The 108,953-nt window shown below is 60.1% G+C and carries 118 protein-coding genes and 1 tRNA gene; 71 read left to right on the top strand and 48 right to left on the bottom strand.

Annotated elements, in window-relative coordinates; translation table 11 throughout:
- Window positions 1-100 precede the first annotated feature (100 nt).
- From ACP7AP_RS11570 to ACP7AP_RS11560, 3 genes are all read right to left on the bottom strand, one after another.
- On the bottom strand, window positions 101-385 hold the full coding sequence (locus ACP7AP_RS11570) for a transposase (protein WP_426034361.1): 285 nt from the start codon (window positions 383-385) through the stop codon (window positions 101-103).
- 47 nt (window positions 386-432) lie between these two features.
- The gene (locus ACP7AP_RS11565; protein WP_426034362.1) at window positions 433-630 is read right to left on the bottom strand and encodes a hypothetical protein; all 198 of its coding nucleotides are present in this window, start codon (window positions 628-630) and stop codon (window positions 433-435) included.
- 87 nt (window positions 631-717) lie between these two features.
- Window positions 718-1,011, bottom strand: coding sequence for a hypothetical protein (locus ACP7AP_RS11560; RefSeq protein ID WP_426034356.1), 294 nt, complete (start codon window positions 1,009-1,011; stop codon window positions 718-720).
- Window positions 1,012-1,187: 176 nt separating this feature from the next.
- Here ACP7AP_RS11560 and ACP7AP_RS11555 point away from each other — a divergent pair, with 176 nt between their 5' ends.
- From ACP7AP_RS11555 to ACP7AP_RS11545, 3 genes are read left to right on the top strand one after another with little or no spacing between them, the layout of a single operon-like run.
- Window positions 1,188-2,198 carry a hypothetical protein gene (locus ACP7AP_RS11555; RefSeq protein WP_426034355.1) on the top strand — a complete coding sequence of 337 codons (1,011 nt, stop codon included), beginning with the start codon at window positions 1,188-1,190 and terminating at the stop codon, window positions 2,196-2,198.
- 60 nt (window positions 2,199-2,258) lie between these two features.
- Window positions 2,259-3,173, top strand: coding sequence for an acetyl-CoA carboxylase, carboxyltransferase subunit beta (gene accD, locus ACP7AP_RS11550; protein WP_426034354.1), 915 nt, complete (start codon window positions 2,259-2,261; stop codon window positions 3,171-3,173).
- A gap of 23 nt (window positions 3,174-3,196) precedes the next feature.
- Window positions 3,197-4,435 carry a bifunctional folylpolyglutamate synthase/dihydrofolate synthase gene (locus tag ACP7AP_RS11545; RefSeq protein WP_426034360.1) on the top strand — a complete coding sequence of 413 codons (1,239 nt, stop codon included), beginning with the start codon at window positions 3,197-3,199 and terminating at the stop codon, window positions 4,433-4,435.
- A gap of 12 nt (window positions 4,436-4,447) precedes the next feature.
- Here ACP7AP_RS11545 and ACP7AP_RS11540 read toward each other — a convergent pair whose 3' ends face one another.
- Both ACP7AP_RS11540 and ACP7AP_RS11535 read right to left on the bottom strand, forming a co-directional pair.
- The gene (locus tag ACP7AP_RS11540; protein WP_426034353.1) at window positions 4,448-5,071 is read right to left on the bottom strand and encodes a TetR/AcrR family transcriptional regulator; all 624 of its coding nucleotides are present in this window, start codon (window positions 5,069-5,071) and stop codon (window positions 4,448-4,450) included.
- A 56-nt stretch (window positions 5,072-5,127) separates the two neighbouring features.
- Window positions 5,128-5,277 carry a hypothetical protein gene (locus tag ACP7AP_RS11535; RefSeq protein WP_426034352.1) on the bottom strand — a complete coding sequence of 50 codons (150 nt, stop codon included), beginning with the start codon at window positions 5,275-5,277 and terminating at the stop codon, window positions 5,128-5,130.
- A 170-nt stretch (window positions 5,278-5,447) separates the two neighbouring features.
- On the opposite strand from ACP7AP_RS11535, the gene mbfA reads away from it, so the two are divergent.
- From mbfA to ACP7AP_RS11495, 8 genes are all read left to right on the top strand, one after another.
- Window positions 5,448-6,425, top strand: coding sequence for an iron exporter MbfA (gene mbfA / locus ACP7AP_RS11530; RefSeq protein WP_426034351.1), 978 nt, complete (start codon window positions 5,448-5,450; stop codon window positions 6,423-6,425).
- A gap of 128 nt (window positions 6,426-6,553) precedes the next feature.
- The gene (locus tag ACP7AP_RS11525) at window positions 6,554-7,480 is read left to right on the top strand and encodes an AEC family transporter (protein WP_426034350.1); all 927 of its coding nucleotides are present in this window, start codon (window positions 6,554-6,556) and stop codon (window positions 7,478-7,480) included.
- 37 nt (window positions 7,481-7,517) lie between these two features.
- On the top strand, window positions 7,518-8,348 hold the full coding sequence (gene fghA / locus ACP7AP_RS11520) for an S-formylglutathione hydrolase (RefSeq protein ID WP_426034349.1): 831 nt from the start codon (window positions 7,518-7,520) through the stop codon (window positions 8,346-8,348).
- The gene (locus ACP7AP_RS11515) at window positions 8,341-8,805 is read left to right on the top strand and encodes a CAP domain-containing protein (protein ID WP_426034348.1); all 465 of its coding nucleotides are present in this window, start codon (window positions 8,341-8,343) and stop codon (window positions 8,803-8,805) included. The genes fghA and ACP7AP_RS11515 overlap by 8 nt, the downstream gene beginning before the upstream one ends.
- Window positions 8,802-9,269: a YaiI/YqxD family protein gene (locus ACP7AP_RS11510; protein WP_426034347.1), complete on the top strand. Its 468-nt coding sequence runs from the start codon at window positions 8,802-8,804 to the stop codon at window positions 9,267-9,269. Before ACP7AP_RS11515 ends, ACP7AP_RS11510 begins: the two co-directional genes overlap by 4 nt.
- Before the next feature lie 48 nt (window positions 9,270-9,317).
- Complete coding sequence (locus ACP7AP_RS11505; RefSeq protein ID WP_426034346.1) at window positions 9,318-10,283, top strand: DMT family transporter; 966 nt, start codon at window positions 9,318-9,320, stop codon at window positions 10,281-10,283.
- Window positions 10,255-10,881: an HAD family hydrolase gene (locus ACP7AP_RS11500; protein ID WP_426034345.1), complete on the top strand. Its 627-nt coding sequence runs from the start codon at window positions 10,255-10,257 to the stop codon at window positions 10,879-10,881. The genes ACP7AP_RS11505 and ACP7AP_RS11500 overlap by 29 nt, the downstream gene beginning before the upstream one ends.
- Entirely contained in the window at window positions 10,882-11,793 is a 912-nt protein-coding gene (locus tag ACP7AP_RS11495; RefSeq protein ID WP_426034344.1) for an ornithine cyclodeaminase family protein, read from the top strand.
- A gap of 111 nt (window positions 11,794-11,904) precedes the next feature.
- Here the strand turns inward: ACP7AP_RS11495 and ACP7AP_RS11490 are convergent.
- The 4 genes from ACP7AP_RS11490 to ACP7AP_RS11475 all read right to left on the bottom strand — a co-directional run bounded on the left by ACP7AP_RS11490 (window position 11,905) and on the right by ACP7AP_RS11475 (window position 15,262).
- Window positions 11,905-11,981, bottom strand: a tRNA-Pro gene (locus ACP7AP_RS11490).
- A 73-nt stretch (window positions 11,982-12,054) separates the two neighbouring features.
- Window positions 12,055-13,062: a DMT family transporter gene (locus ACP7AP_RS11485; protein ID WP_426034343.1), complete on the bottom strand. Its 1,008-nt coding sequence runs from the start codon at window positions 13,060-13,062 to the stop codon at window positions 12,055-12,057.
- 154 nt (window positions 13,063-13,216) lie between these two features.
- On the bottom strand, window positions 13,217-14,323 hold the full coding sequence (leuB, locus tag ACP7AP_RS11480; protein ID WP_426034342.1) for a 3-isopropylmalate dehydrogenase: 1,107 nt from the start codon (window positions 14,321-14,323) through the stop codon (window positions 13,217-13,219).
- A 33-nt stretch (window positions 14,324-14,356) separates the two neighbouring features.
- The gene (locus ACP7AP_RS11475) at window positions 14,357-15,262 is read right to left on the bottom strand and encodes a LysR family transcriptional regulator (RefSeq protein ID WP_426034341.1); all 906 of its coding nucleotides are present in this window, start codon (window positions 15,260-15,262) and stop codon (window positions 14,357-14,359) included.
- A 90-nt stretch (window positions 15,263-15,352) separates the two neighbouring features.
- On the opposite strand from ACP7AP_RS11475, the gene ACP7AP_RS11470 reads away from it, so the two are divergent.
- Window positions 15,353-16,243, top strand: coding sequence for an epimerase (locus ACP7AP_RS11470; protein ID WP_426034340.1), 891 nt, complete (start codon window positions 15,353-15,355; stop codon window positions 16,241-16,243).
- Here the strand turns inward: ACP7AP_RS11470 and ACP7AP_RS11465 are convergent.
- The 6 genes from ACP7AP_RS11465 to ACP7AP_RS11440 all read right to left on the bottom strand — a co-directional run bounded on the left by ACP7AP_RS11465 (window position 16,205) and on the right by ACP7AP_RS11440 (window position 21,650).
- Window positions 16,205-17,209 carry an endonuclease/exonuclease/phosphatase family protein gene (locus ACP7AP_RS11465; protein WP_426034339.1) on the bottom strand — a complete coding sequence of 335 codons (1,005 nt, stop codon included), beginning with the start codon at window positions 17,207-17,209 and terminating at the stop codon, window positions 16,205-16,207. The genes ACP7AP_RS11470 and ACP7AP_RS11465 overlap by 39 nt on opposite strands.
- Window positions 17,210-17,232: 23 nt before the next feature.
- A complete protein-coding gene (locus ACP7AP_RS11460; RefSeq protein WP_426034338.1) occupies window positions 17,233-18,039 on the bottom strand; it encodes a hypothetical protein in 807 nt (268 codons plus the stop codon).
- A gap of 289 nt (window positions 18,040-18,328) precedes the next feature.
- On the bottom strand, window positions 18,329-18,934 hold the full coding sequence (leuD, locus tag ACP7AP_RS11455) for a 3-isopropylmalate dehydratase small subunit (protein ID WP_426034337.1): 606 nt from the start codon (window positions 18,932-18,934) through the stop codon (window positions 18,329-18,331).
- Window positions 18,935-19,048: 114 nt separating this feature from the next.
- Window positions 19,049-19,783 carry a DUF3800 domain-containing protein gene (locus ACP7AP_RS11450; protein WP_426034336.1) on the bottom strand — a complete coding sequence of 245 codons (735 nt, stop codon included), beginning with the start codon at window positions 19,781-19,783 and terminating at the stop codon, window positions 19,049-19,051.
- A 5-nt stretch (window positions 19,784-19,788) separates the two neighbouring features.
- Entirely contained in the window at window positions 19,789-21,198 is a 1,410-nt protein-coding gene (gene leuC / locus ACP7AP_RS11445; protein ID WP_426034335.1) for a 3-isopropylmalate dehydratase large subunit, read from the bottom strand.
- Window positions 21,199-21,509: 311 nt separating this feature from the next.
- Window positions 21,510-21,650, bottom strand: coding sequence for a hypothetical protein (locus ACP7AP_RS11440; protein ID WP_426034334.1), 141 nt, complete (start codon window positions 21,648-21,650; stop codon window positions 21,510-21,512).
- Window positions 21,651-21,927: 277 nt separating this feature from the next.
- Here ACP7AP_RS11440 and rsfS point away from each other — a divergent pair, with 277 nt between their 5' ends.
- The 7 genes from rsfS (at window position 21,928) to ACP7AP_RS11405 (ending at window position 28,375) form a co-directional block, all read left to right on the top strand.
- Complete coding sequence (gene rsfS, locus ACP7AP_RS11435; protein WP_426034333.1) at window positions 21,928-22,350, top strand: ribosome silencing factor; 423 nt, start codon at window positions 21,928-21,930, stop codon at window positions 22,348-22,350.
- A 3-nt stretch (window positions 22,351-22,353) separates the two neighbouring features.
- Window positions 22,354-22,824: a 23S rRNA (pseudouridine(1915)-N(3))-methyltransferase RlmH gene (gene rlmH / locus ACP7AP_RS11430; RefSeq protein ID WP_426034332.1), complete on the top strand. Its 471-nt coding sequence runs from the start codon at window positions 22,354-22,356 to the stop codon at window positions 22,822-22,824.
- An 11-nt stretch (window positions 22,825-22,835) separates the two neighbouring features.
- Window positions 22,836-23,741, top strand: a complete 906-nt coding sequence (locus tag ACP7AP_RS11425) for a hypothetical protein (protein WP_426034331.1) — start codon at window positions 22,836-22,838, stop codon at window positions 23,739-23,741.
- A 67-nt stretch (window positions 23,742-23,808) separates the two neighbouring features.
- Window positions 23,809-25,335: a 2,3-bisphosphoglycerate-independent phosphoglycerate mutase gene (gpmI, locus tag ACP7AP_RS11420; RefSeq protein WP_426034330.1), complete on the top strand. Its 1,527-nt coding sequence runs from the start codon at window positions 23,809-23,811 to the stop codon at window positions 25,333-25,335.
- A 7-nt stretch (window positions 25,336-25,342) separates the two neighbouring features.
- On the top strand, window positions 25,343-26,473 hold the full coding sequence (locus ACP7AP_RS11415) for a murein hydrolase activator EnvC family protein (RefSeq protein ID WP_426034329.1): 1,131 nt from the start codon (window positions 25,343-25,345) through the stop codon (window positions 26,471-26,473).
- A 9-nt stretch (window positions 26,474-26,482) separates the two neighbouring features.
- Entirely contained in the window at window positions 26,483-27,829 is a 1,347-nt protein-coding gene (locus tag ACP7AP_RS11410; protein WP_426034328.1) for a S41 family peptidase, read from the top strand.
- Between the two features lie 63 nt (window positions 27,830-27,892).
- Entirely contained in the window at window positions 27,893-28,375 is a 483-nt protein-coding gene (locus ACP7AP_RS11405; RefSeq protein ID WP_426034327.1) for an RNA pyrophosphohydrolase, read from the top strand.
- A gap of 160 nt (window positions 28,376-28,535) precedes the next feature.
- Here the strand turns inward: ACP7AP_RS11405 and ACP7AP_RS11400 are convergent, their stop codons facing one another.
- Window positions 28,536-28,922 carry a GFA family protein gene (locus ACP7AP_RS11400; RefSeq protein WP_426034326.1) on the bottom strand — a complete coding sequence of 129 codons (387 nt, stop codon included), beginning with the start codon at window positions 28,920-28,922 and terminating at the stop codon, window positions 28,536-28,538.
- 224 nt (window positions 28,923-29,146) lie between these two features.
- Here ACP7AP_RS11400 and smc point away from each other — a divergent pair, with 224 nt between their 5' ends.
- Together smc and ACP7AP_RS11390 are read left to right on the top strand one after the other, a co-directional pair.
- Window positions 29,147-32,602 (top strand): chromosome segregation protein SMC, encoded by a 3,456-nt coding sequence (gene smc / locus ACP7AP_RS11395; RefSeq protein ID WP_426034325.1) that lies wholly within the window; start codon window positions 29,147-29,149, stop codon window positions 32,600-32,602.
- Complete coding sequence (locus ACP7AP_RS11390) at window positions 32,602-32,943, top strand: hypothetical protein (RefSeq protein ID WP_426034324.1); 342 nt, start codon at window positions 32,602-32,604, stop codon at window positions 32,941-32,943. Before smc ends, ACP7AP_RS11390 begins: the two co-directional genes overlap by 1 nt.
- Before the next feature lie 9 nt (window positions 32,944-32,952).
- Here ACP7AP_RS11390 and ACP7AP_RS11385 read toward each other — a convergent pair whose 3' ends face one another.
- The gene (locus ACP7AP_RS11385; RefSeq protein ID WP_426034323.1) at window positions 32,953-33,489 is read right to left on the bottom strand and encodes a hypothetical protein; all 537 of its coding nucleotides are present in this window, start codon (window positions 33,487-33,489) and stop codon (window positions 32,953-32,955) included.
- Between the two features lie 176 nt (window positions 33,490-33,665).
- Here ACP7AP_RS11385 and ACP7AP_RS11380 point away from each other — a divergent pair, with 176 nt between their 5' ends.
- Window positions 33,666-34,016, top strand: coding sequence for a hypothetical protein (locus tag ACP7AP_RS11380; protein ID WP_426034322.1), 351 nt, complete (start codon window positions 33,666-33,668; stop codon window positions 34,014-34,016).
- A gap of 46 nt (window positions 34,017-34,062) precedes the next feature.
- Here ACP7AP_RS11380 and ACP7AP_RS11375 read toward each other — a convergent pair whose 3' ends face one another.
- Window positions 34,063-35,232 carry a MalY/PatB family protein gene (locus ACP7AP_RS11375; RefSeq protein ID WP_426034321.1) on the bottom strand — a complete coding sequence of 390 codons (1,170 nt, stop codon included), beginning with the start codon at window positions 35,230-35,232 and terminating at the stop codon, window positions 34,063-34,065.
- 206 nt (window positions 35,233-35,438) lie between these two features.
- Between ACP7AP_RS11375 and def (ACP7AP_RS11370) the strand changes: the two genes are divergently transcribed.
- The 6 genes from def (ACP7AP_RS11370) to ACP7AP_RS11345 are packed head-to-tail and all read left to right on the top strand — an operon-like array spanning window position 35,439 to window position 38,621.
- Window positions 35,439-35,963 carry a peptide deformylase gene (gene def, locus ACP7AP_RS11370; RefSeq protein WP_426034320.1) on the top strand — a complete coding sequence of 175 codons (525 nt, stop codon included), beginning with the start codon at window positions 35,439-35,441 and terminating at the stop codon, window positions 35,961-35,963.
- Window positions 35,963-36,445 carry a peptide deformylase gene (def, locus tag ACP7AP_RS11365; protein ID WP_426034319.1) on the top strand — a complete coding sequence of 161 codons (483 nt, stop codon included), beginning with the start codon at window positions 35,963-35,965 and terminating at the stop codon, window positions 36,443-36,445. Before def (ACP7AP_RS11370) ends, def (ACP7AP_RS11365) begins: the two co-directional genes overlap by 1 nt.
- Window positions 36,442-36,945, top strand: a complete 504-nt coding sequence (gene def, locus ACP7AP_RS11360; protein WP_426034318.1) for a peptide deformylase — start codon at window positions 36,442-36,444, stop codon at window positions 36,943-36,945. The genes def (ACP7AP_RS11365) and def (ACP7AP_RS11360) overlap by 4 nt, the downstream gene beginning before the upstream one ends.
- Entirely contained in the window at window positions 36,942-37,835 is an 894-nt protein-coding gene (gene fmt / locus ACP7AP_RS11355) for a methionyl-tRNA formyltransferase (RefSeq protein WP_426034317.1), read from the top strand. The genes def (ACP7AP_RS11360) and fmt overlap by 4 nt, the downstream gene beginning before the upstream one ends.
- Before the next feature lie 57 nt (window positions 37,836-37,892).
- Window positions 37,893-38,360, top strand: coding sequence for an EVE domain-containing protein (locus ACP7AP_RS11350; RefSeq protein ID WP_426034316.1), 468 nt, complete (start codon window positions 37,893-37,895; stop codon window positions 38,358-38,360).
- Window positions 38,361-38,384: 24 nt separating this feature from the next.
- Entirely contained in the window at window positions 38,385-38,621 is a 237-nt protein-coding gene (locus tag ACP7AP_RS11345; RefSeq protein WP_426034315.1) for a GlsB/YeaQ/YmgE family stress response membrane protein, read from the top strand.
- Here the strand turns inward: ACP7AP_RS11345 and ACP7AP_RS11340 are convergent, their stop codons facing one another.
- Window positions 38,622-39,134, bottom strand: coding sequence for a transcriptional regulator (locus ACP7AP_RS11340; protein WP_426034314.1), 513 nt, complete (start codon window positions 39,132-39,134; stop codon window positions 38,622-38,624).
- Window positions 39,135-39,183: 49 nt separating this feature from the next.
- On the bottom strand, window positions 39,184-40,071 hold the full coding sequence (locus ACP7AP_RS11335; RefSeq protein WP_426034313.1) for a hypothetical protein: 888 nt from the start codon (window positions 40,069-40,071) through the stop codon (window positions 39,184-39,186).
- 257 nt (window positions 40,072-40,328) lie between these two features.
- Here ACP7AP_RS11335 and ACP7AP_RS11330 point away from each other — a divergent pair, with 257 nt between their 5' ends.
- The 4 genes from ACP7AP_RS11330 to ACP7AP_RS11315 all read left to right on the top strand — a co-directional run bounded on the left by ACP7AP_RS11330 (window position 40,329) and on the right by ACP7AP_RS11315 (window position 44,756).
- Window positions 40,329-42,245: a glycosyltransferase family 2 protein gene (locus tag ACP7AP_RS11330; protein ID WP_426034312.1), complete on the top strand. Its 1,917-nt coding sequence runs from the start codon at window positions 40,329-40,331 to the stop codon at window positions 42,243-42,245.
- Between the two features lie 73 nt (window positions 42,246-42,318).
- Window positions 42,319-43,134, top strand: a complete 816-nt coding sequence (locus tag ACP7AP_RS11325) for a hypothetical protein (protein ID WP_426034311.1) — start codon at window positions 42,319-42,321, stop codon at window positions 43,132-43,134.
- On the top strand, window positions 43,131-43,865 hold the full coding sequence (locus ACP7AP_RS11320) for an FkbM family methyltransferase (protein ID WP_426034310.1): 735 nt from the start codon (window positions 43,131-43,133) through the stop codon (window positions 43,863-43,865). Before ACP7AP_RS11325 ends, ACP7AP_RS11320 begins: the two co-directional genes overlap by 4 nt.
- A 63-nt stretch (window positions 43,866-43,928) precedes the next feature.
- Window positions 43,929-44,756: a glycosyltransferase gene (locus ACP7AP_RS11315; protein ID WP_426034309.1), complete on the top strand. Its 828-nt coding sequence runs from the start codon at window positions 43,929-43,931 to the stop codon at window positions 44,754-44,756.
- On the opposite strand, the gene rnhA is transcribed toward ACP7AP_RS11315, so the two are convergent.
- From rnhA to ACP7AP_RS11290, 5 genes are read right to left on the bottom strand one after another with little or no spacing between them, the layout of a single operon-like run.
- Window positions 44,751-45,212: a ribonuclease HI gene (gene rnhA / locus ACP7AP_RS11310; protein WP_426034308.1), complete on the bottom strand. Its 462-nt coding sequence runs from the start codon at window positions 45,210-45,212 to the stop codon at window positions 44,751-44,753. The genes ACP7AP_RS11315 and rnhA overlap by 6 nt on opposite strands.
- Before the next feature lie 42 nt (window positions 45,213-45,254).
- Complete coding sequence (locus ACP7AP_RS11305; RefSeq protein WP_426034307.1) at window positions 45,255-45,704, bottom strand: DUF3429 domain-containing protein; 450 nt, start codon at window positions 45,702-45,704, stop codon at window positions 45,255-45,257.
- Window positions 45,701-46,651, bottom strand: coding sequence for a 4-hydroxy-3-methylbut-2-enyl diphosphate reductase (gene ispH, locus ACP7AP_RS11300; protein ID WP_426034306.1), 951 nt, complete (start codon window positions 46,649-46,651; stop codon window positions 45,701-45,703). Before ispH ends, ACP7AP_RS11305 begins: the two co-directional genes overlap by 4 nt.
- Before the next feature lie 48 nt (window positions 46,652-46,699).
- A complete protein-coding gene (locus tag ACP7AP_RS11295; protein ID WP_426034305.1) occupies window positions 46,700-47,359 on the bottom strand; it encodes a hypothetical protein in 660 nt (219 codons plus the stop codon).
- On the bottom strand, window positions 47,356-47,928 hold the full coding sequence (locus tag ACP7AP_RS11290) for an NYN domain-containing protein (protein ID WP_426034304.1): 573 nt from the start codon (window positions 47,926-47,928) through the stop codon (window positions 47,356-47,358). Before ACP7AP_RS11290 ends, ACP7AP_RS11295 begins: the two co-directional genes overlap by 4 nt.
- Before the next feature lie 75 nt (window positions 47,929-48,003).
- On the opposite strand from ACP7AP_RS11290, the gene folK reads away from it, so the two are divergent.
- The 10 genes from folK (at window position 48,004) to ACP7AP_RS11240 (ending at window position 56,148) form a co-directional block, all read left to right on the top strand.
- Window positions 48,004-48,651 (top strand): 2-amino-4-hydroxy-6-hydroxymethyldihydropteridine diphosphokinase, encoded by a 648-nt coding sequence (folK, locus tag ACP7AP_RS11285; RefSeq protein WP_426034303.1) that lies wholly within the window; start codon window positions 48,004-48,006, stop codon window positions 48,649-48,651.
- Window positions 48,652-48,741: 90 nt separating this feature from the next.
- Window positions 48,742-49,095, top strand: coding sequence for a DNA-directed RNA polymerase subunit omega (gene rpoZ, locus ACP7AP_RS11280; RefSeq protein ID WP_426034302.1), 354 nt, complete (start codon window positions 48,742-48,744; stop codon window positions 49,093-49,095).
- A 30-nt stretch (window positions 49,096-49,125) separates the two neighbouring features.
- On the top strand, window positions 49,126-51,243 hold the full coding sequence (locus ACP7AP_RS11275) for a RelA/SpoT family protein (protein ID WP_426034301.1): 2,118 nt from the start codon (window positions 49,126-49,128) through the stop codon (window positions 51,241-51,243).
- Window positions 51,244-51,289: 46 nt separating this feature from the next.
- Window positions 51,290-52,006, top strand: coding sequence for a DUF2062 domain-containing protein (locus tag ACP7AP_RS11270; RefSeq protein WP_426034300.1), 717 nt, complete (start codon window positions 51,290-51,292; stop codon window positions 52,004-52,006).
- A gap of 30 nt (window positions 52,007-52,036) precedes the next feature.
- Window positions 52,037-52,780 carry a pyridoxine 5'-phosphate synthase gene (locus tag ACP7AP_RS11265; RefSeq protein WP_426034359.1) on the top strand — a complete coding sequence of 248 codons (744 nt, stop codon included), beginning with the start codon at window positions 52,037-52,039 and terminating at the stop codon, window positions 52,778-52,780.
- Window positions 52,781-53,194: a holo-ACP synthase gene (gene acpS, locus ACP7AP_RS11260; RefSeq protein ID WP_426034299.1), complete on the top strand. Its 414-nt coding sequence runs from the start codon at window positions 52,781-52,783 to the stop codon at window positions 53,192-53,194. It begins immediately after the preceding gene.
- A gap of 82 nt (window positions 53,195-53,276) precedes the next feature.
- Window positions 53,277-54,056 (top strand): signal peptidase I, encoded by a 780-nt coding sequence (gene lepB, locus ACP7AP_RS11255; protein ID WP_426034298.1) that lies wholly within the window; start codon window positions 53,277-53,279, stop codon window positions 54,054-54,056.
- Window positions 54,053-54,742, top strand: a complete 690-nt coding sequence (gene rnc / locus ACP7AP_RS11250) for a ribonuclease III (RefSeq protein ID WP_426034297.1) — start codon at window positions 54,053-54,055, stop codon at window positions 54,740-54,742. The genes lepB and rnc overlap by 4 nt, the downstream gene beginning before the upstream one ends.
- Window positions 54,743-54,764: 22 nt before the next feature.
- Window positions 54,765-55,688: a GTPase Era gene (era, locus tag ACP7AP_RS11245; RefSeq protein ID WP_426034358.1), complete on the top strand. Its 924-nt coding sequence runs from the start codon at window positions 54,765-54,767 to the stop codon at window positions 55,686-55,688.
- Window positions 55,689-55,812: 124 nt separating this feature from the next.
- A complete protein-coding gene (locus tag ACP7AP_RS11240; protein ID WP_426034296.1) occupies window positions 55,813-56,148 on the top strand; it encodes a DUF1491 family protein in 336 nt (111 codons plus the stop codon).
- Here the strand turns inward: ACP7AP_RS11240 and ACP7AP_RS11235 are convergent.
- On the bottom strand, window positions 56,127-56,723 hold the full coding sequence (locus tag ACP7AP_RS11235; RefSeq protein ID WP_426034295.1) for a Pr6Pr family membrane protein: 597 nt from the start codon (window positions 56,721-56,723) through the stop codon (window positions 56,127-56,129). The genes ACP7AP_RS11240 and ACP7AP_RS11235 overlap by 22 nt on opposite strands.
- Window positions 56,724-56,795: 72 nt before the next feature.
- Here ACP7AP_RS11235 and recO point away from each other — a divergent pair, with 72 nt between their 5' ends.
- Window positions 56,796-57,512, top strand: coding sequence for a DNA repair protein RecO (gene recO / locus ACP7AP_RS11230; RefSeq protein WP_426034294.1), 717 nt, complete (start codon window positions 56,796-56,798; stop codon window positions 57,510-57,512).
- A gap of 68 nt (window positions 57,513-57,580) precedes the next feature.
- Window positions 57,581-58,798 (top strand): MFS transporter, encoded by a 1,218-nt coding sequence (locus ACP7AP_RS11225; RefSeq protein WP_426034293.1) that lies wholly within the window; start codon window positions 57,581-57,583, stop codon window positions 58,796-58,798.
- Window positions 58,799-58,927: 129 nt separating this feature from the next.
- On the opposite strand, the gene ACP7AP_RS11220 is transcribed toward ACP7AP_RS11225, so the two are convergent.
- Window positions 58,928-60,580: an acyl-CoA dehydrogenase family protein gene (locus ACP7AP_RS11220; RefSeq protein ID WP_426034292.1), complete on the bottom strand. Its 1,653-nt coding sequence runs from the start codon at window positions 60,578-60,580 to the stop codon at window positions 58,928-58,930.
- A 167-nt stretch (window positions 60,581-60,747) separates the two neighbouring features.
- Here ACP7AP_RS11220 and ACP7AP_RS11215 point away from each other — a divergent pair, with 167 nt between their 5' ends.
- The gene (locus ACP7AP_RS11215) at window positions 60,748-61,518 is read left to right on the top strand and encodes a sulfite exporter TauE/SafE family protein (protein WP_426034291.1); all 771 of its coding nucleotides are present in this window, start codon (window positions 60,748-60,750) and stop codon (window positions 61,516-61,518) included.
- Between the two features lie 178 nt (window positions 61,519-61,696).
- Here ACP7AP_RS11215 and ACP7AP_RS11210 read toward each other — a convergent pair whose 3' ends face one another.
- Window positions 61,697-63,295 carry a phosphoenolpyruvate carboxykinase gene (locus tag ACP7AP_RS11210; RefSeq protein ID WP_426034290.1) on the bottom strand — a complete coding sequence of 533 codons (1,599 nt, stop codon included), beginning with the start codon at window positions 63,293-63,295 and terminating at the stop codon, window positions 61,697-61,699.
- A gap of 367 nt (window positions 63,296-63,662) precedes the next feature.
- Here ACP7AP_RS11210 and ACP7AP_RS11205 point away from each other — a divergent pair, with 367 nt between their 5' ends.
- The 7 genes from ACP7AP_RS11205 to ACP7AP_RS11175 are packed head-to-tail and all read left to right on the top strand — an operon-like array spanning window position 63,663 to window position 68,980.
- Window positions 63,663-64,364, top strand: coding sequence for a response regulator (locus ACP7AP_RS11205; protein ID WP_426034289.1), 702 nt, complete (start codon window positions 63,663-63,665; stop codon window positions 64,362-64,364).
- Window positions 64,365-64,374: 10 nt separating this feature from the next.
- Window positions 64,375-66,066 (top strand): sensor N-terminal transmembrane domain-containing protein, encoded by a 1,692-nt coding sequence (locus ACP7AP_RS11200; protein WP_426034288.1) that lies wholly within the window; start codon window positions 64,375-64,377, stop codon window positions 66,064-66,066.
- Entirely contained in the window at window positions 66,063-66,482 is a 420-nt protein-coding gene (locus ACP7AP_RS11195) for an HPr kinase/phosphorylase (protein ID WP_426034287.1), read from the top strand. Before ACP7AP_RS11200 ends, ACP7AP_RS11195 begins: the two co-directional genes overlap by 4 nt.
- 8 nt (window positions 66,483-66,490) lie before the next feature.
- A complete protein-coding gene (rapZ, locus tag ACP7AP_RS11190; RefSeq protein WP_426034286.1) occupies window positions 66,491-67,399 on the top strand; it encodes an RNase adapter RapZ in 909 nt (302 codons plus the stop codon).
- Between the two features lie 7 nt (window positions 67,400-67,406).
- Window positions 67,407-67,802: a PTS sugar transporter subunit IIA gene (locus ACP7AP_RS11185; protein ID WP_054008122.1), complete on the top strand. Its 396-nt coding sequence runs from the start codon at window positions 67,407-67,409 to the stop codon at window positions 67,800-67,802.
- 3 nt (window positions 67,803-67,805) lie between these two features.
- Window positions 67,806-68,075 carry an HPr family phosphocarrier protein gene (locus tag ACP7AP_RS11180; RefSeq protein WP_426034285.1) on the top strand — a complete coding sequence of 90 codons (270 nt, stop codon included), beginning with the start codon at window positions 67,806-67,808 and terminating at the stop codon, window positions 68,073-68,075.
- Between the two features lie 26 nt (window positions 68,076-68,101).
- Window positions 68,102-68,980, top strand: coding sequence for a lysophospholipid acyltransferase family protein (locus ACP7AP_RS11175; RefSeq protein ID WP_426034284.1), 879 nt, complete (start codon window positions 68,102-68,104; stop codon window positions 68,978-68,980).
- A 113-nt stretch (window positions 68,981-69,093) separates the two neighbouring features.
- On the opposite strand, the gene ACP7AP_RS11170 is transcribed toward ACP7AP_RS11175, so the two are convergent.
- Window positions 69,094-69,969: a 3-hydroxybutyryl-CoA dehydrogenase gene (locus ACP7AP_RS11170; protein WP_426034283.1), complete on the bottom strand. Its 876-nt coding sequence runs from the start codon at window positions 69,967-69,969 to the stop codon at window positions 69,094-69,096.
- Window positions 69,970-70,131: 162 nt separating this feature from the next.
- Here ACP7AP_RS11170 and ACP7AP_RS11165 point away from each other — a divergent pair, with 162 nt between their 5' ends.
- Window positions 70,132-70,959 (top strand): DUF6473 family protein, encoded by an 828-nt coding sequence (locus ACP7AP_RS11165; RefSeq protein WP_426034282.1) that lies wholly within the window; start codon window positions 70,132-70,134, stop codon window positions 70,957-70,959.
- A 45-nt stretch (window positions 70,960-71,004) separates the two neighbouring features.
- Here the strand turns inward: ACP7AP_RS11165 and ACP7AP_RS11160 are convergent, their stop codons facing one another.
- The 6 genes from ACP7AP_RS11160 to ACP7AP_RS11135 form a co-directional block, all read right to left on the bottom strand.
- Window positions 71,005-71,931: an electron transfer flavoprotein subunit alpha/FixB family protein gene (locus ACP7AP_RS11160; RefSeq protein ID WP_426034281.1), complete on the bottom strand. Its 927-nt coding sequence runs from the start codon at window positions 71,929-71,931 to the stop codon at window positions 71,005-71,007.
- The gene (locus tag ACP7AP_RS11155) at window positions 71,931-72,692 is read right to left on the bottom strand and encodes an electron transfer flavoprotein subunit beta/FixA family protein (protein ID WP_426034280.1); all 762 of its coding nucleotides are present in this window, start codon (window positions 72,690-72,692) and stop codon (window positions 71,931-71,933) included. The genes ACP7AP_RS11160 and ACP7AP_RS11155 overlap by 1 nt, the downstream gene beginning before the upstream one ends.
- Window positions 72,693-72,809: 117 nt before the next feature.
- Window positions 72,810-73,382, bottom strand: a complete 573-nt coding sequence (locus ACP7AP_RS11150) for a cob(I)yrinic acid a,c-diamide adenosyltransferase (RefSeq protein ID WP_426034279.1) — start codon at window positions 73,380-73,382, stop codon at window positions 72,810-72,812.
- Window positions 73,382-73,591, bottom strand: coding sequence for a twin transmembrane helix small protein (locus tag ACP7AP_RS11145; RefSeq protein WP_426034278.1), 210 nt, complete (start codon window positions 73,589-73,591; stop codon window positions 73,382-73,384). Before ACP7AP_RS11145 ends, ACP7AP_RS11150 begins: the two co-directional genes overlap by 1 nt.
- Window positions 73,592-73,657: 66 nt before the next feature.
- A complete protein-coding gene (locus tag ACP7AP_RS11140; RefSeq protein WP_426034277.1) occupies window positions 73,658-74,482 on the bottom strand; it encodes an SDR family NAD(P)-dependent oxidoreductase in 825 nt (274 codons plus the stop codon).
- Window positions 74,483-74,572: 90 nt separating this feature from the next.
- On the bottom strand, window positions 74,573-75,064 hold the full coding sequence (locus ACP7AP_RS11135; protein WP_426034276.1) for an SH3 domain-containing protein: 492 nt from the start codon (window positions 75,062-75,064) through the stop codon (window positions 74,573-74,575).
- A gap of 157 nt (window positions 75,065-75,221) precedes the next feature.
- On the opposite strand from ACP7AP_RS11135, the gene ACP7AP_RS11130 reads away from it, so the two are divergent.
- A complete protein-coding gene (locus ACP7AP_RS11130) occupies window positions 75,222-77,525 on the top strand; it encodes a DNA topoisomerase IV subunit A (RefSeq protein WP_426034275.1) in 2,304 nt (767 codons plus the stop codon).
- A 78-nt stretch (window positions 77,526-77,603) separates the two neighbouring features.
- Here ACP7AP_RS11130 and ACP7AP_RS11125 read toward each other — a convergent pair whose 3' ends face one another.
- Window positions 77,604-78,512 carry a sugar kinase gene (locus ACP7AP_RS11125; RefSeq protein ID WP_426034274.1) on the bottom strand — a complete coding sequence of 303 codons (909 nt, stop codon included), beginning with the start codon at window positions 78,510-78,512 and terminating at the stop codon, window positions 77,604-77,606.
- A gap of 122 nt (window positions 78,513-78,634) precedes the next feature.
- Between ACP7AP_RS11125 and ACP7AP_RS11120 the strand changes: the two genes are divergently transcribed.
- The 4 genes from ACP7AP_RS11120 (at window position 78,635) to ACP7AP_RS11105 (ending at window position 81,780) form a co-directional block, all read left to right on the top strand.
- Complete coding sequence (locus ACP7AP_RS11120; RefSeq protein WP_426034273.1) at window positions 78,635-78,880, top strand: DUF4170 domain-containing protein; 246 nt, start codon at window positions 78,635-78,637, stop codon at window positions 78,878-78,880.
- Window positions 78,881-78,893: 13 nt separating this feature from the next.
- Entirely contained in the window at window positions 78,894-80,084 is a 1,191-nt protein-coding gene (locus tag ACP7AP_RS11115) for a 3-deoxy-D-manno-octulosonic acid transferase (RefSeq protein ID WP_426034272.1), read from the top strand.
- On the top strand, window positions 80,084-81,046 hold the full coding sequence (gene lpxK / locus ACP7AP_RS11110) for a tetraacyldisaccharide 4'-kinase (RefSeq protein WP_426034271.1): 963 nt from the start codon (window positions 80,084-80,086) through the stop codon (window positions 81,044-81,046). The genes ACP7AP_RS11115 and lpxK overlap by 1 nt, the downstream gene beginning before the upstream one ends.
- A gap of 113 nt (window positions 81,047-81,159) precedes the next feature.
- Entirely contained in the window at window positions 81,160-81,780 is a 621-nt protein-coding gene (locus ACP7AP_RS11105; RefSeq protein ID WP_426034270.1) for a TIGR02466 family protein, read from the top strand.
- A gap of 68 nt (window positions 81,781-81,848) precedes the next feature.
- Here the strand turns inward: ACP7AP_RS11105 and ACP7AP_RS11100 are convergent, their stop codons facing one another.
- The 5 genes from ACP7AP_RS11100 to ACP7AP_RS11080 form a co-directional block, all read right to left on the bottom strand.
- Window positions 81,849-82,115, bottom strand: coding sequence for a Txe/YoeB family addiction module toxin (locus tag ACP7AP_RS11100; RefSeq protein ID WP_426034269.1), 267 nt, complete (start codon window positions 82,113-82,115; stop codon window positions 81,849-81,851).
- Complete coding sequence (locus tag ACP7AP_RS11095) at window positions 82,105-82,362, bottom strand: type II toxin-antitoxin system Phd/YefM family antitoxin (protein WP_426034268.1); 258 nt, start codon at window positions 82,360-82,362, stop codon at window positions 82,105-82,107. The genes ACP7AP_RS11100 and ACP7AP_RS11095 overlap by 11 nt, the downstream gene beginning before the upstream one ends.
- Window positions 82,363-82,769: 407 nt before the next feature.
- Window positions 82,770-83,891, bottom strand: coding sequence for a CaiB/BaiF CoA transferase family protein (locus ACP7AP_RS11090; protein WP_426034267.1), 1,122 nt, complete (start codon window positions 83,889-83,891; stop codon window positions 82,770-82,772).
- The gene (locus tag ACP7AP_RS11085) at window positions 83,892-84,566 is read right to left on the bottom strand and encodes a DsbA family protein (RefSeq protein ID WP_426034266.1); all 675 of its coding nucleotides are present in this window, start codon (window positions 84,564-84,566) and stop codon (window positions 83,892-83,894) included.
- Window positions 84,567-84,569: 3 nt separating this feature from the next.
- Complete coding sequence (locus tag ACP7AP_RS11080) at window positions 84,570-85,103, bottom strand: DUF721 domain-containing protein (RefSeq protein WP_426034265.1); 534 nt, start codon at window positions 85,101-85,103, stop codon at window positions 84,570-84,572.
- 81 nt (window positions 85,104-85,184) lie between these two features.
- On the opposite strand from ACP7AP_RS11080, the gene mutY reads away from it, so the two are divergent.
- Together mutY and ACP7AP_RS11070 are read left to right on the top strand one after the other, a co-directional pair.
- The gene (gene mutY / locus ACP7AP_RS11075; RefSeq protein ID WP_426034264.1) at window positions 85,185-86,219 is read left to right on the top strand and encodes an A/G-specific adenine glycosylase; all 1,035 of its coding nucleotides are present in this window, start codon (window positions 85,185-85,187) and stop codon (window positions 86,217-86,219) included.
- A 44-nt stretch (window positions 86,220-86,263) separates the two neighbouring features.
- Window positions 86,264-87,415: an alkane 1-monooxygenase gene (locus ACP7AP_RS11070; protein ID WP_426034263.1), complete on the top strand. Its 1,152-nt coding sequence runs from the start codon at window positions 86,264-86,266 to the stop codon at window positions 87,413-87,415.
- A gap of 166 nt (window positions 87,416-87,581) precedes the next feature.
- On the opposite strand, the gene ACP7AP_RS11065 is transcribed toward ACP7AP_RS11070, so the two are convergent.
- From ACP7AP_RS11065 to ACP7AP_RS11050, 4 genes are all read right to left on the bottom strand, one after another.
- Window positions 87,582-88,637 carry a class I SAM-dependent methyltransferase gene (locus ACP7AP_RS11065; protein WP_426034262.1) on the bottom strand — a complete coding sequence of 352 codons (1,056 nt, stop codon included), beginning with the start codon at window positions 88,635-88,637 and terminating at the stop codon, window positions 87,582-87,584.
- A gap of 170 nt (window positions 88,638-88,807) precedes the next feature.
- Window positions 88,808-89,932 (bottom strand): site-specific DNA-methyltransferase, encoded by a 1,125-nt coding sequence (locus ACP7AP_RS11060; RefSeq protein ID WP_426034261.1) that lies wholly within the window; start codon window positions 89,930-89,932, stop codon window positions 88,808-88,810.
- Window positions 89,933-90,018: 86 nt separating this feature from the next.
- Window positions 90,019-90,678 carry a ribonuclease HII gene (locus ACP7AP_RS11055; RefSeq protein ID WP_426034357.1) on the bottom strand — a complete coding sequence of 220 codons (660 nt, stop codon included), beginning with the start codon at window positions 90,676-90,678 and terminating at the stop codon, window positions 90,019-90,021.
- A 122-nt stretch (window positions 90,679-90,800) separates the two neighbouring features.
- Window positions 90,801-91,316, bottom strand: a complete 516-nt coding sequence (locus tag ACP7AP_RS11050; protein ID WP_426034260.1) for a hypothetical protein — start codon at window positions 91,314-91,316, stop codon at window positions 90,801-90,803.
- A gap of 193 nt (window positions 91,317-91,509) precedes the next feature.
- Between ACP7AP_RS11050 and ACP7AP_RS11045 the strand changes: the two genes are divergently transcribed.
- From ACP7AP_RS11045 to ACP7AP_RS11035, 3 genes are all read left to right on the top strand, one after another.
- Window positions 91,510-91,794: a hypothetical protein gene (locus ACP7AP_RS11045; RefSeq protein WP_426034259.1), complete on the top strand. Its 285-nt coding sequence runs from the start codon at window positions 91,510-91,512 to the stop codon at window positions 91,792-91,794.
- The gene (locus ACP7AP_RS11040; RefSeq protein ID WP_426034258.1) at window positions 91,766-92,470 is read left to right on the top strand and encodes a winged helix-turn-helix domain-containing protein; all 705 of its coding nucleotides are present in this window, start codon (window positions 91,766-91,768) and stop codon (window positions 92,468-92,470) included. Before ACP7AP_RS11045 ends, ACP7AP_RS11040 begins: the two co-directional genes overlap by 29 nt.
- A gap of 244 nt (window positions 92,471-92,714) precedes the next feature.
- A complete protein-coding gene (locus tag ACP7AP_RS11035) occupies window positions 92,715-95,123 on the top strand; it encodes a DEAD/DEAH box helicase (protein WP_426034257.1) in 2,409 nt (802 codons plus the stop codon).
- 61 nt (window positions 95,124-95,184) lie between these two features.
- On the opposite strand, the gene ACP7AP_RS11030 is transcribed toward ACP7AP_RS11035, so the two are convergent.
- A complete protein-coding gene (locus tag ACP7AP_RS11030) occupies window positions 95,185-95,958 on the bottom strand; it encodes a 3'(2'),5'-bisphosphate nucleotidase CysQ (protein ID WP_426034256.1) in 774 nt (257 codons plus the stop codon).
- A 2-nt stretch (window positions 95,959-95,960) separates the two neighbouring features.
- On the bottom strand, window positions 95,961-97,301 hold the full coding sequence (locus ACP7AP_RS11025; RefSeq protein ID WP_426034255.1) for a TldD/PmbA family protein: 1,341 nt from the start codon (window positions 97,299-97,301) through the stop codon (window positions 95,961-95,963).
- 115 nt (window positions 97,302-97,416) lie between these two features.
- Here ACP7AP_RS11025 and ACP7AP_RS11020 point away from each other — a divergent pair, with 115 nt between their 5' ends.
- The gene (locus ACP7AP_RS11020) at window positions 97,417-98,043 is read left to right on the top strand and encodes a hypothetical protein (protein WP_426034254.1); all 627 of its coding nucleotides are present in this window, start codon (window positions 97,417-97,419) and stop codon (window positions 98,041-98,043) included.
- A 713-nt stretch (window positions 98,044-98,756) separates the two neighbouring features.
- Here ACP7AP_RS11020 and ACP7AP_RS11015 read toward each other — a convergent pair.
- Complete coding sequence (locus tag ACP7AP_RS11015) at window positions 98,757-100,274, bottom strand: DUF2125 domain-containing protein (RefSeq protein ID WP_426034253.1); 1,518 nt, start codon at window positions 100,272-100,274, stop codon at window positions 98,757-98,759.
- Window positions 100,275-100,399: 125 nt separating this feature from the next.
- Here ACP7AP_RS11015 and ACP7AP_RS11010 point away from each other — a divergent pair, with 125 nt between their 5' ends.
- The 7 genes from ACP7AP_RS11010 to ACP7AP_RS10980 all read left to right on the top strand — a co-directional run bounded on the left by ACP7AP_RS11010 (window position 100,400) and on the right by ACP7AP_RS10980 (window position 108,571).
- Window positions 100,400-101,146, top strand: a complete 747-nt coding sequence (locus tag ACP7AP_RS11010) for an SDR family oxidoreductase (RefSeq protein ID WP_426034252.1) — start codon at window positions 100,400-100,402, stop codon at window positions 101,144-101,146.
- Complete coding sequence (locus ACP7AP_RS11005; protein WP_426034251.1) at window positions 101,143-101,769, top strand: enoyl-CoA hydratase/isomerase family protein; 627 nt, start codon at window positions 101,143-101,145, stop codon at window positions 101,767-101,769. The genes ACP7AP_RS11010 and ACP7AP_RS11005 overlap by 4 nt, the downstream gene beginning before the upstream one ends.
- A 146-nt stretch (window positions 101,770-101,915) precedes the next feature.
- A complete protein-coding gene (locus ACP7AP_RS11000) occupies window positions 101,916-103,250 on the top strand; it encodes a mechanosensitive ion channel family protein (RefSeq protein ID WP_426034250.1) in 1,335 nt (444 codons plus the stop codon).
- Entirely contained in the window at window positions 103,250-104,401 is a 1,152-nt protein-coding gene (locus ACP7AP_RS10995) for a TIGR03862 family flavoprotein (protein WP_426034249.1), read from the top strand. Before ACP7AP_RS11000 ends, ACP7AP_RS10995 begins: the two co-directional genes overlap by 1 nt.
- Window positions 104,402-104,444: 43 nt before the next feature.
- Entirely contained in the window at window positions 104,445-106,691 is a 2,247-nt protein-coding gene (gene rnr / locus ACP7AP_RS10990; protein WP_426034248.1) for a ribonuclease R, read from the top strand.
- A 226-nt stretch (window positions 106,692-106,917) separates the two neighbouring features.
- Window positions 106,918-107,256: a low affinity iron permease family protein gene (locus ACP7AP_RS10985; RefSeq protein ID WP_426034247.1), complete on the top strand. Its 339-nt coding sequence runs from the start codon at window positions 106,918-106,920 to the stop codon at window positions 107,254-107,256.
- Window positions 107,257-107,317: 61 nt separating this feature from the next.
- Window positions 107,318-108,571: a lytic murein transglycosylase gene (locus tag ACP7AP_RS10980; RefSeq protein WP_426034246.1), complete on the top strand. Its 1,254-nt coding sequence runs from the start codon at window positions 107,318-107,320 to the stop codon at window positions 108,569-108,571.
- Window positions 108,572-108,953 lie beyond the last annotated feature (382 nt).

Below are 108,953 nucleotides of genomic sequence, written 5' to 3'. Positions count from 1 at the left end.
ACATAGGTTTGTCATTTTTCCATCTGGCTGGCATGAGTAGAACAATACCAGAACATTTTAAGTTGGCAAGCCGCGTCGCACTACATCATGTGCCGCCGGATCAAAGGGGATAAGCCTTTCCTGCGATTTTGAAGAAAGTGTAGCATGCTTCGTTCTTGAAAAGGCCGCAGACCTGTCCGACGGCTTGCCAGAGTTGGTCGTAGGTTCTGGCGGCTTGTCGGATCAGAGTTTTGAGCTTGGCGCATGCGATCTCGATCGGGTTGAGGTCGGGGCGGCAGGGCGGCAGGAACAGCAACCACGCGCCGGTGTGTTTCAGGATCGTTGCCGCCTTCGGGCTGCGGTGGCTGGCGAGAGTGTCCACGATCACGACATCGTCGTTGTGCAGGGTCGCGACCCATTGGGTTTCGAGATAAAGGTCGAAGAACTGGCGGTTTATCGGCCCGCCGATACCCCAAGGTGGTCCAGCCTGTCGTGGCGCAAGGCGGCGATGAAGGTCTGCGTATGCCAGTGGCCAAAGCGGACGTGACCGACCAGACGCGCTCCGCAGGGGAACCATCCGGTGGTTTTGGCCATGTTGGTCTTGAGCGGTGTCTCATTGATGAATGCCAGCCTTGTCAACAGGTTAGGCATGAAGGGCTGACGGCGGCTGATCCAGGCTTGGCGCGCACGTCCGACATCGGGCCGCTTCTGCGCGATGGCGCGCAGGTCTTTTGTGTGTCAGCCCGCGGCCGCCAGGTGCCACCGGATCAAGACGCGATAGGCCCCGACGCCATGCCCCCCGACGCCATGCCCGTCGCGCGGCTCGACCCCCAAATCAAGCGTCAGGTCGCGCTTTTGCTTGATCCGATGTTCGATCCAATCCGCCACGCCTGCCAGCTCGGCGTGGCCGCCGGCGTTGCCCTGAGGCTTGGCCGCAAGCGATCCGGTCGCCCGTTTCAGCAGCACCATGCCGCTTACAAACTTGACCGAAACCCGCAACTGCGCCGCCGCAGCCCGGTGCGTGGAACCCATGGAAATCCTGACTCAGGATGCCCGCAACACGCTCTAAGTCGTGCAGCCTGCGGCCACCGGAACGAAAGCATTCTATCTGAGGATCGTGGCCGGGAGGAAGGAGACGGGGCGGTGGAATATTGCGGCGCGGGCTTTTCAGGTCGCTATTCCAAGATGCGCTTCGAAGGAGTGGTTCTGTGGGTAAATCGAGCAACGCCAAGGCAGGATTCGGCGCGGTGTTCGCCAAGGATGCCGAGCTTTTATACTACAACGGGCAGCGAAGCGTTCGCAAAGCGCGGCTGATTACCCGATTCGGACGTGCGCCGCGTGTGGTCGAGGATTGGGCGGTGCCGATCACGCATTCCAGCACGCTGACGCTGAGTGCGGATGAAAATGTGTTGATTGTGACCGATACCGCAGGTGGGCACTATGGTTTGCTGGCGGAAACCGGGGAAATCCTGTGGCGCAGTGTTGCCATCGGGGAAGGCGACGCAGGGATCGTCCTGCCGGACGAAAGCTTGTTATTTGCAAGCTGGGATGGGGCTTTGCAGCGGATCGACCCGAAAGATGGCAAAGCCGTCGTCAAACCGCCCCGACCCGACCATCAAATCCGCGAACTGCAGTTTGCGCCTGCCCTGGCATGTGCTTTCTACAGGCGGGTCCTTCCCGCTGACAGCGAGCGGAGCAGACCTGGTCAGTCTTTGTGGAGGCTTGATGTTGATACGTTGGAAAGCACAGAGATCTTGCCACTTTCGGTATGCAACGACATTGCAGTTGATCCATCGGGGAAATTTGCCGTGATGCTGGATGATTTGGTATTTGGTGCGCGGCCACCTTCAATGAGCCTGCTGGAGTATCATCTAAGTGAGAAAAATATGCGATTTGATGTTTGTATTCATGATCTTGCCACTCAGAAAGTTGTGCAGAGCCGCCGATTCCATTTTTCTGATCCTTCCTTCAAGAGACTGCGCTGGTCGCCAGACGGTCGCATCATCTGCTTTGTAAATGGCAAGGGATTCGGATTCTTGCGCCGCGGCGACCTTGAACCATTTGCTTTTGTTCCAGCTCCGTTTTCCAGCGATGTTACCTTTTCCGCAGACGGCATGTTGATGTTTCTGACGGGTTGGCAGACCTCAACTTTGCTGCGTGTGATGGATTTGGTTGACTACCCATTTTTGGCAGCCCAGCATCTAGCTCAGGCGCAGTGATTGCATTTCCGGCCCCCCCGGACTATCTGACGATAGACCGATGTTACCGCAGGACAGGCGATGAACTGGATTTCAAACTACGTCCGCCCGAAGATCAACTCGCTGTTTTCGCGCCGCGAGGTGCCAGAGAATCTTTGGACGAAATGCCCGGAATGCGGCACGATGCTGTTTCACCGCGAACTGGCGGCGAATTTGAACGTTTGCACCTCGTGCGATCACCATATGGCGATTTCGCCGCGCGATCGGTTCATCGGGCTGTTTGATGTCGGCGTGTTCGTCGAGGTTAAGGTGCCGGAACCGGTGGTCGATCCGCTGCATTTCCGCGATCAGAAGAAATATCCGGATCGGTTGAAAGCCGCGCAAAAGGTGACTGGCGAGCGTGAGGCGATGCTGGTGGCCGAGGGCGAGGTCGGCCGCACGCCGATCATCGCGGTGGCGCAGGATTTCAGCTTCATGGCAGGCTCGATGGGGATGTATGTCGGCAACGCGATTATCGCAGCGGCGCAGCGGGCGGTGGCGACCAAGCGGCCACTGGTGCTGTTCTCAGCTGCGGGCGGCGCGCGGATGCAGGAGGGGATTTTGTCTCTGATGCAGATGCCGCGCACGACGGTGGCGGTGCAGATGCTGAAGGAAGCCGGGCTGCCTTATATCGTGGTTTTGACGCATCCGACCACGGGTGGCGTGACAGCGTCTTATGCCATGCTGGGCGATGTGCAGATTGCTGAACCCAATGCGCTGATCTGCTTCGCGGGCCCGCGCGTGATTGAACAAACCATTCGTGAAAAGCTGCCTGAGGGATTCCAGCGCGCCGAATATCTGTTGGATCACGGTATGTTAGACCGGGTGACCCACAGGAAGGCTATGCGCGAGGAATTGGTAACGATTCTGCGGATGCTGATGAACCAATCCCCTGCGGTGAAGGGTGATTTGCCACCACCGGGCGATATTCTTGAGGCGGCCGAGGGCAAAGCGTGAATTCTGACGCAGTTCTGGAACGGATGATGACGCTGCATCCCAAGGTGATCGACCTTGTGATGGACCGGGTGGAGCGGTTGTTGACGGCTTTGGGCAACCCAGAGCGGTCGGTGCCTCCGGTGATTCACATCGCTGGGACCAATGGCAAGGGCAGCACCCAAGCGATGATTCGGGCGGGGCTGGAGGCGGGTGGATCGCTGGTGCATGCCTACACCTCGCCGCATCTGGCGCGGTTTCATGAACGGATCAGGTTGGCGGGCGCGTTGATTTCTGAAGACGCGCTGACGGCGTTGCTGGACGAATGTGTGCAAGCCAACGGGCCGGATGAGATCACGTTTTTTGAGATCACCACCTGTGCGGCGTTTCTTGCATTCAGCCGGGTTAAGGCCGATTACACGCTGCTAGAAGTCGGTTTGGGCGGGCGTCTGGATGCAACGAACGTGGTGGCCAAGCCGGTTTTGACGGTGATCACCCCGGTGTCGATCGACCATCAGCAATATCTGGGTGATACTTTGGCCGAGATCGCTGGCGAAAAGGCCGGGATATTGAAGCGCGGCGTGCCCTGCGTGATTGGCCCGCAAGAGGATGCTGGCATGGCGGTGATCGAGGCGCGTGCGGCGCGGTTGGGTTGCCCGGTGCTGGCGTTTGGCCAACAGTGGAGTGCGTGGGAAGAACGCGGGCGGCTGGTTTATCAGGATGAAAACGGGCTGCTGGACTTGCCGTTGCCGAACCTGCCGGGGCCGTTTCAGATCCAGAACGCCGGGGCTGCGATTGCGGCGTTGCGGGCGTTGGGGAAAGATGCGGCGGCGTGCGAGGCGGCGGTGACGAAAGCCTATTGGCCCGCACGGATGCAGCGGCTGCGGGTGGGGCCTTTGGTGGACTCTGCGCCGGGCGTCGAATTGTGGCTGGATGGTGGGCATAATCCGGCGGGCGGGGCTGCGGTGGCGGCGACTTTGGCGCGGATGCCTGTGCGTGAGACGCATCTGATCTGCGGGATGCTGAACACCAAGGATGTGCGCGGCTATATGCAGCCTTTTGCGGGCCAAGTGACGCGACTGCATGCGGTGTCGATCCCCGGTGAGAAGAACACGCTGCCCGCCGACGTGACGCGGGATGCGGCGGCGTCGGTGGGGATGCAGGCTGTGGTGGCGGATTCGGTGGCGCAGGCTCTGGCCGCGATTGCGGCTGTTGCGCCGGGCGCGCGGGTGCTGATTTGCGGGTCTTTGTATCTCGCGGGCGGGGTTTTGCGCGAGAACGGCTAGGGTTTTGCTCAGTTAAGACTTAACCCCGTAGCGCGCCATGAACATCGACACCGCGCCCTCGATCACGCGGGTGGTGTCAGCGGCGGTGCAGCAAGGCATTGGCGTGAAGATCATCCGATCTTGGATATCGACTTTGCAAAGTTGCGCGAATTGCGCGGCGGCGAAGGGGATGTCATCAATGATCAACTCGCCGCGTTCGGTGGCGCAGCGCAAGATTTCGGCGATGCGATCTTGCACCAGTTTCGGGCCGGAGTGGTAGAACTGATGTGCTACGGCAGGGAAATTCTCTGATTCCGCGACGGCGATGCGGTAGATGCGTTGGCCGAAATCCGACAGCATGAAGGCAGTGATTTTTTGCGCGGCCATGCGCAGAATGTCGGCAATCGGGGTATTGGGGTCGATATGAGATTCGGCCTCATCGGCTTGCCTGCGACATTCGGTGCTGGCGATCTCCAGGAAAAGCAGGCGTTTGTCGGGGAAATAGGCGTAAAGCGTGGCTTTCGACACCCCGGCCTCGCGCGCGATGTCATCGACCGAGGCGCGCTCAAAGCCGTCACGCATGAACACAATGCGCGCGCCTTCCAGCACCTGATCGAACTTGCGACCCTTAACGATCAGTTGCGGCTTGGCACCCATGCTGTCCCCCCTCGCCGCAGTCTATAGCGGCAGCGGGGGGACGGGCAAGCGGTTGCTCACTTGCCGGGCAGGGCGGCATTTTGCGCCGAGACGGTAGTGGTGGTTGGTGGGAAGGTCAGGTCGGGAAGATTGACGCTCATCGAGAAGGCCGAGGCTTGGGTGGCAGCGGCGAGGGTGAGCAAGAGGGCTGTGGCGAAGTATTTCATAATGGCGTCCTTTATCTGAACTCATCGGTTCAAAAGTTAAAATGAACTGATTCGTTCAATTTGACAAGGGCAATCTGAACTTGACGGTTCAGATTGCGATTTGGGCTTGGCCTTTGCGGTACGATATGTCTATTTAGAATCATTCCAAACTAAGCTGAGATGAGTCTGACATGGGTTTCAATATTTCCAACCGCAGGCGCTTTGCGGATCTGACCGAACAAGAGGTGTTGGCGCTGGCGATTTCGTCCGAAGAGGACGACGCGCAGATTTACCGGACTTATGCCCACGGCTTGCGGACAGAATATCCGGCCTCGGCAGCGGTGTTTGATAAGATGGCGGTCGAGGAGGACGGGCACCGCCAGCGGCTGATTGATCTGCATGTCAGCCGGTTTGGCACGGTTATTCCGCTGCTGCGGCGCGAGCATGTGGCGGGGTTTTATGCGCGCCGGCCGGTATGGCTGACCGAAAATCTTGGGCTGGACCGCATCCGCGACGAGGCCCGCGTGATGGAACATGATGCTGCAGAGTTTTACCTGCGGGCGGCGGCGCGGACCAAAGATGCGGCGACGCGGAAACTGCTGGGCGATCTGGCGGCGGCGGAGGCCGGGCATTTGCAACGCGCCAAGGTGTTAGAGGCTGATCTGCTGGGGCCGGAAGTGCGCGACGGCGAGGATAAGGTGGCGCGGCGGCAGTTTATACTTACTTGGGTGCAGCCTGGCTTGGCCGGGCTGATGGATGGCTCGGTGTCCACCCTCGCGCCGATCTTTGCGACGGCGTTTGCCACCCAGAATACCTGGACGACGTTTCTGGTCGGCTTGGCCGCGAGTGTGGGGGCGGGGATCTCGATGGGGTTCACCGAGGCTGCGCATGATGATGGGGTGCTGTCGGGCCGGGGCTCGCCCTACAAGCGGGGCTTGGCGTCGGGGGTGATGACGGCGTTGGGGGGCTTGGGCCACGCGCTGCCGTATTTGATCCCGGATTTCTGGACTGCGACCTCGATTGCGATGGTGGTGGTGTTTGTCGAATTGTGGGCGATTGCCTGGATTCAGAACAAATTTATGGAGACGCCGTTTTTACGGGCGGCCTTACAGGTGGTGCTGGGCGGGGCTTTGGTGTTCGCGGCGGGGGTGTTGATCGGCGGTGGTTGAGGGGTGGTCCGCGCGTGGACAGAATTATAAGACCGCTGAATCAACGGCTTGAGTTTTCGCGTTAAGAGTTTGTTCATAGACGGCTGCGAAGGCTTGTGTCTGACAAGGTGGCGTGAAAGTCTGACTTTATGCTGGCGATCTTGCTGAAAACTCTGCCGTTCTTTGCGGTGATTGGCCTTGGCTATGGCGCGGGGCGGCTGCGGTTTTTCAGCCCGGAGGCCACGGCGTATCTGACGAAATTCGTGTTTTACTTCGCGCTGTCGGCAATGCTGTTTGGCTTTGCCGCCAATCTGGACCTGAGTGATGTGTTCTCTTGGGCGTTCGTCTGGGCGTATTTTCTGGCCTCGGGCCTCGTGTGGATCATCGTCGCCGGGGTGGCGCTGTTGCGCGGGGCAAAGCCCGAAGTTGCGGTGTTTGAGGCGCATACGGGTATCATCGGCAATGTCGGGTTTCTTGGCATCCCGATGCTGACGCTGCTGCTGGGCCCTGCGGCGGTGGGGCCGGTTTTGCTGGTGCTGGCGGTCGATCTGCTGATGTTCACCTCAGTTTTGACGCTGGTGGTGACGGGGTTGCGCGAAGGCCGAATGTCGTGGGGCATCTTCCGGGTGCTGGGCTTGGGCGTGCTGAAAAACCCGATGATCGTCTCGGTGGTGCTCGGGATGGCTTGGGGGGCGACCGGCTGGGCGCTGCCGCTGCCGGTGAATGAATTCATGACCATGCTGGGGGCTGCGGCGACACCTTGCGCGTTGTTTGCGATTGGCTCCAGCCTTGCCGGGCGCAGGGCGGAACGGCTGGAGGTGGCGGCTTGGCTGAGTTTTACCAAATTGGTGCTACATCCGGCGGCGGTGGCGCTGGCGGCACTGGTGATTTTCCCGGTGGAGCGCTATGCGGCGGGGGTGATGGTGGCGGCGGCGTCTTTGCCGGTGGCGGGGAATGTCTTTATTCTGGCGCAGCATTTCGGGGTGGCGCCGCAACGGGTGTCGACGGCTATTCTGATCTCGACCGCCGCCTCGGTGCTGACCGTAACGGCGGTGATTGCGTTTGTGACGAACTGAAATCTGACGGCAAAACCAAAAGGCTTAAGGGGGCATTATGAAAACCATTTCTGAAAACCGGGCGTTTGGCGGCGTGCAGGGGGTTTACAGCCATGCCTCGGCGGTGACGGGCACCGAGATGACCTTCGGGTTGTTCCTGCCGGTCGAGGCCGAAGAAGGCTTGGTGCCGGTGCTGTGGTATCTGTCGGGGCTAAGCTGCACGCATGAAAACGCGATGGTGAAGGCGGGGGCGCAGCGTTGGGCGGCGGAAGTGGGCATTGCTTTGGTGTTCCCGGATACCAGCCCGCGCGGCGAAGATGTGCCGAATGATGCGGCTTACGATCTGGGGCAGGGCGCGGGGTTCTATGTGAACGCAACGCAAAGCCCGTGGGAGAAGAATTTCCGCATGTGGGATTATGTGACGGAAGAACTGCCGCGCGAATTGTTCAAGGCGTTTCCGATTGCCGAAGCCGCGCAGTCGATCACCGGCCATTCGATGGGCGGCCATGGCGCTTTGACGATTGCGATGAGCTTTCCGGGGCGGTTCCGCAGCGTTTCTGCCTTTGCGCCGATCTGCAATCCGACGCAAAGCGACTGGGGCCGCAAGCAGTTTGGCGCGTATCTGGGGCCGGATGAGGCGACTTGGGCCGCGCACGACGCCACATTGTTGATGAAAAAGCGCGGCTTTGATGGGCCGATTTTGATTGACCAAGGCACCTCGGATCAGTTTCTTGATCTTCTGAAGCCAGAAGCTTTGGCCGAGGCGATGGTTGAGCGGCGGCAGGGCGGCAGTTTTCGGATGCAGAAGGGCTATGACCACAGCTATTTCTTTGTGAGCACCTTCATGGAGGAACATGTGGCGTTTCATGCGGGGGCACTCAATGCTTAAAGCTTCGGTTTTGTTGGCACTATTGGCGTCACCCGTTTGGGCGGGGGATGCGGAAGATCAGGTGTTGGCGGCGGTGAATAAGGCGCGCGCCGGGGCTGGCTGTTCTGCCTTGACCGTCAACGCCAAGCTGGTGGCTGCGGCGAAGGGCCACGCTAAAGCTATGGCGACGCAGAATTTTTTTGGCCATGCCAGCAAGAATGGGGCGAAGTTTTCCAGCCGGATCAAGGCGCAGGGGTATCGGTTTAGCAAGGTCGCCGAGAATATCGGCGCGGGGCAATCTTCGGCTGCGGGGATCATGCAGGACTGGTTGGGCAGTGCGGGGCATCGCAAGAATATCCTCGATTGTGCTTTGACTGAAACCGGGATCGCGGTGGTGCATCAGCCGGATGATCAGCCGCTAAAGGGGCAGAAATACGCGATGAAATACTACTGGGTTGAGGTTTTCGCGCGCCCATGACTGGCTTGAATGGGGATGGTCGGATTTTTATCGACGCCGATGCCTGTCCGGTGAAGGCCGAGGCGGAGCGGGTGGCTGTGCGGCATCAGATGCGGATGATTCTGGTGTCTAATGGCGGGATCAGGCCAAGCCCGAACCCTTTGGTGGAAAGCGTGTTTGTCGCCGCTGGCCCGGATGAGGCCGATAAGTGGATCGCCGAGGCTTGCGGTGTGGGCGATGTGGTGGTGACCGGGGATATTCCGCTGGCCGCGAAATGTGTGGCGGCTGGGGCCCGCGTGGTCAAGCATAATGGCGAGGAATTGACGCCTGCAAATATCGGCAATGTGCTGGCGACGCGGGATCTGATGCAGGATCTGCGCGCGGCGGACCCGTTTCGGCAGGGTGGCGGGCGACCGTTTTCGAAGGCGGATCGCTCGCGGTTTCTGGAAGTTTTAGAGCGGGTTGTGCGGCAAGCGAAGCTTTGATGTCGCCTCTGGGCTAGATTTGCAGCGCTGGACGCGGTGAGTTGCACTATGTCAGACATTTCCAAAAAACCCGCCACTGGTATCCTGTTTGCACTGGGCGGCGGGGTGGTGCTTTCGGTCAATGACCTTGCGATCAAGGCCTTGTCGGGGACTTATGCGCTACATCAGGTGATCTTGCTGCGGGCGTTTGTCGGCATGGCGATTGTGCTGGCGGTGATCTGGTTTTCCGGCGGCGGGTTCCGGCAGTTGCTGACCAAGCGGCCGTTGGATCACCTGTTCCGGGTCTGCATCGTGATGTGCTCGAATGTGACCTATTTCGTCGGGCTGTCGCTGATGCCTTTGGCGGATGCGGTGGCGACGGCGTTTGTGGCACCGTTGTTCGTGACGCTGATGTCGGCTGTGATCTTGCGCGAACAGGTGGGTCCCAGGCGCTGGGCGGCGGTTGGGGTGGGCATGCTGGGCGTGGTGGTGATGACGCGGCCGGGGGCGGGCGTTATTCAACCGGCCGCGATTTTGGTGCTGATCTCGGCGTTCTGCTATGCCTCCAGCCATATGATGACGCGGCGGATGCGGCGGACGGAAAGCGCCATGACGTTGAATTTCTTCGTGCAATGCGGGTTCATCGTGGTCAGCCTGTGCTTTGGCTTTGTCGCGGGCGATGGTGGTTTGGCGCAGGCTCCGGGCAGCACTTGGGAGTTCTTGTTCCGGCCTTGGCATACGCCGCCGATTGGCGACTGGTGGGCGTTTATGGCGACGGGGGTGGCAGTGGGCGTCGGCGGTTTGATGATGTCGCAGGCGTATCGTACCTCTGAGGCCGCCTTGATCGCGCCGTTTGAATATATCGGCATGCCGATGGCGATTTTCTGGGGCGCGGTGGTGTTTGGCACTTTCCCGGATCAAACCGCTTGTGCGGGGATTGCGTTGATCTGCGGTGCTGGGCTTTATACCCTGTGGCGCGAGACGGTGCGGAAAAAGAAGGATCTGGATGTTGCAGCCCCTAGCGGTGATCTTTGACATTGGCAATGTGCTGACGCGCTGGCAGCCAGAGGCGTTTTACGATCGGGTGATCGGCGAGGCACGGCGTCGCGCGTTGTTTGACGCGGTTGATCTGCATGGCATGAATGACCGGGTCGATGAGGGCGCGCTGTTTCGCGAGACGATCTATGACTGGGCAGAGCGTCACCCGGAGTGGTCCGCCGAAATCCGGATGTGGTATGATCGCTGGATCGAACTGGCCTCGCCCCGGATTGAGGGCAGTATCGCCTTGCAGCGGGCGTTGCGGGCCAAGGGCGTGCCGGTGTTTGCGCTGACCAATTTCGGGCGGTCTTCGTTTGAGGAAGCCCTGCCGAAGATGGATTTCCTGACCGATTTCGACCGCCGCTATGTCTCGGGCGTGATGGGGGTGATCAAGCCTGATCCGCTGATTTATCAGATGGTTGAGCAGGATTGTGGTATCGCGCCGGATCGGCTGTTGTTCACCGACGATAAGGCCGAGAATATCACGGCGGCGGCCCGCAGGGGCTGGCGCACGCATCAGTTTGAAAGCTGGCAAGGCTGGGCGCAACGCTTGGTTGCCGAAGGCTTGCTCAGCAAAGAAGAGGCAGGGTTGTAAATGGATATCGTTGGAAAAGACGCCGAAGCGTTCATAAGCTGGCACGGGCTGATCGCGGCCTTGGAGGCCGGGCATCGCCTGCCGCGCGCCGAAATTGCGGACCTGCTGCTGTATCGCAAGCAGGATACTCTGCTGGATCGTGCGGCTTGGATTGACGGTTTGGGATCACTGGTCAAGGTCGGCACGATCTGTCCGGGCAATGCCAGTCTGGGCAAGCCTGCGGTCAATGGCATCGTCAACCTGTTCGATGATGTGACGGGTGAGTTGACGGCCTTGCTCGATTTCCATCTGGTGACAAAGTGGAAAACCGCAGGCGACAGCTTGCTTGCGGCCAGCAAACTGGCGCGCAAAGACAGCCGCAGTATCCTGCTGGTGGGCGCGGGTGTCGTGGCCAAGTCGATGGTCGATGCCTATTCGGCGCTGTTCCCCGAGGCCAAGTTCAGCATCTGGAACCGCTCGCCTGCCGGGGCCGAGGCGATGGCTGCGGCGGATGCGCGGGTGACGGCGGTGACAGATTTGGCAGCGGCGGTGCGCGGTGCGGATGTGATCTGTTGTGCGACGATGAGCCGCGAGCCGCTGTTGAAGGGCGCATGGCTGCAACCCGGCCAGCATATCGACCTGATCGGGGCCTATACCCCGGCGATGCGCGAGGCCGATGATGAGGTGATGCGACGGGCCTCGGTGTTCGTTGATGCCCGTGCCACCACGGTGCATCATATCGGCGAGATTATGGAGCCAATCGCGCATGGCGTAATTACGGAAGCCGATATCAAGGCCGATTTCTATGACATGGCGCAGGGGATGTATCGGCGGAGTTCTGATGATGAAATCACCGTTGCCAAGAATGGCGGCGGCGCGCATCTGGATCTGATGACCTCGGCCTATATTCTGGAAATGTGGCGGACGCGGTAGGGCTCGTCGCTCCCTGCCGGGCGCATCTCGCTGGTGCGTGGGTGGCCCGACTTCCAAGCGAAAAGCGCCCGTTAGGGAGCGTTGAGCGGCGCTGGGGAAATTCGGGATAACTGGTCGGAGCGAGAGGATTCGAACCTCCGACCCCCTGCTCCCGAAGCAGGTGCGCTACCAGACTGCGCTACGCTCCGACCGTGGCGCGGGGTTAAACCGTTGTGTGCGGCTTTGCAAGAGGGCGGCGTAAGGATTCATGCCCGGTTCTGGCTAAGCGTCGCCGTCGGTGCCGGACAGGCCCTCGGTCTTGCTGCGCAAGCGGCGGCGGTCGAACAGGCGCAGCCAGAGGCCGATGCGGGGGATTGCACCGAAATCAAAGCGCGAGCGGGTTTCCAGCACCGGGCGGTTTTTCGACACCGAGGGTTTGTCTTCGCGCAGCACGATATAGACTCCGGCGGCGATGATCACGGCGGTGCCGACGGCGGTCCAGAAATCGACTTTTTCGTTGAAGATGAAAAATCCGTAGAGGATCGCCCAGATGATCTGGCTGTATTGCATCGGGGCCACGATGATCGCGGGCGCGCGGCGATAGGCGGCGATGGTGAGCATGCCCGCGAACAGACTGAGCAGGGCCATAGCGCCCATCATGCCCATATGTTCAATCGGAACAGGCACATAGACGAATGGCAGCGCCAGCGCCATCACCCCGAAATTCGCCACCATCGGATACAGCATCAGCACCACCGAGCGTTCGTCATGGCCGATCTTGCGCACGATCACCGAAGTCATCGCCCCCAACAAAGCGGCGGCGAGGGCCGAGAGATGGCCAAGGCTCAGCGGTTCTTGCCCCGGCCGCAGCACGATCATCACGCCTGCGAGCCCGACGACGATGGCCATGCCGCGATGCAGGCCGACCTTTTCGCCCAAGATCGGGATCGCCAAAAGTGTGATCAGAATCGGCATGGCGAAGAAAATCGCGTAGCATTGCGCGAGCGGCAGCACGGAAAATGCGTAGAACCCGGTGATGCCGTTCACCACGGCGGACGCGGTGCGCAGGGCGGTCCAATACGGGTGTTTCGGGATCAGGTTGCCGTCGGTGCGGTCGCTCATCAGCAGGATGGTGATCAGCGGGAAGGTCAGCAGCCCTGAGAAAAAGATCAGCTGAAACGGGCTGTAGCTGGCCCCGAGGAATTTCACCAAAACGTCATGGCTGGCGTAAATCCCGAACGCGGCCAGCGCCAAAAGCGCCCCACGCAGGTTCGATTGAGCAACGGGCATGGCGGGTATCCGGGGAGGGGTGCGGTGATGCCTAGCTGTCGGGCCTTGGGGGGTAAAGTTCAAGGGGCAAGCGGCAAGCCACGGGGTTTCTTGCTGATTTTTCGTCAGAAGTCGTTGCCCTTGAGCGCCTCGGCTCAAGGGCAACGGCAAAGTGTTACAAGCTGGCTTCCATCGCGGCGATGATGGCATCGCCCATTTGCGTGGTGCTGACCGGAGAGCCGCCTTCCGGGCCCATCAGATCGGCGGTGCGCACGCCGTCGGCGAGAACTTTCTCAACGGCTTTTTCCACCCGCGTCGCTTCCTCGCCCAAGCTGAACGAATAGCGCAATGCCATCGCGAACGACAGGATACAGGCGATCGGATTGGCTTTGCCTTGCCCGGTGATGTCGGGGGCGGAACCGTGCACGGGCTCGTAAAGCGCCTTCGGGCGGCCATTGGCCTGCGGCAGACCCAGCGACGCCGAGGGCAACATACCCAAAGATCCGGTCAGCATTGCCGCCATATCCGACAGCACATCGCCAAACAGGTTGTCGGTGACGATGACGTCGAACTGCTTCGGCCAGCGGCACAGCTGCATCGCGCCATTGTCGGCATACATATGGGTCAGCGCCACATCGGGATATTCTTTGTCGTGGATTTCCTGCACCACTTCGCGCCACAGGATGCCGGACTCCATCACATTGGCCTTCTCCATCGAGCACAGCTTGTTGCTGCGCTTGCGGGCTAACTCGAACGCCGAACGCGCGACGCGGGCGATTTCGGATTCGGTGTAGCGCTGGGTGTTGATACCGACGCGCTCATTGCCTTCCATGAAGATGCCACGCGGCTCGCCGAAATAGACACCCGAGGTCAATTCGCGGACGATGACGATATCAAGGCCCGCGACGACTTCGCGCTTCAGGCTGGAGAAATCGGCGAGGGCGTCAAAGCACTGGGCGGGGCGCAGGTTGGAGAACAGGTCCATCTCTTTGCGCAGGCGCAGCAAGCCCCGCTCGGGCTTCACCGAGAAATCGAGTTTGTCGTATTTCGGGCCGCCAACGGCACCCAGCAAAACCGCATCGGCTTCCTGCGCGCGGGCCATGGTCTCGTCGGTCAGGGGCGTGCCGTGGGCGTCGTAGGAACAGCCGCCGACCAAGCCTTCGGAGACATCAAACGTCACGATGCCTTTGGCATCGAACCAGCCGATCAGTTTTTTCACCTCGTCCATCACTTCAGGACCGATGCCGTCGCCGGCGAGAATAAGCAGGGAGGGATTTGCCATCATAGGCTCCAGGTTTGAAGGGTTGGCGCTGGCCTAGCCAATGGGGGGGGCAGGGTCAAGCTTCAGCGCCCGGAAATGGGCGGCAAGGGCATCAAACACCCGTCGAATTTTGGGTGTATGGCGGAGAGCATCGGGGGCGGTCAGCCAGATCGGTAGGGGCGACAGCTGAAGGAACGCGGCCACGCGGGTGACCGATGCGTCGGCATCGCCGATCACGGTCTGCATCCCGCCCAAACCAAGGCCCGCACGGACCAGCGCCCAATACACGATCTGGTCATCGCAGCGGGTGGGGAAATCTTCACGCCGGGCTGCAATGCCTTGCGCGGCAATCATCCGCAACATCAGGTCGGATCGGTCAAAGCCGACGAAATCATGGTGCAGGATGGTGTCCGGCGTGATCGGATCGGGGTGGCGGGCGAGGTAGCTGTGGGCGGCGTAGATCGCCATCGGGATATCGCAGAGATGGGCGGTGATCAGATCGGGTTGCGTCGGGCGATACATCCGCAGCGCGATATCGGCCTCACGGAACAGCAGGTTATCCGAGGCGTCGTTGGGGGAAAGTTCAATCTCGATACCGGGTTCTTCGTGGCGCAACTGGGCCAGCATTTGCGGAAGTAGGTAATGTGAGACGATGCGGCTGGCGGTTATGCGGACTGGGCCGCGCAGGCTGGTGTCGCGGCCCGCCACCGCCAGCGCCAGCTTGACCGCCGCATCACGCATGGCACGGGCGTGCGGGATCAGGGTTGCGGCCTCAGCCGTTGGGGCCAGACCGCGCGGTTGGCGGGTGAACAGCGGCAGGCCGAAAGCCGCCTCCAGATCGGCGATATGGCGGCCAAGCGTGGGTTGGCTCAGGCCCAACTGTCGCGCAGCTGCGGAAAGCGACCCGGTTTCGGCCACGGCGAGGAAGGAACGGGTGAGGGTCCAGTCAAGATTATCCATGCAGATATGAATAGCACATCTGCGATTGATGCCAATGTTATGAATGGGTGGGGGCTGCTAATTTCATCTTGCAACATAAGGAGACTGAACATGGCAGTAGTTTTGGTGGCAGGGGCGTCGGGGCTGTTTGGCTCGCATGCGGCGCAGGCGTTTGCGCAGGCGGGGTGGAAGGTGCGGCTTTATCAGCGCGGCACCGATATGACGGCGGCGGCTGAGGGCGCGGATGTGATCGTCAATGCGATGAACCCGCCAATGTATCACGATTGGCCGCGGCTGGTGCCTGCGATCACCGCGCAGGCGATTGCGGCGGCGCGGGCGAGTGGGGCGACGCTGATCGTGCCCGCCAGTGTGTATAATTACGGCAACCAGCCACGGCCTTGGGGCCCCTCGACGCCGCAAAAGCCCAATACGCGCAAGGGGGCTGTGCGGGTGCAAATGGAAGCTGCCTATCGTGCCTCTGGCGTGCCGGTGATCTTGCTGCGCGGCGGTGATTTTATGGATGCTCAGGGCAAGACGCAGGGCATGGGGATGGCGTTGCGGGGGTTGGCCAAGGGCAAGATCATGGCGTTTGGCGGCGCGGATATGCCGCGCGCTTATGCCTATCTGCCGGATATGGCGCGGGCGGCGGTGGCTTTGGCTGAGGTGCGCAGCTCTTTGCCGCGCTATGCCGATATCCCGTTTGCGGGGCTGACTTTTTCTATGCAGGAGTTGGCCGACAGCTTTCAGAGGCAAAGCGGGCGGAGTTTTCGAATCACGAAATTTCCGTGGTGGCTGCTGGGCTTAGCCGCCCCGTTCTGGGAGTTGGCGCGCGAGATGCGTGAGATGCGCTATCTTTACGATCTGCCGCATCGCTTGGATGGGGCGACGATGCAAGCTGTGTTGCCGCAGTTTCAGACCACCGGGCTTGCCGAGGTGGCGGCGGCGCAACTGCGCTGGGCGGGCTTAGGGCGCAACATCGACCCAGAGCGGGTGATGGCGTGAGGCGGTTGTCAGCGTGGCAGCCATAGGGTCGCTGTCGGGCGGCCACTCCACCCCGGCCGCTTGAACGTGCAGGTCTTTTGAGGGCAGAATGATTTCCACCCGCAAGCCGCCGATGACAGGGTAAAGCGCTGTGTCTAAGGCAGGATCGCCGGTTTGGCCGGGATCGTGCCGGGTGGATTGGCCGCGCGGGCTTGGGTCTTGCAGTGCTGCATGATGCAGCAGTGCCGTGATCGCTTGCTTGCGGCCCGCGCCATCGGCGGGGTCAAGGTTGCTTTGGCCCAAGATCACAAACGGCGGCTCGGGCGGTTTGAACGGCAGATCGCCCGCCAGCAAGTGCAGCCAAAACGCGGACTCGTCATGGTTGCGGCGACCATTGCGATCCTCAGCGCCATCGAAGATCGGCGGGCTGGCGTAATAGGCCAATAGCCGCAGGGTTTTACCATCGGGCAGGGTGATCGGCACCTCATAGGCGCCGGTGGTGGAGAGAAATTGGCTGGGGGGCGTATCGGGCGGCATCAAGGTTCCGGGCAGATCGGCCCAGAGGAAGCTGCTGAAGTCACGGATGTTTTCGGCATCAATCGGCAGCCGAGACAGTATCGCCATGCCGCCTTCGCCCGCCCAACGGCCATAGGCCATCGCGTCGCGCGGCTCTCCCAATATGCCGTTGCCATCCAGATCAAGGCCCGTTGCCACTCCGGTATTCGGGCGCAGCGGCAGGCGGTAAGGATAAGGTGCGCCTGCGTCGGCCAGCCGCTTTTCCAAGGCGGCAAGCGTGTCGCCGTGCAGGTCATAGTCGATGCCGGTCAGCAGCAGCACATCGGCGTCAAGCCTTGCGATCACCTGAATGGCGGCGAGTTGTGCCGGATTGTCGCCGCGCTGTAACGATTGTAGCGCGAGGCCAGGGCCTTTTGCCCAGAAGTCGATGTTATAGGTGGCGATCCGCAGATTGGGGCGCAGGTCGGCCAAAGCAGGCCAAGCCCACAGCCAGATCAGGCAGGCACATAGCGCTTGCCATCGCCGCCGAGGCTGTTCGCCGCGCGGGTTTCGGTGATCATGTCTGCGATGCGACCCATCGCAATGCCGCGCATGAACAGGCTGGCGGGTAGAAAGGCCCATGCCGTCATTGTCCAGATCAAGGTTTGTGGCGAGGTCAGCGTCAAGGGCTCGAATCCCGTCGACGCAATCTTCACCACGGCTGGGGTCAAGAATGGCAGCAAAAACCCTAACGCAATGTTAATGCGCGCGTCCCGAGTCAGGCGCGTGACCACATCGGCCCCGGCGGTGGGGTCAAAGGTGGGAAGATTGACCCAGACGTTGAAGGCGCGGCTGCGCGACGGCCAGCGACCCGCCTTCAGGATCACCACGAAAATAGATAAAGATATCAATGAGATCAGGTAAGCCATCCCGGCGGCAGTGCGCACGGCGGCGATCTGTTCAGCGGTTGCATCATTGGCGACCATCAAGGTAGCCAGCCGCACCGGGCTGTAGGGAAAGTCCATCGACATCCCGATCAGCGTGCCGACGGCATCGGTGAAATCGGTCAGGGTCGAGGGCATGATCCGCCCGCGCGCGATCATCGACAGCGAAACCACGGTGGCCAGCAGCATCAGGTAGCGCACCCGGTTGAACGGGGCAGCATCGCGAAATTCGACAAGGCTGGGATAGGTGGCGTTGTATTCGACAAAGGTCAAAAGCCCGATGAACAGCGCCACAAGGGCGACCATCTGTTTGGCATCTGCTGTCACGTCGACCAAAAGCACGGAAGGCGTGGCGACCAGCACCATCACCAAAATCATGCGAACGATCGCGCCTGTTAGCCGCGAAACCACTGCCCTGCCACCCTTCAATCGGTCCTGTCTGGTGTTTTGCCAGGCAAGGGTCCCGAAGATTTCCCGCACTTTAAGGCGGGTTGCCCCAATATTGCCCAATTCTTGCCTTCTTTCCCCGTGATCGGCAACAGCTGGGTTAATGATCGGTAAGCACTGTGGCAATTCCGTGTTCAAGGTGTTGCAGGATTGAATCAAACTGGCGGTAACAAAAAGGCCATCCCATAGGGTGGCCCTAGATGTAGTGGTTTGTCGCGCTTCAGGCCCAAGGATGCAGGGCGGCGTTCTTTTTCTCAAAAGAATCAATGGCCGACGCTTTTTCCAAAGTCAGGCCGATATCGTCCAATCCATTGATCAGGCAGTGCTTGCGGTGGCTGTCGACGTCGAACGCGAACACCTGACCATCCGAGGTGGTGACGGTTTGCGTCAGCAGATCGACGGTCTGGCGGGCGTTGGCACCTTTTTTCGCGTCGGCCATCAGAACGTCGACAACCTCTTGCGGCATCACGATTGGCAGGATGCCGTTCTTGAAGCAGTTGTTGTAGAAAATGTCGGCGAAAGAGGTGCTGATCACGCAGCGGATGCCGAAATCCAGCAAGGCCCAAGGCGCGTGTTCGCGCGACGAGCCGCAGCCAAAGTTGTCGCCCGCCACGATGATCTCAGCCTTGCGATAAGCCGGTTGGTTCAGCACGAAATCGGCGATCTCACTGCCATCGAGATTATAGCGCATCTCGTCAAACAGATTAACGCCAAGGCCGGAGCGCTTGATGGTTTTCAGGAATTGCTTGGGGATGATCATATCGGTGTCGATATTGACCAAGGGCATCGGTGCGGCAATGCCGGTGAGGGTGGTGAATTTATCCATGATGGACCTCGTTAGGTTGACTTTTTCAGTTCCTGTACGCATATTGCGAACAAATGGGCTGGAGTTTTTCGGTCGGCGATGGGCTGCTGGGGTTTCTCGGCGGCCCATAGCTTTTTAAGGGAAGACTTTGGGTCCCGGAAAAGTGCATTTGCTTCTTAGAACATCGGCCGCGCGATTTTTCTGATCTGGCCGAAGATGCTTAAGACCCAAGGGGCGTGCGGCTAGGTCTGCAATTTGAAGTCCAGTGGAATTTGCCCTTTTGTCTATGAACAAAGGTGACCATTCGTATTTGGAAACTCCAAGTGTTGGCTTGCCTATCTTCGGATTTCCGTCGGCTATCCTGCGAAACTCCAGTTCTAGATGACGATCTTCTGTTGCTCCACGCGCTTCAAATACGACGTTTACCTTAGAGCCCGCCTGCCCTTTCTTCATCAAAATGGCGCCTGCCTTTTCCATACAGAAAGTTAAGGCTAAATCATAAAGACTCCACGGATTCGCGTATTTCTGCCCTAGCTTTGCCTTATCAATCACCGCGCTGATGATCTCGATATCTGATGATTCCACGATGGCAGTTAGATCATCCATGAACGCTTGCCGGACGACCGGATTGACTTGCAGGAATGCAAACTGCCCCGACTGTCTGCGAATATCACGCTCATGAAGGATGAGCTGATCATGGCCGACGTACCGAAATTTAAGGCTTTGCACCGCCGGAACAAGATGTTGAATATAATGATCTTTTTTGACTACCATGAACACGAGGACAAAGACCGGGAAATCCTCCCGGTCTGCCGCCAAAACTGGCGATCCACTTTCATCCGCATAGATTATGTAATCGCAGAAGCTCACGCAGCTTAGTCCATCATCTCGCGCACATCGGTCAAGTGACCGGTGATTGCGGCGGCGGCGGCCATGCCGGGGGAGAGCAGGTGGGTGCGGCCGCCGCGACCCTGACGGCCCTCAAAATTGCGGTTCGAAGTCGCAGCACAACGCTCGCCCGGGGCCAGTTGATCGGGGTTCATCGCCAAGCACATCGAGCAACCCGCCAGACGCCATTCAAAGCCTGCGTCGATGAAGATCTGCGCGAGGCCCTCGGCTTCCGCCTGTGCGCGCACCAGACCCGAGCCGGGAACGACCATCGCGCGGATGCCGTCTTTCTTCCGTCTGCCCTTCAGGATCGCCGCCGCCGCCCGCAGATCTTCAATGCGGCCATTGGTGCATGAACCGATGAACACGGTGTCGATCTTGATATCCGACAGTTTTTGGCCCGGAACCAAGCCCATATAGTCCAGCGCACGCTGCACGGCTTCAACTTTTCCGCCGGTGAAATCCGAAGGCGATGGCACCACAGCGGTGATCGGCAGCACGTCTTCAGGCGAGGTGCCCCAAGTCACCAAGGGCGCGATATCTTCGGCCTTGATCGTCACAACCTTGTCGAAATGCGCGCCTTCATCGGTGTAGAGCGTCTTCCAATAGGCGACGGCAGCTTCCCAAGCGGCACCTTTCGGGGCCTGCGGGCGGCCCAGGCAATAGGCGTAGGTTTTCTCATCGGGCGCGATCAGACCGGCGCGCGCGCCGCCTTCGATTGCCATGTTGCAGACCGTCATGCGGCCTTCCATGGACAATTCGCGAATGGCTTGGCCGCAATATTCGATGACATAGCCGGTGCCGCCTGCGGTGCCAGTTTCCCCAATCACCGCCATGGTGATGTCTTTGGCGGTGACGCCGGGGCGCAAGGAACCGGTGATTTCGACCTTGAAGTTCTTGGCCTTGCGCTGGATCAGCGTTTGCGTCGCCAGCACATGCTCAACCTCCGAGGTGCCGATGCCATGCGCCAAAGAGCCGAACGCGCCATGGGTGGCGGTGTGCGAATCGCCACAGACCACGGTCATGCCGGGCAGGGTCCAACCCTGTTCCGGGCCGACAATATGCACGATGCCTTGGCGCACGTCCGACACCGGATAGTAATGGATGCCGAAATCGCGGGCGTTTTGGTCCAAAGCCTGCACCTGAATCCGGCTGTCTTCGGTCATCGTCGCGGCATTGGCGCGGTCCAACGTGGTCGGCACGTTATGGTCGGGCACGGCGATGGTTTTTTCCGGCGCGCGGACCTTACGGCCCGTCATCCGCAGGCCCTCAAAGGCTTGCGGCGAGGTGACTTCATGCACCAGATGGCGGTCGATATACAGCAAACAGGTGCCGTCATCGGCCTGATGGACGACATGATCGTCCCAGATTTTGTCATAAAGCGTGCGAGCGGTCATGGCTGGCTCATCCTCGGGGCTTGCAAAGGGGATTGGCGTGAGGCGGGGCGTTTTCCCATAACTGGGCGCCCTGAAAACCGATCAGACGTGCGCTAGAATGGCGCGGGTGGCCCCGTAAAACCGCCACGGCAGGCGGTCATGGTCAGCGATGTCGAAAAATCGGATCATACGGCAGACATACGCCTTTCCCGCCTTGCAAGCAAGGGTCGAGGTCGCGGCAAATATAGCGGTGTAGCCGAGGTCGAGCGGCCATCTCGGGCATCCGGGGGCGGGTTCGCCCCCGATGCAGATTTTGGATTTAGTCAGACAAATCAGAACTGCGCGAAACGTCCGCGTTCGATCTCGCGCTCACGGCATTCCAGATCGTAGATGCTGACAGCGCCGTTCAGATATTCAAGTTCTGCCTCATGGCGGGTTTTGCGACGCGGCAGCAGTTTAAGGTACTTATTCATGGTGTTTACTCCGTTGCTTCCTCCCTGCGAACAATATGCTGCATCGCAGCATGAATGTGTAGCTATGCATTAGTATTGCCGACATGCGTGAAATGCATAGCTTGCCGTCTATTTTTTGGTCAACCCTACTGTCCTAAGGCCAAGCCAAGCCCTTGTGAAACGCCGCTTGGCAGGATAGACGCGCGCCTTCGCCTGCCGTTGAGATTGTTGCCCTGCAATGATAGGCTAGCCACATCCCAGTTTCGGGGCCTGCGCCGGGGCCGCATCGGCGCGCTAATTGGAGGACGTTGTCCTGTCGCATTCTGATCCCGCCACCGGCCTTCCGGTTGGCCCGCGCGCCATCCGCGCCTCTGACGATTACACCGCCGAAGATCTGCTGGCTTCCGTGCTGGCCTCGGTCGATGACGATAAAGCCGAAGACATCGTGCAGATTGACCTGCGCGGCCGCTCGGATGTGGCTGACTACATGGTGATCTGCGCGGGTCGCTCGTCGCGGCAAGTGGCGTCGATTTCCGAAAAGCTGGCGGATCGCTTGAAAGAGCAGTTCCATCTGTCGGCGAAGATGGAAGGCAAGGAAACCGGCGATTGGGTGCTGATTGATGCGGGCGATGTGATCGTCCACGTCTTCCGCCCGGAAGTGCGCGAGTTCTATGATCTTGAAAAGATGTGGCTTCCGGGCAGTGCGCATCGCGGGGCGTAAACCTTGCGGCTGCATGTCTGCGCGGTCGGGCGGCTGCGGGCTGGACCCGAGCGCGATCTGGTCGATGACTACTATATGCGGCTGGATCGCACCGGGCGGGCTTTGAGCCTCGGCCCGGTGGCGGAGCTTGAGGTTGAGGATAAGAAAAACCTCGGCATGGCGGCGGAAGCGGTTCTGCTGGAGCGCGCTATTCCGGCAGGGGCGCTGATTGCGACGCTGGATGAACGCGGGCGGGTTTTGTCGTCGCCGGAATTTGCCGAGTTGCTGGCAGGCTGGCGCGATGGCGGGCGGCAGGATGTGGCGTTTGTAATCGGCGGCGCGGATGGGATTGATCCTGCGTTGCGCGCAAAGGCAGGGTTTAGCCTCAGCTTCGGGCGGATGGTCTGGCCGCATATGCTGGTTCGGGTGATGCTGGCCGAACAGCTGTATCGGGCGGCAACGATTCTCGGCGGCGGGCCGTATCATCGGGCTTGAGGGAGACGGGGATGAGCGACAGTTTTCGCACCATGCAGGCGGTCAGCGACCTTATCCATCATGTGAAACCTTTGCTGGCACAGCATTTGGCGGCGGTGGCCGAGGCGTCCGGACTGACGCTGCGCGAAACGGGTGAGGCATTTGCACGGCTGCGCGACGATGGCTTCCGGTTTCAGCGCGATGAGACTTTGCCTTTGCTGGACGGCCTTGAGACGATTGCAATCACTCAAGCCGAGGGCTTTGATTTGGCCGTTGTGATCCTGTTGGCAGATGTTTTGCAACGGCAGCAGGTGTCGGGCTTGTTGACCGAGGCTTGGGCTGAATCAGTCGTGCGTTTGCGAAACTGGCCTGCGACGTTGCGGGCGGCGGTGGCGAATGGGTTGCGGCGGGCGGTCGAACTGGGTTTGATCACGTTGGAAACTTCGCCAACGGATGAGGATTGTCAGACGCGCGAATCTGCAGAAATTGCAGAGCATTTGCTACAGATCGTACGCTCGATGCGGCGGGATGAATTGGCCGCCGTAGCGCAGGCAGAACATGGGCGGGATGCGCCACAGCATCTGGCGGCGTTGAGACAGGTGATTGCGGATCATGACGGTATCATGGGGCCAGACCACTACTGGTTTCCATCCGAAGTGGTTGAACTGACCGCACATGTCGCAAGTGCACCGGGGTTTGCGGGTTGCACCGCGATTTTGCTGTTGAACGCGATGCGGCATGGCGATGGTCGAGGTTGGATCAATTTTCGCTGGGAACCGCTTGGCGCAGCTTACTGTGCCTTGCAGCCGTCACGGCGTGACCCGATCCTTGCGGGCATTCGCTATATCTACGAAACTGATTCCGAGTTTTGCGAGTTATCGCCAAGAAAGGCCCGACTTGGCGAAGGTGCGACAATCCCCGTCGTTGACGATCTCTAGCCACCCAACCGTTGCTCTGCGTCCATCCCAGCGCTAGAAGCATCTGACGCATTGGAAAGGTCGCCTTATGTCCCGCAAACCCGTTGTTCTGTGCATTCTGGATGGCTGGGGGATCAACGCCGATCCGACCTCCAGCGCGCCTGCGCAGGCCAATGTGCCGAACTTCAACCGGATTTGGGAAACCTGCCCGCATTCCACCCTGATCACTTATGGCCCGGATGTCGGCTTGCCGACCGGGCAGATGGGCAATTCGGAAGTCGGCCACACCAACATTGGCGCTGGGCGGGTGGTGGCGATGGATCTCGGCGCGATTGATCTGGCGGTGGAGGATGGCACGTTTGCCACCAACCCCTCGCTGTTGGAATTTGTCGCCAAGCTGAAGGCGAGCGGCGGCACCGCGCATCTGATTGGCATGGTGTCGGATGGCGGCGTGCATGGCCATATCACGCATGTGATTGCCGCCTGCCGGACGATCACGGCTTTGGGCGTTCCGGTGGCCCTACACGCGATCACCGATGGCCGCGATGTGTCGCCGTCTTCTGCCGCTGAATTCATCGACATGCTGATGGTGCAACTGCCGAGCGGCGCGAAGGTTGCCACGGTGATCGGGCGTTATTGGGCGATGGACCGCGACAATCGCTGGGAGCGGGTGCAGCGCGCCTATGATGCGATGGTGATGGCGCATGGCGAACACGCCGAGACGCCGAGCCAAGCGGTGGCGCAGTCTTATGCCAAGGGCGAGATGGATGAATTCATCGCGCCGACGGTGATCGGCGATTACCAAGGCGCGATTGATGGCGACGGGGTGTTTTGTCTGAACTTCCGCTCGGATCGCTCACGCGAAATCCTCGGCGCGCTGGCGGCTCCGGGGTTTGCGGGCTTTGCCACCGGGGACCGCCCCGCTTGGGCGGCGATGTTGGGGATGGTGGAATACTCCACCGATCACAGTGAATACATGTCCACGGCTTACCCCAAGCGCAGCATTTCCAATACTTTGGGTGAATGGGTGGCAAAGCAGGGCCGCACGCAGTTTCGCCTCGCGGAAACCGAGAAATACCCGCATGTCACCTTCTTTCTGAACGGCGGGCGTGAGGTGCCGTTTGAAGGTGAAGACCGCGCGATGCCGAAATCGCCGAAGGTCGCGACCTATGATTTGCAGCCGGAAATGTCATCGGTTGAGGTATCGGATAACCTCGTGATGGCGATTGAGAAGGGCTATGATCTGATCGTGGTCAACTTCGCTAACCCGGATATGGTCGGCCATACCGGCAGCCTGACAGCGGCGATCAAGGCCTGTGAGGCGGTGGATATTGGCCTTGGCCGCGCTCTGGTTGCGCTGGAGGCAAAGGGTGGCGCGATGATTGTCACCGCTGATCATGGCAACTGCGAGATGATGGTTGATCCGGTGACAGGTGGGCCGCACACCTCGCACACCGTCAATCCGGTGCCGGTGGTGCTGGTCGGCGGCCCGGACGGGGCGGTGTTGCGCGATGGCGGGCGGCTCGGCGATCTCGCGCCGACGATTCTGGCGCTGATGGGCCTGCCGCAGCCCCCCGAGATGACCGGGCGCAATCTGATGCTAAGCGGGATCTGACGCTGGCATGATCCGCAAAGCTGCCTTGCTTCTGATGTTGACCGCCTCGGCGGCTCCGGCGGGGGTGGCCGAAGATGCAGCGCAGGCGAGTGCGGAATTGCAGCAGGCGGTGGCGGCTTTGCAAGCGGCAGAGGGCGCGAAAGATCGCGTTGCGGCGCTGACGCAAACCATCAAAGCCTATGAGGAGGGGCTTGCAGCCCTACGCGAAGCCCTGCGTCAAGCAGAGCTGCGCGAAACCGCCCTGACGCTGCAATTTCAAACCAAACGCGACCGTATCGCGCAGCTTTTGGGCGTTCTCAGCCGGATTGATGCCGAGCCGGGGCCGCTGTTGTTGCTGCACCCGACCGGGCCTTTGGGCACGGTGCGCTCTGGCATGATGCTCGCCGATGTGACCCCGGCGTTGCAGGCGGAAGTCAATGATCTGAAAAGCCAACTCCAGGAACTCTCCGACCTGCGCAGCTTGCAAAAGGCCGCAGGCGAAACCTTGGGGCAGGGCCTCGCCGCCGCTCAAACGGCGCGATCAGACCTCAGCCAAGCCATGTCGGACCGCACCAAATTGCCGAAACGTTTCACCGAAGACCCCGCTGTGCTGCGGGGCCTTTTGGAATCGGCGGATACGTTGGAGGCCTTCGCAGCGGGCCTTGCCTTGGACGATACCGGCAATGCCAGCTTTGCCGACCAGCAGGGCAAACTCGATCTGCCCGCCCTTGGCACTTTGCTGCTCAAACCCAATGAAACCGATGTGCGCGGTGTCACCCGCCCCGGCATGACCCTCGCTACCCGGCCCGCAGCCCTCGTCAGCAGTCCATGGGCCGCAACCATCCGCTATCGCGGGCCGCTGCTTGACTACGGAAACGTGATGATCATTGAACCCGGCGGCGGCTATCTTATGGTATTGGGCGGGCTGGATCAGGTGTATGGCGAAGTGGGCGAAGTGATTGCCAAGGGTGCTGCGCTGGGCCTGATGGGCGGCGCGGCGGCGGGATCTGGCGATCTTCTCGCGCCCGATCTTTTGACTGGGGCGCAAGAAGGCAGTGGCGGACGTGAGACGGAAACGCTTTACATAGAGTTGAGGCACGGCGCAAAGCCAGTGGACCCAATGCAGTGGTTCGCGGCAACCGCCAAAGCAGAGGAATAGGACGAGCCGATGAAGAAGATGATTATCGCGGCACTGTGCGGCTCAATCGCTGGCGGCATTATAACAACGCAGGTGGCGGGCCCGCTGATCGCGCAGGATGCGACGAAAAACGCGAGCGTCTATGAACAGCTTGACCTGTTCGGCGATGTGTTTGAACGCATCCGCGCGCAATATGTCGAGGATGTTGACAGCAAAAAGCTGGTCGAGGCTGCAATCAACGGCATGCTCACCTCGCTTGACCCACATTCCAGCTATATGGATGCGAAAGCCTTTGACGATATGAACACCCAGACACGGGGCGAGTTCGGCGGCTTGGGCATCGAAGTGACGATGGAAGAAGGCTATATCAAGGTCGTCTCGCCGATGGATGGCACGCCTGCTGATAAAGCGGGCATCAAGCCGGGTGACTTTATCACCACGGTTGACGGCGAAGCGGTGCAGGGTTTGACGCTGGATGACGCGGTGGACAAGATGCGCGGCCCGATTGGCTCGGAAATAGTGATCACCGTGGTGCGCGAAGGCGTGAAAGAGCCGTTCGATGTCTCTATCATCCGTGACACCATCAAAGTGGCAGCAGTGAAAGCCCGGCTGGTCGGCAATATCGGCGTGCTGCGGGTGTCGTCGTTCAACGATCAGACCTATCCCGGCATCCAAGACGGCATCAAGAAGCTGACCGAAGAAGCGGGCGGCGCTGACAAGCTGAAAGGCTTCGTGATTGATCTGCGCAACAACCCCGGCGGTTTGCTGAAACAAGCGATCCTGACCTCGGATGCGTTCCTGAATGAGGGCGAGATCGTCTCCACCCGTGGCCGCAATGCGCAAGACAGCTCGCGTGAGAACGCAACGCCGGGCGATCTGGCCGATGGCAAACCGATTGTGGTGCTGATCAACGGCGGCTCGGCCTCGGCCTCGGAAATCGTCGCGGGGGCGTTGCAAGACCACCGCCGCGCGATTGTGGTGGGCACCAAAAGCTTCGGTAAAGGCTCGGTGCAAACGCTGATCCCGCTGAAGGGTGAAGGCGCGATGCGGCTGACCACGGCACGGTATTACACGCCATCGGGCCGCTCGATCCAGTCGTTGGGGGTGATGCCGGATATCGTGGTGAACCAACCTGTCGTCGATCCGGCGGCAGAAGGCACCGAGGCGAAGGCGGCAGAGGATCAAACCAAACAGCGCACGGAAGCGTCACTGCGCGGGGCGATCACCAATGATTCGATGACCGACGATGAGAAAAAGCAGCTCGAAGACGAACGCGCCCGCACCGAAGAAGCCGCCAAACTGCGCGATGAGGATTATCAACTTGCCTATGCGGTGGATATTCTGCGCGGGCTGAACGCAGTGGCGACCAAGCCGTAAGTGCAAAACTAACCCACTGCCGCGCCCCGATTTTGGGCGCGGCAGTCCTTATTTGAGGCACCTATGACCGTCGATCCAGAAAGCCTGCCGTATCGTCCCTGCGTTGGCGTTGTGTTGATCAACGCCGAGGGCCTGATCTTTGCAGGCCAGCGTTTGGACAACCCGGTTCCGGCTTGGCAGATGCCGCAGGGCGGGATTGATGATGGCGAAAAGCCCCGCGCTGCGGCTTTGCGCGAGTTGTGGGAAGAAACCGGCGTGACTGCCGATCTGGTGGAATTTATCGCCAAGACCGACGATTGGGTGACCTACGATCTGCCGCCCGATCTGTTGGGCCGCGTCTGGGGCGGCAAGTATCGCGGCCAGCGGCAGAAATGGTTCCTGTTCCGGTTTTTGGGCTCGGACGCCCAGGTCAATATCGCCTCTGATCACCCCGAGTTTTCAAAATGGCGCTGGATCGGCGCAGATAAGATGGTCGCCTCCATCGTGCCGTTCAAACGCAAGGTCTACCAAGAAGTGGTGCAGGCGTTTCAGGCACATCTGACTTGAAGCAGGTTGCATTTATGCGCTGCAAAGTCACTACACGAGCCATCACACACAATATGTTGTGGAATTTGCCTCAGAACCTGACGTAAACCACAAGTCATTCCCCGCTGGGAGGGATTGATCTGTCACGAACATCGCCTTGTCAGATCACGCGCAATCCGCATCAGCGCTGCGGCAAGCCATCGGCCAGATGCACCAAAGCCAGCATCTGATCGCTGTGCACATGGTTTTCGGGCACGTAAATGCCCGGATCATCCAGCAAAGCTGCATAGAAATGCATTTCACCCGGATACCGATCCGACCGATAGGCCATCTGCGCACCGCAGGTCGCACAGAAATCACGCCAAACACCGGGCGATGACGCATAACTCGCAGGTGCCGCGCCGGTCCAAGCCCAAGTTCCATTGGCCACCCCAAAGAACGAGGTGAACGCCGAAGAACACGCCCGCCTACAGCTTTCACAATGGCAATGGCTTTGCCACAACGCTTCGCCAGTGCAGCGAAACCGCGTGGCACCACACAGGCAATGGCCGGAAAAGTTTGGGGTCATGGCAAGGCTCCTTCCGTCCAACTATCGGTACGCCTGCCAGATCGGTCAATGTCCACAACCATTGCTCTTTTAGAAATACTCCCGCCGGAGGCTTCCACATCCCAGCCCGCGCCGCAATATCTTGGCGATAAGCGCGCGTCCGTCGCCATATCCTGCTGCCATAAGTTGACTCATACCCTCGCTACCGCAATCATGCACCTCCAACGGAATCAGGACACATCCATTTGCGCTTTACCAAGCTGCGCCTGAACGGCTTCAAAAGCTTTGTGGACCCGACCGATCTGGTCATCCACGACGGGCTGACCGGGGTGGTCGGCCCGAACGGTTGCGGCAAATCCAATCTGCTTGAGGCGATGCGCTGGGTGATGGGCGAAAACCGCCCCTCGGCGATGCGCGGCGGCGGGATGGAGGATGTGATCTTCAACGGTGCCGCCACCCGTGGCGCGCGTCATTTCGCCGAAGTGGCGCTGGTGCTGGACAATTCGGATCGCCTCGCGCCCTCGGGCTTTAACGATTCTGACAGCATTGAGATCACCCGCCGCATCACCCGCGATGCCGGTTCCGCCTATAAGCTGAACACCAAAGACCTGCGCGCCCGCGACGTGCAGATGCTGTTCGCCGATGCCTCAACCGGATCACATTCGCCCGCTTTGGTCCGCCAAGGCCAGATTTCCGAACTGATCAACGCCAAGCCGAAAGCCCGTCGCCGCATCCTGGAGGAAGCCGCTGGAATCTCCGGCCTTTATGCCCGCAGACATGAGGCGGAACTGAAACTTTCCGGGGCCGAAACCAACCTTTTGCGTGTCGATGATGTGCTGGAATCGATGGCGCAGCAACTGTCACAGCTGACCCGTCAGGCCAAGCAGGCGGCGCGCTACCGCGAAATCGGTGACGAACTCCGCCGCGCCGAAGGCCAGCTGTTGTATCGCCGCTGGCGTGAGGCTGAACTCGCCCGCGCCGAGGCCGATGGCTTGTTGCGCCAACGCCTGACCGAAGCCGCAGCAGCCGAAGCCGCCGCGCGTCTGGCCGCGAAACAACGCGAAGCCGCCGAGGATGCGCTGCCACCTTTGCGCGAAGAACAAGCCATCGCCGCCGCCATCCTGCAACGCCTGATGGTGCAGCGCGACCAGTTGGGCGACCAAGAAGCCCGCGCCCGCGCCATGATCGAAACCCTGCGAGGCCGCATCGCCGAGCTTGACCGCGATGCCGAGCGCGAAGCCAGCCTGAACCGCGACGCCGGAGAGACGATCGGACGGCTGGAATGGGAAATCGAGCAGCTTCTGCGCGCCAGTGACGGCCATGAAGCCCACTTGGCCGAGGCGTCTGATCTGGCCCGCGAGGCATCGGCAATGCTGACCGACCGCGAGGGTGTTCTGTCGCAAGCCACCGAAGATGCCGCCCGTCTCGCTGCCCGTCACCAATCAGTGCAGCGGATGCTGGCTGACACCAAAACCGCCGTGCAAAAGGCTGAACATGAGGCCGCGCGGGCGGCAGAGGCGGTTCTATCTGCCCAATCCGCACTGGAAACAGCCTCTGAAGCCTTCGAAGCCGCAGAGGAATCGCAAACCGTTGCTGCCGAAGCCGCCGAAGCTGCCGAAGAAGCCTTGCTGGCCGCCGAAGACGCCCGTGGCGAAGTGCAGGGCCGCGAAGCCGAAGCCCGCGCGGCAAGGTCCGAGGCCGAAGGCGAGGCCAGCGCTTTGCGCGCTGAAGTTGCGGCGCTGACCCGTTTGGTGCAGCGCGAAGCCCAGGCGGGCCACCAACTGCTCGATCTGCTGGTGGTCGAAGCGGGTCTGGAAAAAGCCATCGGTGCGGCTTTGGCCGACGATCTGCGCGCGCCCGAAGTCGCCAGCGACAAACGCTCCGGCTGGGTAGCCTTGCCCGATTACACCACACCGCAAAGCCTGCCCGCAGGCAGCATGCCTCTGTCAAACCATGTGCAAGCCCCCGGCGTTCTGGCCCGCCGTATGGGGCAAATCGGCCTTGTGAACCGCGCTGACGGCCCGCGCTTGCAAGCCGATCTGCAACCGGGGCAGCGCCTCGTTTCCCGTGAGGGCGACCTCTGGCGCTGGGATGGCTTCCGTGCCGGAGCCGAAGATGCGCCCTCTGCCGCCGCCCTGCGCCTGCAACAGTTGAACCGGCTGACCGCCTTGAAACGCGATCTGGAGGAGGTTTCTGCGCGGGCCGAAGGCGCGTCGCAAGCCCATGCCCTGCTGCAAACCCGCCTCGCCGACCTCGCCCGTGCCGACCAGACCGCCCGTGATGCCCGCCGCGCCGCTGATACCCGCGTGGCCGAAGCGGGCCGCATGGCTGCCCGCGCTGAGGCCGATAAATCCATTGCTGGCGGCAAGTTAGACGCCGCCCGCCTCTCAGTGGATCGCTATGAAAGTGAGGCCGCCGAGGCGCGCGAACGGTTAGAATCTGCGGCGGCTGCTGAGGAAGATCTGCCCGATCTCGACTCGGCTCGCGAAAGCGTCGAGTCCGCGAAACTTGCGGTTGAGGCCGCCCGCATCACCATGATGTCGCGCCGCTCTGCCCATGATGAGTTGCGCCGCGAAGGCGAAGCCCGTGTGTGCCGCCGTCAGGAGGCCGTTAAGGAGTTGTCAGGCTGGAAACACCGCCTTGATACGGCGGCCAAGCGCATCGCCGAACTTGCCGAGCGTCGCGCCGAGACGCAGGAGGAATTGTCCGATGCCTCTGCCGCCCCCGAAGAAATCGCCATCAAGCGTGAAGAACTTGGCGATGCGATCACCAAGGCCGAGGCGCGCCGTGCGGTGGCCGCCGATGCTTTGTCTGCCGCCGAAGCCGCCTTGCGCAGCGCCCGCGACACCGAACGCGAAGGCGAACGGCTGTCAGGCGACGCCCGCGAAGCCCGCGCCCGCGCCGAAGCTCGCACCGAAGCCGCCCGCGAAACGGTTAATTTCGCCGCCGAACGCATCGCCGAAGAGCAGGGTGCCACCCCCGATCAACTTCTCGACACGCTGAAAGTCGATCCCGACAAGATGCCCGACGCCGAGGTTCTCGACACCGACGTGCAGCGCCTGAAACGTCAACGCGAGGCTTTGGGCGCGGTCAACCTGCGCGCCGAGGAAGATGCAAAGTCGGTTTCCGACGAATATGACGCGCTGGCGCAGGAAAAAGTTGACCTTGAAGAAGCGATCAAAAAGCTGCGCTCTGGCATCGCTGGCCTGAACCGCGAGGGCCGTGAACGCCTGCTGACCGCGTTCGAACAGGTTAATGCCAATTTCGCGACTTTGTTCACCCATCTGTTCAACGGCGGCGAGGCGCGGCTGGTTCTGGTCGAATCCGATGATCCGCTGGAAGCCGGGCTAGAGATCATGTGCCAACCACCCGGCAAGAAACTAGCGACCCTGTCGTTGCTATCGGGTGGCGAGCAAACCCTGACCGCACTCGCGCTGATTTTCGGCGTGTTCCTCGCCAATCCCGCGCCGATCTGCGTGCTCGACGAGGTTGACGCGCCGTTGGACGATGCCAACGTCACCCGGTTCTGTGATCTTCTGGATGAGATGACGCGGCGCACCGAAACCCGCTTCCTGATCATCACCCACCACGCGGTGACGATGGCGCGCATGGATCGGTTGTACGGGGTTACCATGGCGGAACAAGGCGTTAGCCAGCTCGTCTCGGTCGATCTGAAACGTGCCGAGGCACTGGTCGCCTGATGGAACACCTGCTGCGCGAGGCTGGTTTTACCGGCGTAGAAGTGGTGGACGGCGTGATTTACGCCCGCAGCGACCCGACTTTTCCCGAATTTACCGCCACCCAAATTGGCACCAACTGGCTCTTGGCGCAAACGTGGCCGCTGCGGGCGACTCCTATGCAAATCGCGCAATGGAGCGCCCAGCACCCCGAAGCGCCGATGGATATTTACCAAGGCGAGACCCGGATCACCCTGCGCGTAACGCCGGAAACCCTCGCACTTTGGGCCGATCTGACCCGCGCGATGGTCGCGCTATGCGTCGCATGGCGGCGCGAAACCCGCCAGCGCGATGAGGGGATGTAGCGCTAAAGGTTAACGCAGCAGCTGCAGCCGATCGCTCAAAGCCACCTCGCCATCAACCTCAACCGAGCACAGAATCCCCCGCAACCGCAGGCTTGGGCTGGCCCGCACCCAATCATAGGCATCGGTGCCGTAGCGCACCTTCCATTTCGCGCAGGAATCGTTCCACACATCTGACACCCGCAGCACCGCCGTTCCGGCCTGAATTCGCGTGCCAACCGGCAGATTGGCCTCTGACATCTCCAGATCCGCCACAATCGGATCGCCGGGATGCGGCTGGTTGCGGTCCTGCCAGACCAGATCCATCACACGGGCCTGCAGGATCGAGACCTGAATCCGCGGATCGGGGCTGCCATCGGCGAGCCGCATCCAAGGCGTCGTCATCCAGCGTTCGCCCAGAATTCCTTGCGCTTTCGTCATCGTGATCCGGTCCGGAAACGCCCGCTGGCCAATGACTGGACGCAGGCAAAGTCCACGAATCGGGGCATCGGTCTTCGGCGCTGCCTGCACATGCGGCAGGGCGTCGTGCAATTCGGCTAAAGTGATCATACGATGCTCCATATCTCTGCGCCCCAAAGTCAGGCTTTTAGGGTCATTTCTGTTCAACCAATCCACCATTTGCGATATTTTCGCAACATGCGCGCGGCATTTCTACATTGCGTTCTCAGCGTGTCATAAAATTAAGCAGTTCGCAGGCAATCTTAACAGCAGTACTGGAGGCGATGATGCTGGAGTTCTTGCCGCAGGATATTCGGGACGGGTTGGATGCTGCCCGCAAACGCGAGTTTACCCGGAAATCCCGCCTACGCGTGCAGGTGGGTGAGGCGGTTTTTCCGGTGATCCGCTGCTGGCACGACGGTTTCGCTTTGGATGCAGCTCTCACCCCACATCTGCGCGGTCTGGTCGATGTCTACGATGGCTCGCGGCATATTTTCCAATGTCTGATCGTGGCCTCGCTGGTCGATAATGGTGATTTAATATGCGATTTCAAGCGGATGACGTTGGTGTCTGATCGCGCCCCGCTGGATTACTATCGCGATGAAAACGCCCCCGTGGCGCTGTTGCCCAGAGCCTGAGTTTAGGTGTGGCGCGACCGCCACACCAGTTAGCGTAACAATTCGGTTATTGCAGATCGGCAAAGGCGGCTTGCAACCGCTGCACCGCCTCAACCACCACAGCCCGTGGGGTGGCGAGGTTAAAGCGCAGGAACGACTCGCCGCCGGCACCGAAGGGCGTGCCATGATTGCTGGCGATTTTCGCTTGTTTCTGCACCCGCGCAATGAACTCAGACTGCGCCATGCCGGTGCCGGAAAAATCCACCCAAGCCAGATAGGTCGCCTCCAGCGGCATCGAATTCAGACCGGGAATCTGGTTAATGCCAGCGTTGAAAATCTTGGCATTGCCATCAAGGTAAGCACAAAGCTGGTCCACCCAAGCCGCACCCTCGGCCGAGTAAGCAGCCGTCGCCATGAACATGCCAAACGAGTTCGGCGAGATCCCCATCGCGTTCATCCGCTCGGCAAAGCGTGCGCGCAGTTTGGGATCGGCGATGATGACATTGCCAGAATGTGCGCCTGCGATGTTGAATGTCTTGGTGGTTGCGGTCATCATGACCAAACGTTCACTTATCCCTTTCATCGCTGTCATCACCGTATGCTTCTGTCCCGGCATCACCAGATCATGGTGAATTTCATCCGACACCAACAACAAGTTGTGGCGCGCGCAGAAATCCGCCACGCCCTGCAACTCGGCATGCGTCCAAACCCGCCCGCCCGGATTATGCGGCGAGCACAGGATCAGCATGGTTTCAGTGCCGGTCATTTGGGCATCCCAGGCCGCGAAATCCATTTCATAACGCCCGTTCACATTGGCCAGCTTGCATTCCACCACCTGGCGACCGGCACCTTTGATCACCCGCGCGAAGGCGTGATAAATTGGGGTGAACAGCACCACGCCGTCGCCCGGCTTGGTAAACGCATCGACGCACATCGCGGTGCCATTGACCAATCCATGCGTGGTGAAAATCTGATCCCGCTCCACCGACCAGCCGTGCCGGGTCTGCATCCACCAGCGAATCGCATCCAGATAGGCGGCATCATCGCCGTAATATCCGTAGACCCCGTGGGCCAGCATGCCTTCGAGTGCGGTTTGCACGCAGGTCGGCGGGCGGAAATCCATATCCGCCACCCACATGGCGATGCCGTCCTTGGCCGGCACACCATAGAAGGCCTCCATCGAATCCCATTTGACGGAATGTGTTCCAAAGCGATTGATTGGCGTGTCGAACATCATGGCTATCCTATTGTGTTCCGGTATTTCGTTCTAGTTAAATCAAACTAATCGGAAAATCATCCCTACTTATGGTATAAAATCAGAAATATATACTGATTAGTCTTAATATTTCGGGAAAAACAACTGTCTCTTAGACTTGAGGGCCATTTTCAATGAATCCCCACCGCCCTCTTGCACGATTAGCCCCCGCGCCGTAAATCCCAAAGATGATCCGCGATATCCTGATCCATCCCGATCCGCGTCTGAAGAAGCCCTGCGAGCCAATCGCAGCGGTGAGTGCCGAGATTTCTGTGCTGGCGTCGGACATGTTTGAAACCATGTATGAGGCGCCCGGAATTGGTTTGGCGGCACCGCAAATTGGCGTGATGAAGCGCCTGATCGTGATGGATTGCATCAAAGACGGCCCGCCCGAGCCAATGGCGCTGCTCAATCCGCAGGTTTTGTGGTCGTCGGAAGATCTTGGCAGTTATGAGGAGGGGTGCCTTTCGATCCCCGATCAATATGCGGAAGTGAAGCGGCCAAGTTCGGTGAAAGTTGGCTGGATGGACCTTGACGGCGTCCCGCAGGAACGCTTGTTTACCGGCCTTTGGGCGACCTGTGTGCAGCACGAAATTGATCACCTCAATGGCAAGCTGTTTATTGATTATCTTGGCCCGCTGAAGCGGCAGATGATCACGCGCAAGATGGAAAAGCTGAAACGGGAACGTGCGCGGACAGGTTCGGACTACTGATGGCGATATTGCCAATCATTTGCTGGCCAGATTCACGGTTAACGACTGTTAGTTCAGAAATTAACGGCGATGTTTCGGCTTTGGCTGCCGATATGCTGGACACAATGTATACAGCCCCCGGTCGTGGGCTGGCGGCACCGCAAGTCGGGGTGCTGTTGCGGCTTTTCGTGATGGATTGTACTTGGAAAGAGGGCATCTACGCCCCGCGCGTTCTGATCAACCCGGAAGTGCTATGGGTGTCTCCCGAAACCGAGATGGGGCCCGAGGGTTGCCTGTCTTTGCCGGGCATCACCAGCCAAATTTTGCGACCAGCTTCAGTGCGTATGCGTTGGCTTGATCTGAACGGAATTATTTGTGAAGAAACGTTCATAGGCTTTGCCGCGATCTGCGTTCAGCATGAATTGGACCACCTGAACGGTGTTTTAACGCTGGATCACCTCGATCCAGCCGACCGCGCCTTAGCCGAAAGTGCCCTGCGATGACGGTCAGAACCTGCCTGCCAGACCCGCATCCCAGCCTGCGCATACCAGGCAACCCGGTTGCCGAGATCACCGCCGAGATCCAGGCAATCTGGGCCGACATGGTGGATACTATGGATGCGATGCCCGGTAATGGCTTGGCTGCAGTGCAGATTGGCGTCCTCAAAAACTTGGCCGTGGTTGATTGTTCCGAGCAGCGCGGTCAGGCCATTCTGATGGCAAACCCGCAGATTTTGCATACCTCAGGGCAATTCCGCGAGCATGAAGAGGCGTCGCCAAATCTGCCCGGCGTATCGGCTGTTGTGCACCGTCCGCGTGCTGTGACGGTACGGTTTCTCAATGCAGACAATCAGCTGGAAGATCGTGATTTCGTCAATCTGTGGGCAACGTCGGTGCAGCATCAGATCGACCATTTGGCTGGCAAAATGTTCTTCGACCACCTCTCTGTAGTGAAGCGCAAAATGCTGATCGCGCGGGCCGAAAAGCTGCGGAAACGTTCATGAAAATTATCTTCATGGGCACGCCAGAGTTCTCAGTGCCGATCCTAAAGGCACTCTATCAACACCATGAAATCATTGCAGTCTATTGCCAACCACCCAGACCTGCTGGACGTGGAAAAGCCGAGCGCGCAAGCCCCGTGCAGCAATGTGCCGAAGCCTTGGGTCTGCCGGTTTTACACCCCGTATCCTTACGCTCTGCCGAGGCACAACAGGCCTTTGCCGCTTTGGAAGCCGATCTCGCCGTCGTCGTCGCCTATGGTCTGATCCTGCCCCAAACTGTGCTCGATCAGCCGCGCCTTGGGTGTCTGAATATCCACGCCTCACTGCTGCCACGATGGCGCGGGGCCGCCCCGATTCACCGCGCAATTATGGCGGGTGACACCGAGACCGGGGTTTGCATCATGCAGATGGAAGCTGGTCTTGATACCGGCCCCGTTCTCGCGCGCGAAGCCACCGCAATCGGCGCAGAGGAGACGACCGCAGATCTGCATGATCGCCTGTCAATGATCGGAGCCAAGCTGATTAAAACTGCGATTGATCAGCTGCCATTGCAGGCCATCCCGCAATCCGAACAAGGAGTCACATACGCGACCAAGATCGACAAGGCCGAAGCGCGGGTCGATTGGTCTAAGCCAGCCGCAGTGGTTGATCGCCAAATCCGCGGCCTTTCGCCGTTCCCCGGCGCTTGGTGTGAGATCAATGGTGAGCGGATCAAATTGCTGCGCTCACGCCTCGTCGCAGGTTCTGGCGCGGTTGGTCAAGTGCTGGACGGGCTGCGGATCGCTTGCGGTGATGCTGCCGTTGAGATCACTCTTGCGCAGCGCGAAGGCAAACGGCCGATGTCGGCTGGCGATATCCTGAATGGGTTGAAAATGCCCGAAACGCTCACCTGATCCTGACAGAAACTGGCAGGAGCCTTGACATATGCAGGGTATACTGGGGAGTTTGATATGGATAGTGAACAAAAATTCTGGATCGTCACAGTCTCGGCTGATCATGCTGAAAATGGCATTAATTGGGGCATCGTTCAGGCCTGTCATGGTAAATCGACCCCGCTGCGACGCATGGCCACCGCTGATGGTGTGGTGATCTATTCCCCCAGAACCAAATTTCGGGATGGCGAAAGTTTGATGGCATTCACAGCGATCGGTCGGGTGACGGGTGATATGCCCTATCCGTATGAGATGCCGGGCGGTTTTGTGGCGTGGCGACGCGGTGTGCAGTGGCAACCTGCCGCAAAAGTACAGCCCATTCGCCCCCTGCTCGATCATCTGGAACTGACGCGCAACCAGCCGAGTTGGGGCATGGTGTTTCGCTATGGTCTGGTCGGGTGCAGCCGCGCGGATTTTGCGCAGATCGCCCGCGCGATGGTTCCGGCGGACCAGGCCATTCCATTTTCAGCAATCGTCCCCATATAGACGGCATGGACGAAGGAGGCGGATATGGGCTTGGTGTTCTTGCTTATCATCGGAACGGCGGCTGGTTTTTTGGCAACACGCGTGATGCGTATTGATGCGGATGTGCCAACGACGGTGGTGATTGGCATCGCAGGCGCGTTGATAGGCGGGTTTTTGTTGCGCAGTCTGGTGGTAATCACCAGCTGGTTGGCAGGGTTCGTTGGGGCGATACCTGGCGCTATCGTGCTGATCTGGCTTTATAAAACCTATGTCGTGAAATAGTTAACCAATTCGCTTGATCGCATCGCCCAGCCGAAAGCCCTTACCACCGCCTGCATCCCAAAGCATTCGGCCCTGCCAGGCCGCAAAGATCAGCGCCGCGTTTTCTTTCGCCTTCGCACTGACGTCGAGACGCGCCGCAATCGCCTGTTCAACCATATACCGCCAAGCTTTTGCACGCCCGATCAGCACCGGATCGCGCAAGCTCAGTGTCAGCAATGTGCCCGGATCAATCGGACCGACAAGTGATTTCAGCAGGCCCGGCAACCCTTTGTTCAAGGCTGCGGTATCCAGAGTTGCGGCCTCAACCAAGCCATCCAACTCCTGCCAAGCCTGAGCAATCGCGCCTAAGATCATCTCATTGCAACTGCCAAAACGTTGCACCAAAGTGGTTGGTGCAAGCCCGGTCGCCGCAGAAACTGTCGAAAACGTCACCGCCTTTTCGCCATTCTGCAACAGCAGGGCCAGAACCTGCTGGAAAACATCACGGTCTGATATCAACTTTGTGCGTGCCATAATCTAAATATGACTCAGACATCATGAATTGCAAGTAAAACGTGAATGTCTATTCATCATCATCGGGGTCTTCCCCCGCTTTGTCGATCCGCTTTACCCCCGCTTGCCGCTTCAACATCTTCCGGCTTGTCGCGGTCAATCCGGTTTCCTTCAGAACTTTCAACTGGCGATAATGCACCGTGAAAATCTCACGATCCTCAGGAAGGGCGTCACCGCGCAGTTTGCCACCAAGGATAAAGTGTTGTTCTTCTGGCAGAATATTCCATTTCAACCCAGATTTCTGGATCGCGAGTGGCATCGAGATTTGGTCGAGATAGGGCCGCTTTCCCGGCACATCGGGATGCGCGTCGATGGTCTGCGCGATATCCATCCAGACTCGTGGAAAGCTGCGGCCATCTGGGCTGCGATGCTGTTCGGGGAAGCTGAATAAACCTGAACTAAAATACGGAATGCGTTGACGCTGCCCGGATTGGCGCATCAATTTGATACGCTCCTCTGGAATTTCCATGCCACAAACCGAATAGATCAGGTTCCAATCGTCGGCTTTACCCCAATTCATCGAAGCGGCGGGCGTCAGCGAGACTGCATCCGCTAGGATAATATTCTCAACCCGGTTCGGGCGCAGGCAGAGAATGTCGCTGTCGAAGAACGCCGAAAACTCGGTATCGCGCGGCTCCATCGTGGCGAGGATTTTGTTACCATGCGGATAGGCGGGGGAAAACCGACCCTGGACCACGAAGGGACGCACCTCGCAACCCATCCGACGCAGCACTTCTTTGACATTCGGCGAGACTTGATCAAGCTTAATATCGGGGCAATAGCCGACCAGCGCGACCTGATCGCCAAACTGTTCGCGCAAGGACGCCGCAAGATAACAGGCCATCACCTCATAATCGGGTGGCTCAACGATGAAAAATACGGTCAGTTTCGGGGTCATATACCTGCTCTGCGGGTAAGAATGCGACGGTTTTAGCAGATTAAGCCGCATCACACCGCAAAGTCACGCGTTTGAGCTAAGTCTTGCTGCAATTTGCCCCATTTTCGCTGCTAAAATGGAAACAGTTGTCTGCTAAGACACAGTTGGACGCAGTTTTCTGCATTGGCCTTGCTGGCAGATTCCGGCTTGGCCTATGGTATATCCAAACAGGGTGGGGCGATGGCCAGAGGCTTCGATGCACAGGAGCAGGGCAGGGCGTGACGTCGAAACGAGCTAAACAACCAGAAGGTATTGTGCCGCTCGCGGGGCGTCCGAAGGGGGCTGGCGCGCGCTGGGGCAGTGTCGAATTTCAGCTGAAACGCCATGACAGCCCGCATGGTCAGGTGACTGCCTTGTCGATGATGAAAGACGAAGGCGCCTATGTGATCGAATGGGTTGCGCATCATCTGGCGGTCGGTTTTTCTGATCTGGTGGTCTATACGAACGATTGTTCAGATTGCACTGACGACATGCTGATCCGGCTGGAGGAATTGGGGCTTTGCCACCACCGCCGCAACGTGATTCCCGAAGGTATTCGCCCACAACCTTCTGCACTGAACTACGCGCAGGAAGAACCCGTTGTGCAGCAATCCGACTGGGTGATGGTGTTTGATGCCGATGAATTTTTGTCGATCAGATACGGCGACGGCACGTTAGATAGCCTGATTGCGGCGACCAAGGCGCGGGGTGCGAATGGCATCGTGGTGACGTGGCGGATTTTCGGCTCGGGTGGGGTGGTGGATTGGTCGCACGCTCCGGTGACGGAACAATATCTATGGGCTGCGCCGCAGGAATGGAACAAGGGCTGGGGGGTGAAGACGCTTTTCACCTTCAGTGCTGATAAGTGGAAATTGGGCATTCATCGCCCGAAAATGAAGACAAAGTGGCATGAAACCGCGTTCCCGGATGAGGTCAAATGGTTGAACGGCTCGGGTCGAGAAATGGAGGATTACTTCAAATTTCGTGGTTGGCGTTCGATCACCCGGACTGTTGGATATGACTGGGTGCAGCTCAATCACTATGCGGTGAAATCGGTGGACAGCTATGCCATTCGCAAGATGCGCGGGAATGTGAACAATAAGGCGGATAAGTACAATTCCGACTATTGGTCGTTGCAAGATCGCAATGAAGTGCGCGATGACACGATGCTGCGCTACACCAAACAGCGCAATGAGATCATCGTGCAACTGCTGCAAGATCCGGTGCTGAACCGCCTGCATCACGCGGCGATTGCGCGGGTTGAAGGGCATTTGGCCGAGCTGCGCCAGACCGAGGCCTATCACCAACTGGTTGCCGATCTGGCCAAAGCCTCTGATGTACCAATCAGCCAGATCGTCGCCAAACCGCCGCAGGCGCGCGATAAGGAAAAGATCGCAGCACTGATGTCGGACGTGGAAAAGCGACGCGGTGCCAAGGCGAAAATGGAACGGCACGCCGTCCCGAAAGAGCCGATTGAGGCGGTGCCGATGGGATCATATCGCTCGGGCAGGATTGATCTTTCGCAAGACGTGACTGCGGAAATTTACCCTAATCACAGTATGAAGCTGCCCTCGGATCGGCGGGTCTTCACGGATTCGGCGCTGGCTCTGATCCAGTCCGGCAAGTTTGAGCGCGGGCTTGCACGCCGGATGCCACAGGTCTTGGCTGAGCAGGCCAAGGTGTTGGAAATTGGCTCTGCGGTGGGCTTTCTGGCCGGGCATTGCGCCAACATAAGGCCCGATCTGAGCCTCTATCTGCAAGAAGATAACCCCGTTTTGCGACAGATGCTGGCTGTGGTTTGCGCGCTGAGCAACCGTACTTTCAATGACAGCTTTGTCGTGATGGAACAAGGTCTTGGCTCTGATCCGGTGGTGGGCGCACTGGCGCTGATTGCAGCGCTGCACCCCGATGCTTTGTTGCTGTCAGATTCGCAACTCGGCACAGAGGTGCTTCAAAAATTGCTGCCGATGTTACCCGCGCCGGTCCCGAAGCAGATCTTTCTTTATGGGCGGTTATTGGAGCAACATCACGCGCGTTTGCCGGAAATAGACGACGTGCTGGCGACGCTTGGCTATGTGCCGGACTACGGATTTGACGCCAATATCGCGCGCGGTTTCAGGCGATGCGCTCCACCCGATCCAGAGGACCCGAGTTAACCAAGTCCGCCGCTGGACAGAGGCGCGACCCTGCGGCATTGTTCAACAAAACGAAACAAACGAGGCCGTCATCATGTCCACCCCCGTTCGCAGACCCGTCGCCTCGCTTTGGATTGGCGAAAAGCTGCACTATCTGAACCAGCTTTGTCTGCTCAGCCATGTCGCACACGGCCATCCGACAACGCTGTATTGTACCGACAAGGTCTCGAACGTGCCCGATGGTATCACCGTCAAACCCGCCACCGACATCATGGCGATTGATATGGATATCGTGCGGCAAACCTCGGAAAGCTTTTTGTCGAACGTGTTTCGCTACAAAATGATCGAGAAGACCGATGCTGTCTGGATTGATTGTGACGCGTTTTGCCACAAACCTTTCCCGGATGAGATAAAGAATATCTATGCAGGTCATGGCTTTAGGGGCGCGCTGAACTGTGGCGTTGTCTATATTCCGCCGCGGGGTGCGTTGATCAAGCAGTTGCTGGATTACTACGAAAACCTGCCCGATGCCCCGGCTTGGTTCAACAAGCAGCAACGCAAGCGGATTGAAAAACAGGACAGCAGCCTGCCGCAAGCCGTGCGGATTTATAACGCCGAGCGCACCGCCTTTGGCCCGCAGGCTTTCACCTATTTCGCGCAACAGACCGGTGATTTTGAAAAAGCGCTGACGTCGGATTACCTTTATCCGGTTCCGTTCCAACTGAACGACGTGTTCTACGACCCTTACGGTCGGGTTGAGGGGCATTTCACCGACAATACCCTGTCGGTGCATCTTTATACCAATGGCACCAAGCCGTATTGGCGCAAGAATCCACCAATGCCGAACTCCTATGCGGCACGGATGTGCGCGCAGATTGGCGTCGATGCGTCGAAGGCTTTGGAGGAATGAGCGAGGCTGACGAGGCGCTGGAACCGCAGGTCAAAAAGGGCAAAAAAGACAAAGCGGTCAAGCCCTTGCCATCAACGCCTGATGAGATTGAGGCATTGATCCGCCGCCAAAAGCGCAACCAGCGTAAGGCTTGGGCGGAAGGCTATATGACCGCGATCACCGCGATGTTGCGGCCCGGCGATCTGGTGATGGATTGCGGCGCGAATATGGGGGTGGTGACCGAGCTGCTGGCGGCAACCGGGGCGGATGTGCTGGCCTATGAGCCTGATCCCTATGCGTTTTCTATTCTTGAACAAAAGTTCGTAAACACACCCAACGTCACTTTGATCAATGCCGCTGTGGGGGTGGGGACAGGCACCATTCGCCTGATGCGGGCGGATAATTTCGGCGATAATCCCGATGGCGCCTCCGTCAAAAGTACCATTCTGGATGGCGGTCGGCGGATTGACGCGGAAAACGCGGTGGAGGTGACGTTGCTCGACTTCCCGACGCTGGTGCGCGAGCATGTGGCGGCGCGGGGCGAGATCGCTTTCATCAAGATGGATATTGAGGGTGCAGAGCTCGACATCCTCGAAGCGCTGGATTGTGAAGATTTGTTCACAAACATCCGCGCGCTGGTGGCGGAAACCCACGAGCGCAAGTTCAAGGACCTGCGCGACCGTTACAAAGCCTTGCGCGAAGTGGTGGCTGCGAAATATCCGGCGGGGAAGGTCAACCTCGATTGGATTTAGCGGCAGGCTAAGCAGTTTCAGAGTTTGGTAGATGTTAAAATGATTCCAAGGTATTAGGCTGCGATGCAGACGGCTTGGCAAGATTTCGTGGCGCGTCAAGAAGTGCTGGTGGCTCTGCGGTTTTCCTATTTCGGCAGTTCTGGCTGGAAAAGCGATTTCTCGAAAGACAAGGCGCTGTTGTTTGATCAAGACAGGTTGATCATGCGGCTGGGCCTGCTGCAAAGCCTGCCCTTGCCCGCGCTTGCGGCGCAGACCGATCAGAATTTTCACCTGATGGTGCTGTCGAGTTACGCGATGCCACGTTGGGCGCAGCGCAGTCTGGCCGAGATTTGCGCCGAAACTTTGCCTGCGGGCCAATACACCATCACCCCGCGCCGATTTGGCGTCGCCCATAGGCATCTCGCTCAGTTCATCGCGGCGCGCTATCCGGCAGGTTCGGATCAGCCGACGCCGGTGCTGCAAACCGTTCTGGATGATGATGATGGATTTTCCACCGATCTGATCGCCACCGCGCGGCGCGGGCTGGCCGAATTGCCGCCACTTATTGATCCCGACGATCTGCGTTTCGTCTCGTTCAGCCGTGGCTATGGCCTTGATCTGTCATCGAAAAACGCGGAAAGCTACGGGCTTTATCATCATCGCTATCCGTTCATCAATCTGGGCCTGACGATGGCGGGAGATCGCAAGGGCCGCAATATCTTTGCAATCCGCCACCGCAAGACGCCGCTGGATTATCCGCATCGCCTGATCGGTGGCCCGCCGATGTTTGTGCGCTCGGTGCATGAGGCGAATGATTCCCGCGTTGAGGTCAGCGCCAAATGGCGCGCTGTCCCCGATTGGCGGCAGGATGCCGACGTGCGCGCCCGCTTTCCCTATCTGCCGGAGCTATAATTTCACCGGCTTGAACGGGGCCATCCCGGCCCGCGCCAACTCATCCGCGCGTTCATTTTCGGCATGTCCGGCATGGCCTTTGATCCAGCGCCAGACCACCTTGTGCTTGGCTTGGGCCAGATCAAGCCGTTGCCAAAGATCAACATTCTTCACCGGATCTTTGCCGGATGTCTTCCAGCCGTTGCGCTTCCAGCCGTGAATCCATTCGGTGACGCCATTTTTCACATAGGCAGAATCGGTCACAATCGTCAGCTCTGACACCCGCGTCAAAGCCTCAAGCGCGGAGATCGCGGCCAGCAATTCCATCCGGTTGTTGGTGGTATGCGCCTCGCCGCCGTTCAGCGTGCGTTCTTTCACCACCGCGCCATCTTCGCGCGCCAGCATCAAAACACCCCAGCCGCCGGGGCCGGGGTTGCCCGAACAGGCACCATCCGTATAGGCAAAAAGTTCGGTCATCTTGGCTCCTTTGCGCCGATTTAGGCGGGCTTGCCGTCAAGGTCAACCAAAGGTGACCACGGCCAGGCTTGTCACCACCGCCACCGTCAGCATCACGCGAAACGGCAGCCACCAGATTGGCGCAAGCTTGTGGTGGCAGAACAGCCAGTCTAGCCCCAGCAGGCCGATGAACCCCAGACCGAGGTAAATTGCAGATGACGTTGGCCCGTCGCCTACCAGAAAAAATACCCACAGCGCCGGGATCACCGAAACCGCATAAAAAACCCAGGCACTGTGCTGCGCGCGGCTGGCAAACCCCCATAGCACACCCGCCATGAAGGCGAGAATGATGGATCCATAGGACAGCAGCACAAACGGGGCTACAAAACGCGGGCCTAGAGTGGACATCGTCACATCAAACGCGGCAGGGCTGACATGGGTCGCAACGCCCCAGAAAAACGGCAGCAAGCCTGACAGCCCCAACAGCATCACTGCATGCGGAACGGCCCTCACAGCGTCTCGCGCAAGATACGTGGCACTTTGAATTCGATGTTTTCTTGTGCAGTTTCAACAAGTTCCACGCGCGTGTCAAAACGCGCGCGGAAGGCGTCGATCACCTCATTGACCAGCACTTCCGGCGCCGAAGCCCCCGCAGTGACGCCTACAGAACCGATCCCCTCCAGCGCGCGCCAGTCAATGTCAGACGCCCGCTGCACCAGTTGCGCATAAGCGCAGCCCGCCGAGCGCCCAACCTCCACCAGCCTGCGCGAGTTCGACGAATTCGGCGCACCAATCACCAAAAGCGCGTCGATCTTGCCCGCAATCGCCTTCACAGCCGCCTGCCGATTGGTGGTGGCATAGCAAATGTCTTCCTTGTGCGGCCCGACAATCGCCGGAAATCGCATCTGCAAAGCGGCGACGATCCCCGCCGTATCGTCAACCGACAAGGTGGTCTGCGTGATATAGGCCAACCGCGCCGGATCGTGCACCACCAGCCCGGCGACATCCTCGGCAGTTTCCACCAGCAGCACCTCACCCTCGGGCAGTTGTCCCATCGTGCCAATGGTTTCCGGGTGGCCCTGATGGCCGATCATCACCATTTGCAGGCCAGCTTCAGAATGACGCTGCGCCTCGTTATGCACCTTGGTTACCAGCGGGCAGGTGGCATCCACCGCGATCATCCGCCGCGCTTCGGCCGCCAAAGGCACCGATTTTGGCACACCATGCGCCGAGAAGATCACCGGGCGATCCACCGGGCAGTCGTCCAATTCCTCGACAAACACCGCGCCTTGCGCCCGCAACGCATCGACGACGAATTTGTTATGCACGATTTCATGGCGCACATAGACCGGCGCGCCCCATTTTTGCAGCGCCAGTTCGACAATCTTGATCGCGCGGTCAACACCGGCGCAAAAGCCGCGCGGGGCGGCGAGGTAAAGGGTCAGCGGCGGCAGGGTCATCGGGGTTCTCTCGTTTGGACTAGAGGTAAGGCCAAGCGCGGGTCTCGTCTAGTCTTGCGGCTGAAAGTAATACGGCCCCGCCGCAAGATCGCGCAGATGTTGCGCCATCCGCGAGGCCTCCGCCCCATCGCTGAACGCCCGGACCGGCACCACAATCGCGGTGTCAAAATTCAGCACAAACAGATGCGTCGGGGTTTCCAACACCTGCCCGATCAACTCCGGCGACAAATAGACACAGTCCAGCGTGAACAAATCGGTCCCCGCGACGCAATCTATCCATTCTTCAAACTCGGACTGCACCGGCGCGGGCAGCATCCGCCGCGCCCGCCAATGTTGCCACAGGGTGATCCCCAACAGCACCAGCGCCCATTGCACCGCCATCACGCCCAGAAACACTGCCCAATTTTGCCAAGCCCCCTGCGTGCCAGCCATCCAGTCTGGCATAAGCCCAAACACCGCGCCACCCGCGATAAACCACGCCCCCAACGCCCATTTCGCCCGGCCAGACCATGCCCGCTTCAGCCGAAGATAGGCCAAAGCGTCCGCCGCAGTCAGCGTGTAGGTCCACCGCTGCAGCAAGCCGCCATCGAAATCCCGGCTGGGCCCTCGGTCCGAAGTCCCCAATACCGAATCCAATGCGAAAGCCGAGGCGGTTGCGCGCCCCGGCTTTTCATCAAACCCACCAGTAGTCTGGGAAGCTTCAGTCACTTAACCTCGACAGCCACTTCGTCACGCTCAAGCCGGGGCTCGCGCGGTGGGCGGCCGATCACGTCGCGCAATTCATCCAACTCGATGAAATTGTCAGCCTGACGGCGCAATTCATCGGCGATCATCGGTGGTTGGCTGCGGATGGTCGAGACCACCGAAACCCGCACGCCTTGCCGCTGCAGGCTTTCCACCAAGGGTCGGAAATCACCGTCGCCCGAGAAAATCACCACATGATCGACACGCGGGGCCAGTTCCATCGCATCGACAGCAAGCTCGATGTCCATGTTGCCTTTGACTTTGCGGCGGCCTTGGCTGTCGGTGTATTCCTTGGCCGGTTTGGTGACCATGGTGAAGCCGTTGTAGTTCAACCAATCCACCAGCGGGCGGATCGGCGAATAATCGTCATTCTCCAGCAGCGCAGTGTAATAGAACGCCCGCAGCAGCTTGCCACGCCGCATGAACTCTTGACGCAGCAGCTTGTAGTCGATGTCAAACCCAAGTGCCTTTGCGGCCGCATATAGGTTTGAGCCATCAATGAACAGCGCAAGCCGTTCGTCCTTGTAAAACATCGTCTTCCCCTCGAAAAATCTGTCCGCCAACCGCGCTTTTGTGAATTGACTACCAATGTAGATAAGGCGACGGCGATGAATGTGAATAGCAGTGTCGCGGATGCGCGAGCAAGCCAATCTATTGATAGGATACCAGCAAAAATGGCCGGCTTAAAGCACGCTCTGGTTGCGATTGGTGCAAATCTGAATTTCGGCGACATGTCGCCAAAATCAACAATTCTTGCCGCTATAGCGGAACTTGACCGTGTGGGTCTGCGCGTGACACGGCTAAGTACCCTGTATCAAACGCCATGTTTCCCCGCCGGGGCGGGGCCGGACTATGTGAACGCCGCCGCAGTCGTTACGTTGCGTCACGCGATCTCTGCATCTGACATATTAACTTGTTTGCATATGATAGAGGCAAGATTCGGACGCGAGCGCGTGCAGCGTTGGGGAATGCGCAGCCTTGATATTGATCTGCTGGCCTTGGGCGAATCAGTCTTGCCTGACCGTTCCAACTATCTGAAATGGAAAAATCTTCTCCCAGACGATCAACGCAGCCTTGCGCCTGATCAACTGATCCTGCCGCATCCGCGTCTGGCCGAGCGCGCTTTCGTTCTGGTGCCGCTTGCCGATGTGGCCCCCGATTGGCAGCATCCTGTCACCCGCCTGACCGTGGCGCAGATGCTGGCGGCACTTCCGGCGAAAGATCGCGCCGAAGTCATTCCGCTGGCTTTGGATTGATCTGGGCATCCGCTTGATTATCCACTTGTCAAGCAGCAGCATCGCGCCTAAATAGACCGCTTCAAAGCCCCTCCCCTACTGGAGTCTTTCATGGCCCGCGTGACGGTTGAAGATTGCGTTGACAAGGTTCCGAACCGGTTCGAACTTGTCCTGCTTGCGGCCCATCGGGCCCGCGAAATCCAGGCCGGCTCTGCCGCGACTGTAGATCGTGACGACGATAAGAACCCGGTGGTGGCCCTTCGCGAAATCGCCGAGGAAACCCAGCTGGCCGATGCCCTGCGCGAGCGGATGATTGAGGGTTACCAGACCCAGATCGAAGTCGACGAGCCGGAAGAAGATCAGATGGCTCTGCTGATGTCTGGCGAGGTTGATCGCCCGATGCAGGATGATATGTCAGAAGAAAAGCTGCTGCGCGCGCTGATGGAAGCCCAAGGCGAGCTGTAATTACGGGAATTCCCGAAACGCGGGGCGGTGATGATCGACGTTGAAGACCTCATCGCCCTGGTTAAAAACTACAATCCACGTTGCAATTCTGAACTGATCCGCCGGGCTTATGCCTACGGGTCAAACATGCATGACGGCCAGATGCGCAAATCGGGTGAGCCTTACTTCACCCACCCCGTCGCGGTCGCAGCCATCCTCACCGAACAGCAGTTGGATGATGCCACCATCATCACGGCCCTGTTGCACGACACGATTGAAGACACCAAATCCACCTATGCCGAAGTCGCCAAGCTGTTTGGCGAGGAAGTGGCTGAACTGGTCGATGGCGTCACCAAGCTGACCAACCTGCAACTGTCGAATACCGAATCGCAGCAGGCCGAGAACTTCCGCAAGTTGTTCATGGCGATGTCGAAAGACCTGCGGGTGATCTTGGTCAAACTCGCCGACCGTCTGCACAACATGCGCACCATCAAGTCGATGAACCCGGAAAAGCAGGCCAAAAAGGCCCGCGAAACCATGGAAATCTATGCGCCACTCGCGGGTCGCATGGGGATGCAGTGGATGCGCGAAGAACTTGAGGACCTGTCGTTCCGCGTGCTGAACCCCGAAGCCCGCAATTCCATCATCCGCCGCTTCCTGACCCTGCAACGCGAATCCGGCGATGTGGTGCATCAGATCACCGCCGACATCCGCACCGTGCTGGAAAAGGTGCAGATCGACGCCGACGTTTATGGCCGTGCTAAAAAACCCTATTCGATCTGGCGCAAGATGCAGGAAAAGGATCTGGCGTTCAGCCGCCTGTCAGATATCTACGGCTTCCGCGTGATCTGCGCCTCGGTTGCTGATTGCTACCGTATCTTGGGTGTGATCCACCAGCGCTGGCGTGCCGTGCCGGGGCGGTTCAAAGACTACCTCAGCCAGCCGAAATCCAACGGCTACCGCTCGATCCACACCACGGTATCGGGCCGCGACGGCAAACGGGTCGAGGTGCAAATCCGCACCCGTGAGATGCACGAGGTCAACGAGGCAGGCGTGGCCGCGCACTGGTCCTACCGCGAAGGCGTGCGCGCCAAGAACCCGTTTGCCGTTGATCCCGCCAAATGGATCGCCGCGATGACCGAACGTCTGGACGAGGGCGATCACGACGAATTTCTCGAAAACGTCAAACTAGAGATGTATTCCGATCAGGTGTTCTGCTTCACCCCCAAGGGCGATGTGGTGCAACTGCCGCGCGGGGCCACACCCTTGGATTACGCCTATTCAATCCACACCCGCATCGGCAATTCCTGTGTCTCCGCCAAGATCGACGGCATCCGCGTGCCTTTGTGGACCCGGCTGAAAAACGGCCAATCGGTAGAGATCATCACCGCCGAAGGCCAACGCCCGCAGGCCAGTTGGATCGACATTGTCACCACAGGCCGCGCCAAGGCCGCGATTCGCAAATCCCTGCGCGAAGAAGATCGCGGCCGTTTTGTCCGGCTTGGCCAGGAACTTGCCCGCGCCGCCTTTGAACATGTTGGCAAAAAGGCCACGGACAAAGCCCTGCGCACCGCCGCGAAAATGCTCGGGATGCCCGATGAGGCCGAACTTCTCGCCGCCCTTGGCTCTGCCGAACTCACCGCCCGCAAAGTCGTCGAAACCCTCTATCCCGAACTGATCCAGCGCGGCGCGGATGAGGTCGAATCCGCCCGCGCCGTCATTGGTATGCCCGATGATCAAACCTTCCGCCGTGCCCTTTGCTGCCAGCCTTTGCCCGGCGAGCGTATCGTCGGCATCACCTATCGCGGCCAAGGCGTGTTGATCCATGCGATTGATTGCCCCGCGCTGGAGGAGTTTGAAGAACAACCCAACCGCTGGGTTGATCTGCAATGGCACGCGGGCCGTCATGCCGCCGTCAACACCGTTGCGCTGGATGTCGCCATCTCCAACGACCAAGGCGTTTTGGGCCGGATATGCACCTTGATTGGTGAGCAGAAAGCCAACATATCCGATCTGCGGTTTACCGAACGCAAACCGGATTTTTACAGACTTATCATCGACGTGGACTTGCGCGACGTTGAACACTTGCACATGGTGATGACGGCGCTAGAGGCCGAAACCGATGTCGCACAAGTGTCGCGGCATCGTGATATGACACGCAAACCCTGACGGGCTATCCGCAGGGTCACCGGGCAAGAAGGAATCGGGCCGCTCTATGGTTTTCAAACGTCGGCAACCGCTGGGATGGCTCGCCTGGATGCGCGAGATGGTCTACCCGAAGGGTGGCTTCAAACGCGCGACCCGTTACGTCATCCACCGGATGAGCCGTCTGCCCGACGACCCCCACCGCATTGCGCGCGGCATCTTTGCCGGATCGCTGATCGGCTTCCTGCCGCTGCCCGGCCTGCAATTTGTCGCCGCTTGGGGTGCCGCCCGGCTGGTGCGCGGCAATGTTCTGGCGGCCCTCTTGGGCACCTTCAACACCAACCCTTTGACCACGCCGTTCTTCGCTGTGATCGCGATGACCTTCGGGCATTGGATCATGGGCGTACAGGAACCGCTCAGCGCCGGGGCGATCGGCGAAGCGTTTGCCCATGCCGGAACCGATCTGTGGCGCAACATGGTTGCCATCTTCACCCCCGAGACCATGCATTGGGGCGGACTGATCCGGTTTTGGCATGAGATTTATGTGCCCTATTTCATCGGCGCTCTGCTGCCCGGCATCGTGATTTCGGCGGTGGCCTACTATCTGACCATCCCCTTGGTGCAGACATACCAAAAAGCCCGCGCCGCCAAGGCCGATGATCGGCGCGAACGTCGCCACCGCCTGAAACTCGCGGTGTCCGAGGCCAAAAATCGTCTGCTGCACCGCAGTGACAAAGACGCTGAAAAGCACTCTGCCGGGGATGACGGCAGCGCGGATGCGCACTAGTATCCCATGACGATTACGGGAGAGCGTAAAATGACGGTGCGGCAACGGCTTGGCGTCAACATTGATCATGTGGCAACGGTGCGCAATGCGCGCGGCTCGGTCTGGCCTGATCCGCTGCGCGCCGCGCTGATCGCTGAACTCGCCGGGGCAGACGGCATCACGGCGCATTTGCGCGAAGACCGCCGCCACATCCGTGACGCCGATATGGAAGCCCTGCGCGCTGGCCTTGGTATTCCGCTAAACTTCGAATGTGCCGCGACCGACGAGATGGCCGCGATCATCCTGCGCCTGAAACCCCACGCCGTTTGCCTTGTGCCGGAAAACCGCGCCGAACGCACCACCGAAGGCGGCTTGGATGTCGCCATCGACGCCAACCGCCTGACCCAATTCATCACGCCCCTGCGCGAAGCAGGCTGCCGGGTGTCGATGTTCATCGGCCACGACCCCCGCCAGATAGAGGCGTCCGCCCGCATCGGTGCCGCTGTGGTGGAACTCCACACCGGCCACTACTCCGACCTGCATGCCGAAGGCCACCACGCCGAGGCCGAAGCCGAACTCGACGCCCTGCGCAAAGGCGCGGCCTTCGCCCACAGCCTTGGGCTTGAGGTTCACGCCGGCCACGGCCTGACCTATGATAACGTCGCCCCCATCGCCGCCATCCCCGAAATCGCGGAACTCAACATCGGCCACTTCCTGATCGGTGAGGCGATCTATGTCGGTCTTGAAGCCGCCATCGAAGAAATGCGCCGCCTGATGGATGCGGCCCGCGCCTGAATGATCCTCGGAATCGGTTCAGACCTGTGTAATATCGAGCGGATCGAGGCCACCCTCGCCCGCCACGGAGACCGTTTCAAAACCCGCGTCTTCACCGAACGCGAACAGAAAAAAGCAGACTCCCGCCCCCGCGCCATAGCCGCCACCTACGCCAAACGCTGGGCCGCGAAAGAGGCTTGCTCCAAGGCGCTGGGTACCGGCCTGCGCATGGGCATCTCTTGGAAAGATATGGCTGTATCAAACCTGCGCACCGGACAGCCCGTGATGCACCTCACCGGATGGGCTGCCGAACGCCTCGCGCAAATGACCCCAACGGGTCATCACGCGATCATTCACGTGACTTTGACCGACGATCACCCTTGGGCGCAGGCATACGTCGTCATCGAAGCCCGCCCCGGCCCCGCGCCAACTTGACTCCGCAGCCCCCGGCGCGCATGTAGCGCAAAATAAAGAAAAGCCGCGCAGGCAGCGGCAAATCTGAAGGAAGACGGACATCATGGCGAAAAACGATAGCGGCATTGTCGAGACGATCAAAACCGTCGTCTACGCCCTGCTGATCGCAGGCGCTTTCCGCACCCTGCTGTTCCAGCCGTTCTGGATTCCCTCGGAATCGATGAAAGACACCCTGCTGGTCGGCGATTTCGTCTTCGTCAACAAAATGGCCTACGGCTATTCGAAATACTCCTGCCCCTTCGCGCTCTGCCCGATCTCCGGTCGCATCTTCGCCTCCGAACCCGAACGCGGCGACGTTGTGGTATTCCGCCATCCGGTCAACGGCTCTGATTTCGTCAAACGCCTGATCGGCCTGCCCGGCGACAAGATCCAGATGAAACAGGGCGTGCTCTACATCAACGGCGCGGTTGTGCCGCAAGTCCCAGACGGCACTTTTGAAGAAGTGATGGAGCCGCAAGGCCCGATGAAATCCCGCCCGCGTTGCAGCAACGGCGCTGTCGGCGATGGCGCGATCTGTCAGAAAGAACGCTTCCACGAAACCCTGCCGAACGGCGTCGTGCATGACGTGATGAATATCGAAAACGATGGTTACGCCGACAACACCGACGTATTCACCGTGCCTGAGGGCGAGTATTTCTTCATGGGCGACAACCGCGACAACAGCCAAGACAGCCGCTTCGCCCAAGCCGTCGGCGGCGTCGGCTTCGTGCCCGCCGAAAACCTGATCGGCCGCGCCGACCGGGTGATCTTCTCGTCAGCGGGCACCTCGATGCTGTTCTTCTGGACCTGGCGCGCCGACCGCTTCTTCAAGGCGGTGGAGTGAAGCTCGCAGCCGATCTCAAAGCCTTCGAGGCGCGCATCGGGCACAGTTTCCGCCAGCCAGACCTGCTGCTGCGCGCCGTCACGCACGCCTCGATTTCGTCGACCACCCGCCCCGACAACCAACGCCTTGAATTTCTTGGTGATCGCGTGCTCGGACTCGTGATGGCCGAAGCGCTGCTGGGGGCCGACATCGCTGCATCAGAAGGCCAACTAGCCCCCCGCTTCAACGCTTTGGTGCGCAAAGAGGCCTGCGCCGAAGTCGCCCGCGAAGTCGGCCTCGGTGATGTGCTGAAACTTGGCCGCTCTGAAATGCTCTCCGGCGGTCGTCGCAAAGAAGCCCTGCTCGGCGACGCGATGGAAGCGGTGATCGCCGCCGTTTACCAAGACGGCGGTTTCGACGCCGCCCGCGCGCTGATCCTGCGCCTCTGGGGCGCGCGCATCGGCGCGGTGGAGCAAGACGCCCGCGACCCGAAAACCTCGCTGCAAGAATGGGCGCAAGCCCGTGCCATGCCGCCGCCAATTTACACCGAACAGTGCCGTGAAGGCCCAGACCACCAGCCAATCTTCACCGTTGAAGTAAAGCTGGAAAGTGGCGAGGCTGAACTTGCCCGCGCCGGATCGAAACGTGTGGCCGAACAAGCCGCAGCCCGCGCCCTTCTGGCCCGGATGGAGACTTCTGATGACTGAAGACAGCAAACTGACTGGCCGGATGCCAGATGGCCCCGGCACCCGCGCGGGCTTTGTGGCGCTGATTGGCGAACCGAACGCTGGCAAATCCACCCTCTTGAACCGTATGGTCGGCGCGAAAGTGTCGATTGTGACGCATAAAGTGCAAACCACCCGCACCCGTATTCGCGGCGTGGCGATGGAGGGCGTGGCGCAGATCGTCTTCGTTGACACTCCCGGCCTGTTCCGCCCCCGCCGCCGCTTGGACCGCGCCATGGTCAAGGCTGCTTGGGGCGGCGCTGCCGATGCCGATCTGATCGTGCTGCTGATCGAGGCCAACCGGGGTTTGACCGAAGGTGTGGCGACCATCATCGACCGGATGAAAGACCAGATTCCGCAAGGCCAAGCTGTGGCCTTGGCGATCAACAAGATTGACAAGGTCAAGGCTGAGGTGCTTTTGGCTTTGGCCGAAAAGATGAACGAAGCCTTTCCGTTTGCGAAAACCTTTATGATCTCAGCCGAAAAAGGCTACGGCGTCAAAGACTTGCGTGAATGGCTGGGCGCGCAGATCCCCGATGGCCCGTGGTTCTACCCCGAAGACCAGATCGCGGATCTGCCGATGCGGATGATCGCCTCGGAAATGACCCGCGAAAAGCTGACGCTGCGGCTGCACGAAGAACTCCCCTATCAACTGACCGTCGAGACCGAGAAATGGGAAGACAAACCGGATGGCAGCACCCGGATTGACCAGATCATCTATGTCTCGCGCGATGGCCACAAAGGCATCGTGCTGGGCAATAAGGGTGAGACGATCAAAAGCATCGGTCAGGCCGCCCGCGCGGATATCTCGGAATTCTTGGGCCGCACCGTGCATCTGTTCCTGCAGGTAAAAGTGCGCGAAAACTGGCAGGACGAGCCAGAGCGTTATTCCGAAATGGGTCTGGATTTCAAAGACGGCGAGGCGTGAAGCGGGCGGAATTCGTAACGAATTCCGGCACGAAATTTGTCGCAAATTTCGGCCTCAACGCCTCAAAGCGTGCGCAGGTTGATCGGTCGATCCCTCCGGGGGGAGTATTTCAGAAAGAGCAACGATGAGTGCGCGCCTCACCTCTGACCTCTGGGTTTCCGCCTATCTGACCCGGCTGCGGTTGGCCGATATTCCTGTCTATGTCACCGCCAAGGGCGACCCTACGGCGGGCGCGGTTGTGGTGAAAGTCGCCCTGCTGAACGGCCAGGCCCGGGCCTATCAACGCTCGTTTGACCTTTTGGCCGACGCCCGGGTCTGGGTGGTTCTGGCGGATGGTCCCGAGTCCGAAGTGGATGCCCTGCTCGCCCGCCAGCGCAGCCGCGATCCTGATCTTTGGGTGATTGAACTGGAGGATCGTCAAGGCCGCACCCTGCTCGATCAGGCAGGTCTCGCCGATTGAAGGATGCGCGCCAGTGCCGCGATGGCAAGGCTGAGCAGCACCAGCGCCACCACCAGCGCACCGATGTTGCGCACAACATGCGGCCAGCCCAAGGCGTCGGCGTTCAGGAACGGATAGGCCCAAGCCCTCGTCTGTTGCCCCCGGATCAGCGCATAAGCCGCATATATCGCGGGCCAAATCAGCCACTGCGGCACATCCGACCAGCGCACATGTTTCGGGGCGAAGGCCAACCACCACACAGCAAAGCCCAAAGGCATCACCGTATGCAGCCCCAGATCGGCCCACCAGCCAAGACCCTCGGTCGGAAATTGGCTGGCCAGCAGCGCGTGATACAGAATCCCTACCGTGGCAATCGCCACCAACACCCCCGCCGCGCGCGAGGCTGAAATTTGCCAGCCTTTGGTGATTGCCAAGAGATACGCCACCAGCAAGGCATTGGTCAGAATGGTGAAATAGGCGGTCATTGCCCAAATTCTGTCCACGGCCAAGGGAAGACCGGTCAGCGCATCAAACTGCGCGCGCAGGGCGGCGAGGCCAACTATGGCAAGGGCAAAGGCGGTCAGTCTGGCCAACATACGCGCAGTCTGCCGTAAAATCCTGCAATGGCAAGCCTTGCTCTGCCATAACGCTGCGTCGATACTGCCGTCATGGAATGGCGCGATCAGGGAGCGGTGATTTCGGTGCGGCCGCATGGCGAGACATCGGCGATCATCGAGGTGTTTACGCAGGCGCATGGCCGGCATGCGGGCGTGGTGCGCGGTGGTGCCTCGCGCCGGATGGCGGCGGTGTTGCAGCCGGGCAGCCAGGTCGATGTGGTCTGGCAGGCGCGGCTGTCCGAACAGATCGGCAGCTTCAAGGTCGAGCCGCTGCGCAGCCGGGCGTGGGTGCTGACCGATCGGTTGAACCTTGCTGGCCTCAACGCGATCTGCGCCATGCTGCATATAGCCTTGCCCGACCGCGAGCCGCATCCGGCGCTTTACGCCCGCTGCATCGCCTTGCTGGATGCGCTGCAAACCCCCGGCTGGCCGCCGGAGTATCTGCGCTGGGAGCTAAACCTGTTGGAGGAACTCGGCTTTGCCCTCGATCTGACCCAATGCGCCATCACCGGCAGCCGTGAGGATCTGGCCTATGTCAGCCCGAAAACCGGCCGCGCGGTGAACCGGGATGCGGCGGGCGAATGGGCGGGGCGGCTGTTGCCCTTGCCGGCGGTTTTGCTGGGGCAGGGGCCCGCCAGCCCGGTTGAAATTGCCCAAGGCCTTGCCCTGACCGGACATTTCTTGAATCGCGCTTTGGAACCCACCTTAAACGGCAAGCCTCTGCCCGAAGCTCGTGCGCGATTATTAGCCATCTTGGCGCAACAATAGTCGCGGACAACCCAACCGCCGTCGCCTCCGGCACAGACCGCCTTGACCAATCCGCGTCAAATGTCACCATGGCCCTGCGGTATCAGTCTTTGGAGTTGAAACACTCCTCCAGCCCAAAACTCCAGCATTTCGCTTTGCTTGCGGGGTTAGAAGCTGCGGTGCGCGGCACGCTGATCTCCACCATTCCCATCGCAGTCTATGATGCGTTTGGGTCGGCGCAGAACCTGTCCACAGTTTACCTCACCGCAGGCGTCATCACCCTGTTCTGGGGCCTGATGGTGCCGCGCCTGACCCAGATCTGGCCGCGCCGCTGGGTTTATTCGGCGGGTTGTGTGTTCTATTTGATCTCGATGGTGCTGTTCGTGCTGGGCACGCAATGGTCGGTGCAGCTGGGCATCCTGATCATGTCGATGGCGACCGTAACCTGCTTTGTCTGCTTTAACGCCTATGTGCTGGATTACGTGCCGCGCGCCGATCTCGGCCGCACCCAAAGCCTGCAGATGGTCTATGCCGCAGCCCCATGGGCCATCGGCCCGATGAGCGGCGTCTACATGCGCGCGCTTTGGGCCCCGTTGCCCTTCATCGTGGCCGCCGTCTTCGCAGTGATCCTGTTCGCGGTGTTCTGGTATCTGCGCCTCGGCTCTGGCAAGCAAATCACCCGCGCCAAAGGCCCCGCCGTCAATCCATTGGCCTACTTGGGCCGCTTCTTCCGCCAACCGCGCCTGATCGCAGGCTGGCTGTTTGCAGTGATCCGCAGCTGTGGCTGGTGGGTCTATGTCGTCTATGTGCCCGTATTCTGCATTGAATCCGGCTTGGGCGATAAACTCGGCGGCTTCATGCTGTCAGTCTCCAACGCCACCCTGCTGCTGTCGCCCTTCATGGCTGCATGGGTGCGCCGCCGCTCGGTCCGAGTAGCCCTGCGCCGCGCCTTGGCCTATTGCGCCATCCTGTTCTGCGCCGCCACCATTCTTGCCTTCGCCCCCACGCTTACCATCGCCTGCCTGTTCCTCGGCTCGTTCGGTCTTGTCATGCTGGATGTGTCAGGAGGTCTGCCCTTCATGATGTCAGTCAAGCCGTCCGAGCGCGCCGAGATGGCCGCCGTCTATTCCAGCTTCCGCGATGTCTCGGGCATCGCCACCCCCGGCATGGCGTGGCTGGTGCTTTGGGTAGCACCTTTGAACTTCATCTTCGCCGCCTCGGGGCTGGCTTTCGGGGCGGCCTATGTCATCGCAGGCAAGCTGCATCCACGGCTCGGCAATCTGCGTCCATCACGCGGCAGACCCTAAGCCGATTTCTCTGATCCGTCCTTCCACCACAACATGTTGTGGAAAGTGGGCAGGATTTTGAAGAATTCCACAAGTCATTCCCCGCTGGGAACAACTTGGGCGCCCCGGACGGCGCCCTTTCCCCCCGTGCTAATCCAGCAACCGCCGCGCGATCACCTGCGCCTGAATTTCCGCCGCGCCCTCAAAGATGTTCAAAATCCGCGCATCGCACAGGATGCGGCTGATCTGATACTCCAGCGCAAAGCCGTTGCCGCCATGGATCTGCAACGCATTATCCGCCGCAGCCCAAGCCACCCGCGCGCCCAGCAGCTTGGCCATCCCCGCCTCCAGATCGCAGCGCTTGCCGTGATCCTTCTGCCATGCGCTGAAATAGGTCAGCTGCCGGGTGATCATAATTTCCACCGCCATCATCGCAAGCTTCCCCGCCACCCGCGGAAATTCGATCAGGGCTTTGCCGAACTGCTTACGATCCGTTGCGTATTGCATCCCCACTTCCAAAGCGTTCTGCGCCACCCCAATCGCCCGCGCCGCAGTCTGGATGCGCGCAGATTCAAACGTCTGCATCAACTGCTTGAAGCCTTGCCCCGGCACCCCGCCCAAAAGGTTGTCCGCCGCCACCTTAAAGCCGTCAAACGCCAGCTCGTATTCCTTCATGCCGCGATAACCCAGAACCTCAATCTCGCCGCCCGTCATCCCCGGCGTCGGAAACGGCTCGGCATCTGTCCCCGGCACTTTTTCAGCCAGAAACATCGACAAGCCGCGATAATCCGTCGTCTCCGGGTCGGTCCGCGCCAGCAACGTCATCACATGCGTTCGCGCCGCATGGGTGATCCAGGTTTTATTCCCCGTAACCTCCCAGCCCTCCGGCCCCGCAACCGCCCTGGTGCGCAAAGCCCCCAGATCGCTGCCGGTATTGGGTTCGGTAAACACCGCCGTCGGCAAAATCTCGCCCGAAGCCAGCTTCGGCAACCACTGCGCCTTCTGCGCGTCCGTCCCGCCGCACAAGATCAATTCGGCGGCAATCTCAGACCGAGTCCCCAACGACCCAACCCCAATATACCCCCGCGACAGCTCCTCACTGACCACCACCATTGAGGCCTTTGACAACCCAAAGCCGCCAAACTCCTCCGGGATCGTCAGCCCGAACACCCCCATTTCGGCCAAAGCCGTGATGATCTCCATCGGAATCAATTCATCGCGCAGATGCCAGCCATGCGCGAACGGGACCACCTTTTCATCGGCAAAGCGGCGGAACTGGTCGCGGATCATCTCCAACTCATCATTCAGCCCGGTGACCCCAAAGCACGCCCGGCCCTGATTGTCCTGCATCAGGGCAACCAACCGCATCCGCGCCGCAGGACTATTGCCCTCGGCCATCAACACAGCCGCCGCAAGCCCCGGAGCCGCCGAAATCCCCAGATCCCCCAGCCGCGCCATCTCGCCCTGCGACATTGGAATCCCGCCATAAATCTGGCTCAGATACTCGCCAAAGCCGATCTGCAGGATCAATTCCTCCATCTCGCCAAACTTGCCGTCGTCCGCCAACCGCCCCGCCCAAGCCCGCAACTGCCGCAAAGCTTCGGTATAAGTCGCCAGCCAAGCCAAGCTATGCGCCGCAAACTGATGCTGCTCCATCGCCGCAGCCGAGACTTTGCCCGCCCCCGTGACCAGCCCGCGCAAAGCCTCCCGCCCGCGCTCAAACAGCGTCTCAACTTCCGGCAAAGCCTCGGCGGTCAGCCCCAGCAGATCGGTCATAACACCCGCGTTCTGATCCAAAGCCATCTCGTCCTCGCCACATGCTGCATCTGCAAAACGCCTAATCCCTTCGCAACCGCAGCGCAATATTAATTCTCCATTAGCTGCGCAAAAGACTGAAAGTGTCGTGATGGATTTTCAGGATGCACAGCGCAGCGCCCTGCTTTAGACAGGCCGCAGAGCGGAGGGCGCGCATGGAATACCTTATGGCAGGCCTCACGCCGCAGGCTTTCGCGGTCGCCCTCGCCATCACCTGTTTTGCGGGCTTCGTCAAAGGCGCTGTCGGTTTTGCCATGCCGATGATCATGATCTCCGCTTTCTCCAGCTTCCTGCCGCCCGAAACAGCGCTCGCGGGTCTGATCCTGCCCACCCTGATCTCCAACCTCAGCCAAGCCTTCCGCCAAGGCCTCGCCCCCGCATGGGAAACCGCAATCACCTACCGCCGGCTGCTGATTGCCACCGTGATTTTCATCGTGATTTCAGCGCAATTCGTCCGCGTGATCCCGCAAGATCTGTTCCTGCTGCTGCTAGGCGCGCCGATCACCGCCTTCGCCGCCCTGCAACTGGCAGGCATTGGCCTCGCCCTGCGCTTGGAACACCGGACCCGAGCCGAATGGATACTGGGGGCCATCGGCGGGCTTTACGGCGGCGTCTCCGGTGTCTGGGGCCCGCCCTTGCTGGTCTATCTGCTGTCAATCAAAGCCGACAAACTGGAAACCGTCCGCGTGCAAGGCGTGGTGTTCCTGATCGGCGCTGCGGTTTTGCTGGCAGCCCACCTGCACTCCGGGGTTTTAAGCCCCAGCCGCACCGCGTTTTCCGCTGCCCTCGTGCTGCCCGCCATACTCGGCCAATCTATCGGCGTCGCCATCCAAGATCGCCTCGATCAGTCGAAATTCCGCCGCTGGACGCAAATCCTGCTGGTGCTGACCGGGTTAAACCTGATGCGTCGGGCGGTTGGCCTCTGATATCTAAAACGTATCTAAAATTTTTCATCTGTTCATAAATATCCCACAGGGGTCTGGGGGTGTGAAACCCCCAGCCGTAGATGCAGCAAGCCAAAACTCAACAGAGACTTACCGCCGCCCTGCAAGCCTTGGAAATCAAAGCATCCGAAAATAGTTCCGCGTTGGGACCTTTCCCATCTCACCCAATCGCCGCCGCCTTCACATCCGCATCAATGAACGGCACATATTGCGCGAAATTATCGGCAAACATCCCCACCAGCTTTTTCGCCTGCGCATCGTAAGCCGCCTTGTCGCCCCAAGTCGTGCGCGGGTCCAACAGGGTCGCATCCACCCCCGCCACCGAAACCGGAACCTCAAAGCCAAAGTTCGGATCGCGGCGGAATTCCCCCGCGCCAAGCGAGCCATCCAAAGCCGCCGTAAGCAGTGCCCGCGTCGCCTTGATTGGCATCCGCTTGCCCGTACCAAACTTGCCCCCCGTCCAGCCGGTATTTACCAGCCAGCACGATGCGCCAAACTTCGCGATCTTCGCCTGCAACAGCTTGCCGTAAACCTCAGGCCTGCGCGGCATGAACGGCGCTCCGAAACAGGTCGAGAACGTCGGCGTCGGCTCCACAATCCCGCGCTCGGTCCCCGGAGTTTTTGAGGTGAAGCCCGACAGGAAGTGATACATCGCCTGCGCCGGCGTCAGCCGTGCGACCGGCGGCAACACCCCGTAAGCATCGCAAGTCAGCATGATCACATGCTTCGGATGACCGCCCATGCCAGTGTCAGACGCGTTGGAAATATACTCCAACGGATAGGCACAGCGCATGTTCTCGGTCAGGCTGCTGTCGGTGAAATCCAGCTCCAAAGTTTCAGGATCGAACACCATATTCTCCACCACCGTACCAAAGCGCGAGGTGGTGCGGTAAATCTCGGGCTCGGCTTCCGCCGACAGGTTGATGGTCTTGGCATAGCAGCCACCCTCAAAGTTGAAGGTGCCGCGATCCGACCAGCCGTGCTCGTCATCGCCGATTAAAATCCGCGACGGGTCCGCCGAAAGCGTGGTCTTGCCGGTGCCAGAAAGCCCAAAGAACACCGCCGAATCCACCGGATTGCCAATCGCATGGTTGGCTGAGCAGTGCATCGGCATCACACCCTTTTCCGGCAAAAGGTAATTCAGCAGCGTGAACACCGCTTTTTTATTCTCACCCGCATAGGCGGTGCCGCCGATCAGGATCAGCTTGCGCTCAAAATTCAGCGCGATCACCGTTGAGGTCCGGCAACCATGCAACTTAGGGTCAGCCTCAAACGACGGACAGTTGATCACCGTCCATTCCGGTACAAAACTGTCCAACTCCGCCCGCTCCGGGCGGCGCAGCATGTGGCGAATGAACAACCCGTGCCATGCCAACTCCGTCACTATCCGCACATCCAGGCGGTAAACCGGGTCGGCCCCGCCGAACAGATCCTGCACGAAATACTCGCGGCCCTGCATATGTGCCAACATATCCGTGTACAGCCGATCAAACGCCTCGGGTGCCATCGCCGCGTTGTTTTCCCACCAGATCGAGTCCTCAACCCCGGCGGTGCGGACCACGAATTTATCCTTCGGCGAACGGCCGGTAAACTGCCCGGTGGTGCACAAAAACGCCCCGCCCTTGCCCAGCTTGCCCTCGCCGCGCGCCACGGCGGACTCAATCAACGCAGGCTCGATAGAGTTATAATAGACGCGCCCCAGCCCGTTGATGCCTTGATCTTCCAACCTTTGCGATGGGTTCACGCGTCCTATGGTCATTCTGCAAGCTCCCGTTCCCGCCAATCTAAGGCGGTATAGTTTCCAACACGTAATGCCCAAACTTCAGACATTTCTGCGAAAACCCAAGATCTGGGCCTCGTCCCTTCGCTATAACATACGGATTTTGCACGGAATAGGACGCCAAGGCACAGTTAGCGCAACCAAATTCGGGTTAGCGCAACTAAAATGGAGCCGATCGGAAAACTGCGTCATATTAGTCATTCATTTGGAAATTTAGCGCCTGATGGAGTCTCAAGCCATGGGTGATTCGCAGTTAGCAGTTGCTAACGAGGCCCGGAAAACGGAATATGTGTCAAAAATCAGGCAAGCAAATCAGGCAAGCCGAGCAGTATAGGGAAGCCCAAACATGGCAAGGATAGCCCTTGTAGACGACGACAGGAACATCCTGACGTCGGTTTCGATGACTCTGGAAGCTGAGGGGTTTGAGGTCGAAACCTTCAACGATGGCCAATCTGCTTTGGATGCTTTCAACCGCCGGATGCCCGATATGGCAGTGCTCGACATCAAGATGCCGCGGATGGACGGCATGGATTTGCTGCAGCGCCTGCGGCAGAAATCCTCCATGCCGGTGATCTTCCTGACCTCGAAAGATGATGAGATTGACGAGGTGCTTGGGCTGCGGATGGGGGCTGACGATTATGTCAAAAAGCCGTTCAGCCAGCGGCTGTTGGTCGAACGTATCCGCGCGCTTTTGCGCCGCAATGATGCGATTGCCACCGGCGAAGTTGCCGTCACCGAAGAAACCAAGATTATGGAGCGTGGCCATCTGCGGATGGACCCGCTGCGCCATTCGGTGTCCTGGAAAGGCCGCGATGTCTCGCTGACTGTGACCGAATTCATGCTGCTGCAAGCCCTCGCACAGCGCCCCGGTTTCGTGAAAAGCCGCGATCAGCTGATGGATGTGGCTTACGACGATCAGGTCTATGTTGATGACCGCACCATCGACAGCCATATCAAGCGCTTGCGCAAGAAAATGCGCTCGGTTGACGATGATTTCGCGGCGATTGAGACGCTGTATGGCATTGGCTATCGCTACAACGAAGAGTGACCGCCAGGCCATGACAGCGGCGCAAAACATATCGATGAAAAACGCGACCCCGGCGAAGAAGCCGGGAGAGCTGCTGTTGGGCGAAGACTGGGTCTCGCCCGAGGTTGTGGCAGATAATGCGCTCTCCGCAGGGCGGGGGCGGCGCGGTATCGTCTCGCTGAACCGCTCACCTTTGGCACGCAAGATCATCGTGTTCAATCTGATGGCGCTGGTGATTTTGGTCGCGGGTGTTCTGTTCATGAACCCGTTCCGCGACAGTCTGGTTTTGCAGCGCGAAAAGGCCTTGGTGACTGAGGCGCAGTTGATTTCCAATGTCGTTGAGACGGTCGCTAACAATGCCAACGGCAGCCTGCTTGTAAGTCTGGCAGGCTTGGCCGTGGCGCCGGGTGTTGAGGTGTTTGTGTTTGATCCCAAAGGTTTGCTGGTGACGCACAGCATCGGCCAAGCCCGTCCCGGTGATGCTTTGCGCGATGAGCGTAAGACCATCATCACCGATTTTCTCAATGGTATTTGGGAGGCTGTCTCGGGCCTTTTGGGCGCAGGCAATCGCACCCGTTCTGCCGCCGACGGCGAGGCGATGGCGCGCGATCTTTATACCCGCGCACTGGGCGGCGATGTCGCAGTCAACACCGGGCGCGGCGTCGAGGGCGGCGCGCAGTTCTCGGTCGCAAGTCCGGTGCGGTTTGGCGGCGCGGTGATTGGGGCCGTGGTGCTGACCTCTGCTGAGGGCGAGATTGACCGGTTGGTCCGCTATGAGCGCGAACAGATCCTGCAGATGTTCGTGATAGCATTGCTGGTCTCCATCGGCCTGTCGCTGGTTTTGGCCTCGACCATCGCCAATCCTCTGTCAGATTTGGCGGCGGCTGCGGAATTGGGCCGTGACCGTGACGCGCGCAAAATGTCGCCGGGCCGGGTGCGAATCCCCGATCTTGCGGCGCGTCCCGATGAAATCGGCCGCCTGTCGGTGGCGATGCGCGGAATGGTCGCGGCCCTCTATGACCGCATCGACGCCAATGAGCAGTTCGCGGCGGATGTGGCGCATGAGATCAAGAACCCCCTCGCCAGTTTGCGCTCAGCTGTCGGCTCGATGCGGATGGTGAAGAAAGAAGAACACCGCGAGAAATTGCTGAACGTCATCGAACACGACGTGCGGCGTCTGGATCGTTTGGTGTCGGATATCTCCAACGCCTCACGCCTTGATAGTGAATTGGTGAAAGAGGAGGAGGAGGAGTTCAACCTCGTCAAAACCCTCGCCAACCTCACCGAATATCTCGGCGATCAGGCGCGCGAGAAGAACGTTGAATTCATTACCGATTTCCCCACTGATGCGATCAAGATCCACGGGCTAGAGGGCCGTCTTGCGCAGGTATTCGTCAACCTGATCACCAATGCGGTGTCGTTCTGCGATGATGGCGATGCGGTGCGGGTTTGGGCTCGCCGCCGTGAAAACCGTGTGCTGATCGTGGTTGAAGACACCGGGCCGGGTATCCCGGAACAGGCGCTGACCAAGGTGTTCAAGCGGTTTTACTCCGATCGCCCCCCCACACATTTTGGTAATAACTCCGGCCTTGGCCTGTCGATCTCCAAGCAGATCGTCGAAGCGCATGGCGGCGTGATCTGGGCTGAAAACATCCGCCCCACCAACGCCGACCCCACCTCTGACCCGCTCGGCGCGCGGTTTGTGGTTGGTCTGCCGGTGTGAGCACCCTGCTGATGCACGCCAGTTGCGTGGCGGTGAACGGGCATGGCGTGCTGATCATCGGCGCATCAGGCACCGGAAAATCTACGCTGGCCTTGCAACTGATCGCCTATGGCGCAGAGCTTATCGCAGATGATCAAACCCAGATCACCCCGCAAGACCAACAGCTTATCGCCAGCTGCCCCCCCAGCCTTTCCGGTATGATAGAGGCGCGCGGCATCGGCCTGCTGCATTCCCCCCCCCGCGGCGTCGCGCCCATAACCTTGGTCGCCGATCTTGACCTTACGGAACCCGACCGCCTGCCTCCCCTTCGCACCATATCTTTGCTAGGCATCACGCTACCCCTTGTTCTTGGGGCACAAAGCAACCATTTTGCAGCCTCAGTCCTGTGCTATCTGAAGGGCACTCGGTTGGCATGAGGCACTTTTTGACACCGCAGACGGAACCTAGCGCAGAGCATCAACTGGTGCTGATCACCGGCCCCTCGGGGGCTGGCCGCTCGACAGCGATCCACGCGCTGGAGGATCTGGGGTTTGAAGTGATCGACAACCTTCCCCTAAGCCTTGTCCCCCGGCTGATCGACGGCCCAAGCCTTGGCCGCCCGATTGCTCTGGGCCTGGATGTGCGCAACCGTGATTTTAATACCACGGCGCTGATTGAGCTGATTGACACGCTGACCCGCGATCCCCGCGTCGGGCTTGAACTGATCTATCTCGATTGCGACCCGTCCGAACTGATCCGTCGCTATTCGCAAACCCGCCGTCGCCACCCGCTTGCGCCACTGGAAACCCCGACCGAGGGCATCGCGCGCGAAATTGATCTGCTGGCCCCGGTGCGGGTGCGCGCCGATCATCTGATCGACACCACCGAGATGTCACCGCATGATCTGAAAGCTGAAATCGGCCAATGGTTTGACCAAACCAAATCCACCCATATGGCGGTGTCGTTGCAATCTTTCAGCTACAAACGCGGGCTGCCGCGCGGGCTTGATATGGTGTTTGACTGCCGCTTTCTGGCGAATCCCTACTGGCAGGCCGATCTGCGCGACAAAGATGGCCGCGATGCCGCCGTCACCGCCCATATCGAAGCCGACCCACGCTTTGTTGATTTCTTCCCAAGGTTGCAAGGTCTTGTTCTGATGCTGCTTCCAGCCCATCTTGCGGAGGGTAAGGCGCATCTCTCAATCGGGTTTGGCTGCACAGGCGGACAACATCGCTCTGTTGCAGTTGCAGAAAAACTCGGCAATGTGCTTGCAGAAGCGGGCTGGCCGGTGTCAAAACGGCATCGTGAATTGGAACGCAGGGCAGCAACGACGCCTGCCATAAGGTCGAGGTAAGACACGCGTGATCGGTATCGTGATCGTGGCACATGGCGGCTTGGCGCGGGAATATCTTTCCGCCGTCGAACACGTGGTTGGTCCGCAGACCTCCATGCGGGCGATTGCGATTGAAGATGACCATGACCGCGCCGCCAAACAGCGCGAGATTTGTGACGCCGCCGATGCGGTTGATCAGGGGCAGGGCGTGGTGATGGTGACCGATATGTTTGGCGGCTCGCCGTCGAACCTGTCGCTGATGGCCTGTGCGGCCTCTGAACGCCGCATCATCTACGGCGCAAACCTGCCGATGCTGATCAAGCTGGCAAAATCGCGTGAACTCCCTGTCACCGAGGCCGTCGCGGCGGCGCTGGAAGCGGGCCGCAAATACATCAATTCGCTGGATTTGGGCGGGGGGGCCTAAGAAATGGCCGCACAAACCCTGCATATCGTCAACGAAAAGGGCCTGCATGCCCGTGCCTCGGCGAAATTCGTCGAGGTGGTTGAGGAATTTGACGCAACGGCACAGGTCAGCAAAGACGGCATGACAGTGTCTGGCGACAGTATCATGGGGCTTTTGATGTTGGCAGCCTCTCGCGGAACCTCTATTGAAGTCTCTACAAGCGGGCCAGCCGCAGCGGCACTTGCCGAGGCTCTGGCGGCTTTGGTGGCCAATCGCTTCGGGGAAGAATTCTGAGGCGCGACGGGGAAGGCTTAGGCTTCGTGACAGACACGCCACAGACAAAAACCCACAGCGCAGGCCAGCCCCCGGCCAAGCGCGAATATGACATGCGGCGGCTGTCCTATGCGGGCACGTTCAGCAACCCGTTCAAGGCGGGTACGATTCGTGTGATCGAATGGATGACGGCGAAGATCACCTTGCTGCGCTTGATCCGCGACTTTGAACGCTCGGGTGCGCCGTTTGGCTCGCCGTTCTGGCCGAAAGCGATCAAGCAGATGGGGATTCGTATTGATACCCCACCGGAAGAAATTGCGCTGATCCCGCCAACCGGGCCTTTGGTGGTGGTCGCCAACCATCCGCATGGTTTGGTCGATGGCATGATCATGGCCGAAATGGTCAACCGGGTGCGATCAGATTTCAAAATCCTGACCCGCAGCCTGCTGACGGGTATCCCGGAAGTTGCCGAGTTTATGATCCCGGTGCCTTTCCCGCACGAGGATAATGCGCGCCAACTGGGGCTGGAGATGCGGATTGAGACGATGGCGCATCTCAAAGCCGGTGGCGTGATCATCGTGTTTCCGGCTGGTAAAGTGGCGATGTCAGAAGGCTTCTTTGGCCCGGCTATAGAGGCGGAATGGAACGTCTTCACCCATAAAATGATTCAGCGCTCGGGGGCTGCCATCCTGCCGATCCACTTCACCGGGCAAAACTCGCGCAGCTTCCTGATCGCCAACAAGCTGTCAGACACCCTGCGCCAAGGCCTGCTTTTGTGCGAGATCAAGCGCGCCCTTTTCAAGCCGCAGCGCCCCTATATTGGCACCCCAATCCCCGCGACCGAGTTGGATAAATGGGAAGGCAACCCGCGCGGTTTCCTTGCTTGGCTGCGTCAGCACACGCTGGATTTGGGCAAAAAACCGTAAGGTTTGGCTTAGGCTAAATCGGGGGTTTGGTGTTGGAGTGTTAAAACTTCCCTAATGCCACGCCTGTAACCCATTGATTTCGTTATTCCGCGATTTTGTCCGCGCGCGGACACTCACCTTGTAGGCACCGGAACCTCGCCGCGATAATCATAAAATCCGCGCTGAGTCTTCCGCCCCAGCCAGCCTGCCTCGACATATTTCGCAAGCAGCGGGCAGGGCCGATATTTCGTATCCCCCAAGCCCTCATGCAGCACATTCATGATCGCAAGGCAGGTGTCGAGGCCGATAAAATCCGCCAATTCCAGCGGCCCCATCGGATGATTGGCCCCCAGTTTCAAGCTCTCATCAATCGATTTCACCGAGCCCACGCCCTCATACAGCGTATAAACTGCCTCATTGATCATCGGCATCAAAATCCGGTTGACGATGAACGCCGGAAAATCCTCAGCGCTTGCCGCCGTTTTCCCCAGCTTGTCCACCACCGCGAGCAAGGTATCATAAGTCGCCTTATCGGTCGCAATACCGCGGATCAATTCGACCAGCTGCATCACCGGCACCGGGTTCATAAAGTGGAAGCCCATGAATTTCTCAGGCCGATCCGTCCGGCTCGCCAGCCGGGTGATCGAAATAGATGAAGTGTTCGAGGTCAGAATCGTATCCGGCCCCAGATGCGGCAGCAATCCGTCAAAGATCGCGTTCTTGATGGCTTCCTTTTCCGTCGCCGCCTCAATCACCAAATCCAGCGGCCCCAGATCGGCCAGCACCGCCGTCGTCCTGATCCGCGCCATCGCAGCCGCCTTATCCTCGGCCGCCAGCTTGCCGCGCGACACCTGCCGCTCCATATTTTTATCGATGGTGGCAATCGCGCGGCTCAGCATCTCGGGGTTCACATCGTTCAGCAGCACATCATATCCGGCCATCGCGAACACATGCGCAATCCCATTGCCCATCTGCCCCGCCCCAACGATGCCCACCGACCGGATTTCCATGCAAATGCCCCTTTAACCTGCTCGCGGCACAATACGCAGCCAATGCGGGCGGGTGCAACCCTGTGGCAGTTCAGAACAATTCGCCACAAATGCCCGCATTAGCAATTTGGAAAGGCGATTCGGGCAAAGTCGGTGTTGGGTGTTAAGACGAATGGGTGGGCTATGGCGTATGTGTTTCCCGGCGAGGGGTCGCTGGACTATTTTCCATGCCGATATGGCAGCTCGCGGGTTTTGTTCCGCGGGCCAAGGCGAGATTTAGAGCGGGCCTATGTCGCGGTTCTGGGCGGAACCGAGACTTATGGCAAATTCGTGCCGGTGCCGTTCCCGGACCTGATTGAACGGGAACTCGGCCTTCCGGTTGCCAATCTCGGCTGCATGAACGCAGGCCCGGATGTGTTCATCAATGAGGTGGCGGTGACAGAGATCGGCGCTCAAGCCTCGGTCACTGTGGTGCAAATATTGGGGGCGCAAAACCTGTCAAACCGTTACTACGCGGTGCATCCGCGCCGGAATGATCGGTTTCTCGGCGCGACGCCCTTGCTGCGGGCGATCTTCCAACGGGTGGATTTCACCGAATTCAACTTCACCCGCCACATGCTGATGTCGCTGCAACAAGCCTCGGCAGATCGGTTTGAGGTGGTGGCTGAGGAGTTGCGCGCCGCGTGGGTAACGCGGATGAAACTGCTGCTGTCTCGGCTGGGGCGGCGGGTGATTCTGCTTTGGGTGTCGGATCAACCGCCGCCGTCGCCCACCCGCAGGGTTGATCTGGCGCGCAATCCCTTGCTGATAGATAGTGAGATGATCAGTGCCATCCGCGCACCCGCCGCCGCCTATGTGCAGGCAGTGATCAGCCACGCGGCGTTATCGCAGGGTGTTGATGGCATGGCCTTCGCCCCGATGGAGGCTCCTGCCGCCGCCGGGCTTCCGGGGCCTGCCGCACACCGCGAGGTCGCCGATCTGCTGTTGCCCGCGATTCATCAACTGCTATGAAAAAGGGCGCCCAAAGGCGCCCTTTCCAACTCAATTTCCGAAAGCTTACAGCTTTTCGATCAGTTCCGGCACGATCACAAACAGATCACCGACCAGACCGTAATCTGCCACTTGGAAGATCGGGGCTTCTTCATCCTTGTTGATCGCGACGATGACTTTGCTGTCCTTCATCCCGGCAAGGTGTTGAATAGCCCCAGAAATCCCAACGGCCACATACAGCCGCGGTGCGACGACTTTACCGGTTTGACCAACCTGCCAATCGTTCGGCGCATAGCCAGAATCGACCGCGGCACGCGATGCCCCAACGGCCGCGCCCAGCTTGTCGGCGAGTTTCTCGATCAGATCGAAGCTTTCTTTCGAGCCAACACCACGGCCACCAGAAACCACGATGCCAGCAGAAGTCAGCTCCGGGCGATCCGAAGTTGCGGTTTTATCCTCGACCCAAGCCGAAAGCCCTGCTTCACCCGGCCCGCCAATTTTCTCGACAGCCGCAGAGCCATTCGACTCAACCGCCGTGAACGTCGCAGTGCGCACGGTGAACACCTTTTTCGCATCCACCGATTTCACGGTCTGCACCGCGTTGCCGGCGTAGATCGGGCGCTCGAACGTATCGGCGTCAATCACGGCGGTGGCGTCAGAGATCACCATCACGTCCAGCAAAGCCGCAACACGCGGCAGCACGTTCTTGTTGAATGCAGTCGCAGCACCACAAATGTGGCTATAGCCCCCTGCCAGCGACACCACCAAAGCGGCGGTCGATTCCGCCATACCATGGCAGTAGGCGTGATCGTCGGCGAACAACACTTTAGAAACGCCGGACAATTTGGCAGCTTCAGCTGCAGCGGCCTCGCCGCCCGTGCCTGCCACCAGCACATGCACTTCGCCCAGCGAAGCCACAGCGGCCAAGGTTTTCGCAACCGCATCGGTCGCCAAAGCGCCTTCGTTTACATCAGCAATCAGCAGAACGGCCATCAGATCACCCCCGCTTCGTCTTTAAGTTTCGCAATCAGCTCATCCACCGAGCCCACTTTGACGCCAGCCTTGCGGCCCGCAGGTTCCACGGTTTTCACAATGTTCAGGCGCGGGGTCACATCAACGCCGAAATCTGCGGGCGTTTTCATCGCCATCGGCTTAGCCTTGGCTTTCATGATGTTCGGCAGCGAGGCATAGCGCGGCTCGTTCAACCGCAGATCGACCGAAACGATGGTCGGCATTTTCACCGAAATCGTCTGCAAACCACCGTCGACTTCACGGGTGACCACGGCCTTATCGCCGTCAATCGCCAGTTCCGACACGAAGGTTGCCTGCGACCAGCCCAGCAATGCCGACAGCATCTGCCCGGTGGCATTCATATCGTTATCAATGGCTTGCTTGCCGCACAGCACCAGCCCCGGCGCTTCTTCCTTGACCACGGCGGCCAGCAGCTTGGCGACCGACAAAGGCTCGATGTCGTTTTGCACGTTGTCGGTGGCTTCAATCAGGATCGCGCGATCCGCGCCCATCGCCAAAGCCGTGCGCAGGGTTTCCTGGCTTTGCTTGACGCCAATCGACACCACGACGATTTCGGTCACAACGCCTTTTTCCTTCAGACGGATCGCTTCTTCGACAGCGATCTCGTCAAACGGGTTCATCGACATTTTCACATTGGCCAGATCAACCCCGGAACCGTCCGCTTTCACGCGCACTTTCACGTTGTAGTCGATCACACGTTTGACAGGCACAAGAACCTTCATCGCGTATATCTCCGTTTATTGGCCCAAGGGCCGCCCAAGCTCTCGCCGCTGTCATATATGGTTGAGCGCGCCCATAACAGACCAAAACCGACAGAATTGCGCGGCGCTACGTCGCGTCTAGCGCGTCAGGCCCGGCACCCAAAGCACGTCGTCCTTACCGTCACTATTGGCGATGCGGCCCGCGACAAAGAACCAATCCGACAGGCGATTAAGGTATTTCACCGCTTCCGGGTTGACGGCCTCAGACACAGATAATTCCACCACCAGACGCTCGGCGCGCCGACAAACCGTGCGGCAGAGGTGCATTTGCGCCGCAAGGGCCGACCCACCGGGCAGAATAAAGCTGCGCAAGGGGGTCAGGCGGGCGTTCATCACGTCAATTTCAGCCTCCAGCCGATCAACCTGCGCCGCGATCATCCGCAAACGCGGGTAGGGGGCAGTCGCATCGTTCTCCATATCCGGGGTGCAAAGATCAGCGCCCAGATCGAACAGATCGTTGGAAATCCGCTGCAAGGCTGCGTCTATCTCGCCGCCCGAATGTTGCCGCGCCAGACCCACTGTGGCATTCGTCTCATCCACCGTGCCATAGGCGCTGACCCGGGCCGAGTGCTTTGCCAGCCGCGCACCATTGCCCAAAGCGGTCTCGCCCTTATCGCCAGTTTTGGTGTAAATCTTCGACAGAACAACCATCAGTTGCCACCTTTACTGCGGTAGTAAGCGTAGCCGACGATGATGATCACTGCGCCTGCCTGCGCAATAATTCTATATCGCATCAAACGGTTAGAGTGTTTGGCATGAAACTCGCCTCCCTTGGCAAAGCTGCCGATGCCGATCATCAGGATGATCAGCACGACGAAACAGGCAAGCACGCCAAAGATGAAAATCGGGTCGCTGAGCATGGTGGGCTCCTTTCGCTTTGCCACTGATTTAGGCGCTGGCGACGCAAAAGCGAACTGGAAAACGCGTCACACCTTCGCAATCACCCAATCCAGCAGCCGAGTAGACAAAATCCTCCGGGCAAACCCCATCAGATAGGTCGGCGTTGTGACATAATACCGCGCCTTGGGCCGGGCAGATTCCAGAGCATGGATCAGCTTTTCGGTCACAGCCGAGGCGGGCAGCTCCCAGCGATCTTTTGGTCCAGCCTGATAAAGCCGCCCCCGCAACGTGGCGTATTCCGCCGCCCGCGCCGAATTTTGCCAATCAATCCAGCGCTCAAAATGCGGAATCGCCTTTTCGCGGATCGAGGTGCCAATCGGCCCCGGTTCGATCAAAATCACCTTGATGCCAGTATCGGCCATCTCGATGCGCAAAACATCCGTCAGACCCTCCATCGCGAATTTGGTCGCGACATAGGCGCCGCGCCATTTTAGCGCAACAAGGCCAAGTACCGAGGAACAGTTGATAATCCGCCCGCCGCCCTGCGCCCGCATCAAGGGAATCACCCGGCGCGTCAGGTCGTGATAGCCAAACAGATTGGTCTCAAAAATCGCGCGCAACGCCCCGCGCGGCAGGTCTTCCACAGCACCGGGGCAGGCAAAGGCACCGTTGTTGTACAAAGCATCCAGCTTGCCTCCGGTGCGCGTCACCACCTCGGCCACCGCTGCCTCAACGCTGGCCTCATCGGCGTAATCCAGCACGAAGCTTTCCAGCCCTTCGGCTCGCAGACGCTCGCAATCAGGTTCTTGTCTGCAAGTGGCAAACACCCGCCAGCCCCGCGCCTTCAAACCGCGCGCGGCGTCCAGCCCGATGCCCGACGAGCATCCCGTGATCAGAATCGTGCGTTCCATGCCTGCTGCCCCTTTTTGGGTTTGCCCTTTCGTAAGGGCTGCGGCAGGTTTGGACAATCGTTCAGTTCAAGATTGCCATTCCGTTCAAAATCACTCGGTCAGCAAACGTGTGGCGATATAGCCCTCAATGCCGTCGCCCTCGATTCGGATCAGCGACCAGCCGTCCGCGCCTTCGCCTTGCGCCACCACCAGCACAGAGTCGCCGCGCATCAGCCGACCGACCACGTCAAAATCCTTGCCGGGGCCGGATCGCACATTGGCGGATTTCGTATTGACCACCATCAGCACACCCGGTTCGACGGCCACGGCTTCTGCCGCCAGGGGCGCAGCAATGGCTGCCGCCACAGCCGGGGTGACCATCAACGGCACTTCGGGCACAAAAGCCGCTTCCGTCACGGCGACAATCGCAGGCGCGGCAACCACTGCGGGCAGATCAGCAACAACCGCCGGTTCGTCCGCCACAGGGGCTGCCACAACCCGTGGTTTTTCAACCAAACCAAAGCGCTGCTGACCGCGATCAGCGCCGCCAAAATACATCGCTGTAAAAAGTCCAGCACAGAGGAAAAAGGTAGGTTTAAACATCGCACAGGCACTCCACTAAAGAGCAGCAGCCATAGCATGATCTTACGCGTTTTGGGGTGGAAAAAACAGCGATTCTTCCCCCCAAATCGCGTCAGCGCCAACCGCGCCCTGCGTTTTCCGTCTGGACCAGCCCGAGACCCCGCACTACACCACATCCATGTCCGACGCCGAAGATGATCCCAAGATAGAGCCCATCACCCTTGCCGAGCCTTTGGCTCGCGCGATTGGCGAACGTTATCTGACCTATGCTTTATCTACTATCATGCACCGCGCCTTGCCTGACGCCCGTGACGGCCTGAAACCCGTTCATCGCCGAATCCTTTATGCCATGCGAGAGCTAAAGCTGTCGGCGACTTCCGCGTTCCGTAAGTCTGCAAAAATATCCGGCGATGTGATGGGCAACTATCACCCCCACGGCGATTCCGCGATTTACGACGCGATGGCGCGCCTCGCGCAAGATTTCAACGTCCGCTACCCGCTGGTCGACGGTCAAGGCAACTTTGGCAATATCGACGGTGATAACCCGGCAGCCTCGCGCTATACCGAAGCCCGTCTGACCGCGATTGCCGAAACCCTGATGGAGGGGTTGACCGAAAACGCGGTCGATTTCCGCCCGAACTATGATGGCACGCTCGAAGAACCCGTCGTGATGCCCGCCGCCTTCCCGAACCTGCTGGCCAATGGCTCCAGCGGTATCGCGGTGGGCATGGCCACCAACATCCCGCCGCATAACCTTGAAGAACTGATCCTCGGTTGCCACGCGATGATGGCCGACCCCGCGATAACCGACGAGGCTTTGGTCGAAATCATTCCCGGCCCCGATTTCCCCACCGGCGGCACTATGATTGAGCCGCGCGCGACCATGTTGGAAGCCTACCGCACCGGGCGTGGCAGCTTCCGCACCCGCGCGAAATGGCATGTTGAAGACTTGGGCCGTGGCACCTGGCAGATCATCATCACCGAAATCCCCTATCAGGTGCCAAAATCCAGGCTGATCGAAAAGCTGGCCGAATTGATCCAGACCAAGAGAATCCCTTTGCTCGCCGACGTGCGCGACGAATCCGCCGACGATATCCGCATCGTGCTGGAACCACGCTCGCGCACGGTTGAAGCCGATATGCTGATGGCGGCTTTGTTCAAAACCTCGGATCTTGAGGCGCGCTTCAGCCTGAACATGAATGTGCTGATTGACGGGCGGCAGCCGAAAGTCTGTAGCCTGAAAGAAGTCCTGCGCGCCTTCCTCGACCACCGCCGCGATGTTCTGAAACGCCGCAGCACGCACCGGATGCAGAAGATCGACCACCGGCTAGAGGTGCTTGAAGGCTTCATCATCACCTTCCTGAACCTTGATCGCGTCATTGATATCATCCGCTATGACAATGATCCCAAGGCCGCTTTGATGGCCGAAAGCTGGGGCAAGCCGCACAAACGCGCGATGTCCGAGAAAGATTATGTTCCCCCCGCCATGGGTGAGGGCGAACTGACCGAGGTGCAGACCGAAGCCATCCTGAACATGCGCCTGCGCTCGTTGCGGCGTCTGGAAGAAATCGAACTGATCGCCGAGCGCGACGCCCTGATGGCCGAACGGGCTGGATTGGTTGACCTTTTGGAAAGCGATGCGTTGCAATGGACCCAGATCGGCGTTGAACTCGACGATATCCGCAAGAAATTCGGCAAACACACCGTTCTAGGCAAGCGCCGCACCGCCTTCGCCGAGGCGGGCGATGTCGAGGAAGTCAGCTTTGAAGCGATGATTGAACGCGAGCCGATCACCGTCGTTTGCAGCCAGATGGGCTGGATCAGGGCGCTGAAGGGCCATGTCGATCTGGCAACCGAGCAGAAATTCAAAGACGGCGACACCGCCCGCTTTGCTTTCCACGCTGAAACCACCGATAAAATCTTGCTGATCGGCGCCAATGGCCGGTTCTACACCCTGATCGGCGTCAATCTTCCCGGTGGCCGCGGTATGGGCGAGCCGGTGCGGTTGATGGTCGATCTGCCGAACGATTCCGAAATCGTCGATCTGCAGATTTTCCGCCCCGGTGAAAAGCTGCTGGTGGCCTCGACCGCTGGCGATGGTTTTGTCGTCGCATCAGATGAGGTGCTGGCGCAAACCCGCGCGGGAAAGCAGGTGCTTTCCCTTGGCGCGGGCGTGAAAACCGCGATCTGCCGCAAGGTCGTGGGCGATCATGTCGCCGTCGTCGGCGATAACCGCAAGGTTCTGGTGTTCCCCTTGGCCGAACTGCCAGAGATGGCCAAGGGCAAAGGCGTGCGGCTGCAAAAATACAAAGACGGCGGGCTTTCGGATGCCACCACTTTTGTTCTGGCCGCAGGCCTCGCGTGGAAAGACCCCGCAGGCCGCACCCGCACCGAAACCGATCTCGCCGAATGGCAGGCTGCACGGGCCACGGCGGGCCGCATGGCCCCACGCGGTTTCCCAAGGGATAACCGTTTCAATTAAACCTGCGCGTACCACATATAGGGTCTGCACGAGCGCCAGGCACAAGTCTCTCCCCGCTGGGAAGATGCCAAACGCAAATCAGTCCCGCGCGACTGCGATTGGCACGATCAGCGCGCCCGGTGCCGCAATCACCTGCGCCGCCAAATCCGCCCCCTGCCGCAGACACTCCGCCAGCCCAAGCCCCAGCATCCGTGCCGCGAGAAATCCCGCATTGAAACTGTCGCCCGCAGCCGTGCTGTCCACCACACGCACCGACTCAGGCTGCAAGCGATGCGCAGCACCCTCCCAAGCCTCGACCATGCCGCCACCGTTTTTCACCACCACACACCCCACACCCAATTCGCGATAGCGCGCAATCGTCGCCTGCGGGCTGGCATCGCCAAACACCCGCGCGTCTTCGTCGAAGGACGGCAGCACGATGTCGGCACCCCGCGCGGCAGCCGTCACCCAGTGCTGCAACTCGGCCACATCGGGCCACAGCCGTGCGCGCATGTTGGGGTCAAACGCCACCAGCGCCCCGTTTGACCGCGCTTGCGCCACAGCCGCGAGCAAAGCCGCACGCCCGGAGGTGGGCAGGATCGCCAAGGTGATCCCGGAAAACACCACCAAACTTGCCCCCGCCAGTCCCCGCGCCACAGCAACCGGATCATCCGCCAGCCGCCGCGCGGCAGACCTGTCGCGCCAATAGCTGAAACTGCGCTCGCCATTCTGCAAGCTGATCAGATAGATGCCAACCGCCGCCTCTGCCCGCCGCGCCACATGCGCGGTGCCAATCCCACACGCTTGCATAAACCCCAGCATCTGATCCGACAGCGCATCCGTCCCCACCGCACTCAGGTAATCGACCGTCCAGTCGGCAGGCAGGCGATGCCGCAGATACCAAGCGGTGTTGAACGTATCGCCGGCAAAGCCCTGCCGCAGCAGACCATCCCCGGCAGGCGACAGTTCCACCATGCACTCGCCAATCGCCAGAACCCGCCTTGCCATCATATCCCCCCATATCAAGACCAGAATGATCGGCCTGCGCTGCCTGTGCAAGTGCGGCAAGCCTTGAACCGCGCCCTCGCACCCGTTACCCTGTGCAGAGGTGCAGCAATAGGAAATCCAGCATGGCGCAGCGTCTTCATCTTGTGTTTGGCGGCGAGCTTGTCAGCCCGCAAAAGAACATCTTCAAGGATGTCAGCCAGATTCATATCGTTGGCATGTATCCCGACTACGCAACCGCGTTTTCGGCATGGAAGGCCGAGGCGCAGCGCACCGTTGACAATGCCCATATGCGCTATTTCATCGCGCACATTCATCGGTTGCGCGAAGAAGCTATGCCCGGATCGCTGACCGAGGAGATGGGCGCGTAAGCGACCGATTTCTATGGCACTATCCCTAGGCCGCACGCTTTACAACCTGACCGGACGTCGTGCGATTGGCCCCGATATCGCGCGGCCAGCCCGCCCGCCGGGCGATCTGATCTGGCTGCATGCGGCAGAGGTCGGCTGTTCACGCGGGTTGCGGCAACTGGCGTTGCGGCTGGTGGAAGAATTGGGCGTCACCGTGTTGTTGACCTGCCCGGAAGCGGTGCCGCTGACCGCGAACATGCTGCATCAGCACCCGCCTTTCGACACGCCCGCCGAGGCCCACGCGTTTCTGTCGCATTGGGCCCCGGCTTTGGTGATTATGGCGGAAGGCGAATTGCGCCCTGCGTTGCTGTTTGAGGCGTCCGAACGTGGCCTGCCGGTGATTATGGTGGACGCCCGCGCGCCCGCTTTGATGAAGGGGCGCGAAGGCTGGTATCCGGGGCTGATGCGGGCATCGTTGCAGTCTTTTGCGCAGGTTTTGGCGGTGGATGAGGTTAGCGCGCGGGCGTTTCGACGCGCCGGGGCGGCAGAGGTCGCGGTGGCGGGGCGGATGGAGGAGCCTTCGGCGGCGCTGTCTTACCACGAACCAGAGCGCGCGATGCTGGCCGGGTTGATGGCGACGCGCCCGGTGTGGCTGGCGGTGGATGTGCCAGCGGCGGAAGAAGCGGCGGTGATCGCGGCGCACCGCTCGGCTTTACGGCTGGCGCATCGGCTGCTGTTGATTTTAGTGCCACAGGATGCGTCGCGTGCGGCGGAACTGGCGACTTTCATGGAAGCGAGTGAAGGCTGGACCGTGGCGCAGCGCAGTCTGGATCAGGAACCGGATACGGAAACCGAGGTCTATATTCCTGATTCCGCTGCGGAATATGGGCTGTGGTATCGGTTGGCTCCGGTCAGCTATATGGGCGGGTCTTTGCTGGGCGAGGGCTGCGCGCGCAATCCGATGGAGCCTGCGGCTTTGGGATCGGCGATTGTCTATGGGCCAAGACCGGGCGGCTACGGCTCGGTTTTTGGTCGTTTGGGCGCAGCGCAGGCGGCGCGGGCGGTCGGCTCGGCTGGCGATCTGGGCGACGCGTTGAGCGATTTACTGGCCCCGGATCGGGCGGCACGGCTGGCGCAAGCGGCTTGGGCTTTGGCCTCGGATGGGGTGGAGGTGACGGACCGGGTGGTCGATTTCGCGCGCGGTGTGCTGGATGGGGCAAGCTGATGCGCGCACCGGGGTTTTGGTCTGATGCGCCGGAAAGGCCGGGGGTGTGGGCGCGGGTTCTGGCTCCACTGGGGTGGATTTACGGCTGGGCTACAGCGCGGCGTTTGCGCAGGCCGGGGTATCGGGCTGCGGTTCCGGTGATTTGCGTCGGCAATATCAATGCGGGCGGCACCGGGAAGACACCGACCGCGATCGCTCTGGTGGAACGGTTGATCGCGCGGGGGCGGCGGGTGGCGGTGGTCAGCCGGGGGCATGGCGGGTTTTTGCCGGGTCCGGTGCAGGTCGATGCGGTACAGCATCGGGCGGATCAGGTCGGGGATGAGCCGCTGTTGCTGGCGGCGTTTTGTGAGGTGTGGGTGTCGAAAGATCGCGCGGCGGCGGTTCGGGCGGCGGAGGCGGTGGGGGTTGACGTGGTTCTGCTGGACGATGGCTTTCAGAACCCGTCGGTGGTGAAGGATCTGTCGATTGTGGTCGTCGATGCGACGGTGGGGTTTGGCAACGGGCGCTGTATTCCGGCGGGGCCGTTGCGGGAGCCTGTCTCGGTGGGGCTCGCGCGGGCGAATTTTGTGCTGGCGATTGGGGATGCTGGGTTTTCCGTACAGGGGGTGCCATTGCTGCGCGGGCGTCTGGAGGTGCTTCGAATGGGGATGGATTGGGCGGGTGAGCGGGTGCTGGCATTTGCGGGGATCGGGCGGCCGGAAAAGTTCTTCGCGACCCTGCGCGGCGAGGGCGCGGTGCTGGTGCGCGGTGAGGCTTTGGATGATCATCAGCCGCTGTCAGAGGCGTTGCTGACCCGGTTGGAGATTGAGGCATTCGCGAAGGCGGCGCAGTTGGTGACCACGGAGAAGGATGCGGTTCGGCTGCCCGAGGCGTTCCGGGCGCGGGTTTTGACTCTGCCGGTGCGGCTGCGGATTGAGGATTGGGGGCCGCTAGATGCGGCGTTTGATCGGTTGGGGATTTGATTTGTCCACGCGTGGACAGGTTTTGGGTTTATGGGAAATCAAGGGGTTAGCTGGGGGTCGTTTAGGGTTTTGTTACCCTTTGACCGCACTGAACCCTAACTGGAGGCTATGCCATGTCGAACATTGAATCGCTTTTTGTCACCCGGCTGTATCGGGCAGCCTTGGCCGAACTGGGCAAGCCGATTGATCTGGAGGAGTTGGAAAATTCCTGCCTCGCCATTGCCGAGGATGATGAGGCCGGGCAAAACTGGTGCGAAAAACACGGCTATCCGGGCTATACCAGCTATGCCTCGCTCGACGATCTGCCGTGGCGGTTTCCGATTTTCAAAGTCTTGGTCAAGGTGCTGGATAAGCATGTTGAGGGCTTTGTGAAAGATGTGCAGTTTGATCTTGGAGCCAAGAAGATCAAACTGGATTCGCTTTGGATCAATATCTTGCCGCAGGGCGGGGTGCACAGCTCACACATCCATCCGCATAGCGTGATCTCGGGGACCTGCTATGTGACGATGCCGAAGGGCACCTCGGCGATCAAGTTTGAAGACCCCCGGCTGCCGATGATGATGGCCGCCCCGCCGCGCAAGGCCAAGGTGCGGGATGAGCTGCGGACGTTTATCTACCGCGCGCCCGAGGCGGGCGAGGTGCTGCTGTGGGAAAGCTGGCTGCGCCATGAAGTGCCGATGAACATGGCGGAGGAAGATCGGATCAGTGTGAGTTTTAATTATGGGTGGGGGTGAGGGGATTGGGGGGTGAACCACGCCCTACGCTTTGTACTGCAATGCAGCCACATGAGCGGCGCGTTATCTTAATAGTGGTAACGGCACTGAGCGATTTCTAAAGTTTGATCTGCGCCAGTTCCCGAAGCCCTGTAGACCAAACGATGCTCTCCGGTGATCCGTCTCGACCACCATCCAGACAGGTTTCCTTTCAGCGCCTCTGGCTTACCGGTTCCACTGAACGGATGCCTGCGACATTCCTCGATCAGAGTGTTGATCCTAATCAGTATTGTTGCATCTGCCGTCTGCCAGTAAAGATAATCCGCCCAAGCGTGGCTGGCAAACTTAAGCTTCAACGATCAGCTCTTTTTCCGCACCGCCCTCAGCGTCTAGCTCGGATATCGCCTCACGCAGTCTGTTCGCGTTGCGGGGGGACGAAAGCAGGTGCAGTGTTGCCTGAATGGCGTCCCATTCGCTACGCGCGACCATGACAACGGATTCCCGTCCGGTTCGGGTGATGACGGTCTCTTCGCGATCTTGAACGACTTTATCCATCGCACTCGCCAAGCCGTTTCTGGCATCCGTGTAGGTTAAAATGTTCATGAGTTCTCTGGGCTGATTTGAGCTATCTGGTGTGTCATCATATATGTACAGAAAGCTGTGCATGTCAAGTGAGGCTACTCTGCTGCCGTACTTAGAAAAGTAAGGGTGTGTCTACAGTGCGGCAAAGCCCCCGCCCGGAATCAAGGCGCTTTAGCGCCGCCGGGCAGCGCCTGCCTCCCGGCCCGGCCACGGGCCGGGCGTTTTTCGCGGAAATCCTCCACCGGAGGATTTCAGATCGCTCATCACCGCCCTCGGGCGGGCGCTTTTGGGCTGTCTCGCTTAGAACTTCAGGGGGGGTTGCGGGATAAAGTGCTTAGAACGGGCGTTGTTGCGCCCACCCGGCGGTCAGGCGTTGCCCTGTGGGGGGAGCGGGGCAGGGCAAACAATGGTGCGTGAAATCACGCACCCTACACTTCGGTTTGATGCTGCCCTAGTTTGGGGGCTGGCCGTTCCAGCGACAATTCTGCACCGGAGAAGGTCATGGGGGAGCGGACTCCGGGGAGGCCTTCGGGGGCGATTTGCAGGTTTCGCGCGATGACCTGCGGGTCGGCGAAGACTTCGTCGAGGGAGTTAATCGGGCCTGCGGGGACGCCTTGGGCTTCGCAGGCGGCGAGGAGGTTGGCTTTGGTCCAGGTTTTGGTGGCTGCCGTGATGCGGGCGGTCATCGTCTCGCGGTTGGCGATGCGGTCGGCGTTGGTGGCGAAGCTGGCGGCGGTTGCCATGTCATCCAGCCCCAAGATCGCGCAGAGGCGGCGGTATTGGGCGTCGTTACCGGTGGCGAGGATGATCCAGCCGTCGGCGCAATCGAACACGGCATAGGGGGCGAGGTTGGGGTGGGCGTTGCCCATCATGCCGGGGGGGGTGCCGGAGACGAGGTAGTTCATCGACTGGTTGGCCATGATCGAGGTCGCCACGTCCATGAGAGACATATCGATGTGCTGGCCGACCCCGGTGCGGCCGCGTTGCAACAGGGCTGCGAGGATGGCGGTGGCGGAGTATACCCCGGTGAACACATCGGTGACGGCGACGCCGACTTTTTGCGGCTGACCACCGGGCTCTCCTGTGACCGACATCAGGCCTGCCATGCCTTGGATGATGAAATCATAGCCGGCGCGGTGGGCGTAGGGGCCGGTTTGGCCAAAGCCTGTGACGGAGCAGTAGACCAGTTTAGGGTTGATTTTGGCAAGCGAGGCATAGTCGAGGCCGTATTTTGCAAGGCCGCCGACTTTGAAATTCTCAATCAGCACATCGGCATCGGCGATCAGGCGGCGGACGATTTCCTGCCCCTCAGCGGTGCGAAAATCGCAGGTGATGCTGCGTTTGCCGCGATTGGTCGCATAGAAATAGGCGGCACTCTTGTCACCATCGCGGGTGATAAACGGAGGGCCCCAGCGGCGGGTGTCATCGCCCTCAGGCGCTTCGACTTTGATCACGTCGGCTCCGAGATCGGCGAGGGTCTGACCGGCCCAAGGGCCAGCCAGAATCCGAGCCAGTTCAATGACTTTGACGCCCGCCAGTGGAGTGTTCATTTACTTCGCCAGCTCTGCGTCAAGCACGGCCTTCAGATCGTCATAGGCCATGTTCGAATGTTTGGTGCCGTTGATGATGAAGGTGGGCGTGCCTTCGACCTTGTCCGCCGCCATGTTGGTTTCAAAATGCTTGACCAAAGCCTCTGCCATCGGGGCGTCTTTCATGCAGGCATCAAGGGTTTTATCATCCATCCCGGCGGTGCGGCCGATTTTCTTCAGGTTTTCCACGACGACATTCGGATCATCCGAGGCGGCCCAATCCTTCTGGGTGTCATAGAGAATATCGGTGATGCCGATATAGCGCATCTCGCCGCCGCAGCGGGCCATCATCGCCGCCCACAGACCGTAACGATCAAAATAGACCTCGTGATATTCAAGGCGAACCTTGCCGGTGTCAATGTAATCGGCCTTCAGCTGCGGATAAACCTCGGTGTGAAAGGCGGCGCAATGCGGGCAGGTGAACGACAGGTATTCGACGATCTTCACCTTGGCGTCGATCTGGCCGATGCCGTAATCGGCGATGGTGGCCGGGTCAATGACAACCGGGGTGGCCGAGGTGGCGGGCACTTCGGTGGTGGTCGTGGCGGGCGCGGTGGTTTGCGCTTGGGTGAATGACGACAGGCCAAGGCCCGCGATCAGGGCCAGAGCGGCGGTGGTTGCGAGGGTTTTGGCCATGGGTCAGCTTTCCTTGAGTTTGCGGCGATTTAATATGTTTTGCCCAAGCCGTTCAAGGGCTTGGCGCAGGTCGTCGTTCTGTATCGGGGCTACGGTGCGGGCGGCCTCGGCCAAAATTGTCGGATCGGGTGCAGGCGGGGCGTTGGGCTTGGCGATGAATTCGGCCTGACCTTCGGCGAACCCCGTGGCGGCGGTTTGGGTGATCAGGATGCGCGAAATTGCGGCGTAGCCGTAGACGGCGTTAACGCGTTCGCGCAGCTTTTCCTTTTGCATCTCGATGATCGGCGCATTTGGCCCGGTGGTCAGCAGCGTCAGCGATGCACCCATACCCTCGCGGCCATAGCCGACTTTGACGGGGCGGGTGATGCGGGCCATATCTTCGCCCGCGATTTCGGTCCAATGGGTCAGAAGGCGGGCGATGGCAAAGCCACGCTGCTCGCCAACTTTGCGGATTTGATCGCGCAACAGGCCGGATGTGGCTTCAAAGCCGCGAATACGGCGATGGGCAGAGGGAAGTGGGCTGGGCGTGCGGGCCATCTGGTCCTATCCGTGGTTCGGGCTATTCTAACGGCAGGACTGTGGGTTCGCCAAGGGTTGCTGGCAGCAAGGGGATAAAGATTGCGTGACGCGGAAGTAAGCCAGCGGTTGCTCGCGTGGTATGACAGATCGGCGCGGGTGATGCCGTGGCGGGTTTCGCCTGCCGACAAGACCAGCGGCGTGCGCGCTGATCCCTACCGGGTCTGGATGTCGGAAGTGATGTTGCAGCAAACCACGGTGGCGGCTGTTACAGCGTATTTTCAACGGTTTGTCGCGCGCTGGCCGACGGTGGTCGATCTGGCTGCGGCTCAGGATGCCGAGGTGATGGCCGAATGGGCGGGGCTTGGCTATTACGCCCGCGCCCGCAATTTGCTTGCCTGCGCGCGGGCGGTGGTGCGGGGTCATGGCGGGGTGTTTCCGACCTCGGCGCTGGGGATGCGGGCTTTGCCGGGGGTGGGACCTTATACCGCAGCGGCGGTGGCTGCGATTTGTTATGACGAGCCTGCGGTGGTGGTCGATGGCAATGTCGAGCGCGTGATGGCGCGGCTGTTTGCGGTAGAGGTGCCGCTGCCAAGCGCGAAGCCGGAATTGGTGCGATTGGCGGGCTTGGTGACGCCCGATCTGCGCCCCGGCGATTATGCGCAGGCGGTGATGGATCTGGGGGCGACGATTTGCACCCCGCGCAACCCGGCTTGCGGGATTTGCCCGCTGTTGGGGATATGTGAGGCGCAACGCCTTGGCCTTGCTGCAGAATTGCCGCGCAAGCTGGCGAAGGCGGAAAAACCGGTGCGGCAGGGCGTGGCTTGGGTGGCCCGGCGCGACGGGTTGGTTTTAGTCGAGCGGCGGGCCGAGCGGGGGTTGCTGGGCGGGATGTTGGGGTTTCCGAGCGACGGCTGGGATGGCACAAATTCAGGCGCGCCGTTTGCGGCGGATTGGCAAGATTTGGGGGAAGTTAAGCATACCTTCACACATTTCCACCTAATCTTGCAGGTGAAGGCCGCTGATTCTGCAGCCAATCCGCAGAGAGGTGAATTTATGTCGCTTAACCCCAATGATCTGCCAACCCTGATGCGCAAGGCCTATGACCTTGCGTTCCAAGGCAAAACGCCGCGTTGAGTGGTGTGGATTTTGCGTTAGACTGGCCGGAAAAGAGGGCCATGATGACGATAATTCCAAGCGCCGAGGTGCAACGCCTGCAAAACGCTCTGCCATTCTGGCTATCCTTGGGAATGATCCCGGTGGCGGTGCTGGCGGCACTCTGGGGCGGCTGGTTCGTGCTGGCGCTGCCGCTTTATGCTTGGGGGATGTTCTCGCTGCTGGATGCGGTGACCGGGCGCAATGAGGATAATGCTGATCTTTCGACGCCCGAAAGCGGGCTGAAATACTACCGGCTTGTCACGCTGATCTGGTTTCCGGCGCAGTTTACTCTGCTGTGTTGGATGCTGTGGTATGTGCCGCAGGCGGCAGATTTGGGCGTGGCCGAAAAGATCGGGCTGTTCTTTGGCATGGGCGTGGTCTCGGGCACCATCGGCATCAATTACGCGCATGAGTTGATGCACCAAAAACCTGCATGGGAACGGGCTTTGGGCGATCTGCTGCTGGCTTCGGTGCTTTATAGCCATTTTCGATCCGAACATCTGCGGGTGCATCATCTCTATGTCGCAACACCGCGCGATCCGGTGACGGCGCGCTATAACGAAGGCTTCCATCGGTTTTTTCTGCGGGTTTTGGTGCAATGTCACCAATCGGCATGGAAAGCCGAAGCCGCGATGCGGGCACGCAAGGGGCTGAAACCTTTGGATAAATCAAGCCCGTATTGGCGCTATTGGGGCTTGCAGGGCGCGATGCTGGGGCTTGCTTTGGCCTTGGGCGGCTGGGTCGGTTTGGCGCTTTTTCTCTGGCAGGCGTGGGTGGCGGTCTGGCAGTTGGAACTGGTGAATTACATCGAGCATTACGGGTTGACCCGGCGCTACTTAGGCGAGGGCCGCTATGAACATGTGCTGCCGCGCCACAGCTGGAACGCTTCGCATCGGGCGTCAAACTGGCTGTTGATCAATTTGCAGCGCCATTCCGATCATCATTACAAGCCGGATCGGCGGTTTCCGCTGCTGCAAACCTATGGGGCGGATGAAGCGCCGCAACTGCCCTATGGCTATCCGGTGATGACGATGGCGGCGATGGTGCCCCCGTTGTGGAAACGGCTGATGAACAGGCGGGTGAAGGCATGGCGGGCGCAATATTACCCCGATATCACCGACTGGCACGGCTATAACAAAGGCCTAAATCCGGTGCCCAAAGGGGCGTCGGTTTAGGCGGTATTCTTCAAGCCTTATCGCCGTTTGCGCGCGGATTTATGCAAGTGACCACAACATATTGTGGAAAATTCCCAAAATCATGTCCGTTGGCACAAGTCATTCCCAGCGGGGAAAACCGAACTTTTTGCGCTTCGCGGCATTCCATTGACTGTGAAAGCAGGCCTTAATCGCCATGGCCCCAACGCCGCAAGGCCAGATGCACAGGGGCAAGAAAACCGTCCTCGGTATAGCCGTTCTTGGGCCGCGCGGGCAGGGCGAAGCCGACATGCGTGGCGCGTTTCAGAGTGGCAGGAAGCGATTTCGGTGGGCGGATGCTGTAGAGAAAGCCCTCAATCCGCGTGCAGCCCAAGGTTTCAAACCTTGTGGTGAAATCGGTATAGGGCGCGATCAGTAGGGTGCCGGGGCGGGCTTGGCCGATCAGCCGGGCCTCCATCTGCTCAAGGGCTGCGCCATACATCGGTTTGTAGACGTAAAGCACATCGTAATCGCCGTAACGCTCGAAGCTCAGCGCGTCGGCGTGGAAAATCCGGGCCTCCGGCCAACCGCCGCGCTGCATCATCGCCTGACCCGTGGCGGCATGGCCGGGTTCATACTCCAGACCGTCGGTTTGGGCGAACAGTTCGGCGGCCTGAAACACTTTCAACCCGATGCCGCAGCCGACATCGAGGAAAGCCGGAGTGTGCTTGTCCATCGCCAAGCAAATCCGCCGCGCGGCCATGGCATAGCGCAGGAAATCCGTGCTGGGATAGGGCAGATCGCCGTGATGGCCGGGAGTGTCGTGGTAAAGATTGGGCGCGTGCGGGCTGAGATGGGCGTGCATGCGGTCCCAAGTGCGGGAATGCAGCGCGAGGGTTTGTGCTTCGGGGCCATAGGGCTTCGGCGGTGGGGGAAACAGCGGTAAACGGTGGCGGAGCGCGGTTTGCAGGCGGGTGACGGCGGTGGGATAGAGGCGGAGATGGCGCAGGATTGCGTCAAAATACTGCCGCTCGAGGGCGTGCATCGGCAGGGCGCGCAAGGCGGGGCTTTGCAGATGAAAGCTGTGCGCGCGTTGCAGGGCGTGGCGGTGCGGCTCGGCAAGGGCGAGCAGGGTGGTGATCTGGGCGCGGATTTTCGTATCGAAGGGCGGGGCAAAAGCCGCGGCGATATCCTCGAAAATCTCCCTGAGGGCCGCTTCCTCGGCTTGGCAGATGCGCGTCAGGTTGGGCAGATCGGGCTGCATGGCGGGCTCAAATATCTGGCTTCAATCCAGCGATGCTAGCGCAGCTTGGCCGGGCGGCCTAACGGAAAAAACCTCAGCATGACATGCATGCTGAGGCAGTGGTGTCATGGGCGGAACCGTGACACAGGCGTTCGAAATCTGGGGGTAGGGTGGGTGCTAACCCACCGCTGCTAGTGTGGGCGGCCTAGATCGGCCTCCATCTCGGCGCGGATTTGTTGGCGCAGGATGTCGATCGGGATCATATTGCCATCGCGCTTGAAGTGCCAGTAGGTCCAGCCGTTGCAGGAAGGCGCGCCCTCATAGGCGGCACCGACCTGGTGGATCGAGCCTTTCACGTCGAGGCCCACGAGGGTGCCATCGGCGCGGACTTTGGCGGAGAAGCGGTTGCCGACCGAGTAGAGTTCCTCGCCGGGGCGCAGCATGCCGCGCTCAACCACCTGGCCGAACGGCACGCGGGGTTCCGAGCGTTTGCTGCCGGTGATTTCCAAAGCCGAAGCGTCAAAGCGGCGCACACGGCTGATACGTTCGGCGGCGACCTTGCGGTAGGCGTCTTCGCGCTCAATGCCGATGAAATCGCGCCCCAACATTTTGGCGACAGCGCCGGTGGTGCCGGTGCCGAAGAACGGGTCTAGCACGACATCGCCGGTATTGGTGGTGGCGATCAGCACCCGGTGCAGCAGCGATTCCGGCTTTTGCGTCGGATGCGCCTTGTCGCCGTTTTCGTCCTTCAGACGTTCATGCCCGGTGCAGATCGGCAGCACCCAGTCGGAGCGCATTTGCACGCCGTCATTCAACTCTTTCAGGGCTTCATAGTTGAAGGTGTACTTGCTGTCCTCATCGCGCGAGGCCCAGATCAGGGTTTCATGCGCATTGGTCAGGCGTTTGCCGCGGAAGTTCGGCATCGGGTTCGACTTGCGCCAGACCACATCGTTCAGCATCCAATAGCCTTGGTCTTGCAGGGCGGAACCGACGCGGAAGATGTTGTGATAGGAACCGATCACCCAGATCGCGCCGTTGGGTTTCAGCAGACGTTTTGCGGCTGCCAACCACTCTCGAGTGAATTTGTCATAGGCGGCGAAGCTGGAAAACTGGTCCCAGTGATCATCCACCGCATCGACCTTGGAGTTATCCGGGCGATGCAGATCGCCTTTCAACTGCAAGTTGTAGGGGGGGTCGGCGAAGATCAGGTCTATTGACCCTGCCGGAAGCGCATTCATCCGCTCGATACAGTCGCCATCAAGGATTTGGTTCAGCGGAAGGATATGATCCACCGCCGGTTTGCTTTTCGTCGCCATATTCTGCCTCTGCCCTCGGTGTTATTCACCGTTTGTTGATGCAGAGAATGAGTCATTGTGGATAACTCGTCAAATTCTTTATTGAATCAAGGGGTTACAGATTTGTCTTGATACAACATCTTGTGGATAGGTTTGAACGAACGTCTATGCGCAGGCGTGACCCCAAGATTTAGGAGTGCTGACTGATGCAACTTTGTCGGGTATCCGGCATTCGACTCCCAGCCGTAGCCGGGGTATTGTTGCGCCAAATCCACCATGATGCGATCGCGCGCCACTTTGGCGATGATCGAGGCGGCGGCGATGGAAAGTGATTTGGCATCGCCCTTGATGATGGCTTGCGCGCGATCCTTGAGGTTTGCCGGAATCAGGTTGCCGTCGATCAGGATATGGTCGGGCGCAATGCCAAGACCCGCGACGGCGCGCTCCATTGCCAGATGGCTGGCGCGCAGGATGTTGAGTTGGTCGATTTCCTCGACCGATGCGTGGGCGATGCAGCACTGGGCTGATGTCAGGATGGCATCGTAAAGCGCCTCGCGCCTCGCGGCGGTCAGGGCTTTGGAATCGGCCAGACCGGCGGGGATGTTGTTGGGGTCAAGGATCACGGCGGCGGCGGTGACCGGGCCTGCGAGCGGGCCTCGGCCCACCTCGTCGACGCCGGCGATATGGCGGTGGCCAAGGGCATGGGCGGCGGACTCATAGTCGAAATGGGCGGAGAGTTTTTGCATATGTTTCGCGTAGCGCGAAATGGCGGGCGAAAAAAGAGGCTGGCAAAAAGAGGGTGGTAAAAAAGGGGGGCGGAGCTGCTCGTGCCTCCGCCCCCAAGGATCGGGCCGCTAAAGGGATCGGGGTGCGGCCCGGATGCGAATAGTTAACGGTCCAAGCGGAAGCCCGCATCGCGCAGGCATTGGGCGGAATAGACCCGGTCGCGCTCCCCGTAGATTCGAATGTCGCGGGCGCAATTCGGCAGGCGATAGTTGAAGCCTTCACGGTCAAGGCAACGCTCGGAATACATCGTCACCGCATCGCCGGAATTGCTGTCGATGCTGATGGCGCAGACCGAGGGCACGCGGGGCTCATAGACCGGCTCGGGGTAGGGTTGCGGCTGCGGTATGTGGGGCTGCGGTTTGTGGCGATCCTTGTTGTCGTCGATGGTCTTGGCGATCAGGCCGATCACCAAAGCGCCTGCGATGATCTTGGCAAGGTCGTTGCCGTGCTTTTCGGCATGCGAAGGCATTGAGGTGGCGGCCAAAAGTGCTACCGCCATCAACAGCACGATCAGGATATTCGCCTGGCATTTCAGGGTGAACATTGGGGTGTGCCGGGTGTCGCGCAGGGCGTGGATGGTTTCGGCGAGGGTCTCGGATGCGTAGGACGTGTTGGACATGATGACCTCCATCTGATGGGATGTGTTGGGTGGGCCTCTGGCGTGAAGCCGATGCCTGAGATTGATCGTTCAACGTCTGGCCAAGCAATATCCGTCGGCTGATAGGCGATAGCAGCGCCGTAAACCCGCTTCGATATTGAATAGCTGCGCGGTTATGCCCAAGGTGCAGGTAACGATTTAGGGAGTGCAGATCATGCGCCTGTTACTTGCGGCAATTTTGGCTTTTGGCGTGGCGCTGCCTGTAAGCGCTGAATGTTACGCCGATTACAAGGCCAAGCAGGACAGCCCGTTGCGGCTGCATTACGGCGTGGCGCAGGTTTCCGATGGGGCTTGTGGAAACAAGGGCGCTGCAAAAAGCGAACTTAAGCCGAGGCTGGCGGCGGGTGGCTGGACTTTGCTGAACGTATTGTCCACCTTCGGCCCCGAAGGTTTGGGTGAAAGGAAAGCCAGTGCAGGAGAGTACTTCCTCCGCTACTGATGTGCTGAAGGCTGGCAACCGGGTGGTTGCGGGCGGGATCGCGGCGATTGTGGTGATTCTGCTGGGCGCTGCGGTGTTTCTGTTTCTGACCCTGCCGGATGCCAATGCGTTCAACGCGCGGGTAGAGCGGTTGTTTGTCGAGAATAATGATCTCAACACCGGGGCCGAGATTAAACTTTTGGAGATTTTGGCACAGTCGGGGACTTCGTTTTCCGAGGTGTTGACCAGTTATCGAAGCGTCATCTTCGTGCTGCTGGTATTTGCCACCGCGCTGATGGTGGCCGCACTGGTGTTTCTGGTGACGATCATCGCGCTCAATCGACGGATTTCGGCGATCCAGCGTTCGGGGATTCAGGTCAGCACTTTGGTGATCAGCCGGGAAGCGCGGGCGGTCTATATCAACGACATGGAATTCGCGCTGACCGAGGCGGCGATTGAGACTTTGAGTGTCTTGGCCGAGGCGCGGATGGATGATGACGTGCTGACCGGCGCGCAGATTGAGGGCGTGATCTCGGGCCGCAATGCTGCCGATTGTGACGAAGCGGCGGGGGCGACGCGGGTGAAGCGGTTGCGCGATGCTTTGGGCAATCAGATGGTCAGCGAGTTGTTGGTGAAGACGATTGCGCGGCGGGGGTATATGTTGGCGGTGGGCAAAGATACCATCAAGATGATCTGAGCGGGCGCTCATCAAGCGTAACCGCTTTCTTCGCTTTGGATGACGCGGCACCAAGCGAGGAAAGCCGTGAGGCTTGAGGAGCATTGGTTTCGCTATACATTCCACGCGATTCGCTGTATCGACGCGCTTCGGCCCGAGGATTCCGGGGCAGGCGGCAGGGAGGCTGGCTTGCGATGGGGAATGAGGTGCCGTTTTTTAGGGACTTCACGGGCATGGCCAAGGCCATCCCCCATCAGGAAAAGACATGATTGATCAAGTGATTGCCGCGCCTTTGGCTGCGGCTTTGACGGCTAAGGGCTATGAAACCTTGACCGCCGTGCAGACCGCGATGCTGCAACCGGATGCGCAGGGCCGTGATGTGCTGGTCTCGGCGCAAACCGGTTCGGGCAAGACCGTCGCCTTCGGGATCGCGATTGCGGATCAGATTCTGGGCGGCATGGACAAGCTTTTGTATGCCGATAATCCGCTGGCCCTGGTGATCGCACCGACCCGCGAATTGGCGCTGCAAGTGGCGCGCGAGTTGGAATGGCTTTACGCTTCGGCGGGCGCTGTGATTGCCACCTGCGTGGGTGGAATGGATTACCGCACCGAAAAGCGCGTGCTGGATCGCGGCGCGCATATCGTGGTCGGCACGCCGGGCCGCTTGCGCGACCATATCGACCGCAAGTCGCTGAACCTGTCGGGCCTGCGCGCCGCCGTGCTGGATGAAGCCGATGAGATGCTCGATCTCGGCTTCCGCGAGGATCTGGAATATATCCTTGCAGCTGCACCGGAAGATCGCCGCACGTTGATGTTCTCGGCCACCGTGCCGAAAGAGATCGCCAAGCTGGCGGAAGACTTTCAGGTCAATGCCTTGCGGATTGCCGCGCAGGGTGAGGCCAAGCAGCACGTCGATATCGAATACCGCGCGCTGTCGGTGGCGGTGCGCGACCGCGAACATGCGATTTTCAACATGCTGCGGTTCTATGAGGCCAAGGCTGCGATCGTGTTTTGCAAGACCCGCGTGAACGTCAATCATCTGATGGCGCGGATGGGCAATCGTGGCTTCAAAGTGGTGGCTTTGTCGGGCGAGTTGAGCCAGCAAGAGCGCACCAACGCTTTGACCGCTTTGCGCAATGGTCGCGCGAATGTCTGTATCGCGACCGATGTGGCCGCGCGCGGTATCGACTTGCCGGGGCTGGAACTGGTCATTCACGCTGATTTGCCGTCGAATTCTGAAACGCTGCTGCACCGTTCGGGGCGGACCGGGCGCGCTGGATCGAAGGGCGTCTCAGCCCTGATCGTGGCCCCGTCAGAGTTCAAGAAAGCCCAGCGTTTGTTGCAGGGCGCGAAGGTTGTGGCGGAATGGGGTTCGGCCCCATCTGCGGACGACGTGCAGCAAAAAGACGATATGCGGATCTTTGAAAACCCGGTGTTTGGTCAGAACCTGACCGATGAGATGGGCATGGCGATGCAGTTGATTGAACGCTTTGGTCCCGAACAGATCGCGGCGGCTTACGTTCAGGCATGGCGGTCGGGCCGTTCGGCTCCGGAAGTTCTGTCGGATCAGACCGGCCCGGTGCGCGAAGCCCGCGAAGCAGCGCCGCCGCGCGAACGCAGCGAATTTGGTGCCTCGGTTTGGTATACGTTGTCGGTTGGTCGCGCTGGCCGTGCCGAAGCGCGTTGGCTGTTGCCGAAAATCTGTGACGCAGGGTCGATCACCAAGGATGGCATTGGGGCGATCCGCGTGCAGGAAGACATCACCTATGTGCAAATCGCTGAAGCTTTGGCCAGCCGGTTTGGTTTGACGCTGGAGCTGGAAAACGGCGTTGTCATGGAGCGGATGGAAGGCGAGCCTTCGATGGATCGCCCGGAACGCAGCCCACGCGCGCCTGGGCGGGATCGGGCAGAGCGCCCGGCGCGTGCCGAACGGGCTGAGCGTTCGGAAAAACCAGCCTACGAGAAGCGTGAGAAGGCACCCTATGTGCCGAAGCCTTCACGTTTGGTCGAGGAAGCGGCGGCGGATGGTTATGATCCGATCAAGGGGTCTGAGGCTGCTCCGGCAGAAGCGCCGCGTCCGCGCGCGCCGAAGCCCTATGCCAAGCGCGAAGATAGCGATGCCAAGCCTTATGCGGCGCGTGAAGCCAAGCCTTACGCCCCGCGCGCTGAAGGTGCGAAACCTTATGCACCGCGTGGTGACAAACCCGCCTATGCGCCGCGCGCCGATGGTGAGCGCAAGCCGAACGCGCCGCGTGCCGAGGGTGCGAAACCCTACGCCAAGCGTGAAGATGGCGACCGCAAGCCCTACGCGCCCCGCGGCGACAAGCCCGCCTATGCCCCGCGTGCGGATAGTGAACGCAAGCCTTACGCGCCGCGTGCTGAGGGGGCTAAGCCTTATGCCAAGCGTGAAGATGGTGATCGCAAGCCCTATGCGCCGCGTGCGGAAGGCGCAAAACCTTATGCGCCGCGCGGAGACAAGCCCGCTTATGCGCCGAAATCGGCTGGGTTTAAGTCGCATGGTGGGGCGGATGGCAAACCGGGTAAAGCCTTTGGTTCCAAATCGCATGGGTCAGAAGGCAAGTCGTTTGGCAAGCCCGCTTTCGCCAAGCCTGCGGGGCCGAAACTGGATGCCAAGGATACTTCGAAGCGGTTCGTGCCGCCGAAGAAAAAGTAATCTGGACGTCGGTTCATATAATTGCGAATGATGATTCACATAGGGCTGCCTTCGGGCGGCCCTATTGTTTTACCAGCGGCATCAAGTCGTTGTGCAGCGCCGGATTGCAGGCGAAAGTGCCCGCCGATTGCGCGCCGGGGGCGTTGAAGCGCAGCGGTTGGCCGTATTTGTCGCTGACAGTCGCGCCCGCCCGCGCGGCAATCAGACTGCCTGCGGCGATGTCCCATTCCCACGCATCCATGAAGGTGATCATACCGTCAAAGCTGCCATCTGCCACCAAGCACAACCGATAGGCCAGCGAAGCGCGGAAGCTGCGCTGGAACTCGGGCGGCGTCGTGCGCCAGTGCTCGGGGTCTAGAGAGTGCTTTGAAGTGAGGATGTTAGGCGCATCTGTCAGTGACTTCTGGCTGCATAGAATGGGTTGGCCGTCGCGCAGCGCAGGGCCTTCTTTGGTCGCGGTGTAGAGCCTGTCCAGCGCGGGCAGATAGACCACAGCGGCGGTGATCTCGCCGTTACGGGCGACGGCGAGCGAGTGCGAGAAGTGCTTCTCTCCGGCGATAAATGCTCGGGTGCCGTCGATCGGATCAATTAGGAACTGATATTCGGTATCAAGTCGTGCGGTATCATCCGGGGTTTCTTCCGACAGCCAGCCATAGTGCGGGCGGGCACGGCGCAGGATGCCCATGATCAGGTCATTGCAGGCCAGATCGGCCTCGGTCACTGGGCTGGCATCGGCTTTGTCCCAAGCTTTCGGTGCGTTTTTCCAGTAGCGCAGCGCGACTTCGCCTGCGGCGCGGGCAGCCTCGGTCAGCAGGGCGAGATCACGCGCTGGCACGTTTACGCTCCGGCAAGGATCATGCCTTCAACAAGCAGGCTGGGGACGCGGGTGGACAGATGCGCGCGGACGTCGTTGGCGGGGATGATGCGTTTGAGCATATCGCGCAGGTTTCCGGCGATGGTGCATTCGTTGACCGGATACAGGATTTCGCCGTTTTCCACCCAGAAGCCGGAGGCTCCGCGGGAATAGTCGCCGGTGGTGGGGTTGATGGTGGAGCCGATCATTGAAGTGATCAGCAGACCGGTGCCCATATCGCGGATCAGGTCGGCGCGGGAAGCTTCGCCTTGGGTGAGATCTAGGTTGGAGCTGGAGGGGGTGGGCGGCGCGGATGTGCCGCGCGCGGCGTTTCCGGTGCTTGCAAGCCCGAGTTGGCGGGCGGTGGCGAGGTCTAGGGTCCAGCCCAGCAGGATGCCGTTTTCGACCACCATCCGGCGGTTGGAGGGCAGGCCTTCACCGTCGAACGGGCGCGATCCGCCGATACGGGGGCGGAGTGGGTCTTCGATCAGCGAAAGATGTGCGGGTAGGACTTGGGTGCCTAAACCGTTGAGCAGCCAAGACGATCCGCGGGCTATGGCGGCGCCGTTGATGGCAGAGGTCAGGTGGCCGATCAGCGAGGAGGCGACGCGTTCGTCGAAGATCACCGGGTAGGTGCCGGTTTTCGGCTTTGTCGCGCCTGCGCGGGCGAGGGCGCGCTCTGACGCCAAAGTGCCGATGCTGATGGCGGAGGGCATGTCGGCGGCGAAGATGCGGCCTTCGCCTGCGTAGTCACGCTCCATCGCGGTGCCGGAGCCAGTGAAGGCGACGGCGGAGACGGAGTGCGATGAGCGTTCATAGCCGCCTGCGAAACCGTTGGAGGCGGCAAGGTGGACTTGGCGGCGACCGTATCCGGCAGAGGCTTCAACTTGGGTGATGCCGGGGGTTGCCATTGAGGCTGCTTCGGCTTCGCGGGCGAGGGACTCCAAGTGGGCTGCAGAGGGTTCTGGCGCGTCTTCCACCAGTTGCAGCGCGGCGAGATCCCAGTGTTTGGCGATTTGATCGGGCGCGGCGAGGCCCGCGTAGGGGTCATTTGGGGCTTCGCGGGCCATTGCTACGGCGCGTTCGGCCAGCCGCGCAAGGGTGGCGGGGGAGGTGTCGGATGCCGATACACAGGCCTGGCGGCCCCCGATCAACACGCGAAGGCCGATCTCGATGGCTTCGGAGCGTTCGGCTTGTTCTAAAGCCCCGGCGCGGATGTCGATGGATTGCGAGGTGCCGGAGAGCGCCATCGCGTCGGCGGCTTCTGCTCCGGCCTGTTTGGCGGCGTGGAGGAGGGCTTCAGTCAGCGAGGCAAGACGGGACATGCGGCATCCTTAAGGGATTTGACTTCGTTGCGGCTCAAAGTCATGCTTTCTGCACAGAGTTCAAGACGTAAGGCCGTTTTAGGCCATCAAGTTTTTTTCATATAGGGATTTCACAATGCCGTGGACGGTTGTGGTGGACGGCCAAGGCCAGCGCTGGGGCGTCAATAAAGAGGGCGTTTATTTGATGCTGCGCGCGGCGTTGCGGGCGGAAAAGATCAAGGCGCGCTCGCAGATCACCTCGGTGGAGAACGGCTTTCTGCTGCCGACGACCTATCTGTTTGAAACCGATTGGAATGGGCTGCGGGCGGATGTCGATCAGGAAACCAACACGTTTTATCTGGATGCGGCGGAGCGGTTGTCGCGCGATCCGGGCGGGATGCGGTCGAACCTGCTTGGGATGATCGGGCGCGGGCGCAGTGATTTTAGCGCGGTAGAGGCGATGCGCAGGCGCGCGACGCGGCAATCCTCGGAAAGCATTTCCAACAATGTCGAGGGCTGGGAGACAGCCTTGGCGGTGGCACAGTTCACCCGCGATACTTCGGCGACGATTCTGGTGGTGGGGGCGGGGCTTTTGTCGGGGGGGGGCGGCGTTTGGCGTGCTGGGGGCGGGGTCGGTGTTGCGGGGGACGGCGACCTATCAGGATACCGGCAATGTCGGGGCGGCGGTGATCAATGGGTCGGGGACGTTTATCGTGGGCATGGTGGGGATTGCGGGCGGCAATCCGGCGTTGATGCGGTCTGAGCAGATCCAGTTGATGTTTGTTGGATCAGGCCTGCAAGGTGGGGTGCAGGGCGCGCAATCATTGGTCGAGGGCAAGACGCCGAAGCAGGCGTTGCAGCAGGCTGCGGTCTCGGCGGGGTTCAATCTGCTGGGCAGTGCGGTGGGCGGGCGGATTGAGAACATGAGCTTCACCACCCGGCTGGTGGTGGGCGGGGTGATCGACACCACGGGCAACGCGCTGACATCGGCGACGGTGCCAACCCCCGCGCCGCAAGCGATTGCGCGGCCTGCGGTGACGGGCAATCTGGATTATGCGGGCATCCCGTTCGATCCGGCGGCGGATGATTTGTATCTGTCGCAGAATTGTTTGCGACGGTTGTAGGGGGTGGTCCCAACTCGGGACCAAAAAAGGTTGTGTTATATCAGTGTGTTGTGGTGGTGCATTTAAGGATTTGTTAATCTTTTGGGGTGTTCTGCTCAATTTCTGGGGTCTTGCCAGATTTGGCAGCAGACAAATCTGGCCGCGCCTGCCTGCCCATGGCAGGCGCGTTGCCGCGCCAGCCAGTCAGGCGCGGCCAGATTGGCAGGCGATGGTTTGTGGGACCCGACCCCTTGCTCAACGCCTTGCGGCTTATGAGCAATGAACCGGAAAACTCTGCCCCGCAGAGTTTTCTTTCGGTTCAAAGAAAAAGCCGCCCGAGAGGGGCGGCTTTAGCGTTTTCGGTATTCTTGGCTTACTGCAGCTTCTGGCCGTTGGCGTAAAAGCCTTTGTCCTTGAACTCCAGCGTCGAGGTCATCTCGTCTTTGTCCGCCGCCGAATTGGCGAACATCGACACCATCATCTTGAAGCCCATCGCCTGATCTTGCGGCAGAAGCCCCATCGCCACCAGCTTATCCAGCAGGGTGTTGCCGCCGGTCAGCTTCAAATCCATCTTGCCGGTCGGCAAAGGCACGCCGGGAAAGGTGGTTTTGTCGGTGTTGTCAAAGGTGAATGCACCCGCGCCCGTCAGCTCGGCACCCGCCACCGAGGCTTTCAGTTCGGTCACATCCAGCGCGTTCAGATCACCGGGAGGGGCGTCGCCCAACGCGGCCATCGCGGCCTCGTCGAACAGATCGGTTGTCATGGTCACTTTGCCTTTGGTGTCGATGATCACCGTGGCCGGATCGTGCGGCAGGCTGCCTGCTGGGTCGAACATGCCCCAGACCTCATCCGAAACTGTGAAGCCCACCAACTTGGTCAGCATCGCGAAATCGGCAGGGGCGTCGGTTTTGCCCACTGGCATCAACAGGTTGAACGCGGCTTCCTTGTAGCCGAGTTTCAGCTCGGGGAACGGGATATCGGCGCTGGCAATCGTCAGGTTCAGCGCCTTGCCGCCCGCGCCGAATTGCAGATGGGTGGCATCCATCGCCACCGACATGTCACCGCCTTCGGAGGCTCCGGTGATTTTGGTCGGTTTGCCGTCTTCGGTGACGGCCAGATCGACAGTCATCGCGCCATGGCTGAAATTGCCGTTGACCGCAAAGCCGCTTTGCAGCGCTTTGGCCATATCGACCATCTCTGCCGCGCCAAGGAAGTTGCCGTTGGTATTGCCCGCGACATCGGCGATGGTGGCACTAAAAGTCGCATCCGATTTCGCGGCGGCATCTTTGCCGGAACCGCTGATCTTGACACTTTTCGCGGCGAAATCCGAGGTGATCTTCTTAGCCTCGCCATCGCCTTCGACCAGATACTTGCCGGACAAATCGGTCAAAGCGACCTCGAAGCTGCCCTGTGCGGCGGCGGCGGTATCGCCCGGCTCAAATTTGGCGGTGACGCTGGGGCCTTCGAACTCGTAGCTGAGCGCATCAACCGTGCCGCTGGCGGTCACCACCATCTCGGGCTGAGTCACGGTGATCTTCAGATCGCTTGGCATATCGCCTTCAATCTCGGCGGACGCCGGAATTTTCAGCGCCATCTGATAGCTGTCCGAACTGGTCACATCGACGCTGCCATCACCGTTGTCAGCAAAATCAATCTGGTCAATCGCGCTGGTGAACGAGGTGCCGTCTTTCTCGTAGCTGATCGTCACGCCCGAGACGACCAGAGTGTCGCCATCGCGCTCGGCGCTGGTCGAGGTAACGGTCTGGCCCGCCGAGGTGCTCATGTCCTGCCAGTTTTGCCAAACTTCTTCGGGGGTTACATCGGCGAATGCGCCGGTTCCGGTCAAAAGCGCCAATACGGCGGTGCTGCTTGCGAGTTTCCAGTGTTTCATAATGAAGCCTTTCCGTTGGAAATACTGCCAATAAGCATCCGTCTAAGTGCTGGCAGGGTCAAGGCTTTCCGTAAGCGGCAGTTTTGGCTAAACGGAATTGTCATGTGGGCGTGAAGGAGGCTGTGATGCAGGGTAGGGTTGTGGTGATCACGGGGGCGAGCCGGGGTATAGGGGCAGCGGCGGCGCGGGCGTTCGCGGGCGCGGGGGCCTCGGTGGCACTGCTCGCGCGGTCAGAGGCCGAGATCACCGCTTTGGCCGCCGAGATCGGCCCGCAGGCGATGGCGCGGCGCTGCGATGTGGCGGATGCGGGCGATGTGGCAGCGGCTTTGGCGGCGGTGGTGGCGCGCTTTGGGCGGCTGGATGTGCTGATGAACAACGCGGGCGTGATCGAGCCGATTGCCCGGCTGGCGGATGCTGGGGTTGAGGCGTTCTCGGATGCGATTGATATCAACCTGAAAGGCGTGTTCCACGGCATGCGCGCGGCTTTGCCGTTGATGAAGGCGCAGGGCGCGGGGACAATTATTACCGTTTCGTCCGGCGCTGCGGTGAACCCGATGGAGGGCTGGGGTGGCTATTGTGCCAGCAAGGCGGCCGCGTTGATGCTGACACGGGTGGCGCATCTGGAGGAAGCCACACATGGTATTCGGGTGCTGGGGATGTCACCGGGGACGGTTGCGACCGAGATGCAGGTGAAGATCAAGGCGAGCGGCGTCAATCCTGTCAGCCAGTTGGATTTCGCGGTGCATATCCCGGCGGATTGGCCAGCTAAGTGTCTGGTCTGGATGTGTGGGCCAGGGGCGGATGCCTATTTGGGCCGCGATGTGTCTTTGCGCGATGAGGCTGTGCGCCGCGCGGTCGGATTGATCGCATGATTGGCGTGGTGCGTGAGGGCGGGTTGCTGGTGCTGACCCTGCAGCGGCCAGAGAAGGCCAATGCGCTCAGCCGCGCGATGCTTGTGGATCTGCTGGCAGCACTCGATGATCCGCCGCAGGTGCTGATCTTGACGGGGGAGGCCCGTGTGTTCTCGGCTGGCGCTGATCTGGACGAGGCCAAGGCTGGCCTTGCCACCGATCCGATTTGGGATGTGCTGTCAAACCGCATCGTCAGCCTGCCGGGGCTGACGATTGCCGCGCTGAATGGCACTCTGGCCGGGGGGGCGATGGGCATGACTTTGGCCTGCGATCTGCGGCTTGGTGTGCCGGGGGCGACATTTTTCTATCCGGTGATGCGCTTGGGCTATCTGCCGCAACCCGCCGACCCCGCGCGGCTGGTGGCGCTGATCGGCCCCGCGCGGGCGAAGATGATCCTGATGGCGGGCGCGAAGATTGCGGCAGAGGAGGCGCTGGCTTGGGGCTTGATCGACCGCATTGTCGCCCCCGCTGATCTGCTGCCCACCGCCCGCGCCTTGGCCGCCGATGTGCTGGCGGCCATTCCCGGCCATGCGGCAGCGATCAAACGGCTGATGGCGCAGGCGGAATTCGCGCGAATTCCGTGACGATTTCTGCGCAGAAATCGTCTGTACAGCAGGTCGCTGCGGAGCAGGTCGCGGCGGAATGGCTACACATCAATGCTACGTTCAGGCAGGCTTGTTTTACCCAAGTTTCTTTGACACTGCAGGGGCAATAAAGCGGGGGCCTTGGGATGGAAAAGCAGTCGGAATTCGTCACCAGGCTGATGGGCTGGCTTAATCAGGCAAGCGAGGTCGCCCAAGGCTGGCTGCTGTCGCCCGCGGCATGGTCGCAGTTTGCGCTGTTGGCGTTGGCGGTGTTCGCGGCGGTCTATGCCGCGCGCCGTATCGCGCCGTTGGCCCGGCGGATGCTGAACCCCGGTGACAAAGACACAGCGGTCGCCACCACCCTGCGCTTTGCTCTGCGGTTTTTGCCGCTGCTGATGCCTTTGCTGGCTTATGGCTTTACGGCGGCGGGTGAGGAAGTCACCCGCTCGCTGTTCGGTTCGGGCGATGTGATCGCGCTCGGCAAACGGGTGTTTTTCTTTCTGGCGGCGCGGTTGTTCGTGCAACAGGTGCTGCGCGATCCGTTCCTGAAACTGCTGGGCAAATATGTGCTGGTGCCCGTCACGGCGCTTTATGCGGTGGGTCTGCTGGATGATATCGCGCTGCGCTTGGAAGAAACCATCATCGCGTTGGGCAATATCCGGTTTTCGGTGATGGCGCTGATCCGGGGTCTGATTGCGGGTGGGTTGTTGTTCTGGCTGGGGTCGTGGTCGAACCGCCAATCCGCCGATTACATCAAAAAGCAGGAGGAACTGCGACCCGCCACCCGCGAATTGGCGGTGAAGGCGACGGAAGTTGCGATTTTCGGCGCCGCCTTCCTGCTGCTGATGAGCATCATGGGGATTGATCTGACCGCCGTGGCCTTGCTGGGCGGTGCGTTGGGTGTCGGCATTGGGCTGGGCCTGCAGCAGATCGCGGCGAACTTTGTCTCTGGCATCATCCTGCTGATTGAAGGCCAGACCACGGTGGGCGATTATGTTGAACTCGACGGCGGCGAGAAGGGCACCATCGTCAAGATGACGGCGCGGGCCTGTGTGTTGGAAACCTTTGACGGCAAATGGATCGTGGTGCCGAACGAGCATTTTGTCACCACGCGGGTGGTGAATTACTCGGACGCGGGCAGTGCCAACCGTTATGAGGCTTTGTTCTCGGTGGGGTATGACACCGATATCAATAAGGTGCCTGCGGTGATTGAGGCGGCTGTTGCGGCGTTGGACTTTGTCTTGCAGCAACCCGATGGCCCAGATTGCGAACTGCGGGCCTTCGGCGAAAGCAGCGTCGATTTCGCGGTGGAATATTGGGTCAATGGCGTTGATGACGGCAAGAACAAATACGGCTCAGTAGTGTTGTTCGCGATCTGGAACGCCTTGAAGGCGGCGCAGATCGAGATGCCTTACCCGCACCGTGTCGTTGAAATAAAGAATACGGAAATTAAGGGCGTGATGCCCAAGGGAATGATCTGATGGATGCTTTGGTAATCGGTGCGGGCCCTGCGGGCCTGATGGCGGCGGAAGAACTCGCGCGGGCGGGGCACAAGGTGGTGGTCTGCGAGGCCAAGCCCAGCCCGGCGCGCAAGTTTCTGATGGCTGGTAAATCGGGGTTGAACATCACCAAGGACGAGGATCGTAGCAGCTTTATCGCCGAATATCGCAGCGAATGGCTGCGCCCGATGCTGGCGGAATTTGGCCCGCGTGAGATGATCATCTGGGCGCGGGCTTTGGGGCAAGAGGTGTTTACCGGCTCCACAGGCAGGGTATTTCCGCGCTCGATGAAGGCCTCGCCCGTGCTGCGGGCTTGGTTGAAGCGGCTGGAGGGCGCGGGGGTGGAACTGCGGTCGCGCTGGCGCTGGGCTGGGTTTGATGGTGATGGCTTGGCTTTTGAGACGCCTGAGGGGGCGGAAGTGCTGCGGCCAGAGGTGACGGTTCTGGCCTTGGGTGGCGCGTCCTGGGCGCGATTGGGGTCGGATGCGGCTTGGGTGCCGTGGCTGGCGGCGAAGGGTGTGGATATTGCGCCGTGGCAGCCCGCGAATATGGGGTTTGCGGTGGATTGGACGCCGCATATGCACAAGTTTTTCGGCACCGCGATCAAAGGGGCGGCGCTTCTGGTCGGCGACGCGCGCGAGCGGGGGGAGTTTGTGATCTCGGCACGGGGGATCGAGGGCGGCGGGGTTTATGCGGTGTCTCGGGCGCTGCGCGAAGGCGCGGCCTTGCGGCTGGATTTGATGGCGGATGTGTCGGGCGATGAGATTGCCGCGCGACTTTCGCGGATGAAACCGGGGGAAACCTTGGCGAACCGTCTGCGCAAGTTGGGGCTTTCTCCTGCGGCTGTCGGGTTGGTGATGGAATTTGGCCGCGGGCTGGAGACTGTCGCCGCGGTGAAATCGCTGCCGATGAAGCTGATCGGGCCGCGGCCTTTGGATGAGGCGATTTCGGTGGCGGGTGGTGTGACGCAATCGGCGGTGACGGATGGCCTTGAGTTGAAAGCCATCCCCGGCATGTTCGTGTGTGGTGAGATGCTGGACTGGGAGGCTCCGACCGGGGGCTATTTGCTGACAGGCGTGGCCGCAACCGGGCGCTGGGCGGGTAAAGCTGCCGGAGCGCGGGCTGCGGTGTAAGGGTGGTCTTTCGGCGCGGACGATCTCATGCTAGGGGCAAGGGATGAACACCTTGCCCACAAAAGACCAGATCCGTCAGTGGATCACCGAGAACCCCGGCCTGACCGGAAAGCGCGATCTTGCCAAGGCGTTTGGCATCAAAGGCGATGCGCGGATTGATCTGAAGCGGATGCTGAAAGAGCTTGAGGCCGAGGGCGGCATCGAGAAAAAGGCGCGCAGCTACCGCGAACCGGGTGCTCTACCGCCGGTGTCGGTGCTGCTGGTGCTGCCGCCCGACAGCAACGGCGATCTGTTTGCGCAGCCGTTGGAGGCGGACGCAGGCGATACCCCGCCGCGTATTCTGATCCTGCCGCAAAAGGGCGATGTGGCTTTGGCGGGGGGGATGAAGATCCTCGCGCGGCTGACGCCCGTGGGTGGGCAGGATTACGGCTATCAGGCGCGTTTGATCCGGGCTTTGGGCTCGAACCCGCTGAAACTGCTGGGGGTTTTCCGTTCTAATGCCGAGGGTGGGCGGATTATTCCGGTCGATAAAGGCGTCGATAAGGAGTGGAAAGTCGCGCGCGATCATACGTTTGATGCGCGGGATGGTGAGTTGGTTGAGGCGGAACAGGTCGGCCCAAAGCGGCTTGGCCTGCCGCAAGCGCGGATTACGGCGCGATTGGGCGACCCGAATGGCCCGCGCGCGGTCAGCCTGATCGCGATCCACCAGCACGGCATCCCCGATCAATTCCCCGATGCGGTGATTGCCGAGGCCGATGCGGCACAACCCGCGCCCTTGGGCAAACGCGAAGACCTGCGTGGCCTGCCGCTGCTGACCATCGACCCGATTGACGCCCGCGATCGCGACGATGCGGTTTATGCCGAGGCCGATCCCGATCCGAAAAACGGCGGCGGTTTTTACATCTGGGTTGCTATCGCCGATGTCGCCTATTATGTCCGCCCGAATTCCGCTTTGGACCGGGAAGCCCGCAAGCGCGGCAACTCGACCTATTTCCCCGACCGCGTGGTGCCGATGCTGCCGGATGTGCTGTCGGGCGATTTGTGTTCCTTGCACGAGCATGTGGATCGGGCGTGTCTGGCAGTGCAGATGCGGATCGACGCGCATGGGCAAAAGCTGAGCCACCGCTTTGTGCGCGGGCTGATGCGCTCGCAAGGCTCTCTGCATTACGGGCAGGTGCAGGATGCGATTGACGGCAACCCCGATGCGGTGACTGAACCGCTGTTACCGGTGCTGACCACGCTTTACGCCGCCTATGACGCGCTGAAAAAGGCACGGGCATTGCGCGGGCCTTTGGATCTGGAACTGCCAGAGCGCAAGATTGAACTCTCGGACGAAGGCAAGGTGATCTCGGTCGCCTTCAAGGCCCGGTTCGATGCGCATAAGCTGATCGAGGAATGTATGATCCTCGCCAATGTGTCGGCGGCTGAGGAATTGGTCGGGCTGAAACGGCCCTTGTTGTTCCGGGTGCATGAAGAACCCTCGCCGGACAAGCTGGAAAGTCTGCGTGAGGTGGCCGAGGCGTCGGGCTTTACCCTCGCAAAGGGCCAGGTGCTGAAAACCCAGCATCTCAACCGATTGCTGGCGCAGGCGCAGGGCACTGAATTTGACGAGTTGATGAATATCTCGACCCTGCGCTCGATGACGCAGGCCTATTATAACGCGGTGAATTTCGGGCATTTTGGCCTCGCGTTGCGGAATTACGCGCATTTCACCTCACCGATCCGGCGCTATTCCGATCTGATCGTGCATCGCGCCTTGATCGCGGGCCACGCTTGGGGCGATGACGGGCTGTCGGCTTGGGATGTGGAAAATCTCGATGAAACCGCGAAGCTGATTTCGGACACTGAACGCCGCTCGATGGTGGCTGAACGTGACACCAATGACCGCTACCTTGCGGCGTTTCTGTCGGAACGGGTCGGCAATGAATTTGCGGGCCGGATTTCTGGCGTGCAGCGGTTTGGGCTGTTCGTGAAGCTGGACGAAACCGGCGCGGATGGGCTGGTGCCGATCCGCTCGGTCGGGCGCGAGTATTTCCATTACGATCAGGATCGGCAGATGCTGATCGGCTCGGATAGCGGCGTGGAAATCGGCATCGGTCTGCGCGTCACGGTGCGCTTGGCAGAAGCCACACCGATGACCGGGGGGATTGTACTCGACCTTCTGAACATCGACGGCGCAACCCTGCCGACGGGGCGGGCGAAACCGGGGCGTTCGCAGCCGCGCAAGCCGGGTAAGTTCGCGGCGAAGGACACTGCGACCAAACGCAAGATCCTGCGCAAGCGGCGGTAAACCTTCCCGCCGCTTCAATAAATCGCCAAAGCGCAAGCTTTTGTGAATTGACCCGGCACGCGCGCGGGTCTACGCCCGCCCTGCAACCGTTTGCGTTGTGAAACCCAGGAACCTCAACCCCATGTCAAGTCGCAGTCGACCGCATTTGCCGTTTCGGGCCCATTCCTCGGGGGATCATGTGATCCTTTGACGGACGGCCGGAAGCGGCTGTCTGAAGGAGATCATTATGAAAACTTACCTCACCAACCGCTTTGAAATCCTGTCCGAATGGATTTCCGCCGGGCTCGGCAGCCCCTATGCCTTTATGGCGGCATTTCTCGTCGTGGCGCTTTGGGCTGTCACCGGGCCGCTGTTCGATTACTCGGATACCTGGCAGCTGATCATCAACACCGGCACCACGATTTCAACCTTTCTGATGGTGTTTTTGCTGCAAAACACCGGCAACCGCACCATTGAGGAAATGCAGGACAACCTGCGTCGGGTGGAGCGGCAGAATGCCAGCCTGATGCAGGAATTGCTGGCACTGCGGGATGATCTGCGCGCCGATGCCCGCATCGCGGCTTAATGGGTGCTTGCGCCCGCCGTGGCCGCCAGTACTCTGGCGGTCACGCAAAACAGGTGCCCCGTTGATCCGATATCTCCGCCTTGCCGTGCTGGCGCTTGCTTTGGCCGCGAGCGGTGCCGCTGCGCAGGATATGACGGAGGAGTCTTTGGATGCAGTGCCAAGTGCAGGGGCAACCGACGTGATCGAGAATGGTTCGGAGGCCGGATTGCAGGCATGGATTGCCGGGTTTCGGGGCCGCGCACTGGCGGCGGGGATTTCTGCGGCGACGTTTGATCAGGCGATGGCCGGGGTGCATTTTCTGCCAGCGGTGATCGAGCGCGACCGCAAGCAGGATGAGTTCACCAAGACAATCTGGGATTATCTCGACAAAGCGGTGTCGGAAGATCGCATTGTGGCGGGGCAGAAGGCTTTGAAGGCGCATGGCCCGCTACTGGATCAGATCGAAGCCCGCTATGGCGTTGACAAGCATGTGGTTCTGGCGATCTGGGGCTTGGAATCTGCTTATGGTTTGGTGCGCGGTGACATCGACACGCCCAGTGCTTTGGCGACGCTTGCCTATGACACAAGGCGCGGGGCGTTCTTTGAGGGTGAGTTGATTGCCGCCCTGCAAATCTTGCAATCCGGCGTGGTCAAACCCGCCGCAATGCTCGGGTCTTGGGCCGGGGCGATGGGGCATACCCAGTTCATGCCTTCATCCTATCTGAAACTGGCGGTAAAGTTTGGCGGCACTGGCAAGCCCGATGTCTGGAGCGATGATCCAAGCGATGCCTTGGCCTCGACCGCCGCTTACCTCGCCAACGCAGGCTGGAAAGCGGGCGAACGCTGGGGCGATGAAGTGCATTTGCCCGCAGGCTTTGACTACAGCTTGGCCGGGGATCGCACGCAAAAACCGCTAAGCACCTGGGCTGAGATGGGCGTGACGCGGCCCGATGCAACGCGCCTGCCTGCGACAGGCTGGGCCTCGCTGCTGTTGCCCGCAGGCGCGCGTGGTCCGGCGTTTCTGGTCTACGACAATTTTGCCGCGATTGAGGCCTATAACAAAGCCGATGCTTATGTGATTGCCGTCGGCCATCTTGCTGACCGCATCGCAGGCGGCGCGCCGTTCAAAGCCACATGGCCCCGCGATCTGCGCGCCCTTACGCTGGAGGAGCGTCGCGAAATGCAATCGCTGCTGCTGACCGCAGGCGTCTATGCCGGCACCGCCGATGGCAAAATCGGGCCGCTGACAGTCGCGGCGGTAAAAGCCTTCCAACGCGGGCATGGGCTGGTGCCGGATGGCTATCCGAGCCTTGAGATCCTGCAAGCCCTGCGGTGATCTGAGCCGGGGTGCCGCCTCGGGGGGCATCGAGCCCCCACTCGGCGGCGCTGCCGCGGGAGGGCTGGGATGCCGAGCGCCGCGGGCAGGTCGCAGTTGAGTATTTTCAAAAGAGCAATCCAAAGATCGCGCCCCGGCCACGCGGCACCGGTCCGATCCGCTGGAAGCTATGCAGGCGGGCCGGGGCGACTTGCTCTTTACGGTCATCGGGACTCCTCCCTGTACCGTGGATGTAGTCTCGCGCGTTTGGGTTAACGCTTTGCTAGAGCAAGTCGCCGTTCATATGATTCAGGCTTCCCATCTTGGACGGTTTCTGATTCCCTGATCTTTCCAGATATAGGGGATCGAGATGGGCAAATCACATCCTATGGAGCTTCGCAGC

The sequence above is a fragment of the Cypionkella sp. TWP1-2-1b2 genome (assembly GCF_049896245.1).
Lineage (GTDB): Bacteria > Pseudomonadota > Alphaproteobacteria > Rhodobacterales > Rhodobacteraceae > Cypionkella.
This window is presented reverse-complemented; position numbering and strand designations above follow the sequence as displayed.

Coding starts and splice junctions, on each gene's coding strand:
- ACP7AP_RS11565 (WP_426034362.1), bottom strand. CDS start 630: ATGCCTAACCTGTTGACAAGGCTGGCATTCATCAATGAGACACCGCTC.
- ACP7AP_RS11560 (WP_426034356.1), bottom strand. CDS start 1,011: ATGGGTTCCACGCACCGGGCTGCGGCGGCGCAGTTGCGGGTTTCGGTC.
- accD (WP_426034354.1), top strand. CDS start 2,259: ATGAACTGGATTTCAAACTACGTCCGCCCGAAGATCAACTCGCTGTTT.
- ACP7AP_RS11545 (WP_426034360.1), top strand. CDS start 3,197: ATGATGACGCTGCATCCCAAGGTGATCGACCTTGTGATGGACCGGGTG.
- ACP7AP_RS11540 (WP_426034353.1), bottom strand. CDS start 5,071: ATGGGTGCCAAGCCGCAACTGATCGTTAAGGGTCGCAAGTTCGATCAG.
- ACP7AP_RS11535 (WP_426034352.1), bottom strand. CDS start 5,277: ATGAAATACTTCGCCACAGCCCTCTTGCTCACCCTCGCCGCTGCCACC.
- mbfA (WP_426034351.1), top strand. CDS start 5,448: ATGGGTTTCAATATTTCCAACCGCAGGCGCTTTGCGGATCTGACCGAA.
- ACP7AP_RS11525 (WP_426034350.1), top strand. CDS start 6,554: ATGCTGGCGATCTTGCTGAAAACTCTGCCGTTCTTTGCGGTGATTGGC.
- fghA (WP_426034349.1), top strand. CDS start 7,518: ATGAAAACCATTTCTGAAAACCGGGCGTTTGGCGGCGTGCAGGGGGTT.
- ACP7AP_RS11515 (WP_426034348.1), top strand. CDS start 8,341: ATGCTTAAAGCTTCGGTTTTGTTGGCACTATTGGCGTCACCCGTTTGG.
- ACP7AP_RS11510 (WP_426034347.1), top strand. CDS start 8,802: ATGACTGGCTTGAATGGGGATGGTCGGATTTTTATCGACGCCGATGCC.
- ACP7AP_RS11505 (WP_426034346.1), top strand. CDS start 9,318: ATGTCAGACATTTCCAAAAAACCCGCCACTGGTATCCTGTTTGCACTG.
- ACP7AP_RS11500 (WP_426034345.1), top strand. CDS start 10,255: ATGTTGCAGCCCCTAGCGGTGATCTTTGACATTGGCAATGTGCTGACG.
- ACP7AP_RS11495 (WP_426034344.1), top strand. CDS start 10,882: ATGGATATCGTTGGAAAAGACGCCGAAGCGTTCATAAGCTGGCACGGG.
- ACP7AP_RS11485 (WP_426034343.1), bottom strand. CDS start 13,062: ATGCCCGTTGCTCAATCGAACCTGCGTGGGGCGCTTTTGGCGCTGGCC.
- leuB (WP_426034342.1), bottom strand. CDS start 14,323: ATGGCAAATCCCTCCCTGCTTATTCTCGCCGGCGACGGCATCGGTCCT.
- ACP7AP_RS11475 (WP_426034341.1), bottom strand. CDS start 15,262: ATGGATAATCTTGACTGGACCCTCACCCGTTCCTTCCTCGCCGTGGCC.
- ACP7AP_RS11470 (WP_426034340.1), top strand. CDS start 15,353: ATGGCAGTAGTTTTGGTGGCAGGGGCGTCGGGGCTGTTTGGCTCGCAT.
- ACP7AP_RS11460 (WP_426034338.1), bottom strand. CDS start 18,039: ATGATTTTGGTGATGGTGCTGGTCGCCACGCCTTCCGTGCTTTTGGTC.
- leuD (WP_426034337.1), bottom strand. CDS start 18,934: ATGGATAAATTCACCACCCTCACCGGCATTGCCGCACCGATGCCCTTG.
- leuC (WP_426034335.1), bottom strand. CDS start 21,198: ATGACCGCTCGCACGCTTTATGACAAAATCTGGGACGATCATGTCGTC.
- ACP7AP_RS11440 (WP_426034334.1), bottom strand. CDS start 21,650: ATGAATAAGTACCTTAAACTGCTGCCGCGTCGCAAAACCCGCCATGAG.
- ACP7AP_RS11425 (WP_426034331.1), top strand. CDS start 22,836: ATGAGCGACAGTTTTCGCACCATGCAGGCGGTCAGCGACCTTATCCAT.
- gpmI (WP_426034330.1), top strand. CDS start 23,809: ATGTCCCGCAAACCCGTTGTTCTGTGCATTCTGGATGGCTGGGGGATC.
- ACP7AP_RS11415 (WP_426034329.1), top strand. CDS start 25,343: ATGATCCGCAAAGCTGCCTTGCTTCTGATGTTGACCGCCTCGGCGGCT.
- ACP7AP_RS11410 (WP_426034328.1), top strand. CDS start 26,483: ATGAAGAAGATGATTATCGCGGCACTGTGCGGCTCAATCGCTGGCGGC.
- ACP7AP_RS11405 (WP_426034327.1), top strand. CDS start 27,893: ATGACCGTCGATCCAGAAAGCCTGCCGTATCGTCCCTGCGTTGGCGTT.
- ACP7AP_RS11400 (WP_426034326.1), bottom strand. CDS start 28,922: ATGACCCCAAACTTTTCCGGCCATTGCCTGTGTGGTGCCACGCGGTTT.
- ACP7AP_RS11390 (WP_426034324.1), top strand. CDS start 32,602: ATGGAACACCTGCTGCGCGAGGCTGGTTTTACCGGCGTAGAAGTGGTG.
- ACP7AP_RS11385 (WP_426034323.1), bottom strand. CDS start 33,489: ATGATCACTTTAGCCGAATTGCACGACGCCCTGCCGCATGTGCAGGCA.
- ACP7AP_RS11380 (WP_426034322.1), top strand. CDS start 33,666: ATGCTGGAGTTCTTGCCGCAGGATATTCGGGACGGGTTGGATGCTGCC.
- ACP7AP_RS11375 (WP_426034321.1), bottom strand. CDS start 35,232: ATGATGTTCGACACGCCAATCAATCGCTTTGGAACACATTCCGTCAAA.
- def (WP_426034320.1), top strand. CDS start 35,439: ATGATCCGCGATATCCTGATCCATCCCGATCCGCGTCTGAAGAAGCCC.
- def (WP_426034319.1), top strand. CDS start 35,963: ATGGCGATATTGCCAATCATTTGCTGGCCAGATTCACGGTTAACGACT.
- def (WP_426034318.1), top strand. CDS start 36,442: ATGACGGTCAGAACCTGCCTGCCAGACCCGCATCCCAGCCTGCGCATA.
- fmt (WP_426034317.1), top strand. CDS start 36,942: ATGAAAATTATCTTCATGGGCACGCCAGAGTTCTCAGTGCCGATCCTA.
- ACP7AP_RS11350 (WP_426034316.1), top strand. CDS start 37,893: ATGGATAGTGAACAAAAATTCTGGATCGTCACAGTCTCGGCTGATCAT.
- ACP7AP_RS11345 (WP_426034315.1), top strand. CDS start 38,385: ATGGGCTTGGTGTTCTTGCTTATCATCGGAACGGCGGCTGGTTTTTTG.
- ACP7AP_RS11340 (WP_426034314.1), bottom strand. CDS start 39,134: ATGGCACGCACAAAGTTGATATCAGACCGTGATGTTTTCCAGCAGGTT.
- ACP7AP_RS11335 (WP_426034313.1), bottom strand. CDS start 40,071: ATGACCCCGAAACTGACCGTATTTTTCATCGTTGAGCCACCCGATTAT.
- ACP7AP_RS11325 (WP_426034311.1), top strand. CDS start 42,319: ATGTCCACCCCCGTTCGCAGACCCGTCGCCTCGCTTTGGATTGGCGAA.
- ACP7AP_RS11320 (WP_426034310.1), top strand. CDS start 43,131: ATGAGCGAGGCTGACGAGGCGCTGGAACCGCAGGTCAAAAAGGGCAAA.
- ACP7AP_RS11315 (WP_426034309.1), top strand. CDS start 43,929: ATGCAGACGGCTTGGCAAGATTTCGTGGCGCGTCAAGAAGTGCTGGTG.
- rnhA (WP_426034308.1), bottom strand. CDS start 45,212: ATGACCGAACTTTTTGCCTATACGGATGGTGCCTGTTCGGGCAACCCC.
- ispH (WP_426034306.1), bottom strand. CDS start 46,651: ATGACCCTGCCGCCGCTGACCCTTTACCTCGCCGCCCCGCGCGGCTTT.
- ACP7AP_RS11290 (WP_426034304.1), bottom strand. CDS start 47,928: ATGTTTTACAAGGACGAACGGCTTGCGCTGTTCATTGATGGCTCAAAC.
- folK (WP_426034303.1), top strand. CDS start 48,004: ATGAATGTGAATAGCAGTGTCGCGGATGCGCGAGCAAGCCAATCTATT.
- rpoZ (WP_426034302.1), top strand. CDS start 48,742: ATGGCCCGCGTGACGGTTGAAGATTGCGTTGACAAGGTTCCGAACCGG.
- ACP7AP_RS11275 (WP_426034301.1), top strand. CDS start 49,126: ATGATCGACGTTGAAGACCTCATCGCCCTGGTTAAAAACTACAATCCA.
- ACP7AP_RS11270 (WP_426034300.1), top strand. CDS start 51,290: ATGGTTTTCAAACGTCGGCAACCGCTGGGATGGCTCGCCTGGATGCGC.
- ACP7AP_RS11265 (WP_426034359.1), top strand. CDS start 52,037: ATGACGGTGCGGCAACGGCTTGGCGTCAACATTGATCATGTGGCAACG.
- acpS (WP_426034299.1), top strand. CDS start 52,781: ATGATCCTCGGAATCGGTTCAGACCTGTGTAATATCGAGCGGATCGAG.
- lepB (WP_426034298.1), top strand. CDS start 53,277: ATGGCGAAAAACGATAGCGGCATTGTCGAGACGATCAAAACCGTCGTC.
- era (WP_426034358.1), top strand. CDS start 54,765: ATGCCAGATGGCCCCGGCACCCGCGCGGGCTTTGTGGCGCTGATTGGC.
- ACP7AP_RS11240 (WP_426034296.1), top strand. CDS start 55,813: ATGAGTGCGCGCCTCACCTCTGACCTCTGGGTTTCCGCCTATCTGACC.
- ACP7AP_RS11235 (WP_426034295.1), bottom strand. CDS start 56,723: ATGTTGGCCAGACTGACCGCCTTTGCCCTTGCCATAGTTGGCCTCGCC.
- recO (WP_426034294.1), top strand. CDS start 56,796: ATGGAATGGCGCGATCAGGGAGCGGTGATTTCGGTGCGGCCGCATGGC.
- ACP7AP_RS11225 (WP_426034293.1), top strand. CDS start 57,581: ATGGCCCTGCGGTATCAGTCTTTGGAGTTGAAACACTCCTCCAGCCCA.
- ACP7AP_RS11220 (WP_426034292.1), bottom strand. CDS start 60,580: ATGGCTTTGGATCAGAACGCGGGTGTTATGACCGATCTGCTGGGGCTG.
- ACP7AP_RS11215 (WP_426034291.1), top strand. CDS start 60,748: ATGGAATACCTTATGGCAGGCCTCACGCCGCAGGCTTTCGCGGTCGCC.
- ACP7AP_RS11210 (WP_426034290.1), bottom strand. CDS start 63,295: ATGACCATAGGACGCGTGAACCCATCGCAAAGGTTGGAAGATCAAGGC.
- ACP7AP_RS11205 (WP_426034289.1), top strand. CDS start 63,663: ATGGCAAGGATAGCCCTTGTAGACGACGACAGGAACATCCTGACGTCG.
- ACP7AP_RS11200 (WP_426034288.1), top strand. CDS start 64,375: ATGACAGCGGCGCAAAACATATCGATGAAAAACGCGACCCCGGCGAAG.
- ACP7AP_RS11180 (WP_426034285.1), top strand. CDS start 67,806: ATGGCCGCACAAACCCTGCATATCGTCAACGAAAAGGGCCTGCATGCC.
- ACP7AP_RS11170 (WP_426034283.1), bottom strand. CDS start 69,969: ATGGAAATCCGGTCGGTGGGCATCGTTGGGGCGGGGCAGATGGGCAAT.
- ACP7AP_RS11165 (WP_426034282.1), top strand. CDS start 70,132: ATGGCGTATGTGTTTCCCGGCGAGGGGTCGCTGGACTATTTTCCATGC.
- ACP7AP_RS11160 (WP_426034281.1), bottom strand. CDS start 71,931: ATGGCCGTTCTGCTGATTGCTGATGTAAACGAAGGCGCTTTGGCGACC.
- ACP7AP_RS11155 (WP_426034280.1), bottom strand. CDS start 72,692: ATGAAGGTTCTTGTGCCTGTCAAACGTGTGATCGACTACAACGTGAAA.
- ACP7AP_RS11150 (WP_426034279.1), bottom strand. CDS start 73,382: ATGGTTGTTCTGTCGAAGATTTACACCAAAACTGGCGATAAGGGCGAG.
- ACP7AP_RS11145 (WP_426034278.1), bottom strand. CDS start 73,591: ATGCTCAGCGACCCGATTTTCATCTTTGGCGTGCTTGCCTGTTTCGTC.
- ACP7AP_RS11140 (WP_426034277.1), bottom strand. CDS start 74,482: ATGGAACGCACGATTCTGATCACGGGATGCTCGTCGGGCATCGGGCTG.
- ACP7AP_RS11135 (WP_426034276.1), bottom strand. CDS start 75,064: ATGTTTAAACCTACCTTTTTCCTCTGTGCTGGACTTTTTACAGCGATG.
- ACP7AP_RS11130 (WP_426034275.1), top strand. CDS start 75,222: ATGTCCGACGCCGAAGATGATCCCAAGATAGAGCCCATCACCCTTGCC.
- ACP7AP_RS11125 (WP_426034274.1), bottom strand. CDS start 78,512: ATGGCAAGGCGGGTTCTGGCGATTGGCGAGTGCATGGTGGAACTGTCG.
- ACP7AP_RS11120 (WP_426034273.1), top strand. CDS start 78,635: ATGGCGCAGCGTCTTCATCTTGTGTTTGGCGGCGAGCTTGTCAGCCCG.
- ACP7AP_RS11115 (WP_426034272.1), top strand. CDS start 78,894: ATGGCACTATCCCTAGGCCGCACGCTTTACAACCTGACCGGACGTCGT.
- lpxK (WP_426034271.1), top strand. CDS start 80,084: ATGCGCGCACCGGGGTTTTGGTCTGATGCGCCGGAAAGGCCGGGGGTG.
- ACP7AP_RS11105 (WP_426034270.1), top strand. CDS start 81,160: ATGTCGAACATTGAATCGCTTTTTGTCACCCGGCTGTATCGGGCAGCC.
- ACP7AP_RS11095 (WP_426034268.1), bottom strand. CDS start 82,362: ATGAACATTTTAACCTACACGGATGCCAGAAACGGCTTGGCGAGTGCG.
- ACP7AP_RS11090 (WP_426034267.1), bottom strand. CDS start 83,891: ATGAACACTCCACTGGCGGGCGTCAAAGTCATTGAACTGGCTCGGATT.
- ACP7AP_RS11085 (WP_426034266.1), bottom strand. CDS start 84,566: ATGGCCAAAACCCTCGCAACCACCGCCGCTCTGGCCCTGATCGCGGGC.
- ACP7AP_RS11080 (WP_426034265.1), bottom strand. CDS start 85,103: ATGGCCCGCACGCCCAGCCCACTTCCCTCTGCCCATCGCCGTATTCGC.
- ACP7AP_RS11070 (WP_426034263.1), top strand. CDS start 86,264: ATGACGATAATTCCAAGCGCCGAGGTGCAACGCCTGCAAAACGCTCTG.
- ACP7AP_RS11065 (WP_426034262.1), bottom strand. CDS start 88,637: ATGCAGCCCGATCTGCCCAACCTGACGCGCATCTGCCAAGCCGAGGAA.
- ACP7AP_RS11060 (WP_426034261.1), bottom strand. CDS start 89,932: ATGGCGACGAAAAGCAAACCGGCGGTGGATCATATCCTTCCGCTGAAC.
- ACP7AP_RS11050 (WP_426034260.1), bottom strand. CDS start 91,316: ATGTCCAACACGTCCTACGCATCCGAGACCCTCGCCGAAACCATCCAC.
- ACP7AP_RS11045 (WP_426034259.1), top strand. CDS start 91,510: ATGCGCCTGTTACTTGCGGCAATTTTGGCTTTTGGCGTGGCGCTGCCT.
- ACP7AP_RS11035 (WP_426034257.1), top strand. CDS start 92,715: ATGATTGATCAAGTGATTGCCGCGCCTTTGGCTGCGGCTTTGACGGCT.
- ACP7AP_RS11025 (WP_426034255.1), bottom strand. CDS start 97,301: ATGTCCCGTCTTGCCTCGCTGACTGAAGCCCTCCTCCACGCCGCCAAA.
- ACP7AP_RS11020 (WP_426034254.1), top strand. CDS start 97,417: ATGCCGTGGACGGTTGTGGTGGACGGCCAAGGCCAGCGCTGGGGCGTC.
- ACP7AP_RS11015 (WP_426034253.1), bottom strand. CDS start 100,274: ATGAAACACTGGAAACTCGCAAGCAGCACCGCCGTATTGGCGCTTTTG.
- ACP7AP_RS11010 (WP_426034252.1), top strand. CDS start 100,400: ATGCAGGGTAGGGTTGTGGTGATCACGGGGGCGAGCCGGGGTATAGGG.
- ACP7AP_RS11005 (WP_426034251.1), top strand. CDS start 101,143: ATGATTGGCGTGGTGCGTGAGGGCGGGTTGCTGGTGCTGACCCTGCAG.
- ACP7AP_RS11000 (WP_426034250.1), top strand. CDS start 101,916: ATGGAAAAGCAGTCGGAATTCGTCACCAGGCTGATGGGCTGGCTTAAT.
- ACP7AP_RS10995 (WP_426034249.1), top strand. CDS start 103,250: ATGGATGCTTTGGTAATCGGTGCGGGCCCTGCGGGCCTGATGGCGGCG.
- rnr (WP_426034248.1), top strand. CDS start 104,445: ATGAACACCTTGCCCACAAAAGACCAGATCCGTCAGTGGATCACCGAG.
- ACP7AP_RS10985 (WP_426034247.1), top strand. CDS start 106,918: ATGAAAACTTACCTCACCAACCGCTTTGAAATCCTGTCCGAATGGATT.